Origin of the sequence: Enterococcus sp. C76 (genome assembly GCF_040886985.1) — a bacterium.
GTDB classification, from domain to species: Bacteria; Bacillota; Bacilli; order Lactobacillales; family Enterococcaceae; genus Enterococcus_B; species Enterococcus_B lactis.
In genome coordinates this window covers 288358-403700 of sequence record NZ_JBFOEY010000002.1, presented here as the reverse complement: position 1 = coordinate 403700, position 115343 = coordinate 288358, and the positions used below count along the sequence as shown (strand labels likewise).

General features: G+C 39.1%; 121 protein-coding genes, 1 pseudogene and 1 riboswitch (1 of these 123 running past the window's edge). Of the genes and pseudogenes, 107 read left to right on the top strand and 15 right to left on the bottom strand.

Annotated features, from left to right (window positions below):
- The first annotated feature begins 272 nt into the window (after positions 1-272).
- A riboswitch (FMN riboswitch) is annotated at positions 273-406 on the top strand.
- A 109-nt stretch (positions 407-515) separates the two neighbouring features.
- From ribD to AB3I00_RS04395, 5 genes are all read left to right on the top strand, one after another.
- Positions 516-1589, top strand: a complete 1074-nt coding sequence (gene ribD, locus AB3I00_RS04415) for a bifunctional diaminohydroxyphosphoribosylaminopyrimidine deaminase/5-amino-6-(5-phosphoribosylamino)uracil reductase RibD (RefSeq protein WP_070703996.1) — start codon at positions 516-518, stop codon at positions 1587-1589.
- Positions 1574-2194 (top strand): riboflavin synthase, encoded by a 621-nt coding sequence (locus AB3I00_RS04410; RefSeq protein WP_002315492.1) that lies wholly within the window; start codon positions 1574-1576, stop codon positions 2192-2194. Before ribD ends, AB3I00_RS04410 begins: the two co-directional genes overlap by 16 nt.
- Positions 2191-3366 carry a bifunctional 3,4-dihydroxy-2-butanone-4-phosphate synthase/GTP cyclohydrolase II gene (locus tag AB3I00_RS04405; protein WP_002315493.1) on the top strand — a complete coding sequence of 392 codons (1176 nt, stop codon included), beginning with the start codon at positions 2191-2193 and terminating at the stop codon, positions 3364-3366. Before AB3I00_RS04410 ends, AB3I00_RS04405 begins: the two co-directional genes overlap by 4 nt.
- Positions 3367-3384: 18 nt before the next feature.
- Positions 3385-3846 (top strand): 6,7-dimethyl-8-ribityllumazine synthase, encoded by a 462-nt coding sequence (gene ribE, locus AB3I00_RS04400; protein ID WP_002315494.1) that lies wholly within the window; start codon positions 3385-3387, stop codon positions 3844-3846.
- Positions 3847-4340: 494 nt separating this feature from the next.
- Entirely contained in the window at positions 4341-4961 is a 621-nt protein-coding gene (locus AB3I00_RS04395; RefSeq protein WP_368024807.1) for a restriction endonuclease, read from the top strand.
- A gap of 24 nt (positions 4962-4985) precedes the next feature.
- On the opposite strand, the gene AB3I00_RS04390 is transcribed toward AB3I00_RS04395, so the two are convergent.
- Positions 4986-5339 (bottom strand): hypothetical protein, encoded by a 354-nt coding sequence (locus AB3I00_RS04390; RefSeq protein ID WP_033705020.1) that lies wholly within the window; start codon positions 5337-5339, stop codon positions 4986-4988.
- A gap of 119 nt (positions 5340-5458) precedes the next feature.
- On the opposite strand from AB3I00_RS04390, the gene AB3I00_RS04385 reads away from it, so the two are divergent.
- The 3 genes from AB3I00_RS04385 (at position 5459) to AB3I00_RS04375 (ending at position 8091) form a co-directional block, all read left to right on the top strand.
- Positions 5459-5974: a site-specific integrase gene (locus tag AB3I00_RS04385; protein ID WP_258080495.1), complete on the top strand. Its 516-nt coding sequence runs from the start codon at positions 5459-5461 to the stop codon at positions 5972-5974.
- A 193-nt stretch (positions 5975-6167) separates the two neighbouring features.
- On the top strand, positions 6168-6887 hold the full coding sequence (locus AB3I00_RS04380) for a hypothetical protein (protein WP_070770282.1): 720 nt from the start codon (positions 6168-6170) through the stop codon (positions 6885-6887).
- 37 nt (positions 6888-6924) lie between these two features.
- On the top strand, positions 6925-8091 hold the full coding sequence (locus AB3I00_RS04375; RefSeq protein WP_070770283.1) for an ImmA/IrrE family metallo-endopeptidase: 1167 nt from the start codon (positions 6925-6927) through the stop codon (positions 8089-8091).
- Between the two features lie 162 nt (positions 8092-8253).
- Here AB3I00_RS04375 and guaA read toward each other — a convergent pair whose 3' ends face one another.
- Positions 8254-9819: a glutamine-hydrolyzing GMP synthase gene (gene guaA, locus AB3I00_RS04370; protein WP_024635746.1), complete on the bottom strand. Its 1566-nt coding sequence runs from the start codon at positions 9817-9819 to the stop codon at positions 8254-8256.
- 58 nt (positions 9820-9877) lie between these two features.
- On the bottom strand, positions 9878-10801 hold the full coding sequence (gene coaA, locus AB3I00_RS04365; protein ID WP_002288627.1) for a type I pantothenate kinase: 924 nt from the start codon (positions 10799-10801) through the stop codon (positions 9878-9880).
- Positions 10802-10996: 195 nt separating this feature from the next.
- On the opposite strand from coaA, the gene AB3I00_RS04360 reads away from it, so the two are divergent.
- The 12 genes from AB3I00_RS04360 to deoD all read left to right on the top strand — a co-directional run bounded on the left by AB3I00_RS04360 (position 10997) and on the right by deoD (position 23331).
- Positions 10997-11602, top strand: coding sequence for a class I SAM-dependent methyltransferase (locus AB3I00_RS04360; protein WP_002309852.1), 606 nt, complete (start codon positions 10997-10999; stop codon positions 11600-11602).
- A 308-nt stretch (positions 11603-11910) separates the two neighbouring features.
- Entirely contained in the window at positions 11911-12927 is a 1017-nt protein-coding gene (locus tag AB3I00_RS04355) for a LacI family DNA-binding transcriptional regulator (RefSeq protein WP_002291103.1), read from the top strand.
- 140 nt (positions 12928-13067) lie between these two features.
- Complete coding sequence (locus AB3I00_RS04350) at positions 13068-14369, top strand: pyrimidine-nucleoside phosphorylase (RefSeq protein ID WP_368024806.1); 1302 nt, start codon at positions 13068-13070, stop codon at positions 14367-14369.
- A gap of 46 nt (positions 14370-14415) precedes the next feature.
- Positions 14416-15078: a deoxyribose-phosphate aldolase gene (gene deoC / locus AB3I00_RS04345; protein ID WP_002291107.1), complete on the top strand. Its 663-nt coding sequence runs from the start codon at positions 14416-14418 to the stop codon at positions 15076-15078.
- Between the two features lie 18 nt (positions 15079-15096).
- A complete protein-coding gene (locus AB3I00_RS04340) occupies positions 15097-15495 on the top strand; it encodes a cytidine deaminase (RefSeq protein WP_002291109.1) in 399 nt (132 codons plus the stop codon).
- A 65-nt stretch (positions 15496-15560) separates the two neighbouring features.
- A complete protein-coding gene (locus tag AB3I00_RS04335; protein WP_002291111.1) occupies positions 15561-16643 on the top strand; it encodes a BMP family protein in 1083 nt (360 codons plus the stop codon).
- A gap of 211 nt (positions 16644-16854) precedes the next feature.
- Positions 16855-18417, top strand: a complete 1563-nt coding sequence (locus tag AB3I00_RS04330) for an ABC transporter ATP-binding protein (protein ID WP_002291113.1) — start codon at positions 16855-16857, stop codon at positions 18415-18417.
- A complete protein-coding gene (locus AB3I00_RS04325; RefSeq protein WP_002291115.1) occupies positions 18410-19543 on the top strand; it encodes an ABC transporter permease in 1134 nt (377 codons plus the stop codon). Before AB3I00_RS04330 ends, AB3I00_RS04325 begins: the two co-directional genes overlap by 8 nt.
- On the top strand, positions 19543-20499 hold the full coding sequence (locus tag AB3I00_RS04320; protein ID WP_368024805.1) for an ABC transporter permease: 957 nt from the start codon (positions 19543-19545) through the stop codon (positions 20497-20499). The genes AB3I00_RS04325 and AB3I00_RS04320 overlap by 1 nt, the downstream gene beginning before the upstream one ends.
- A gap of 98 nt (positions 20500-20597) precedes the next feature.
- Positions 20598-21764 carry a phosphopentomutase gene (deoB, locus tag AB3I00_RS04315; protein WP_002291118.1) on the top strand — a complete coding sequence of 389 codons (1167 nt, stop codon included), beginning with the start codon at positions 20598-20600 and terminating at the stop codon, positions 21762-21764.
- Positions 21765-21788: 24 nt separating this feature from the next.
- Positions 21789-22607 carry a purine-nucleoside phosphorylase gene (locus AB3I00_RS04310; RefSeq protein ID WP_002319339.1) on the top strand — a complete coding sequence of 273 codons (819 nt, stop codon included), beginning with the start codon at positions 21789-21791 and terminating at the stop codon, positions 22605-22607.
- 16 nt (positions 22608-22623) lie between these two features.
- Positions 22624-23331, top strand: a complete 708-nt coding sequence (deoD, locus tag AB3I00_RS04305; RefSeq protein WP_002291121.1) for a purine-nucleoside phosphorylase — start codon at positions 22624-22626, stop codon at positions 23329-23331.
- Positions 23332-23725: 394 nt separating this feature from the next.
- Here the strand turns inward: deoD and AB3I00_RS04300 are convergent, their stop codons facing one another.
- The 4 genes from AB3I00_RS04300 to rpiA all read right to left on the bottom strand — a co-directional run bounded on the left by AB3I00_RS04300 (position 23726) and on the right by rpiA (position 27401).
- Positions 23726-24592 carry a carbohydrate binding domain-containing protein gene (locus tag AB3I00_RS04300; RefSeq protein WP_002319341.1) on the bottom strand — a complete coding sequence of 289 codons (867 nt, stop codon included), beginning with the start codon at positions 24590-24592 and terminating at the stop codon, positions 23726-23728.
- Between the two features lie 554 nt (positions 24593-25146).
- Positions 25147-25833, bottom strand: coding sequence for a 2,3-diphosphoglycerate-dependent phosphoglycerate mutase (gene gpmA, locus AB3I00_RS04295; protein ID WP_002294321.1), 687 nt, complete (start codon positions 25831-25833; stop codon positions 25147-25149).
- 170 nt (positions 25834-26003) lie between these two features.
- Positions 26004-26585, bottom strand: coding sequence for a recombinase family protein (locus tag AB3I00_RS04290; protein ID WP_002315503.1), 582 nt, complete (start codon positions 26583-26585; stop codon positions 26004-26006).
- Positions 26586-26717: 132 nt separating this feature from the next.
- Entirely contained in the window at positions 26718-27401 is a 684-nt protein-coding gene (rpiA, locus tag AB3I00_RS04285; protein WP_002309842.1) for a ribose-5-phosphate isomerase RpiA, read from the bottom strand.
- Between the two features lie 318 nt (positions 27402-27719).
- Here rpiA and rpsL point away from each other — a divergent pair, with 318 nt between their 5' ends.
- The 37 genes from rpsL (at position 27720) to truA (ending at position 50419) form a co-directional block, all read left to right on the top strand.
- Positions 27720-28133, top strand: coding sequence for a 30S ribosomal protein S12 (gene rpsL, locus AB3I00_RS04280; protein ID WP_002294318.1), 414 nt, complete (start codon positions 27720-27722; stop codon positions 28131-28133).
- 83 nt (positions 28134-28216) lie between these two features.
- Positions 28217-28687: a 30S ribosomal protein S7 gene (rpsG, locus tag AB3I00_RS04275; protein WP_002290440.1), complete on the top strand. Its 471-nt coding sequence runs from the start codon at positions 28217-28219 to the stop codon at positions 28685-28687.
- A 93-nt stretch (positions 28688-28780) separates the two neighbouring features.
- Complete coding sequence (fusA, locus tag AB3I00_RS04270; RefSeq protein ID WP_002309841.1) at positions 28781-30868, top strand: elongation factor G; 2088 nt, start codon at positions 28781-28783, stop codon at positions 30866-30868.
- A 171-nt stretch (positions 30869-31039) separates the two neighbouring features.
- Positions 31040-32227 carry an elongation factor Tu gene (gene tuf / locus AB3I00_RS04265; RefSeq protein ID WP_002290442.1) on the top strand — a complete coding sequence of 396 codons (1188 nt, stop codon included), beginning with the start codon at positions 31040-31042 and terminating at the stop codon, positions 32225-32227.
- 403 nt (positions 32228-32630) lie between these two features.
- Positions 32631-32939, top strand: a complete 309-nt coding sequence (rpsJ, locus tag AB3I00_RS04260; protein ID WP_002290443.1) for a 30S ribosomal protein S10 — start codon at positions 32631-32633, stop codon at positions 32937-32939.
- A gap of 30 nt (positions 32940-32969) precedes the next feature.
- Positions 32970-33599 carry a 50S ribosomal protein L3 gene (gene rplC, locus AB3I00_RS04255; protein WP_002290445.1) on the top strand — a complete coding sequence of 210 codons (630 nt, stop codon included), beginning with the start codon at positions 32970-32972 and terminating at the stop codon, positions 33597-33599.
- 27 nt (positions 33600-33626) lie between these two features.
- On the top strand, positions 33627-34250 hold the full coding sequence (rplD, locus tag AB3I00_RS04250) for a 50S ribosomal protein L4 (RefSeq protein ID WP_002290446.1): 624 nt from the start codon (positions 33627-33629) through the stop codon (positions 34248-34250).
- Positions 34250-34540 carry a 50S ribosomal protein L23 gene (gene rplW / locus AB3I00_RS04245; RefSeq protein WP_002290449.1) on the top strand — a complete coding sequence of 97 codons (291 nt, stop codon included), beginning with the start codon at positions 34250-34252 and terminating at the stop codon, positions 34538-34540. The genes rplD and rplW overlap by 1 nt, the downstream gene beginning before the upstream one ends.
- Before the next feature lie 38 nt (positions 34541-34578).
- Positions 34579-35412: a 50S ribosomal protein L2 gene (gene rplB, locus AB3I00_RS04240; RefSeq protein WP_002290451.1), complete on the top strand. Its 834-nt coding sequence runs from the start codon at positions 34579-34581 to the stop codon at positions 35410-35412.
- A gap of 42 nt (positions 35413-35454) precedes the next feature.
- A complete protein-coding gene (gene rpsS / locus AB3I00_RS04235; RefSeq protein WP_002288655.1) occupies positions 35455-35733 on the top strand; it encodes a 30S ribosomal protein S19 in 279 nt (92 codons plus the stop codon).
- 22 nt (positions 35734-35755) lie between these two features.
- A complete protein-coding gene (gene rplV, locus AB3I00_RS04230) occupies positions 35756-36103 on the top strand; it encodes a 50S ribosomal protein L22 (protein WP_002290452.1) in 348 nt (115 codons plus the stop codon).
- Between the two features lie 13 nt (positions 36104-36116).
- Positions 36117-36773, top strand: coding sequence for a 30S ribosomal protein S3 (gene rpsC / locus AB3I00_RS04225; protein WP_002288659.1), 657 nt, complete (start codon positions 36117-36119; stop codon positions 36771-36773).
- A 2-nt stretch (positions 36774-36775) separates the two neighbouring features.
- Positions 36776-37210, top strand: a complete 435-nt coding sequence (gene rplP, locus AB3I00_RS04220) for a 50S ribosomal protein L16 (RefSeq protein WP_002288661.1) — start codon at positions 36776-36778, stop codon at positions 37208-37210.
- Positions 37200-37388, top strand: coding sequence for a 50S ribosomal protein L29 (rpmC, locus tag AB3I00_RS04215; RefSeq protein WP_002288664.1), 189 nt, complete (start codon positions 37200-37202; stop codon positions 37386-37388). Before rplP ends, rpmC begins: the two co-directional genes overlap by 11 nt.
- A 24-nt stretch (positions 37389-37412) precedes the next feature.
- Entirely contained in the window at positions 37413-37679 is a 267-nt protein-coding gene (gene rpsQ / locus AB3I00_RS04210) for a 30S ribosomal protein S17 (RefSeq protein ID WP_002288668.1), read from the top strand.
- Positions 37680-37736: 57 nt separating this feature from the next.
- Positions 37737-38105 (top strand): 50S ribosomal protein L14, encoded by a 369-nt coding sequence (gene rplN / locus AB3I00_RS04205; RefSeq protein WP_002288669.1) that lies wholly within the window; start codon positions 37737-37739, stop codon positions 38103-38105.
- Between the two features lie 36 nt (positions 38106-38141).
- Positions 38142-38450 carry a 50S ribosomal protein L24 gene (rplX, locus tag AB3I00_RS04200; RefSeq protein ID WP_002288670.1) on the top strand — a complete coding sequence of 103 codons (309 nt, stop codon included), beginning with the start codon at positions 38142-38144 and terminating at the stop codon, positions 38448-38450.
- A 27-nt stretch (positions 38451-38477) separates the two neighbouring features.
- A complete protein-coding gene (gene rplE / locus AB3I00_RS04195) occupies positions 38478-39017 on the top strand; it encodes a 50S ribosomal protein L5 (protein WP_002288671.1) in 540 nt (179 codons plus the stop codon).
- Between the two features lie 18 nt (positions 39018-39035).
- Positions 39036-39221, top strand: a complete 186-nt coding sequence (locus tag AB3I00_RS04190; RefSeq protein ID WP_002288673.1) for a type Z 30S ribosomal protein S14 — start codon at positions 39036-39038, stop codon at positions 39219-39221.
- Between the two features lie 35 nt (positions 39222-39256).
- On the top strand, positions 39257-39655 hold the full coding sequence (gene rpsH, locus AB3I00_RS04185) for a 30S ribosomal protein S8 (protein ID WP_002288675.1): 399 nt from the start codon (positions 39257-39259) through the stop codon (positions 39653-39655).
- A gap of 31 nt (positions 39656-39686) precedes the next feature.
- Entirely contained in the window at positions 39687-40223 is a 537-nt protein-coding gene (gene rplF, locus AB3I00_RS04180) for a 50S ribosomal protein L6 (protein ID WP_002309839.1), read from the top strand.
- 159 nt (positions 40224-40382) lie between these two features.
- The gene (gene rplR / locus AB3I00_RS04175; RefSeq protein WP_002288679.1) at positions 40383-40739 is read left to right on the top strand and encodes a 50S ribosomal protein L18; all 357 of its coding nucleotides are present in this window, start codon (positions 40383-40385) and stop codon (positions 40737-40739) included.
- Between the two features lie 20 nt (positions 40740-40759).
- On the top strand, positions 40760-41260 hold the full coding sequence (rpsE, locus tag AB3I00_RS04170; RefSeq protein ID WP_002288681.1) for a 30S ribosomal protein S5: 501 nt from the start codon (positions 40760-40762) through the stop codon (positions 41258-41260).
- Between the two features lie 14 nt (positions 41261-41274).
- A complete protein-coding gene (gene rpmD, locus AB3I00_RS04165; RefSeq protein ID WP_002290455.1) occupies positions 41275-41454 on the top strand; it encodes a 50S ribosomal protein L30 in 180 nt (59 codons plus the stop codon).
- A gap of 43 nt (positions 41455-41497) precedes the next feature.
- Positions 41498-41938, top strand: coding sequence for a 50S ribosomal protein L15 (rplO, locus tag AB3I00_RS04160; protein WP_002288687.1), 441 nt, complete (start codon positions 41498-41500; stop codon positions 41936-41938).
- Positions 41938-43233, top strand: coding sequence for a preprotein translocase subunit SecY (secY, locus tag AB3I00_RS04155; RefSeq protein ID WP_002288688.1), 1296 nt, complete (start codon positions 41938-41940; stop codon positions 43231-43233). Before rplO ends, secY begins: the two co-directional genes overlap by 1 nt.
- A gap of 61 nt (positions 43234-43294) precedes the next feature.
- Entirely contained in the window at positions 43295-43942 is a 648-nt protein-coding gene (locus AB3I00_RS04150; RefSeq protein WP_002288690.1) for an adenylate kinase, read from the top strand.
- A gap of 190 nt (positions 43943-44132) precedes the next feature.
- Positions 44133-44351, top strand: a complete 219-nt coding sequence (gene infA / locus AB3I00_RS04145) for a translation initiation factor IF-1 (protein ID WP_002288695.1) — start codon at positions 44133-44135, stop codon at positions 44349-44351.
- Positions 44352-44383: 32 nt separating this feature from the next.
- The gene (gene rpmJ / locus AB3I00_RS04140) at positions 44384-44500 is read left to right on the top strand and encodes a 50S ribosomal protein L36 (protein ID WP_002288710.1); all 117 of its coding nucleotides are present in this window, start codon (positions 44384-44386) and stop codon (positions 44498-44500) included.
- Between the two features lie 17 nt (positions 44501-44517).
- Positions 44518-44883 (top strand): 30S ribosomal protein S13, encoded by a 366-nt coding sequence (gene rpsM / locus AB3I00_RS04135; protein WP_002288713.1) that lies wholly within the window; start codon positions 44518-44520, stop codon positions 44881-44883.
- Between the two features lie 27 nt (positions 44884-44910).
- Complete coding sequence (gene rpsK / locus AB3I00_RS04130) at positions 44911-45300, top strand: 30S ribosomal protein S11 (protein ID WP_002288714.1); 390 nt, start codon at positions 44911-44913, stop codon at positions 45298-45300.
- A gap of 79 nt (positions 45301-45379) precedes the next feature.
- Positions 45380-46318: a DNA-directed RNA polymerase subunit alpha gene (locus AB3I00_RS04125; RefSeq protein ID WP_002288715.1), complete on the top strand. Its 939-nt coding sequence runs from the start codon at positions 45380-45382 to the stop codon at positions 46316-46318.
- A 27-nt stretch (positions 46319-46345) separates the two neighbouring features.
- Positions 46346-46726 carry a 50S ribosomal protein L17 gene (gene rplQ / locus AB3I00_RS04120; protein ID WP_002288716.1) on the top strand — a complete coding sequence of 127 codons (381 nt, stop codon included), beginning with the start codon at positions 46346-46348 and terminating at the stop codon, positions 46724-46726.
- 271 nt (positions 46727-46997) lie between these two features.
- A complete protein-coding gene (locus AB3I00_RS04115) occupies positions 46998-47837 on the top strand; it encodes an energy-coupling factor ABC transporter ATP-binding protein (RefSeq protein ID WP_002290456.1) in 840 nt (279 codons plus the stop codon).
- Complete coding sequence (locus tag AB3I00_RS04110) at positions 47813-48682, top strand: energy-coupling factor ABC transporter ATP-binding protein (RefSeq protein WP_368024804.1); 870 nt, start codon at positions 47813-47815, stop codon at positions 48680-48682. The genes AB3I00_RS04115 and AB3I00_RS04110 overlap by 25 nt, the downstream gene beginning before the upstream one ends.
- Positions 48672-49469 (top strand): energy-coupling factor transporter transmembrane protein EcfT, encoded by a 798-nt coding sequence (locus AB3I00_RS04105; protein ID WP_002315505.1) that lies wholly within the window; start codon positions 48672-48674, stop codon positions 49467-49469. Before AB3I00_RS04110 ends, AB3I00_RS04105 begins: the two co-directional genes overlap by 11 nt.
- Before the next feature lie 203 nt (positions 49470-49672).
- The gene (gene truA, locus AB3I00_RS04100; protein ID WP_002329759.1) at positions 49673-50419 is read left to right on the top strand and encodes a tRNA pseudouridine(38-40) synthase TruA; all 747 of its coding nucleotides are present in this window, start codon (positions 49673-49675) and stop codon (positions 50417-50419) included.
- 454 nt (positions 50420-50873) lie between these two features.
- Here truA and AB3I00_RS04095 read toward each other — a convergent pair whose 3' ends face one another.
- Positions 50874-53543, bottom strand: coding sequence for a YfhO family protein (locus AB3I00_RS04095; protein WP_139911366.1), 2670 nt, complete (start codon positions 53541-53543; stop codon positions 50874-50876).
- A gap of 238 nt (positions 53544-53781) precedes the next feature.
- Positions 53782-53970 (bottom strand): 50S ribosomal protein L28, encoded by a 189-nt coding sequence (gene rpmB / locus AB3I00_RS04090; RefSeq protein ID WP_002290463.1) that lies wholly within the window; start codon positions 53968-53970, stop codon positions 53782-53784.
- A gap of 269 nt (positions 53971-54239) precedes the next feature.
- Here rpmB and AB3I00_RS04085 point away from each other — a divergent pair, with 269 nt between their 5' ends.
- The 17 genes from AB3I00_RS04085 to gshAB all read left to right on the top strand — a co-directional run bounded on the left by AB3I00_RS04085 (position 54240) and on the right by gshAB (position 78044).
- The gene (locus tag AB3I00_RS04085; protein WP_002290464.1) at positions 54240-54602 is read left to right on the top strand and encodes an Asp23/Gls24 family envelope stress response protein; all 363 of its coding nucleotides are present in this window, start codon (positions 54240-54242) and stop codon (positions 54600-54602) included.
- A 51-nt stretch (positions 54603-54653) separates the two neighbouring features.
- Positions 54654-56336: a DAK2 domain-containing protein gene (locus AB3I00_RS04080; protein WP_002290465.1), complete on the top strand. Its 1683-nt coding sequence runs from the start codon at positions 54654-54656 to the stop codon at positions 56334-56336.
- A 117-nt stretch (positions 56337-56453) separates the two neighbouring features.
- Positions 56454-58490, top strand: a complete 2037-nt coding sequence (recG, locus tag AB3I00_RS04075; RefSeq protein ID WP_368024803.1) for an ATP-dependent DNA helicase RecG — start codon at positions 56454-56456, stop codon at positions 58488-58490.
- A gap of 48 nt (positions 58491-58538) precedes the next feature.
- Positions 58539-59540 carry a phosphate acyltransferase PlsX gene (gene plsX, locus AB3I00_RS04070; protein WP_002315510.1) on the top strand — a complete coding sequence of 334 codons (1002 nt, stop codon included), beginning with the start codon at positions 58539-58541 and terminating at the stop codon, positions 59538-59540.
- Between the two features lie 120 nt (positions 59541-59660).
- Complete coding sequence (acpP, locus tag AB3I00_RS04065) at positions 59661-59903, top strand: acyl carrier protein (RefSeq protein ID WP_002294295.1); 243 nt, start codon at positions 59661-59663, stop codon at positions 59901-59903.
- Positions 59904-60170: 267 nt separating this feature from the next.
- Positions 60171-61175 carry an ABC transporter ATP-binding protein gene (locus tag AB3I00_RS04060; RefSeq protein WP_002309832.1) on the top strand — a complete coding sequence of 335 codons (1005 nt, stop codon included), beginning with the start codon at positions 60171-60173 and terminating at the stop codon, positions 61173-61175.
- A complete protein-coding gene (locus AB3I00_RS04055; protein ID WP_002309831.1) occupies positions 61176-62120 on the top strand; it encodes an ABC transporter ATP-binding protein in 945 nt (314 codons plus the stop codon).
- Positions 62120-63082 (top strand): oligopeptide ABC transporter permease, encoded by a 963-nt coding sequence (gene opp4B / locus AB3I00_RS04050; protein ID WP_002290474.1) that lies wholly within the window; start codon positions 62120-62122, stop codon positions 63080-63082. The genes AB3I00_RS04055 and opp4B overlap by 1 nt, the downstream gene beginning before the upstream one ends.
- Before the next feature lie 26 nt (positions 63083-63108).
- Entirely contained in the window at positions 63109-64023 is a 915-nt protein-coding gene (locus tag AB3I00_RS04045; protein ID WP_002290475.1) for an ABC transporter permease, read from the top strand.
- A gap of 26 nt (positions 64024-64049) precedes the next feature.
- Positions 64050-65831 carry an oligopeptide ABC transporter substrate-binding protein gene (locus AB3I00_RS04040; protein WP_002315512.1) on the top strand — a complete coding sequence of 594 codons (1782 nt, stop codon included), beginning with the start codon at positions 64050-64052 and terminating at the stop codon, positions 65829-65831.
- Positions 65832-66346: 515 nt separating this feature from the next.
- Positions 66347-68329: a DUF1430 domain-containing protein gene (locus AB3I00_RS04035; RefSeq protein ID WP_368024802.1), complete on the top strand. Its 1983-nt coding sequence runs from the start codon at positions 66347-66349 to the stop codon at positions 68327-68329.
- Positions 68322-68942: an ABC transporter ATP-binding protein gene (locus AB3I00_RS04030; protein WP_070770644.1), complete on the top strand. Its 621-nt coding sequence runs from the start codon at positions 68322-68324 to the stop codon at positions 68940-68942. Before AB3I00_RS04035 ends, AB3I00_RS04030 begins: the two co-directional genes overlap by 8 nt.
- A 532-nt stretch (positions 68943-69474) precedes the next feature.
- Positions 69475-70161, top strand: a complete 687-nt coding sequence (gene rnc, locus AB3I00_RS04025) for a ribonuclease III (RefSeq protein WP_002287896.1) — start codon at positions 69475-69477, stop codon at positions 70159-70161.
- A gap of 19 nt (positions 70162-70180) precedes the next feature.
- Positions 70181-73762, top strand: a complete 3582-nt coding sequence (gene smc / locus AB3I00_RS04020) for a chromosome segregation protein SMC (protein ID WP_368024801.1) — start codon at positions 70181-70183, stop codon at positions 73760-73762.
- 8 nt (positions 73763-73770) lie between these two features.
- Entirely contained in the window at positions 73771-74580 is an 810-nt protein-coding gene (locus AB3I00_RS04015) for a Cof-type HAD-IIB family hydrolase (protein ID WP_002287898.1), read from the top strand.
- Between the two features lie 11 nt (positions 74581-74591).
- The gene (ftsY, locus tag AB3I00_RS04010; RefSeq protein ID WP_002287900.1) at positions 74592-75590 is read left to right on the top strand and encodes a signal recognition particle-docking protein FtsY; all 999 of its coding nucleotides are present in this window, start codon (positions 74592-74594) and stop codon (positions 75588-75590) included.
- 186 nt (positions 75591-75776) lie between these two features.
- A complete protein-coding gene (gene gshAB / locus AB3I00_RS04005; RefSeq protein WP_368024800.1) occupies positions 75777-78044 on the top strand; it encodes a bifunctional glutamate--cysteine ligase GshA/glutathione synthetase GshB in 2268 nt (755 codons plus the stop codon).
- A gap of 87 nt (positions 78045-78131) precedes the next feature.
- Here gshAB and AB3I00_RS04000 read toward each other — a convergent pair whose 3' ends face one another.
- On the bottom strand, positions 78132-78584 hold the full coding sequence (locus tag AB3I00_RS04000) for a YueI family protein (RefSeq protein WP_368024799.1): 453 nt from the start codon (positions 78582-78584) through the stop codon (positions 78132-78134).
- A 149-nt stretch (positions 78585-78733) separates the two neighbouring features.
- On the opposite strand from AB3I00_RS04000, the gene AB3I00_RS03995 reads away from it, so the two are divergent.
- The 4 genes from AB3I00_RS03995 to AB3I00_RS03980 are packed head-to-tail and all read left to right on the top strand — an operon-like array spanning position 78734 to position 82361.
- A complete protein-coding gene (locus AB3I00_RS03995) occupies positions 78734-79684 on the top strand; it encodes an ABC transporter permease (protein WP_368024798.1) in 951 nt (316 codons plus the stop codon).
- Positions 79677-80633 (top strand): iron chelate uptake ABC transporter family permease subunit, encoded by a 957-nt coding sequence (locus AB3I00_RS03990; protein WP_368024797.1) that lies wholly within the window; start codon positions 79677-79679, stop codon positions 80631-80633. The genes AB3I00_RS03995 and AB3I00_RS03990 overlap by 8 nt, the downstream gene beginning before the upstream one ends.
- A complete protein-coding gene (locus AB3I00_RS03985) occupies positions 80630-81385 on the top strand; it encodes an ABC transporter ATP-binding protein (protein WP_002290486.1) in 756 nt (251 codons plus the stop codon). Before AB3I00_RS03990 ends, AB3I00_RS03985 begins: the two co-directional genes overlap by 4 nt.
- A 22-nt stretch (positions 81386-81407) precedes the next feature.
- Complete coding sequence (locus AB3I00_RS03980) at positions 81408-82361, top strand: siderophore ABC transporter substrate-binding protein (protein WP_368024796.1); 954 nt, start codon at positions 81408-81410, stop codon at positions 82359-82361.
- 134 nt (positions 82362-82495) lie between these two features.
- Here AB3I00_RS03980 and AB3I00_RS03975 read toward each other — a convergent pair whose 3' ends face one another.
- A complete protein-coding gene (locus AB3I00_RS03975) occupies positions 82496-82792 on the bottom strand; it encodes a hypothetical protein (protein ID WP_002290488.1) in 297 nt (98 codons plus the stop codon).
- Positions 82793-83022: 230 nt separating this feature from the next.
- Here AB3I00_RS03975 and AB3I00_RS03970 point away from each other — a divergent pair, with 230 nt between their 5' ends.
- The 7 genes from AB3I00_RS03970 (at position 83023) to AB3I00_RS03940 (ending at position 91077) form a co-directional block, all read left to right on the top strand.
- A complete protein-coding gene (locus tag AB3I00_RS03970) occupies positions 83023-83604 on the top strand; it encodes a GNAT family N-acetyltransferase (RefSeq protein ID WP_070770650.1) in 582 nt (193 codons plus the stop codon).
- A gap of 63 nt (positions 83605-83667) precedes the next feature.
- The gene (locus AB3I00_RS03965) at positions 83668-84024 is read left to right on the top strand and encodes an iron-sulfur cluster biosynthesis family protein (RefSeq protein ID WP_002287910.1); all 357 of its coding nucleotides are present in this window, start codon (positions 83668-83670) and stop codon (positions 84022-84024) included.
- 9 nt (positions 84025-84033) lie between these two features.
- On the top strand, positions 84034-84933 hold the full coding sequence (locus tag AB3I00_RS03960) for a metallophosphoesterase (RefSeq protein ID WP_070770651.1): 900 nt from the start codon (positions 84034-84036) through the stop codon (positions 84931-84933).
- Between the two features lie 513 nt (positions 84934-85446).
- Entirely contained in the window at positions 85447-86172 is a 726-nt protein-coding gene (locus AB3I00_RS03955) for a WxL domain-containing protein (RefSeq protein WP_025477444.1), read from the top strand.
- Between the two features lie 146 nt (positions 86173-86318).
- Entirely contained in the window at positions 86319-88346 is a 2028-nt protein-coding gene (locus tag AB3I00_RS03950) for a MucBP domain-containing protein (protein ID WP_368024795.1), read from the top strand.
- Positions 88347-88466: 120 nt separating this feature from the next.
- The gene (locus AB3I00_RS03945) at positions 88467-89564 is read left to right on the top strand and encodes a DUF916 and DUF3324 domain-containing protein (RefSeq protein ID WP_368024794.1); all 1098 of its coding nucleotides are present in this window, start codon (positions 88467-88469) and stop codon (positions 89562-89564) included.
- 217 nt (positions 89565-89781) lie between these two features.
- Positions 89782-91077, top strand: coding sequence for a helix-turn-helix domain-containing protein (locus AB3I00_RS03940; protein WP_368024793.1), 1296 nt, complete (start codon positions 89782-89784; stop codon positions 91075-91077).
- 91 nt (positions 91078-91168) lie between these two features.
- On the opposite strand, the gene AB3I00_RS03935 is transcribed toward AB3I00_RS03940, so the two are convergent.
- A complete protein-coding gene (locus AB3I00_RS03935) occupies positions 91169-91903 on the bottom strand; it encodes an MIP/aquaporin family protein (RefSeq protein ID WP_002290500.1) in 735 nt (244 codons plus the stop codon).
- A 325-nt stretch (positions 91904-92228) separates the two neighbouring features.
- Here AB3I00_RS03935 and AB3I00_RS03930 point away from each other — a divergent pair, with 325 nt between their 5' ends.
- From AB3I00_RS03930 to AB3I00_RS03905, 6 genes and pseudogenes are all read left to right on the top strand, one after another.
- Complete coding sequence (locus AB3I00_RS03930) at positions 92229-92639, top strand: CidA/LrgA family protein (protein ID WP_002341096.1); 411 nt, start codon at positions 92229-92231, stop codon at positions 92637-92639.
- Complete coding sequence (locus tag AB3I00_RS03925; protein ID WP_002315539.1) at positions 92632-93333, top strand: LrgB family protein; 702 nt, start codon at positions 92632-92634, stop codon at positions 93331-93333. Before AB3I00_RS03930 ends, AB3I00_RS03925 begins: the two co-directional genes overlap by 8 nt.
- Positions 93333-94919: pseudogene (locus AB3I00_RS03920) on the top strand (helix-turn-helix domain-containing protein). Before AB3I00_RS03925 ends, AB3I00_RS03920 begins: the two are co-directional and overlap by 1 nt.
- Before the next feature lie 19 nt (positions 94920-94938).
- Complete coding sequence (locus tag AB3I00_RS03915; RefSeq protein ID WP_002290506.1) at positions 94939-95160, top strand: DUF2829 domain-containing protein; 222 nt, start codon at positions 94939-94941, stop codon at positions 95158-95160.
- Positions 95157-95918, top strand: coding sequence for a 3-oxoacyl-ACP reductase (locus tag AB3I00_RS03910; protein ID WP_104764815.1), 762 nt, complete (start codon positions 95157-95159; stop codon positions 95916-95918). The genes AB3I00_RS03915 and AB3I00_RS03910 overlap by 4 nt, the downstream gene beginning before the upstream one ends.
- 333 nt (positions 95919-96251) lie before the next feature.
- Positions 96252-96761: a QueT transporter family protein gene (locus tag AB3I00_RS03905; protein WP_002290510.1), complete on the top strand. Its 510-nt coding sequence runs from the start codon at positions 96252-96254 to the stop codon at positions 96759-96761.
- Between the two features lie 74 nt (positions 96762-96835).
- Here the strand turns inward: AB3I00_RS03905 and AB3I00_RS03900 are convergent, their stop codons facing one another.
- Both AB3I00_RS03900 and rpsD read right to left on the bottom strand, forming a co-directional pair.
- Positions 96836-97375: a biotin transporter BioY gene (locus AB3I00_RS03900; RefSeq protein ID WP_002315542.1), complete on the bottom strand. Its 540-nt coding sequence runs from the start codon at positions 97373-97375 to the stop codon at positions 96836-96838.
- Positions 97376-97513: 138 nt separating this feature from the next.
- A complete protein-coding gene (gene rpsD / locus AB3I00_RS03895) occupies positions 97514-98125 on the bottom strand; it encodes a 30S ribosomal protein S4 (RefSeq protein ID WP_002294265.1) in 612 nt (203 codons plus the stop codon).
- A gap of 261 nt (positions 98126-98386) precedes the next feature.
- Between rpsD and AB3I00_RS03890 the strand changes: the two genes are divergently transcribed.
- The 8 genes from AB3I00_RS03890 to AB3I00_RS03855 all read left to right on the top strand — a co-directional run bounded on the left by AB3I00_RS03890 (position 98387) and on the right by AB3I00_RS03855 (position 107506).
- The gene (locus tag AB3I00_RS03890; protein WP_368024792.1) at positions 98387-99238 is read left to right on the top strand and encodes a formate/nitrite transporter family protein; all 852 of its coding nucleotides are present in this window, start codon (positions 98387-98389) and stop codon (positions 99236-99238) included.
- Positions 99239-99266: 28 nt separating this feature from the next.
- Positions 99267-99902 (top strand): DNA alkylation repair protein, encoded by a 636-nt coding sequence (locus AB3I00_RS03885; RefSeq protein ID WP_002290514.1) that lies wholly within the window; start codon positions 99267-99269, stop codon positions 99900-99902.
- A gap of 19 nt (positions 99903-99921) precedes the next feature.
- The gene (locus tag AB3I00_RS03880) at positions 99922-100695 is read left to right on the top strand and encodes a Cof-type HAD-IIB family hydrolase (RefSeq protein ID WP_002315544.1); all 774 of its coding nucleotides are present in this window, start codon (positions 99922-99924) and stop codon (positions 100693-100695) included.
- A 286-nt stretch (positions 100696-100981) separates the two neighbouring features.
- A complete protein-coding gene (locus AB3I00_RS03875) occupies positions 100982-101779 on the top strand; it encodes a TIGR00282 family metallophosphoesterase (RefSeq protein WP_002290518.1) in 798 nt (265 codons plus the stop codon).
- Positions 101754-102170: a YlbF family regulator gene (locus AB3I00_RS03870; RefSeq protein ID WP_016628824.1), complete on the top strand. Its 417-nt coding sequence runs from the start codon at positions 101754-101756 to the stop codon at positions 102168-102170. The genes AB3I00_RS03875 and AB3I00_RS03870 overlap by 26 nt, the downstream gene beginning before the upstream one ends.
- Positions 102154-104799: a DNA mismatch repair protein MutS gene (gene mutS / locus AB3I00_RS03865; protein ID WP_024635713.1), complete on the top strand. Its 2646-nt coding sequence runs from the start codon at positions 102154-102156 to the stop codon at positions 104797-104799. The genes AB3I00_RS03870 and mutS overlap by 17 nt, the downstream gene beginning before the upstream one ends.
- Positions 104800-104816: 17 nt before the next feature.
- A complete protein-coding gene (gene mutL / locus AB3I00_RS03860; RefSeq protein WP_368024791.1) occupies positions 104817-106925 on the top strand; it encodes a DNA mismatch repair endonuclease MutL in 2109 nt (702 codons plus the stop codon).
- A 20-nt stretch (positions 106926-106945) separates the two neighbouring features.
- Positions 106946-107506 carry a nucleoside triphosphate pyrophosphatase gene (locus tag AB3I00_RS03855; RefSeq protein WP_002290524.1) on the top strand — a complete coding sequence of 187 codons (561 nt, stop codon included), beginning with the start codon at positions 106946-106948 and terminating at the stop codon, positions 107504-107506.
- Positions 107507-107590: 84 nt separating this feature from the next.
- Here AB3I00_RS03855 and treP read toward each other — a convergent pair whose 3' ends face one another.
- Entirely contained in the window at positions 107591-109579 is a 1989-nt protein-coding gene (gene treP, locus AB3I00_RS03850) for a PTS system trehalose-specific EIIBC component (RefSeq protein WP_086286338.1), read from the bottom strand.
- Between the two features lie 222 nt (positions 109580-109801).
- On the opposite strand from treP, the gene treR reads away from it, so the two are divergent.
- The 8 genes from treR to AB3I00_RS03810 form a co-directional block, all read left to right on the top strand.
- Entirely contained in the window at positions 109802-110515 is a 714-nt protein-coding gene (gene treR / locus AB3I00_RS03845; protein ID WP_368024790.1) for a trehalose operon repressor, read from the top strand.
- A 76-nt stretch (positions 110516-110591) separates the two neighbouring features.
- On the top strand, positions 110592-111038 hold the full coding sequence (gene msrB, locus AB3I00_RS03840; protein WP_002309788.1) for a peptide-methionine (R)-S-oxide reductase MsrB: 447 nt from the start codon (positions 110592-110594) through the stop codon (positions 111036-111038).
- A 168-nt stretch (positions 111039-111206) separates the two neighbouring features.
- A complete protein-coding gene (ruvA, locus tag AB3I00_RS03835) occupies positions 111207-111809 on the top strand; it encodes a Holliday junction branch migration protein RuvA (RefSeq protein WP_002290528.1) in 603 nt (200 codons plus the stop codon).
- A gap of 12 nt (positions 111810-111821) precedes the next feature.
- A complete protein-coding gene (ruvB, locus tag AB3I00_RS03830; RefSeq protein WP_002290529.1) occupies positions 111822-112823 on the top strand; it encodes a Holliday junction branch migration DNA helicase RuvB in 1002 nt (333 codons plus the stop codon).
- A gap of 28 nt (positions 112824-112851) precedes the next feature.
- Positions 112852-113430: a TetR/AcrR family transcriptional regulator gene (locus AB3I00_RS03825; protein WP_002290530.1), complete on the top strand. Its 579-nt coding sequence runs from the start codon at positions 112852-112854 to the stop codon at positions 113428-113430.
- Positions 113431-113482: 52 nt separating this feature from the next.
- Entirely contained in the window at positions 113483-113965 is a 483-nt protein-coding gene (locus AB3I00_RS03820) for a low molecular weight protein-tyrosine-phosphatase (protein WP_002290531.1), read from the top strand.
- A gap of 116 nt (positions 113966-114081) precedes the next feature.
- Positions 114082-114456, top strand: a complete 375-nt coding sequence (locus AB3I00_RS03815) for a hypothetical protein (RefSeq protein ID WP_002289815.1) — start codon at positions 114082-114084, stop codon at positions 114454-114456.
- A 697-nt stretch (positions 114457-115153) separates the two neighbouring features.
- On the top strand, positions 115154-115343 hold the 5' portion of the coding sequence (locus tag AB3I00_RS03810; RefSeq protein ID WP_104764821.1) for a hypothetical protein. 410 nt of this gene lie beyond the right edge of the window; the window shows 190 of its 600 coding nt (coding positions 1-190); the start codon lies at positions 115154-115156; its stop codon lies off the right edge, out of view.

Here is a 115343-nt window from a genome sequence, read left to right as displayed (position 1 = left end):
CTATTTTCAATTATTTTTGTTTATTCCCACTCAATAGCCTATTAGGAAGTAAGAAAATTCAACACTGATTTGTTGGGATTTTTAACGGTATAGCTAGCGTGATTAGATTTGAATTGAATTAAACTGTGACCAAAAGTGTGACCATAAACGTCTCTTTTTTGGATATATTATTCTATTCATGCGAATAACCTTGATTAAATGCGGGTGTTTATACTCCATTTTATTTTAGGTTGACACACTTGAGCTTTAAGAATATACTCTAAACGAATTGAATATTTCTTCGGGGCAGGGTGTAATTCCCGACCGACGGTGACGAGTTTACTCGAAGTCCGTGACCCACATTTTTGTGGTTGAGCCAGTGAAAATCTGGCACCGACAGTTAAAGTCTGGATGGGAGAAGAAAAGTTGACTGAAGGTCGGTTTTATTTATTAAAATCGATTTACCTTTAGGTTTGTTTAGTTATGCCCTGTGATTAAATTCGCAGGGCTTTTTTTTGTTGAAAGGGGGAATTTATATGCACCAGTCTTTCATGCTAGCTGCGATTGCAGAAGCAAAAAAAGGAAAGGGAAATACCTTTACCAATCCATTAGTTGGAGCAGCAATTGTAAAAGAAGGAAAGCTAATCTCACTAGGTGCCCATTTACATTATGGCGAGTCCCACGCTGAAGTAAATGCTATTCAAAATTGTAGTTCCCCCGAAGAACTGTTTAATTCAACTTTATATGTTACTTTAGAACCTTGTAACCACCAAGGAAAACAGCCACCTTGTACGCAAGCCATTGTTCAGTCTGGTATCACAACAGTAGTCATAGGTCAGCTTGATCCGAATCCTTTAGTGGCAGGAAAAGGCAGAGAATTTCTACAAAAGCATGGAATCAAAGTAATTGTAGGTGTGGAAGAAGAGAAATGTAGAGCACTGAATCCTTTTTATAACCACTTTTTTGAAATGGATCGTCCCTATATCACACTAAAACAAGCCGTTACACTAGATGGGAAGATTTCTATAAAGAAAGGTTCTCGGCACTCAATAACAAGCCCAAAGGCCATTTCAAGAGTACGGAAAGAGCGAGGAGAATACCAAGGAATCGTGGTGGGGAGCGAAACTGTTCTAGTTGATAACCCTCATTTGTTGCCTGATGCTGAAAATATTTTCCCGCCAGTGCGCATCGTTTTGGATCGTAGAGGGCGGATTCTTAAAAGTCCTGAACTCAATCTTTTTCAAAAGACAACAAGTCCGGTTTGGATATTTACGGAAAATCATGAGCTAAAGGAAATATTCCCCCATGTAACAATTTTTTATACACCTAAGTTTTCTTTTGCCTTCTTTATTGAGACCATGAGAAAGAAAGGTGTTCAGTCGTTGTACGTAGAAGGAGGAGCGAAAATCCATGATGCTTTTTTAGCAGAAAGTCTCTGGGACGAAGTCATCAGTTATATTGCGCCCAAACTTTTTGGGGGAACAAGTCCGATGTCCTTTCATAGTGAACGTTTAGTCTCTAAAGACCAGCAATTAGAATTTTTGGAAGTTGAACAGCTTGGAGAAGACATTCGAGTGAGGGGGAAACGAAAGCAATGTTCACAGGATTAATCGCCGAACAAGGAATAGTCAAAGAAATTAGACGAAACCAGCAAATGATCCAACTCACTTTTCAGGCTTCCAACAGTATACTAAGTGATTACAACATTGGTGATAGTATGGCAGTCAATGGGGTATGTTTAACTGCTATTGAGGTTTCAAGTACATTTTTTAAAGCTGAAATAATGCCTGAAACTTTTCAACGGACCACTTTTTCCACCGTAAAAGTGGGCGATAGAGTCAATTTAGAACGAGCAGTTTTGATGATGCAACGTTTTGAAGGACATTTTGTTGCGGGACATATTGATACTGTTACAAGGTTGATTAAGAAAGTAGAGAATCAAAATGCATTAGTTTTGACGTTTGCTTATCCAACCAAATATGCAGGTGAAATCATTCCACAAGGATCAATTGCAATTAATGGAGTAAGTTTAACAGTGACGGAAACAACAACAGCAAGCTTTTCAGTTAGTCTGATTCCACATTCCAAATCCTTGACAAATCTGGGAAATTTAAGTGTAGGACATTTTGTGAATATAGAAACGGATATGGTTGGAAAATATGTAAAGGCACAGAGAAATAAATTTGAAATGTATAAGGAGAAGGACTTACTATGAGTAATATTACTGAAGCAATAAAGACCCTGAAAAAGGGTGGGCTAATCATTGTAGCTGATGATGAAGATAGAGAATCAGAAGGAGATCTGGTTGGTTTAGCCGAATATGTGACACCTGAGGCGGTCAATTTTATGACAAAGTTTGGTCGAGGATTAATCTGTGCGCCACTATCTAAGAGCATTGCGCAACGCTTGTCTTTAGGAGAAATGACAGCTCATAATACGGATGCGTTTGGTACAGCTTTTACGATTAGTGTGGATCATAAACATACGAAGACTGGTATTTCCGCATTTGATCGAGCAACTTCCATTCAAGCATTGGCTGATCCTCATTCGAAATCAAATGATTTTCTTAGACCAGGACATATTTTCCCTTTGATTAGTGTAGAGGGCGGAACGCTTGTACGTCGAGGACACACTGAAGCTGCGATTGATTTAGCGAAATTAGCTAATAGCGTAGAGGCTGCTTATATTTGCGAGATCCTAAAAGAGGATGGAACGATGGCAAGGATGAAAGACCTGACCCGTTTATCTGAAAAATGGCAGTTACCCTTAATTACTATTGATGAGTTGGTAAAATTTTTAGAAGAAAGTAGTCATATAACAGTAAACTTACCGACAGATTATGGTGATTTCAAATTGACGATTTATGAAGATGGAGAAAAGCGGGAGCATTTATTGTTAACAAAAGGAGATATTCAAAATAGTCAATCTCCTACATTAGTCCGAGTTCATTCAGAATGTTTAACCGGTGATGTCTTCGGGTCTCATCGTTGCGATTGTGGTGAACAGTTACATGAAGCGATGAGAATGATTGAGAAAGAGGGGACTGGGGCTATTCTTTATCTTCGTCAAGAAGGTCGTGGGATCGGATTGAGGAATAAGCTAAAAGCTTATCAATTACAAGAACAAGGACTTGATACTTATGAAGCAAATATTGAATTGGGGTTTGCTCCGGATGAACGAGATTATCACTTTGCAGCAGATATTTTAAAATCAATTGGTGCAACGTCCATTCGATTACTTACAAACAATCCCGATAAAGTAACAGAGCTACAACAGGATGGAATTACGATTGTCGATAGGGTACCCATTGAAACCGTTCCACAAAAGGAAAACCAAGCCTATTTAAAAACAAAAAGAGATAAGTTCCACCATTACTTATCAGTATAAAAATAAAGGAGCAAGAAAATGACAATTTATGAAGGAAATTATTCTCCAAGGGATCTTCGAATAGGAATTGTAGTCGCGCGATTTAATGAATTTATCAATCAAAAATTATTGCAAGGAGCATTGGATAATTTAAAAAGACACGGCGTTAAAGAAGAACAAATTGATATATATTGGGTACCAGGAGCCTTTGAAATTCCTTTTATTACCAAAAAACTCAGCAAAAAGGATAGTTATGATGGGTTGATTACGTTGGGGACAGTGATCAGAGGCGCAACTACTCATTATGAATTAGTTTCCAATGAGGTAGCAAAAGGAGTCGCACATATTAACCTAGAATCCGATATTCCCGTGATGTTCGGTGTATTAACCACAGAATCCATTGAGCAAGCAATTGAAAGAGCAGGGACGAAAGCAGGGAATAAAGGTAGTGAAGCTGCTCAAGGGTTAATTGAAATGATCTCTCTTTCACAACAAATTTGAAAATTCCTAATTTTTAGAGTATGACGAGTTTACTGCGAAAATATAAACCTTCAGTTTACTGAATACAACAAACGCAGTTATTAATATCAAAAGTGCCTGTCAAGGATTATCCTGACAGGTATTTTTGATAAGTAAAATGGTCACGTATGTAATTATAATTTCTGTAATATTTTGCCATTAAAAAGAAAAGTAAAAAAACAATGAAATTTAATACAAAAATTGATTTGTAAAATGATTTTCTTATGCGAATATACCTAGTGAATCTGGACTTTTTGTAAAAAATTTTTTATGAAATATATAAATAATACTTGTTTAGAGTTATTATAATTATATATTGTGAAACAAATTATTTATTAGGAGTAGTGCTTATGCTTAAAAGTTTTTTACAAAAAGTTACACATAAGAAATAAGAAATAAATTCAAAAGAAGTTTTATCTAAAAAGTATCGTGAAGTAAAAGGGTTATCTTTTGTACAAAGTGATGATGAAACCATAGTGATAGATTTTTTAAATAATATGGATAAAGAGTTTTCCGTAGGTAAAACTGGTTGGAGACAGCAGGGAGATTATTTTGAACAATTTTTAGCAGCTGTTTTTCGATTAGCTAATTATGAAGTTGAAGTAACAAAAAAAGAATATCAAAAAGATAGATATGTATATACAGGAGACAACAATATAGATTTAATTATAAAAAAAGATGATGAATGTATTGCAGTACAAGCAAAACATTACCGTTTAAATACTAAAGCGCCGAAAATTATTACAGTAGACTATATCAAACATTATTCTGGAATTTCAGATAAAGGTTGGACAAATAAACTATTTATCACTACTTCCTTATTTAATCCATATGTATACATGGAAATAGAAAAGAATGAAAAGGCACAAAATATTGAATGGTATGATAGATATGGATTGTTACAGCTATTGAATAACTTGATCCCAAAAACTATGGAAAAATATATTTTTTTAAAAAGTTTACCTGAAAAAGTTGTCAAATGTCCAAAATGTGAATCTGGCTTTATTGTAGATAAATGGAGTGAGAGCAACCATAGTTATTTTAGAGCTTGTACTATGTATCCTGAATGTAAGAATACAGAAAAGTCGTTTAGTTAGTAAGGTATTAAAATAAGCATTATGTTAATAGAATATACTAAAAAATTCTTTGTTATTTCTGTATCTATAATTGTTTATTAAGCTTCGAGCATAATCGGGATGGCAATTTTTATTAAAAATTAAATACTCTGTTAATCGGTTGAATAAGGCTGATTTACTCATGAAAAAATATTTTGCTACTTCTTCAAAAGAAGAGAATCGATAGAGCGCATATTTTAAAGCTGAGTCATTTGCCATTAAGATACTAGCTCCAACATTAGCGCGATATTCTTTAGGCAAGTCTTCTGATAAATAACCATTTTCTGAAATCATATCAGAAAATGTATGTCCTTCTCTCACATAAGGAATATCTTTATAAAGATGAACAATTTCATGCATTTCAGTGAAATTTCTTCTTTCACACATGTAAGAAACATATATGGGATTTTTCAGATGTCATTAGACCAAGCAGTGGTTTTGGGACTACTTGAAAAAATCCTGCAAAAGTTATTGGAAATGTGAAGAAAAAGAAAACTACAGTTGATTTTTGGACAAAAGAAGAATTTGAAAAAGTTATTTCAACTTTTTATATTGATGATTTGTACCAACATTGTGGTTTTATTTGTATTTGGTTACTTTTTATGACCGGTATGCGTTTGGGAGAAGCCACTGCATTAAGTTGGAAAGATATTGATTTTGAAAATAAAAACTTGCGTGTGAATAAACCACTCTATTATAAGAATGCCAAAACCTATGAGTTTGTAGAACCCAAAACAGCTTCTAGTATTCGTACAATCGAACAAGACGACGATACAATTACCTTTTTAAAAGATTGGAAGGAGCGTCAAGATTCAATAGGAGGCATGTCGTTTGTACTTTCTTATAATGGAATACCTACTTCTTATGGTCATTTGTATCCAAATTCATTGAGAGAGATAGCGAATGATTTGACTGGATCTATCCAAACTAATTTTTCTAAAAGCAATCTGACACCTGAAACTAAGAATCAGTTTACAGCAAAAGAAACAAAATGATATATAATAATATGCTATACTGTTTTTGTTTTAGTTAAAAACCATAATAAGAGAGGCATATTTTGATAAGTATTTTTCTTTTCATTTTTTTAGATTCACTTTAAAAAAAATATCTATTTTGTATTCTTTTCTTCAATTTTTAAAATAAATAGGATATAATGACTTCAAATATAAGTAGATTGGAGTTGTACAAATGGAAAATGAAGTTCTCAATGCAGAAGAAGCACAATTAGTTGTTGATGGGTTATTACTTGGTTATAAAGAATATCTAGATATTCGTAAAGAGATGAAAGAAAAATTGAAAGTTTCCGCTGGTTTTGCTTTTACAAAAGGTAACTTTATTGATGACGGTGTTGCTAGAAAAACTTTTAATTTTGCAAAAAATAAACGCGAAAAAGCAGGCGAAAGTTGGGAATATTTAGAGTTTTCCTTTGGTGGAGAAAAACCTTCTCTTTTTATCGTAAAAAACGACTATAGATTACAGCAAACTTTCTCAAAAGAAAAAAAGAAAAAGGTAAGTCAATATTTGTCTGATTATGCTAAGATTAATAAACCTATCCTTAATTCAGTTCGTAAAGGTCAAAAGAAAGTGCCTAATACCTCAATTCAATTAGAACTTCCATTGGAAGAACCAATGATTTCAGAACAAGAGTTATCAAAATATGAAAATTTTTATATAGTGGTTTATAAAACTAATACGGCAAAAGTGATAGAATCAGTTTTACTTGTTTTACCTGATGATGAAACAAAAGAATTACATGTAGTTCAAAATTTAACACCTTATCTACAAACTACGTCTATAATTATAGAAGATGAAGAATATTCTGCTGTAGTTGGTGAAAAAGAAGAAATTGGTGATCTTTATGATTATGATTATACAATTCCAAAAGAGGAAGAAGAAATCTCCAATTAGCTTTCCCAGTGCAGTGTATTAAGAAAGGAAGAGCACAATGTTTTATGGGAAAAATCTGCAAATAATTAGGATGTTGCATGGTCTTTCACGTAAAGAACTTGGAGAAAAACTACGCGTGTCTGAACAATCTATATGGCAATTTGAAAAGCAAATGATAGAACCGTCATTTGAAAATATCTTACAAATGAAAGAAATTTTACAAGTGAAATCTTCTTTTTTCTTTGAAGAAATTATTATTGAAAAGACTTTTTTTGAAAATAATGTTGCATATAGAAAAGCAGATATTTCTTCAAGAAAAAAAACTAATAGCGAGGTAGTTTATTTAAATGTTGCTTCGAAAGTAATTAGTTATTTAGAAAGTTTTTTAAATGTGCCACCTAATAAGTTATTAGATCTTAGACAAAAAATTTCTAAAATGTTATTTGATGAAATAACAAATGAAAAAATAGAAGAGATTGCTACTCTTTCTAGAAAGTTTTTAGATATTCAACCTGATAATGGTAATCTATTATTATCGTTAGAAAAGGCAGGAATTTATGTTTTAGAGAAGAATGTTGGTGGGAAGGCAGATGCTTATAGTGCATGGTCAACACAAGATGTTCCGATCATTGTATTAGGTATAAAAAAATCAGCAGTGAGAAGAAATTTTGATTTGGCTCATGAATTAGGACATTTGTTACTACACCCATATGTTGACTTTTCTCTGTTAGATAAAAATGAACGTCAACAAGTAGAAAGAGAAGCAGATTATTTTGCTTCGTGCTTTTTATTGCCTTCACATATTATTCAAGAAGATTTAGAAAAAATAAAAAAGATTTCAAATCCAGATAGTTATATCTCTTTAAAGGCAAAATATAATGTATCAATTCAAGCACTTGAAATGAGAGCTTACAAATTAGGGTTTCTTACACCAAAACAACATAGTTATTTTTATCGACAAATTGCTATAAAAAATTACAAATTAGAAGAACCTTTAGATAGGGAGATTGTATTTAAACGTCCCGGAAAAATCCGTAGTATTTTTAACTTGGTTCTAACGAATAAGTTAACTGATTTATCAAGCATTGAAAATAATTTTAGGGTTAACAGGAGCTTATTAGAAGAAATGTTTTCAATTGAACCTGATTTCTTCGTTCCCTTTACAAAGGAAGAAAACTTTACAGATTTAAATAATGTTTTAAAACTTAACTTTGGTTCTGTATAGTTTACAAGTTTTATCAAAGTAAATATTTGATTTGAGAAACTAAGAATCAATTTACGACAGATAAAAAAAGGAATAATGAACACAAGTGTGACCAAACTGTGACCACACCAAAAGAAAACCGCTAGAAAACCTATAATATAGGCATTTCTAGCGGTTTATTTATTATTCCCACTCCACTGTTGCTGGTGGTTTAGAAGTGATGTCATACACGATGCGGTTGACATGGGCTACTTCGTTTACGATACGTACAGAGATTTTTTGCAAGACTTCCCATGGGATACGGGCAAAGTCAGCTGTCATTCCGTCGATTGAAGTCACCGCACGGATACCGACTGTGTAGTCGTAAGTACGTCCGTCACCCATAACACCGACAGAGCGGATTCCTGGAAGAACAGTGAAATATTGCCAGATATCACGGTCAAGTCCAGCAGCTGCGATTTCTTCGCGCAAGATAGCATCAGATTCGCGTACGATTTCTAGCTTGTCTTCAGTGATTTCGCCAAGAACACGAATACCAAGACCAGGGCCAGGGAATGGCTGACGCCAAACGATTGAATCAGGCATGCCTAATTGAGTACCTAATTCACGGACTTCGTCTTTGAATAGTGTGTTTAATGGTTCGATCAATTCAAATTGCATATCTTCTGGCAGTCCACCTACATTATGGTGAGATTTGATCGTTTGTGCTGTTTCTGTACCAGATTCGATAACGTCAGTATACAACGTTCCTTGTGCTAAGAAAGAGACGCCTTCTTCACCAGCAAGTTTTGTTGCTTCGTCATCAAAAACATATACGAATTCATTCCCAATGATTTTACGTTTTTGTTCTGGGTCAGATACACCTTTCAACTTGTCTAAGAAGCGATCTCTTGCATCGACTTTGATGATGTTCAAGCCGAATTTTCCGCCTAGACTTTCCATTACTTGTTCCGCTTCGCCTTTGCGTAGCAGACCATGGTCAACGAAGATAGATGTCAATTGGTTACCAATCGCTTTTTGTAAAAGAACCCCAACGACACTAGAATCAACGCCGCCTGAGAGACCAAGCAAGACTTTTTTGTCACCAACTTGTTCACGGATTTTTTCTACTTGCATATCAATAAAGTTATCCATTGTCCAGTTACCTTCACAGTGGCAAACATCAAAGGCAAAGTGGCGCAACAATTCGATTCCGTATTCGGAATGACGTACTTCTGCATGGAATTGGATACCATAAAAATTACGTGTTGTGTCTTGGATAGAAGCAATCGGACAATCTTTGCTTGTTCCGACTGTTTCAAAGCCTTCAGGAACTTTAGTTACCAAGTCACCATGGCTCATCCATACTGTTTGTTGTTTTGGTGTTTCTTTAAACAAGACAGCTTGATCGCTTGTTACTTCTAACAAGGCTTTCCCATATTCGCGGTTTTTAGCAGGCTCTACGGAACCGCCAAGTTTGTATGTGATCAATTGCATACCATAGCAAATCCCTAATACAGGAATACCTAAATTGAAGATCTCAGGATCGATCCCAAATGCATTCTCATCATATACACTGTTTGGTCCGCCAGAAAGAATGATTCCCTTTGGATTCATCGCTTTTACTTCTTCTGCAGTAATGCGGTGGCTCAATAATTCGGAAAAGACTCCAAGATCACGAATACGTCTTGTGATCAATTGGTTATACTGACTACCGTAGTCTAATACGATAATCTTTTCAACGTTCGTCATATCGGCAACGTTTGTCAAATTTATTACCCCTATCCCTTTAAATTTTATCTCAAAATAGTCAAACTATTTTAAAATGCTAATATTTTCGCATGAAAATCGAATCGATAATATGATTTTCAGTTTTATGGAGAATTATATCGGCTCTTCCTCGTGTAGGCAAGATATATTCCTGTAAATTTTTCAAATTCACATTTTTCCATACATCTTTTGCCATTTTAAAGGCTTCTTCACGATCTCCGATAGCAAAACGATAATAATAATTCTCTGGATTTTGGAAAGCCGTATCCAGTAACGCGCCAAAACGATCCAAATACCATTTTTCGATCAGCACGGGATCGGCATCGACATAGACAGAAAAATCAAAAAAGTCGCTGACGTAGATTTGCTGATTCGCAGGTAATTGAAGCGTATTGATCCCCTCAACGATCAAGATATCAGGTTGCTGGATCAGCTCGTACTTATCTGGAATGATATCATATACATCATGTGAGTAAACAGGTACTTTTATCTCTTCCTGACCAGATTTTACACGATTCAAGAAGTCGATCAGCATCTCCATATCATAACTTTCAGGAAATCCTTTGCGATCCATGATTCCACGCTCTTTTAATATACGATTTGGATAAAGAAATCCATCAGTCGTGATCAGCTGAACATTTCTTCGTTTGAAGGTACGAGACAAAATCGTCTGCAGCAGTCTGGCTGTGGTACTTTTTCCAACGGCTACGCTTCCGGCAATCCCGATGATAAAAGGCGGTACTTCTACATATTTATGAAGAAATAAACCTTTACTCAAGAACAAAGATTCGAATTCTTTCATATATAGATATATCAGATGAGCAAGAGGTACGTAGATATCTCGAACATCCTGCATGGAAATGCGGTCATTCAAACTTTTGATATTATCTAGTTCATCTTGTGTCAAAGGTGCTTGCCCATTACGATAAAATTCTCGCCATTCTTCTCTTGCCACACGGTAGTAGTTCATTGGATCATTCATATTAGCCTCCTGCGTTCTCCCATCAATGGAACTATTTTAACACAAAATAAACACAAACCCCACCACTTAAGAGAGATTGCCAATCTTTTTGTACAATCTTTATAATAGAAAGAAAAGGAGTTTTATTCTTGACTTGCGTACGGATACATAAAAGGATAGACTGTTGACATGAAAGAAACGAGAAGGATGGAAGACATGACAAATCATTACTATTCTGAACGCCCAGATACGGCGCACGATTTTGAACAATGGGCTTTTGAGTTAAAAGGCAGAACCTTTCAATTTGTAACTGATTCTGGTGTATTTTCACGTGAAACAGTGGATTATGGTTCACGTGTCCTGATTGATGCTTTTGATTGGGAAGAGTTACCTGATGAAGGAAAGATCTTAGATGTGGGATGCGGGTATGGACCGATTGGGCTAGCTTTGGCATTTGCGACACAACGGTTTGTTGAAATGGTCGACATTAATGAGCGAGCAGTGAGTCTAGCGCAAGGAAACGCAAAGCGTAACCAAATCGAACAAGTGGACATCCATCAATCAAATATCTATGAAGTACTTCATGAAGAAACCTATGCAGCTATTGTCAGCAATCCGCCAATCCGTGCTGGAAAAAAAGTCGTACATGAAATCTTGACAGGCGCATATCCTCGGTTGAAGCAGGGCGGTACACTGACAATTGTGATCCAGAAGAAACAAGGAGCGCCGAGTGCGCAAAAGAAGATGGAAGAAACATTTGGCAATGCAGAAATCGTCACAAAAGATAAAGGATATTATATCATCAAAAGTGTGAAAGAATAACTAGCTGAAAAATAATAGAGCGACGAAAAAGTGGAACTGGGCGTGCATGTAAGGGTACGTATCAGTTCTTTTTTTGTTGAGAAGTTTTTAAAAACAAAGAACTATTTTTTTCTTCAAAAAGAAATAGTAGGAACAGAGTCGTTGTTTTTTACGATAAAATAAATAAGATACAGAACTTGTATAGAACGCTGCCAAGTTGGTAGATAAAGGAGATTTTTATCAAAAAACATACTTTCTTTTTTTCTCTATTCTTTTCTTGGGGGTTTTGGTACACTGATAGGGAATTTAGATAGAAGGGAGCCACTAGGGTGAAGCTGACCATCAGAGATATTGCAGAAATGGCAGGGGTATCAGTAACAACTGTCTCACAGATTTTGAATAACAAAGGAAGCCGATTTAGTGATAAGACAAGAAAAAAAGTGTTGTCGATCGTGAATGAACATCATTATAAACCCGATTATTTCGCTTCAAATGTGATCAATCGACATTCAAAGACCATCGGAATGATCGTCCCTGATGTCACTGATTTCTTCTTCTCCAAACTGATCGAAGGTGTAGAGAGCTATTTGAATCCTTTGGGCTATGTGATCATGTTATGCAATTCTCGTCATAGCCAAGAAAATGAGATCAAGTATTTACAAGAGCTTTCCCACCGCTCAGTGGATGGGATCTTGCTGGCAACACCAAATATTTTACCTGAGAAATACGCATTAGACAGCGGATTTTATCAAAAAATGCCGATTATTTTAATCGATCGCGGATTGAATCGTCGGGATAACGGACGGCTTATCGTAAAGGAATATGAGGGCGCCTATCAAGCCGTTTCACTATTTATTGAAAGCGGCCATACGAAGATCGGCATGCTGAAGGAAACCACTGGATACTATCAATTAGAAGAACGTTTCAACGGATATCGTCATGCGCTGAAAGATCATGGCCTGCCTTTTAATGGGAAATTTGTTGAACATGGAGAGTTGACTGTCCAAGGTGGCTATACTGCATCAAAAAAATTACTCAAACATAAAGATATCACGGCTATTTTTTGCGGGAATGATGCCATGGCGATCGGCTGCTATCAGGCGATAGATGAATTGGGCAAAAAAATCCCAGAAGATATCTCTGTCATAGGATTCGATGGATTAAAACTGTCAGAATACATGATTCCGCAATTGACGACAGTGCAGCAACCAAGTTTTGATATTGGATTTTATGCTGCACGTTTCCTGATCGATACGATCGAATTTCCTCAAAGAAAAGTTCCGAACAAAGTATTCGAAACAAAATTAATTATTCGTGAGAGCGTAAAAGTATTGACAAAGGGCTAACTCGGCGGTATATTGCTTATGTAAGCATTTACAAAGGCGAGTTAGTGCTTTTTTTATTTTTAGTAAACCAGTTTACTAAAGTGGTTTACCTTTCCTAAAAATAATGTATAATACCGAATGAAGACAAGGAGGATCAGGCAATGCGAATGGTGGATCTGATTGAAAAAAAGAGGGATGGAAACGAGCTGTCGAAAGAGGAAATCGAGTACATCGTCACAAACTATACGAATGGAAAGATTCCAGATTATCAAGTCAGTGCATTATTGATGGCAATTTTTTATCAAGACATGACAAATGAAGAAATCACGAACTTAACATTGGCGATTGCTAATTCTGGTGATGTCATCGATTTGAGTTCTCTTGAAGGAATAAAGGTAGATAAGCATTCGACAGGTGGCGTTGGTGACACGACCACATTGATTTTAGCCCCCCTAGTAGCTAGTGTCGGAGTGACAGTGGCTAAAATGTCTGGACGCGGTCTAGGTTACACAGGTGGCACATTAGACAAGCTAGAAGCAATTCCCGGATTTCAGATCGAGCTTTCGGATGAAGCATTCGTGCGCATTGTTAATGAAAGCAAAGTAGCAGTAATCGGTCAATCAGGAAACTTGGCACCGGCGGACAAAAAATTGTACGCTTTGCGTGACGTCACAGCGACCGTTGATTCTCTTCCGCTGATTGCCAGTTCGATTATGAGTAAAAAGATCGCGGCAGGAGCAGATGCAATCGTTTTGGATGTGACCACTGGAGACGGTGCTTTCATGAAGAATATCGAAGATGCAAGACGTCTGGCAAAAACCATGACAAGCATTGGCAAACTAGCGAACCGAGAAACAGTGGCGGTAATCTCGGATATGTCAGAACCTCTTGGCGAAGCAATCGGAAATAGTCTAGAAGTTGTCGAGGCAATCGAAACATTACAAGGAAATGGTCCAGAAGATCTAGTAGAAATGTGCTACGCCTTAGGAAGCCAAATGGTTGTCCTTGCTGGCAAAGCTAAAACAATCGATGAAGCAAGAACGTTGCTTCAAGAAGCTCTGGAATCAGGTAAAGCGTTAGCAAAATTCAAAGAAATGATCCAAAATCAAGGGGGAGACCCAACGATCGTGGAACAACCAGAACGAATTTTGACTGCACAGTACACAATGGAGCTTCCTGCTAAACAAAGCGGAGTCGTGTCAAAAATCGTGGCAAACGAATTAGGAATTGCTGCAATGATGCTAGGTGCTGGGCGTAAAACCAAAGAAGACGATATTGATCACGCCGTTGGATTGAAACTGCATAAAAAAATCGGGGACACTGTGACAAAGGGCGAGTCATTATTGACAATCTATAGTAATGATAAAGAAATCTCTTCGGTTGTTGAATTATTATATAAAAATATTGAAATTGGCGAGTCAGCAATGAAGCCAACATTGATTCATGACATTATCACAGAATAAAAGGAAAAAAGAGGATTTTACCGTTTGAAAGAAAAGGGGAAAAGAAATGGAACTAAACCGAATGATCGACCATACTATTTTGAAAGCAGACGCATCTAAAGAAGCTGTGATGCAAATTATCGAAGAAGCGAAAAAATATCATTTTTACTCTGTCTGCATCAATCCAGCATGGGTTGCGCTAGCAAAAGAACAATTACAAGGCGAACCAGTAGCCGTATGTACAGTGATCGGGTTTCCTTTAGGAGCAAACACATCCGAGACAAAAGCATTTGAAACGACAGATGCCATCAATAACGGTGCAGATGAAGTCGATATGGTCATCAATATCGGTGCGTTGAAATCAAAAGATGATCAAAAAGTTCAAAAAGATATCGAAGCAGTTGTTGAAGCAGCAAAAGATCGTGCACTTGTCAAAGTGATCATCGAAACATCTTTATTAGATAGAGAAGAAATCATCCGAGCATGCGAATTAGCAAAAGCTGCAGGCGCTGATTTTGTCAAAACATCAACTGGTTTCTCAACGGGTGGTGCAAAGGTAGAGGATGTCCGCTTGATGCGTGAAACGGTAGGACCAGAAATGGGCGTCAAAGCTTCTGGCGGTATCCATAACGAAGAAGAAGCAATGGCAATGATCGAAGCAGGTGCTACAAGAATCGGAACAAGCGCAGGAGTAGCAATCGTATCTGGTTCAACTGGCGAAGGCTATTAATTTTCAAAGGAGAAACTCATGGCAGAACTCAAACAAGAATGGATCAACACAGCTATTGAAGCGTTAGATAAAGCATACGTTCCTTATTCCCATTTTCCGGTAGGTGCTTGTCTCGTAACAGAATCAGGCAAGATTTATCAAGGTATCAACATCGAGAATGCATCATTTGGATTAACGAATTGTGCCGAGCGCACAGCTTTCTTCAAAGCCGTATCAGAAGGAGAAAGATCGTTTACCCATTTAGTCGTAGCAGGGCACACCCCTGATCCTATTTCTCCATGTGGTGCATGTCGGCAAGTAATGGCAGAGTTCTGTGCTCCTGATATGCCGGTTACGCTAGTGGGAGACAATGGTGTGACGAAGGCAACGACCGTTCGAGAACTACTGCCTTATGCATTTACTGAAAAAGATCTATAACTCATGTTCATTCAGTCAGCTGACTGTTGAAAAATAAAACAATTATTTTAGGAGGCTTTACAGAAATGAAAAAAGCAAAATTATTTGGTTTAGGTGCTGTCGCACTAGCAGCAGGGTTATTTTTAGGTGCATGCGGCAACAACGGCTCTACTGATTCATCCGGTGGCAAAAGCTCATCAGACACAACAACTGCAGCATTGATCACAGATACAGGTGGGGTAGACGACCGTTCATTCAACCAGTCAGCTTGGGAAGGATTACAAAAATGGGGGAAAGATCAAGGTCTTTCACGAGGCAATGATGGCTTCCAATACTTCCAATCTTCAAACGAATCAGATTATATCCCAAATATCGACCAAGCATTGAATGCTGGATTCAAAACGATTTTTGGTATTGGTTATAAACTAAAACCAGCGATCCAAGAACAAGCAACAAACAATACAGGTACGAACTTCGTTATCATCGATGATGTGATTGACGGATTAGATAACGTTGTATCTGCAACATTCAAAGACAACGAAGCTTCTTATCTTGCAGGGATTGCAGCAGCTTACACGACTGAAACAAACGTAGTCGGCTTTATCGGCGGTGTAAAAGGTGAAGTAATCGATCGTTTTGATGCTGGATTCAAAGCCGGTGTTGATGCAGGTGCGAAAGAACTAGGAAAAGAAATCAAAGTATTGAACCAATATGCTGGTGACTTCTCTGCTCCAGATAAAGGACGTTCAATTGCTCAAGGTATGTATGCACAAAATGCAGATATCATCTTCCATGCTTCAGGTGGTACAGGTAACGGTGTATTCCAAGAAGCAAAATCATTGAACGAATCAGGCGACAAAAAAGTTTGGGTTATCGGTGTTGACCGCGACCAATCAGACGAAGGCGAATACACATTGAACGGCGAAAAGAAAAACTTCACATTGACATCTACACTGAAAGCAGTTGGAACAGTAGTAGAAGATTTGGCACAAAAATCAGCTGACGGTAAATTCCCTGGTGGTGAACACACTGTTTATGGATTGAAAGAAGACGGTGTTGGTCTAACAGAAGGACAACTTTCTGATGAAGCGAAAAAAGCAGTGGATGAAGCAAAAGAAAAAATCATTTCAGGTGACGTAAAAGTTCCAGAAACTCCTGAAGAAAACTAAAACCATTTCTATAGCCTTGTTAGACACATGTTTGACAAGGCTATGGTTTGATTAGAACAAGAATTGTTCATTTATCTAAGCTGCCTTGAGACAGTTTGGATAAGGGAACAACTCCCTGAAGTAATGTTTGTTTCAAAAGAAGAACGCTCACTAAGCGTGAATCTTAGTCAATCGTTGCCCTAGATAGAAATCGTTAGGATGTGAAAAAAAGGTGGTTCAAGAAAATATTGTCATAGAAATGCAGAATATTACCAAAGAATTTGGAACATTCAAGGCAAATGACAACATCAATTTACAAGTAAAGGCAGGAGAGATTCATGCGTTGCTTGGAGAAAACGGTGCTGGCAAATCTACATTGATGAACGTGCTTTCCGGATTATTAGAGCCGACATCAGGGAAAATTTTGATGCGTGGGAAAGAAGTACAGATCACAAGCCCGACAAAAGCCAATCAATTAGGGATTGGGATGGTCCATCAGCACTTTATGCTTGTTGATGCCTTTACTGTAACAGAAAACATCGTGTTGGGAAGCGAACCTAGTCGTGCAGGGATGCTTGACCATAAAAAAGCGCGAAAAGAGATCCAAAAAGTTTCTGAACAATATGGATTATCAGTCAACCCGGATGCTTATGTTCGTGATATTTCAGTTGGGATGGAACAACGGGTAGAAATTTTAAAAACACTTTACCGAGGAGCAGATGTACTGATTTTTGATGAGCCGACAGCTGTATTGACCCCTCAGGAAATTGATGAATTAATCGTGATCATGAAGGAATTAGTCAAAGAAGGCAAGTCAATCATTTTGATTACGCATAAGTTAGATGAAATCAAAGCAGTAGCTGACCGTTGTACAGTTATCCGCCGTGGAAAAGGAATCGGTACAGTCAACGTTAAAGACGTTACCTCACAGCAATTAGCTGATATGATGGTCGGAAGAACGGTTTCATTCAAAACGATGAAAAAAGAAGCGAAGCCTCAAGAAGTCGTTTTGTCTATTGAAAATCTAGTGGTGAAAGAAAATCGTGGATTAGAAGCCGTGAAAAACCTGAACTTAGAGGTTCGTGCTGGCGAAGTACTTGGTATCGCCGGAATCGATGGAAACGGGCAGTCGGAGTTGATCCAAGCTTTGACTGGTTTGCGAAAGGCAGAAAGCGGACATATCAAGCTAAAAGGGGAAGACATCACCAATAAAAAACCTCGAAAGATCACTGAACATGGTGTAGGACATGTGCCAGAAGACCGTCATAAATACGGGTTGGTCCTAGATATGACATTGTCTGAAAACATTGCACTGCAAACGTATCATCAAAAACCTTACAGTAAAAACGGTATGCTGAATTATTCAGTGATAAATGAACATGCCAGAGAATTGATCGAAGAATATGATGTTCGAACAACGAATGAACTTGTTCCTGCAAAAGCTTTATCAGGCGGAAATCAGCAAAAAGCAATCATCGCTCGGGAAGTCGACCGAGATCCTGATCTGTTGATCGTTGCAAATCCAACTCGTGGGCTGGATGTAGGTGCAATCGAATTTATTCATAAACGTCTGATCGAACAAAGGGACAAATACAAAGCAGTGTTATTGATTAGTTTCGAACTAGAAGAAATTTTAAATGTTTCGGATCGTATTGCTGTTATCCATGAAGGAGAAATCGTCGGGATCGTTGATCCGAAAGAAACATCTGAAAATGAATTAGGTCTATTGATGGCGGGCTATACCTTAGAAGAAGCACGAAAAGAGTTAGAAAAGGGGGCTGGCGCACATGAATGATCGCAGCGAGAAATTCCGTAATTTATTAGTGCCTGTACTTTCAGTTGTTTTAGGATTGATCTTAGGCGCGATATTGATGGCTGCTTTCGGTTTTCAGCCCATCCAAGGTTATTCTTCTATGTTAGATGCAGCTCTTGGTTCGCAAAGAGGAATCGGTGAAACATTAAGGCAAGCAACGCCGTTGATTTTTACAGCATTAGGGTTTTCTGTAGCTAACTCAGCTGGGTTCTTCAATATCGGGCTTTCTGGACAAGCGCTTTGCGGATGGATCGTCAGTGTCTGGGTGGCACTTGCTTTTCCAGATCTTCCAAAAGTTGTTTTGCTTCCATTGTGCGTGATCCTAGGTGCCTTAGCAGGTGCGATGGCAGCGGCTGTTCCTGGGTTGCTACGAGCATTCTTTGGAACAAGTGAAGTGATCGTAACGATCATGATGAACTATATCTTATTATACGTAAGCACATTTGCTTTACATGAAGTGATGCCTGAAAGCTACCGATCAAGTTTGGACTCTTCCAATATGATCAGTCAAAATGCATCGTTGCGGTTACCTTGGTTGACACAAGCTTTTGGCGGCTCTCGCGTAAACTCAGGTTTGTTTTTAGCAATCATCGCGCTTATTTTCGTTTGGCTATTGATGAAGAAAACGACTTTAGGATTTGAGATCCGTTCCGTTGGTTTGAATCCTTTTGCTTCTGAGTATGCAGGGATGAGCAGTAAACGTACGATCGTTTTGTCGATGGTCATTTCTGGCGCTTTGGCAGGGCTTGGCGGTGTGGTTGAAGGATTAGGAACGTATCAAAACTTCTTCGTTCAAACGACCTCGCTATCTATTGGATTTGACGGAATGGCTGTCTCCTTACTTGGATCTGGATCAGCAATCGGTATTCTTTTATCAGCGATTTTGTTCAGTATTTTGAAGATCGGCGGACTTGGCATGCAGACAGGAGCTGGTGTTCCGTTTGAGATCGTCAATGTATCGATTGCTCTGATTATCTTCTTTGTTGGGATCAATTTCTTGATTCGTTTCGTCATGGCTAAGTTCTTCCAAGGAAAAAAACAAGAAGAAATCGTTGCGACAATCGAAGCGAAGCCAACGAATCAAAACCATGAAGGAGGCGAACTATAATGTCGACTATCGAATTAATTGCCTTGATTCTTACTTCAACACTGGTTTATTCAACACCGTTAATTCTAACATCACTAGGCGGAACGTTTTCTGAACGCAGCGGGATCGTAAACGTAGGGTTAGAGGGAATCATGGTCATGGGTGCTTTTAGTTCCATCGTTTTCAACTTGACGATGAGCCCCTCACTTGGTTCCATGACGCCATGGATCGCTATTTTAGTGGGTGGCGTCGTAGGTATCCTATTTTCTTTGATCCACGCAGTAGCAACAGTCAGCTTGCGTGCTGACCATATCATCAGCGGTACAGTGATCAATCTGATGGCACCAGCTTTAGGTGTTTTCTTGATCAAAGCATGGTATGGGAAAGGTCAAACAGATAACATCACGCAGAATCTGGGATATTTCTCTTTCCCAGGTTTAGCAGATATTCCGGTCATTGGACCAATTTTCTTCAAAAATACATTCTTGCCTGCTTATTGTGCAATTTTGATTGCTGTCATTGCTTGGGTGATCATCTTCAAGACGAAATTCGGCTTACGCCTCCGTTCAGTTGGTGAAAACCCTCAAGCTGCCGATACATTAGGTATCAATGTATATGCTATGCGTTATTCAGGCGTGCTGATTTCAGGCTTGTTAGGCGGTATGGGCGGTGCTGTTTTTGCTCAGTCGATTTCCGGTAACTTTTCAGCTGGGACGATCGTCGGACAAGGGTTCATCTCCATGGCTGCTATGATCTTTGGTAAATGGAATCCTTTAGGCGCAATGGGTGCCTCACTGTTCTTTGGTTTTGCACAAAGCTTGAGTATCATCGGTGCACAATTACCAGTTATTTCTTCGATTCCACCAGTATTGCTGCAAATTGCTCCATATTTGCTGACAATCATTGTGTTGGTTGTTTTCTTAGGGAAAGCTTCTGGACCAAAAGCAAACGGGAAGAACTATGTCAAATCAAAATAATCTTTTAGCGAATAAAAAGGGTGGGTTACGGGAAGTGTTTTTCGTCTCGCCCTTTTTGTTTTAAAGGTAATAAAAATAAAAAGAAAGAAGGAATAATCATGTTTAAACGCGTACATCTGATCGTCATGGATTCAGTAGGAATTGGAGAAGCACCAGATGCCGAGAAGTTCGGTGACGTTGGTTCTGATACATTAGGACACATTGCAAAAGAAGCAGGATTGAACATTCCGCATTTAGAGCAGCTTGGTTTGGGAACGATTCGTCCTCTTGAAGGTGTGGAATCAGTGAAAGATCATCAAGGCTATGCGACGAAATTAGAAGAAGTTTCTGTAGGGAAAGATACGATGACAGGCCATTGGGAAATCATGGGATTGAATATCAAGACGCCGTTTCGTGTGTTTCCGAACGGATTCCCTGATGATCTGATCAAACAAATCGAAGAGTTTTCTGGCCGTAAAGTCGTATGCAACAAACCATATAGCGGAACGGCTGTGATTGACGATTACGGTGAACACCAAATGAAAACAGGCGATTTAATCGTATATACTTCTGCTGATCCTGTCCTTCAGATCGCGGCACATGAAGAAATCATTCCTTTAGAAGAACTATACCGGGTTTGCCAATTCGTTCGTGATATAACAAAAGATGACCCGTACATGATTGGTCGAATCATTGCACGTCCATATGTGGGAGAACCAGGAGACTTCACACGAACAAGCAATCGTCATGATTATGCGTTGGATCCATTCGGACACACGGTCCTCGATTCTTTGAAAGAAGCAGGAAAAGACGTGATTGCTGTAGGAAAGATCAACGATATTTTCAATGGACAAGGAATCACTGAATCTGTCCGCACGAAAAGTAATATGGATGGCGTCGACCAGTTGCTGAACGTTATGAAAAAAGAGTTTACAGGTATCAGCTTTACCAATTTAGTAGATTTTGATGCATTATACGGTCATCGCCGGGATGTAGTCGGTTATGCGCATGCGATTGAAGAATTTGACTTGCGGATCCCAGAACTGCTTGAAGCCATGGAAGAAGACGACTTGCTAATGATTACAGCCGATCACGGAAACGATCCGACATTTACTGGTACCGATCATACGCGAGAATATGTACCGTTATTGGTCTACAGTAAAAAAATGAAAGAACAAGGGGCGTTGCCTCAAGGGTATTATTCTGATATCTCCGCAACGATTGCTGAGAACTTTAGTGTTTCTTCGACTGAAAATGGCGAAAGCTTCTTAAAATTATTAAAATAATCTTTTTAAAATAGGAGAAAGCAAATGACCAAGTTAAGCGAGATGTTACAAGAAACGACCCAGTTTATCCTTGATAAAGGAGTAAAAGAAATTGATTTTGGTTTGATCCTAGGTTCAGGATTAGGTGAATTAGCAGATGAAATCGAAGATGCTGTAATGATTTCTTATGATGAGATCCCGTTCTTTCCTGTTTCGACAGTAGTTGGACATGCAGGACGGCTGGTTTACGGATCTCTAGCAGGCAAAAAAGTGTTAGCCATGCAAGGAAGATTCCACTACTATGAAGGTCATTCCATGCAAACAGTGACCTATCCAGTACGTGTGATGGCCGGACTAGGTGCCCATTCAGTCATTGTGACCAACGCATGTGGCGGTGTCAATGAATCCTTCGTACCAGGAGATTTGATGCTGATTACCGATCACATCAATTTTACTGGTGAAAATCCTTTGATCGGCCCGAATGAAGATGAAATGGGTCCTAGATTCCCAGATATGAGTCAAGCTTATACGCCTGACTATCAAGCAACAGCAAAAGCAGCTGCAGAAAAACTAGGTTTGGATCTTAAAGAAGGCGTATATATGGGCTATTCTGGCCCAACTTATGAAACGCCTGCTGAGATTCGGATGTCTCGGACAATAGGAGCCGATGCAGTAGGGATGTCGACTGTTCCAGAAGTCATCGTAGCAGCTCATAGCGGATTAAAAGTGTTAGGAATCTCTTGTATTACCAACTTAGCAGCAGGCATGCAAGCGAATCTGAGCCATGAAGAAGTTGTAGAAACAACTCAGAGAGTCAAACAATCTTTTAAAGCATTGGTTAAAGAAACATTGACATTATTGTAATAGGAGGAGCAACAAAATGAGTGTGCATATCGAAGCGAAAGAAGGCGAGATCGCCGATAAGATTTTACTTCCGGGAGACCCTTTACGAGCTAAATATATTGCGGAGACTTTTTTGGAAGAGCCAGTTTGCTACAATCAGGTCCGTGGTATGCTAGGCTTTACCGGCAAATATAAAGGCGAACGTATTTCTGTTCAAGGAACAGGGATGGGGATGCCATCAGCCACCATCTATGCCCATGAATTGATCCAGTCATATGGCGTAAAGAAATTGATCCGAGTAGGTACATGCGGGGCATTGTCAAAAGATGTCCATGTTCGTGATTTGGTACTAGCGCAAGGCGCAGCAACCAGCTCTTCGATGATCGAAAAAAATTTCCAAGCCTTTCATTTTCCGCCAATCAGTGATTTCAATCTATTACTGAAAGCATATGAGATAGCTAAAGAAAAGGGCTATACGGTTCATGTAGGAAATGTCCTTTCGGAAGATTCTTTCTACAAAGATGATTTGACAGAGACATTCCAATTAGCTGAACTTGGCGTATTAGGAGTGGAAATGGAAGCAGCGGCTCTTTATTACTTAGGCGCGAAATACCATGTGCAGACATTAAGTTTGATGACCGTTAGCGACCATTTGATTACTGGGGAAGAAACAACAGCTGCAGAACGTCAATCGACGTTCAATGAAATGATCGAAGTAGGATTGGAAACGGCGATTCAAGGGTAAAGTAATAGCTAAATAGCAAGAAAGTGTGACTGCCTAAACTTCTATTAATAGAAATTTGTCAGTCACATTTTTTTGCAGAAACTGTCTCACATAACCTGAAATCAATGACAACCGTTGCTTCAGTTACTTCGAGAGTCCTCCTAAAGTCAACCTAAAGTCAACCATTTGAATCTCTAAAATGTGAATCGACATTCCTTTTAAATTGCAGACGAATGGCACAATCTTAATCAAATAAAAAAGAACAGAAAGAAGCGAGTTACGCTCTTTCTGTTCCGAACTAGGCCACCAACAGGATGTGACAAATGAGTCATCTTCTGTTGGTGGTTTCGTCTAAATGAATACCTTAATCATTCAATTGCTCATGTGATGATGTTTGAAGAATGAAAAATTCAACTTAAATCAAGTCTGCATCAATAATAAGTGTTTCGAATAATACAGCGTGCTCAAGTGAGGAGCTTGATCCAGGACGTCCTGGTAGGCGATATACTTCTACTCGCTGTCCTGCTTTTCCAGGAATTTCGTGACGTACTTGAATATTACCATCAACTATTCTTGGAATGCTATAGTATGCTGTGCCGTCAAATGTTTCAAAACGATATCTTCCATCAATGTAAACGACCCATCTGTCTTGATTATTGTGAAAAAGTTCAGGTGTCAATGTTAAATAAGCAAATGCTCGAGAGCCTTCTCGCCCTACAGACAACATGTTTGTTTCTGTTACGCCTGTTTCCACTTGGATATTGTCATATTTCGCCCAACCATTCCATGTAGAAGCAAATCGTATAAGGTATGTATTTTCATCGTCTGGAGTCGTAAAAGTAAGTTTGCCACGTTCCCAGTTCTCATTATTATGTTCACTGCTCTCTAATACATCAAAACCGACATCATGATTCATGATCCCTAATTCAACACGTCCGGGTGCTGATTCGCTTGCTGCAACATCATAACTAAATGTATACGTGGTACTTGGTTTTAATGTCACGTATTGATGAACATTTTCACCATTTCTTGCTAAAGCAAAGTTATTTCCATTAACGGTTTGAAGTATGGGATTATTTGGCTCTTGGCCACTAGTGATCCAATGATCAAACCCGTCATTAAAGTCACCATTATGGATATACAATTGTTGCTCAATGGCCTGTTTACTTGTACTAACGAAGTCAGTTGTTGATAGACTTGTTGCGAATGTCGAAACGGATCCTCCTAAACTTAAAAATACCATACCTGCTGCCATCACTGTTTTTAAATTACTTTTGATCATCTTGTCTCTCCTCACTCTATATTTTTATTTTTTGATTTTGTTTGTAAGATGCAGCCGTGTAGTCTGTCTGTATCTCACAAATTAATCATAACCGAGAAAATAGCGGTCGTGTAAACACTTTTTTCTATATAACATTCATCATTAGAAAAAAATGATAAAATAAATAGTTTTATGAGGTTGACTTTTATCTAAACTTCATTTATTAGCAACATAAGAAAAGATGGAGAGTTGTGGTGATAGCTCATACAAATGAAAACTTCCTCTTAGAAACAGGATAAAAGAATGAAATTTAAATAAGTTTCTACAAAAAATGTTCGCTCCACATCTGAATGATTGTCAGACATTCTTTTTTCTCTCAATGCTACGCCTTCTCTCTTCATTTTTTGTTTATTCAAACAGTACTTACTATTATAATCATATAGTTATTATGTAAATTGATGTCATTCGCATTAGATAGCCAAGACTACCGTCTTCCAATATCTAAAAAAACAGCCCCTTCATCTCTTACAATAATAGGAGGTGAGAGGGCTGTCTTATTTACAATAGAGTATCTATTATAGGTAGTATTTTTTAGCCACTGTTAAGTCATCATTTAATTCATAAACAAGTGGTTGACCTGTTGGGATTTCAAGATCCATGATGTCTTCGTCAGAGATACCTTCGATATGTTTAGCTAGAGCGCGTAATGAGTTACCGTGTGCAGCTACTAAAACAGTTTTGTTGTCTAGTAATGCTGGAGCAATTTCATCTTGCCAGAATGGCAAAGCACGTTCTAATGTCACTTTCAAGTTTTCGCCACCAGGAATATCGCGTTTGTCTAACATTGCGTAACGACGGTCGTTTGCTGCAGAACCTTCGTCAGTTTCTTCCATTAATGGAGGAAGAGTATCGTAAGAACGACGCCAGATGTGTACTTGTTCGTCGCCGTATTTTTCAGCTGTTTCTTTTTTGTTCAAACCTTGTAATTTACCATAGTGACGTTCGTTCAAGCGCCATGATTTGATTTGTGGTACCCAAAGTTGATCTGAATATTCTAAGATCAAGTTACATGTTTTGATTGCACGAGTTAAAACAGAAGTATAGGCAACATCAAATTCGATTCCAGCTTCTTTGATTTTGCGTCCGCCTTCTTTTGCTTCTTCGATTCCTTCTGGTGCTAGGTTTACATCAGCCCAACCAGTAAATTGGTTCAATGCATTCCATTCACTAAGACCGTGACGAGAAAAAACTAATTTTGGCATGTTTAGCTCTCCTTTAAGATAGGTTTATATTTCTGAAAATTTCAGTTCTGTTTTATTGTACAATTTTTTGGAAGAGATTTCCATCGAAAAATTGGATAAGATTCTATGAGAAAACGAGTAGAGAAGATAAAAAAACGAACAGCTGCGAAAGCACTGTTCGTTTTTAGGCATTAGATGCATAATTGCTCGATTTCTTTTTCAGGCAAATTGATATATTTATAACATGTTCCAACTGAAACACCGCATTTTGAAGAAATAAATTGGATTGTTTCTTTTTTTTCATAATAGAGACGTCGGATTTTTTTGATCGTTTTTGCATCGATTTTTGGTCTTCCGCCGATTTTTCCTTTTTTACGAGCTTCATCTAATCCAACTAATGTACGTTCTTTGATCAATGCGCACTCCATGTTTGCCAGGTTTTCCATCAATTGGAAATAGATTTTCCCCATTTCGCGCGTATCGATTCCTTCATCAATGCTAACCAAGTGCAGCCCGCGGTCTTTGAATAATTGCGTAAGTTCTGTTAATTGCCGTGTAGATTTGCCCAATCGATGAAGTTGGCAGACGACTAGTGCATCGCCTTGCTGCATGTCAGCAATCACTGACTCCAAATGAACAGCAGTAGCATCGTTTTGTTCCACTTCATATGTCTCATGGAAAATTTCTTGACAACCAAAGTCAGATAATTGTTCAACCTGAGTTGTTAAATCAACATCATTTATGGTTGTGCGTGCATAACCAATAATTTTCATGGTGATTCCTTTCTAGCAGTGATTTTCTAACTGGATATAACAGTAAAAATGTAGCATAAAGTACGTCAAAAAGATAGTTTTTTCGCAAATTTTCCGCTGTCTTTTTTTATTGGATGATCAAGCAGTTTTTCTTTATTTATGGCGGATGGCATCAAGAATCTCAACACCTTTTTCTGAGCCAACAACAACTTTTGAAACCATATTTAGGAAAAGTCCATGTTCGACTACCCCAACAAGTTCATCTAAATAGGTAGCTAAGCTTTCTGGTTGTTCAATAACTTCTAGATGCAGATCAATGATATAATGACCACCATCTGTAGTTAGGACTTCGCCGTTTTCGTCTGTACGCAAAACAGGTTGGAATCCTTTTTCGTCAAAAATATGAAGTAGCTGTTGGGAGCCATAAGGGATGACTTCAACTGGGAGTGGGAACTTCCCAAGTTTATGGACTAATTTAGAAGAATCAACGATCCAAATCGTTTCTTTTGAGTACGTAGCGACTATTTTCTCGAAAAGCAAAGCAGCACCGCCGCCTTTTATCCCTTGAAAATCAGCACTGATTTCATCAGCACCATCTATCGTCAGATCGACTACTGGGACTTCATCGATACTCTTTAGCGGTATTCCTAATTTTTCCGCTTGTTCTTTTGTCGCATTTGAAGTAGTGACTCCTGTGATACGTAATCCTTCTTCACGCATACGGCGACCAATCTCTTCTACCATATAATAGGCGGTTGAACCGGTCCCGAGACCAACGATCATCCCGTCCTTTACGAATTTCGCGGCTTCAATGCCAGCTAATTGTTTTAAATTCATCTTTGCATCCACCTTTTTTTAGTTTGAGCTTCGTGCTTTCCTCACTATTTTAGCGTGATTTACGGCAAAAAGATACCATTCTTTTTTATTGCAATAAAGCTTTTTCAAAAAAAATTGCATCTCTTGTTGACATGTTTTTTCATTCGTGATATTCTAACAAAGGTGCTTTATCTACAGGTTTCTGTGAAGAAACGTGCTGACTGTTTATCAAAGCATATTTGATAAGGATGCAGACATTGCATTTATTTTTTATCGCAAAAAAAGAACCACCTGGATGTGTGGAACTAGACGCAAATCGTGGGAAGGAGGAAACAAGGAATGCCTACAATTAACCAATTAGTACGTAAACCTCGTAAATCAAAGGTGGAAAAATCTAATTCACCTGCTTTGAACAAAGGATATAACAGCTTTAAGAAAACTCAAACTAACGTAAACTCACCTCAAAAACGTGGGGTAGCAACTCGTGTGGGTACAATGACACCTAAAAAACCGAACTCAGCTTTACGTAAATATGCACGTGTTCGTTTGTCAAACTTAATTGAAGTTACTGCTTATATCCCAGGGATTGGTCATAACTTACAAGAACACAGTGTTGTATTATTACGCGGTGGTCGTGTAAAAGACTTACCAGGGGTACGTTACCATATCGTTCGCGGTGCTTTAGATACTGCTGGTGTTAACGACCGTAAACAAAGCCGTTCTAAATACGGAACTAAAAAACCTAAAGCTTAATTTTAATTATTAAACAAATGAAACTTGCTTCTATTATATAGAAGTAATTACTATGAACAATATTTCGGAAGGAGGAGTTACGGATGCCACGTAAAGGTCCTGTTGCAAAACGTGATGTTTTACCAGATCCTATTTATAACTCAAAATTAGTAACTCGCTTGATCAACCGTGTAATGGTTGACGGAAAACGCGGGATTGCAGCTAACATTATCTATAATGCCTTTGATTTGATCAAAGAATCTACAGGTAACGATCCATTAGAAGTGTTTGAACAAGCAATGAAAAACGTTCAACCTGTTCTTGAAGTTAAAGCACGTCGTGTTGGGGGTTCAAACTACCAAGTACCAGTTGAAGTTCGCCCTGAACGCCGCGTTACTCTAGGTCTTCGTTGGGTAGTAAACTACGCTCGCTTGCGCGGTGAACACACAATGGAAGAACGCTTAGCAAAAGAAATCATGGATGCTGCAAACAACACAGGTGCTTCTGTTAAAAAACGTGAAGACACTCATAAAATGGCTGATGCCAACCGTGCGTTTGCTCACTATCGCTGGTAAGATTCTCTCTGTTTGGTCGGCTTTTATAAGTCGACCTCAGATAGTGTCCTTATTTTTAGCAACTAGATAGTAAAGAGAGGAGAAACAAGGAGAATGACCAGAGAATTTTCTTTACAAAACACTCGTAATATCGGTATCATGGCCCACATCGATGCTGGTAAAACGACTGCTACTGAACGTATCTTGTACTATACTGGTAAAATCCATAAAATTGGTGAAACTCATGAAGGAGCTTCACAAATGGACTGGATGGAACAAGAACAAGAACGTGGTATTACGATCACTTCTGCTGCTACTACAGCACAATGGAAGGGTCATCGAATCAACATCATCGACACACCAGGACACGTAGACTTCACAGTTGAAGTTGAACGTTCATTGCGTGTACTTGATGGTGCTGTAACTGTTCTTGATGCACAATCAGGTGTTGAACCTCAAACTGAAACAGTTTGGCGTCAAGCAACAACTTACGGTGTACCTCGTATCGTATTTGCAAACAAAATGGACAAGATCGGTGCTGACTTCTTATATTCAGTATCAACTTTACATGACCGTTTGCAAGCAAACGCTCACCCAATCCAATTACCAATTGGTGCGGAAGACGACTTCACAGGAATTATCGACCTTGTAACAATGAAGGCTGAAATGTATACAAACGACCTTGGAACAGAGATCGAAGAAACAGAAATTCCTGAAGAATACCGCGAATTAGCTGAAGAATGGCGCGAAAAATTGGTTGAAGCTGTAGCTGAAACTGATGAAGAACTTACTTTGAAATACTTAGAAGGTGAAGAAATCACTGAAGCTGAGTTAAAAGAAGGTATCCGCCGCGCAACAGTTAACGTAGAATTCTACCCAGTACTCTGTGGTTCAGCATTTAAGAACAAAGGGGTTCAATTACTATTGGACGCTGTTCTTGATTACTTGCCATCACCGTTAGATATCCCAGCTATCAAAGGGATTGACCCTAAAACTGATGAAGAAGTAGAACGTCCTGCAGACGACAGCGCTCCTTTCTCAGCTTTAGCATTTAAAGTTATGACTGACCCATTCGTAGGTCGTTTAACTTTCTTCCGTGTGTACTCTGGTGTTTTAAAATCAGGTTCATACGTACAAAACGCAACAAAAGGCAAACGCGAACGTGTTGGTCGTATCTTACAGATGCATGCCAACTCTCGTTCAGAAATCTCTGAAGTTTACGCTGGAGATATCGCTGCTGCTGTTGGTTTGAAAGACACAACTACTGGGGACACACTATGTGATGAAAAGAATCTAGTTATTCTTGAATCAATGGAATTCCCAGAACCAGTTATCCAAGTCGCTATTGAACCTAAATCAAAAGCTGACCAAGATAAAATGGGTGTGGCTTTACAAAAACTATCTGAAGAAGATCCTACTTTCCGTGCTGAAACAAACGTGGAAACAGGCGAAACAATCATCGCTGGTATGGGTGAACTTCACTTAGATATCATCGTTGACCGTATGCGTCGTGAATTCAAAGTTGAAGCTAACGTAGGTGCGCCTCAAGTATCTTACCGTGAAACTTTCCGTGCTGGCACTCAAGCCGAAGGTAAGTTTGTACGTCAGTCTGGTGGTAAAGGTCAATACGGTCACGTATGGATCGAATTTACACCAAACGAAGAAGGTGCTGGTTTCGAATTTGAAAATGCGATCGTCGGTGGGGTTGTTCCTCGTGAATACATTCCAGCTGTTGAAACTGGTTTGAAAGATGCTATGGAAAATGGTGTCTTAGCTGGCTATCCATTAGTAGATATCAAAGCTAAACTTTACGATGGTTCATACCATGATGTCGATTCAAATGAAACTGCCTTCCGTGTTGCTGCTTCTATGGCATTACGTGCAGCAGCTAAGAAAGCTAATCCAGTAATCCTTGAACCAATCATGGCTGTAGAAGTTGTTATCCCTGAAGATTACTTAGGTGATGTTATGGGCCACGTAACTGCTCGTCGTGGACGTGTTGAAGGTATGGAAGCTCGCGCTGGCGGCCAACAAGTTGTTCGTGCGATGGTTCCACTTGCTGAAATGTTTGGTTATGCTACAACTCTTCGTTCTGCTACTCAAGGTCGTGGTACATTTACAATGACATTTGACCACTACGAAGATGTACCAAAATCAGTACAAGAAGAAATCATTAAGAAAAACGGCGGAAAAGCTGAATAATTTCTTAAAACCGGATAGTCCTGCAAAGAGATTATCCAAAGAGACTATATTTTTAATATAGTTTCGTGTAAAATAATTATCGATGATATGGGCATGTGGTGTACCTTGTGTACATCATATACCTATCAGACAAATAAAAAATATATTGTATTTTTAGGAGGACATTTTAAAATGGCAAAAGAAAAATTTGACCGTTCTAAACCACACGTTAACATTGGTACTATCGGACACGTTGACCATGGTAAAACTACATTAACAGCTGCAATCACAACTGTACTATCTAAGAAAAACGGCGGCCAAGCTATGGCTTACGATCAAATCGATGGTGCTCCAGAAGAACGCGAACGCGGAATCACAATCTCAACAGCTCACGTTGAGTATGAAACAGACACACGCCACTACGCTCACGTTGACTGCCCAGGACACGCGGACTACGTTAAAAACATGATCACTGGTGCTGCTCAAATGGACGGAGCTATCTTGGTAGTTTCTGCTGCTGATGGCCCAATGCCTCAAACTCGTGAACACATCCTATTGTCTCGTCAAGTTGGTGTTCCTTACATCGTTGTATTCTTGAACAAAGTAGACATGGTTGATGACGAAGAATTACTAGAATTAGTTGAAATGGAAGTTCGTGACCTATTAACAGAATACGAATTCCCTGGTGACGATGTTCCTGTAGTTGCTGGATCAGCTTTGAAAGCTTTAGAAGGCGACGCTTCATACGAAGAAAAAATTCTTGAATTGATGGCTGCAGTTGACGAATACATCCCAACTCCAGAACGTGACAACGACAAACCATTCATGATGCCAGTTGAAGACGTGTTCTCAATCACTGGACGTGGTACTGTTGCTACAGGTCGTGTTGAACGTGGACAAGTTCGCGTTGGTGACGAAGTTGAAGTTGTTGGTATTGCTGAAGAAACTTCAAAAACAACAGTTACTGGTGTTGAAATGTTCCGTAAATTGTTAGACTACGCTGAAGCTGGAGACAACATTGGTGCTTTACTACGTGGTGTTGCACGTGAAGACATCCAACGTGGACAAGTTTTAGCTAAACCAGGTACAATCACACCTCATACAAAATTCTCTGCAGAAGTATATGTGTTGACAAAAGAAGAAGGTGGACGTCATACTCCATTCTTCACTAACTACCGTCCACAATTCTACTTCCGTACAACTGACGTAACAGGTGTTGTTGAATTACCAGAAGGAACTGAAATGGTTATGCCTGGCGACAACGTAACAATGGAAGTTGAATTAATCCACCCAATCGCTATCGAAAACGGTACTAAATTCTCAATCCGTGAAGGCGGACGTACAGTTGGTGCCGGTGTCGTTACAGAAATCAAAGCTTAATTGAATTAAGCAAAACTAAGCAACATTTATTCGGACGTAATCGCTCGGAATGAAGATCTCAGGATCTTTGTTCCGAGCTTTTTTATTTATTGCAGGATCAGGAAAGAAAAGACAGGGCATTATAATAGAAGGAACGCGAAATAAAAGAATCAGTATTTTCTAAATGAAACTTTATGAAAACAAAATGTTTTTTACAAGAAAAAGCCTTGCGTTGTGAGTTTATATATATTATAATGACAAAGGTGCGTTTACTTTAGTGAATTGCACAGACGTAATCAGAATGATTTCGTCGGCTAAGAAACGAGAGGTTGCGACACGCCCGGACGCTTTGCCACGAACGAGCGTGACGGAAATTTTCGTGGAGCTATGTCTACTTTTCAAAATAGGCGAAGGAGGGAACAAGATGGCAAAACAAAAAATTCGTATCCGTTTAAAAGCGTATGAACACCGTATTTTAGATCAATCAGCGGATAAAATCGTGGAAACTGCAAAAAGAACTGGAGCTAGCGTGTCTGGTCCAATTCCATTACCAACTGAACGCAGTCTTTACACAATCATTCGTGCGACTCATAAATACAAAGATTCACGCGAACAATTCGAAATGCGTACACACAAACGTCTTATCGACATTGTGAACCCAACACCAAAAACTGTTGATGCTTTGATGAAGCTAGACTTACCATCTGGTGTAAACATCGAAATCAAATTATAAAACTAAAACAAAAATAATGGAGGTGTACTCATGACCAAAGGAATCTTAGGGAAAAAAGTGGGAATGACACAAATCTTCACTGAATCTGGTGAATTAATTCCAGTTACTGTTGTAGAAGCTACGCCAAACGTAGTACTACAAGTGAAAACAATGGAAACGGATGGCTACGAAGCTATTCAAGTTGGTTACCAAGATATGCGTGAAGTTTTATCAAACAAACCTGCGAAAGGTCATGTTGCAAAAGCAAACACGGCTCCTAAGCGCTTCATTCGTGAATTCAAAAATGTTGAGCTAGGAGAATATGAAGTAGGAAAAGAAATTACAGTAGATGTTTTCCAAGCAGGAGACATTATTGATGTAACAGGTACTACGAAAGGTAAAGGATTCCAAGGGGTTATCAAACGCCACGGACAAAGCCGCGGACCAATGGCTCACGGTTCTCGTTACCATCGTCGTCCTGGGTCAATGGGTCCAGTTGCACCTAACCGTGTATTCAAAAACAAACGTCTTGCTGGCCGTATGGGTGGCAACCGCGTAACTATCCAAAACTTGGAAGTTGTACGTGTAGATGCAGAAAGAAATGTTATCTTGATCAAAGGTAATGTTCCTGGAGCGAAAAAATCTTTAATCACTATCAAATCAGCTGTGAAAGCTAAATAATTGTAGGAAGAAAGGAGGAACTAAGGAATGCCGAATGTAGCATTATTCAAACAAGATGGAAGCCAAAACGGTGAAATCACACTTAACGAAGAAATCTTCGGAATTGAACCTAATGAAAGTGTTGTTTACGATGCAATCGTAATGCAACGTGCGTCATTAAGACAAGGAACACACGCGGTTAAAAACCGTAGCGCTGTTCGTGGCGGTGGACGTAAACCATGGCGTCAAAAAGGAACAGGTCGTGCACGTCAAGGATCTATCCGCTCACCACAATGGCGTGGAGGTGGCGTAGTCTTTGGACCAACACCACGTTCTTACAGCTACAAACTTCCTAAAAAAGTTCGTCGTTTAGCAATGAAATCTGTATTGTCAGAAAAAGTTGCTGAAAACAACTTGGTAGCAATCGAAGGCTTGAACTTCGACGCACCAAAAACAAAAGAATTCAAACAAGTTCTTGCTAACTTATCTATCGACTCTAAAGTATTGGTTGTTCTAGAAAAAGGTAACGACTTTGCTGCTTTATCAGCACGTAACTTACCAAACGTTTCTGTAGTAACTTCTGATAATGTGAGTGTGCTAGACGTTGTATCAAATACAAAAGTGTTAGCAACACAAACTGCTCTTACTCAAATTGAGGAGGTGCTTGCATAATGAACTTACTAGACGTAATCAAACGCCCAGTGATCACTGAAAAATCAATGCTTGCCATGGATGACAAGAAATACACTTTTGAAGTGGACACTCGCGCAAACAAAACTTTAGTAAAACAAGCGGTAGAAGCTGCTTTTGACGTTAAAGTCAAAAACGTGAACATCGTGAACGTACGTGCGAAATTCAAACGTATGGGCAAATATGCAGGATATACAAAAAAACGTCGCAAAGCGATCGTTACATTGACTGAAGATTCAAAAGAAATCCAATTATTCGAAGCTGCTGAATAAGCACTAATAGATAACTCATTAAATTAGGAGGGAAAAACGTGGCGATTAAAAAGTACAAACCTACCTCAAATGGTCGTCGTAACATGACAGGTTCTGATTTTGCTGAAATCACAACATCAACACCTGAAAAATCATTGTTACAACCATTGAAAAACCATGCTGGACGTAACAACAACGGCCGCATCACTGTACGTCATCAAGGTGGCGGACACAAACGCCAATATCGCGTGATCGACTTCAAACGTAACAAAGACAACGTTGTTGCAACTGTTCAAACGATCGAATATGATCCAAACCGTTCAGCTAACATCGCGTTAGTACACTATGAAGATGGAGTGAAAGCTTACATCTTAGCACCTAAAGGACTAGAAGTGGGTATGAAACTTGTTTCAGGTCCAGAAGCAGATATCAAAGTCGGAAATGCTCTTCCATTAGAAAACATTCCAGTTGGTACTGTTATCCACAACATTGAAATGAAACCTGGTAAAGGTGGACAATTGATCCGTTCTGCTGGTACAAGTGCTCAAGTACTTGGTAAAGAAGGCAAATACGTATTGATCCGCTTGAACTCTGGTGAAGTTCGTATGATCTTAGCTGCATGCCGCGCAACAATCGGTTCTGTAGGTAACGAACAACACGAATTAATCAACATCGGTAAAGCTGGACGCTCTCGTTGGATGCGTAAACGCCCAACTGTACGTGGTAGCGTAATGAACCCTAATGATCACCCACACGGTGGTGGTGAAGGTAAAGCTCCTATCGGACGTAAAGCACCAGTTTCTCCTTGGGGTCAACCAGCTCTTGGTTACAAAACTCGTAACAAAAAAGCTAAATCAGACAAACTTATTGTTCGTCGTCGCAAAAATAAATAATTACTTTGACCATGTGTCGCACATTTTGAGAGGAGGTTCACCATGGGTCGTAGTTTAAAGAAAGGACCTTTTGTCGATGAGCATTTAATGAAAAAAGTTGAAGCTCAAGCAGGGGTTGAAAAGAAAAAAGTTATCAAAACTTGGTCACGCCGTTCAACAGTTTTCCCAAGTTTTGTTGGATATACCATCGCAGTTTATGATGGACGTAAACATGTACCAGTTTACATCCAAGAAGACATGGTAGGACACAAATTAGGTGAATTTGCACCTACAAGAACTTATCGTGGACATGCTGCTGACGATAAGAAAACGAAACGCTAATTTGAGGGGAGGATAAATCCAAATGGCAGAACAAATCACATCAGCTAAAGCAACTGCAAAAACAGTTCGCACTTCACCTCGAAAAGCCCGTTTAGTAATTGACCTTATCAGAGGTAAAAGTGTCGCAGATGCAATTTCAATCTTGAAATTCACACCAAACAAATCTGCTGGAATCATTGAAAAAGTATTGATGTCAGCAGTTGCGAATGCAGAAAATAACTTTGACTTAGATGTTGAAAACTTGGTAGTAACCGAAGCTTTTGTTAACGAAGGACCTACAATGAAACGTTTCCGTCCTCGTGCAAAAGGATCAGCTTCTCCAATCAACAAACGTACAAGTCATATCACGGTAGTCGTATCAGAAAAATAAGGAGGGATAATCAGTGGGTCAAAAAGTACATCCAATTGGAATGCGTGTAGGCATCATCCGCGACTGGGATGCTAAATGGTATGCTGAAAAAGAGTATGCTGAGTTCTTACACGAAGATTTAAGAATCCGTAAATTTATTTCAACTAAACTTGCTGATGCTGCTGTATCAACAGTTGAAATCGAACGTGCAACAGGTCGCGTAAACATTTCAATTCACACAGCTAAACCAGGTATGGTTATTGGTAAAGGCGGTTCTGAAGTCGAAAGCCTAAGAAAAGAATTAAACAAATTAACTGGTAAAAGAATCCACATCAACATCGTGGAAATCAAAAAACCAGATCTAGATGCAAAATTAGTAGGTGAAGGAATCGCACGTCAATTAGAAAACCGTGTTGCTTTCCGTCGCGCTCAAAAACAAGCGATCCAACGCTCAATGCGTGCTGGCGCTCAAGGGATCAAAACTCAAGTATCTGGTCGTCTAAACGGAGCAGATATCGCTCGTTCAGAAGGATACTCAGAGGGAACTGTTCCTCTTCATACTTTACGTGCGGACATTGATTACGCATGGGAAGAAGCAGATACAACATACGGAAAACTAGGAGTTAAAGTGTGGATCTATCGTGGAGAAATTCTTCCAACTAAAAAAAACACTGAGAAAGGAGGGAAATAATCATGTTAGTACCTAAACGTGTAAAACACCGTCGTGAATTCCGCGGAAAAATGCGCGGGGAAGCTAAAGGCGGAAAAGAAGTAGCATTCGGTGAATACGGTTTGCAAGCTGTTGATTCACATTGGATCACAAACCGCCAAATCGAAGCTGCTCGTATCGCAATGACTCGTTACATGAAACGTGGTGGGAAAGTATGGATTAAAATTTTCCCTCACAAATCTTATACTGCCAAAGCAATTGGGGTACGTATGGGTTCTGGTAAAGGGGCACCTGAAGGATGGGTTGCACCAGTAAAACGTGGTAAAATCATGTTTGAAATCGCAGGCGTTCCTGAAGAAGTAGCTCGTGAAGCGTTACGTCTAGCTTCTCACAAATTACCAATGAAAACTAAGATCGTAAAACGTGAGGAAATGGGTGGTGAATCGAATGAAGGTTAAAGAAATCAGAGAATTAACCACTGCCGAAATGCTTGATCAAGAAAAACAATTAAAAGAAGAATTGTTTAATCTTAGATTCCAATTAGCAACAGGTCAATTAGAAAACACTGCACGTATTAAAGAAGTACGTAAATCGATTGCACGCATCAAAACTGTGTTGCGTGAACAAGCTAAGTAATTATGGAAGGAGGCCATTAAGCGTATGACTGAAGGAAGAAATCAACGCAAAGTTTATCAAGGTCGCGTGGTTTCAGACAAAATGGATAAAACAATTACCGTTGCTGTCGAAACAAAGAAAAACCACCCTATCTATGGCAAACGCATGAACTATTCTAAGAAATACAAAGTGCATGATGAAAACAACACAGCAAAAGTTGGCGACATCGTGAGAATTATGGAAACTCGTCCATTATCAGCTACAAAACGTTTCCGTTTGTTGGAAGTAGTCGAAGAAGCAGTTATTATCTAATAACACGAGATTTTCCTATATAGATTGAATGCAAAATCTGAAAGGAGGATACACAACGTGATCCAAGCAGAAAGTCGTTTAAAAGTCGCTGATAACTCAGGCGCACGTGAAATTTTGACGATCAAAGTCCTTGGTGGATCTGGTCGTAAAACTGCTAACATCGGTGATGTGATCGTTGCTACGGTTAAACAAGCAACGCCAGGTGGGGTTGTCAAAAAAGGTGACGTCGTTAAAGCCGTTATCGTTCGAACAAAATCAGGAGCTCGTCGTACAGACGGTTCATATATTAAATTTGATGAAAATGCTGCAGTGATTATTCGTGATGATAAAAGCCCTCGTGGAACACGTATCTTTGGGCCAGTTGCACGTGAACTACGTGAAAACAACTTCATGAAGATCGTTTCACTAGCACCAGAAGTTTTATAATCTTGAGACACTTATCAAAGGAGGTGCGAAACAGTTATGTTTGTTAAAAAAGGCGATAAAGTTAAAGTTATCACTGGAAAAGACAAAAACAAAGAAGGCGTTGTACTAGCAGCGTTCCCGAAAAAAGATAAAGTTATTGTCGAAGGTGTAAATGTCGTTAAAAAACACCAAAAACCTTCTCAAGCTGCTCCTCAAGGTGGAATTGTTGAGATGGAAGCGCCAATTCATGTTTCTAACGTGATGGTGGTTGACTCTACTGGTGTAGCTGGCCGAGTTGGCTACAAAGAAGTAGACGGCAAAAAAGTCCGTGTTTCTAAAAAAACCGGTGAAGTTTTAGATAAATAAAAGTTTAAGGAAGGAGGGTCTTACTGAATGAACCGCCTAAAAGAAAAATATCTTAAAGAAGTAACTCCATCATTGATGGAAAAATTTAACTATAGCTCTGTTATGCAAACACCTAAAGTTGAAAAAATCGTCATCAACATGGGTGTTGGTGATGCGGTATCAAACGCTAAAAACTTAGATAAAGCAGTTGAAGAATTAACTTTGATCACTGGTCAAAAACCAATGATTACAAAAGCTAAAAAATCAATCGCTGGATTCCGTTTACGTGAAGGAATGCCAATTGGTGCAAAAGTTACATTGCGCGGAGAAAGAATGTACGAATTCTTAGATAAATTGGTTTCAGTTTCACTACCACGTGTACGTGACTTCCATGGTGTAAGTAAAAAAGCCTTTGACGGTCGTGGAAACTATACTTTAGGTATTAAAGAACAATTGATCTTCCCAGAAGTAGATTATGATTTAGTAGATAAAGTACGTGGTATGGACATCGTTATTGTAACAACAGCAAACTCTGATGAAGAATCTCGTGAGTTGTTGACACAATTAGGCATGCCATTCCAAAAATAATTAAAGGAGGCGAACTACGTGGCTAAAAAATCAATGATTGCTAAAAACAAACGTCCTGCAAAATTTTCAACACAAGCTTATACTCGTTGCGAACGTTGCGGACGTCCACATTCAGTTTATCGTAAGTTCCATCTTTGCCGTATTTGCTTCCGCGAACTTGCCTATAAAGGTCAAATTCCCGGCGTGAAGAAAGCTAGCTGGTAAAAAGTAAATTCGCATAAGAAGGAGGTAAAAGATCAATGGTCATGACAGATCCAATTGCAGATTTTCTAACTCGTATCCGTAACGCAAACATGGTTAAACATGAGTCTTTAGAAGTACCTGCATCAAAAATTAAACGTGACATCGCTGAAATCTTGAAACGTGAAGGTTTCGTTCGTGATGTTGAATACATCGAAGATGACAAACAAGGCGTGATCCGTGTTTTCCTAAAATTTGGTAAAAACGGCGAACGTGTTATCACAAACTTAAAACGTATCTCTAAACCAGGTTTGCGTGCTTATGTCAAAGCTGACGAAGTACCAAAAGTATTGAACGGTTTAGGTATCGCAATCATTTCGACTTCTGAAGGTGTTGTCACTGATAAAGAAGCTCGTGAAAAAAATATCGGCGGCGAAGTTATCGCTTACGTATGGTAATCAAGTAGAATCTACAAGGAGGTGTCTTTAAGTGAGCCGTATCGGAAATAAAGTCGTTGTGATCCCTGAAGGAGTAACAGTTACTCAAGAAGGAAACAACGTTACAGTTAAAGGACCAAAAGGTGAATTGACTCGTACTTTCTCAGCAGATATCAAAATGAATATCGAAGGAAACGAAGTGACTTTCACTCGTCCAAACGACAGTAAAGAAATGAAAACAATTCATGGAACAACTCGTGCGAACTTCAACAACATGGTTGTAGGTGTCAGCGAAGGATTCCAAAAAGCGTTAGAACTAATCGGGGTTGGGTACCGTGCACAATTACAAGGATCAAAACTTGTATTGAACGTTGGTTACTCACATCCAGTAGAAATCACACCACCAGCTGGAGTAACTGTTGAAGTACCAGCTAACACACAAGTAATTGTTAAAGGTGCGAACAAAGAAGAAGTTGGCGAATTAGCTGCAAATATTCGCGGAACTCGTCCTCCAGAACCTTATAAAGGTAAAGGTATTCGTTATGTTGGCGAATATGTACGCCGTAAAGAAGGTAAAACTGGTAAATAATCGTTTAGAAAAATTGCATAGAAGCCAGCAGCAGGAAAAAGGTATTTGGCTGAAGTTTACCTTCAAAAAAATAAATTTCTACTTGTGCCGCAGCTTCTATTTTTCGAAACGTATTTACTGCTTGAAATAGTAGTACAATAAAATAAAGAGGTGACAATTGTGATTACAAAACCAGATAAGAACAAAACACGTCAAAAGAGACATCGTCGTGTACGTAATAATATCTCTGGTACTGCTGAGCGCCCACGCTTGAACGTTTTTCGTTCTAACAAAAACATCTACGCTCAAATTATTGATGACGTAGCGGGTGTAACGCTAGCAAGTGCCTCTACCTTGGATAAAGAAATTTCAGGTGGAACAAAAACAGAAGCAGCACAAGCTGTCGGTAAACTAGTTGCTGAACGTGCAGCTGAAAAAGGCATTAAAGTAGTAGTCTTTGACCGTGGTGGATACCTTTACCATGGCCGTGTGCAAGCTTTAGCTGAAGCAGCTCGCGAAAATGGACTAGAATTTTAGAAGAAGGAGGAATACCATTCATGGTTTATATCGATCCAAAACATTTGGAATTAGAAGACCGCGTTGTTGCAATTAACCGTGTAACAAAAGTTGTTAAAGGTGGACGTCGTCTACGTTTTGCTGCTTTAGTTGTTGTCGGTGACAAAAACGGACACGTAGGATTTGGTACAGGTAAAGCTCAAGAAGTTCCTGAAGCAATCCGTAAAGCAATTGAAGATGCGAAGAAAAACTTAGTTGAAGTACCTATGGTTGGTTCAACAATCCCACACGAAGTAATCGGTGCTTTTAGTGGTGGTAGAATCCTAATGAAACCTGCTGTAGAAGGTTCTGGGGTTGCTGCTGGCGGACCAGTTCGTGCCGTATTAGAATTAGCTGGGGTAGCAGATATCACTTCTAAATCTTTAGGCTCAAATACACCAATCAACGTTGTTCGCGCAACAGTTGAAGGTTTGAAACAATTGAAACGTGCAGAAGAAGTTGCAGAACTTCGCGGCAAATCAGTTGAAGAATTAATCGGATAAGGAGGACAACAATAATGGCTGAATTAAAAGTTACTTTAAAACGCAGTATTATCGGACGTCCTCAAAACCAACGCGATACAGTTAAAGCGTTAGGTCTTACAAAGATTAACAGTTCAGTGGTTAAGCCTTCTAATGAAGCAATTAAAGGCATGATCAATACTGTTTCTCACCTAGTGGACGTTGAAGAAGTTTAATTAAAAAAAATCAGAACTAGAACATTAAGGAGGTGCCAAACCTATGAAACTTCATGAATTAAAACCTGCTGAAGGTTCACGCCAAGTACGTAACCGTGTTGGTCGTGGTACTTCATCTGGTAACGGAAAAACTGCCGGACGCGGACAAAAAGGACAAAAAGCCCGTTCAGGCGGTGGTGTGCGTTTAGGATTTGAAGGGGGACAAACACCATTGTTCCGTCGTTTACCAAAACGAGGATTCACAAACGTGAACCGTAAAGACTATGCAGTCATCAATCTTGATGTATTGAACCGCTTTGAAGACGGAGCTGAAGTAACTCCTGTTGCTTTAGTTGAAGCTGGAATCGTGAAAAACGAAAAAGCTGGAATCAAAGTATTAGCTAACGGGGAACTAAACAAGAAATTAACTGTGAAAGCAGCAAAATTCTCTAAAGCAGCTCAAGAAGCAATTGAAGCGGCTGGTGGATCAATCGAGGTGATCTAATGTTTAGACTATTAAAAGATGCTTTTAAAGTAAAAGACATTAGATCGAAAATCCTATTTACTGTATTTGTGTTGTTTGTATTTCGCCTAGGTGCACATATCACTGTACCAGGCGTAAATGCTGCTTCATTGCAAAACCTTTCTTCTTTGCCATTTTTCAACATGTTGAACTTGGTAAGTGGTAGTGCGATGCAAAACTTCTCCATTTTCTCAATGGGGGTTTCACCATACATTACTGCTTCTATCGTCATTCAGCTTCTTCAAATGGACATCGTGCCTCGATTTGTTGAATGGTCGAAACAAGGGGAAGTGGGTCGTAAAAAATTGAATCAAGCCACTCGATATCTGACATTAGTATTGGCATTTATCCAATCTGTCGGTATCACTGCTGGATTCAACCAATACGCTCAATTAGGTTTCGTGAATAATCCTAACGTAGCAACTTACGTAACGATCGGTTTGATTCTAACAGCTGGTACGATGTTTGTTACTTGGCTAGGAGAACAGATCACAGAAAAAGGTATCGGAAATGGCGTATCAATGATCATTTTTGCAGGTATCATTTCTAGATTGCCTGAAAGTATCAGAGAAATTTATGAAGATTACTTTATAAATATCGATCCTTCAGACATATGGAAATCTGCTATTTTTGTGGCCATTTTATTAGTAGCGGTCTTATTGATCGTCACATTCGTAACATTTTTCCAACAAGCTGAACGCAAGATCCCGATCCAATATACGAAACGTGTCGCTGGCGCGCCTACAAGCAGCTATCTGCCGTTGAAAGTAAATGCAGCTGGAGTTATTCCAGTTATCTTTGCTAGTTCGTTTATTGCTACGCCAAATGCTGTTTTACAAGCATTGAGTGGTAGATTCGGTTCTGAAAACTGGTATAAAGTGATGATGGAGATCTTTAACTATAATACAGCACCTGGTGCTACGATTTATACGATTCTGATCGTTGCCTTCACTTTCTTCTACGCCTTTGTACAAGTAAACCCTGAGAAATTAGCGGAAAACTTGCAAAAGCAAGGAAGTTATATACCAAGCGTACGCCCTGGTAAGGGGACTGAAGAGTATGTCTCAAGATTACTGATGCGTTTAAGTACAGTTGGTGCAGTCTTCCTTGGTTTAGTGGCATTACTTCCAATCATTGCTCAAATGGTTTGGGATCTTCCACAATCAATCGGATTAGGCGGTACAAGCTTACTGATCGTTATCGGTGTAGCTTTAGAAACTGCGAAACAGTTAGAAGGCTTAATGCTGAAACGTAAATATGTTGGATTCATTGAGTAAGAAAGCGTGTTGAGGTTCTTCCTCAACACACGTTCTCACACATTTATTAGGAGGGAAAACAATGAACCTCATTTTAATGGGGCTGCCAGGCGCAGGTAAAGGAACACAAGCTGAAAAAATCATTGACGCTTATGGTATTCCGCACATCTCAACAGGAGATATGTTCCGCGCAGCGATGCAAAACGAAACAGCTCTTGGCCTGGAAGCAAAGTCTTATATGGATAAAGGTGCATTAGTTCCTGATGAAGTAACAAATGGAATCGTGAAAGAGCGACTAGCTGAACCAGATACAGAGAAAGGCTTCTTATTAGACGGCTTTCCACGTACACTAGATCAAGCAAAAGCTCTGGACGCAATGCTAAAAGATTTGAATAAAAAAATTGATGCTGTCATCGATATCCATGTTGGTGAAGAAATCTTGGTCGAACGTCTAGCCGGCCGATTTATCTGCAGCAATTGTGGAGCAACTTACCATAAAATTTTCAACCCTACAAAAGTTGAAGACACATGTGATCGTTGCGGTGGGCATGAATTCTATCAAAGAGAAGATGATAAACCTGAGACGGTTAAAAATCGTCTGGCTATCAACATCAAAAATAGTGAACCAATCTTGGCTTATTATAAAGAACAAGGTTTGCTAAACACTATTGATGGTGCTCGTGAAATCGATGCTGTATTTGCAGATGTACAAAAAATCATTGAAAAATAGCACGATTGCCCGTAGCCGACTTGCATTATGCAGTTACTCTTGTCAAGTTCAATAAATTATGATAGAATATGTCAGTCCGACTTCTAGAGAATCCTCTAGATGATCCATTTTGAGAATTTTGAGGTGGGAACTGCAGTTTCCGCCATTTTATCGTGTGAAAATGCGAAACAAGTACAAGGAGGTACTGTGCGTGGCAAAAGAAGATATGATTGAAGTCGAAGGTACAGTCGTCGAAACTTTGCCGAATGCAATGTTTAAAGTTGAACTAGAAAACGGACACCAAGTTCTTGCTACTGTTTCAGGTAAAATTCGTATGCATTACATCCGTATCTTACCTGGTGACAAAGTAACGGTTGAATTGTCTCCATACGATCTTAACCGTGGCCGTATTACTTATCGCTTTAAATAATTGTACTCCGTAAAACTACAGGAGGTATTATCATGAAAGTAAGACCATCAGTAAAACCAATGTGCGAACATTGTAAAGTAATTCGTCGTAAAGGACGCGTTATGGTGATTTGCCCAGCAAATCCAAAACATAAACAACGTCAAGGATAATTGGAGGTGCTATAAATATGGCTCGTATTGCAGGAGTAGATATTCCTCGTGATAAACGTGTGGTAGTTTCACTTACTTATATCTATGGTATTGGTAACACTACTGCTAAAAAGATCTTAGCTGATGCTGGTGTATCTGAAGATGTTCGCGTTCGTGAATTAACGAATGAACAAACAGATGCTATCCGTGCAGAAGTAGATAAATTAAAAGTTGAAGGGGATCTTCGTCGTGAAGTGAACTTGAACATCAAACGTTTGATGGAAATCGGTTCTTACCGTGGAATCCGTCATCGCCGTGGATTGCCTGTTCGTGGACAAAACACGAAAAACAATGCACGTACTCGTAAAGGCCCAGCTCGCGCTATCGCTGGCAAGAAAAAATAATTCTTAAGTGAAGGAGGTTAAAACTTCATGGCAGCAAAAAAAGTGAATCGTAAACGCCGTGTGAAGAAGAATATAGAAGCAGGTATTGCACATATCCATTCTACATTCAATAACACTATCATCATGATCACTGATACTCACGGAAATGCATTAGCGTGGTCATCAGCTGGTTCATTAGGTTTCAAAGGAAGCAAAAAATCAACTCCTTTTGCCGCTCAAATGGCAGCAGAAACTGCTACAAAAGCAGCAATGGAACACGGATTAAAAACTGTTGAAGTAACAGTTAAAGGACCTGGTTCTGGACGTGAAGCAGCAATTCGTTCATTACAAGCTACAGGTTTAGAAGTGACTGCAATTCGTGACGTGACTCCAGTTCCTCATAATGGTGCCCGCCCTCCAAAACGCCGTCGTGTTTAATGAGTGCCGCTCATTTTGAGTTTTATCAGTAACGTCATTGAACAAGACACTTTTCGTTTTGAAAGGGGTAAAGATAAGAATGATTGAGTTCGAAAAACCAAGAATCGCAAAAATTGATGAAGAAAAAGATTATGGCAAGTTCATCGTTGAACCTCTTGAAAGAGGGTATGGGACTACTTTAGGGAATTCCCTACGTCGTATTTTATTATCTTCTTTGCCAGGTGCTGCCATCACTAATATTCAAATCGATGGTGTACTGCATGAATTCTCTACCATCAAAGGTGTTAGAGAAGACGTCACTCAAATCATCTTGAACATTAAAGGCTTAGCGCTGAAAATGTATGGCCAAGAAGAAAAAACCCTTGAAATCGATATTACCGGACCTGCTACAGTAACTGCTGGCGATATTATCGTTGATAGTGATGTAGAAATTCTTAACAAAGATATGTACATCTGTAGTGTCTCTGAAGGAGCTACGTTCCATGCTCGCTTAACAGTGAAACCTGGACGTGGTTATGTTCAAGCAGATGAAAATAAAAAAGAAGATATGCCAATTGGCGTTCTTCCAGTCGATTCAATCTACACACCTGTTCGTCGTGTGAACTATCAAGTTGAGAACACACGTGTTGGACACCGTGAAGATTTTGATAAATTGACGATGGAGATTTGGACAGATGGTTCAATCGAACCGTTGGAAGCAATGAGTTTATCTGCGAAAATCATGACTGAACATTTGGATATTTTTGTGAACTTAACTGATGAAGCAAAAAATGCTGAAATCATGGTCGAAAAAGAAGAAACACAAAAAGAAAAAATGTTGGAAATGACGATCGAAGAGTTAGACTTGTCTGTTCGCTCTTACAATTGTTTGAAACGTGCAGGAATCAATACTGTACAAGAACTTACAAATAAATCTGAGCCTGAAATGATCAAAGTCCGTAACTTAGGACGTAAATCATTAGAAGAAGTTAAAGCAAAATTGCACGACTTAGGTTTAGGTTTACGTAAAGAAGATTAAAACCTTTTACGAAGGAGGGAAAACAACGTGAGTTATCGTAAACTAGGACGCACATCTAGCCAACGTAAAGCGATGTTGCGTGATTTAACAACTGATTTATTAATCAACGAACGTATTGTGACTACTGAAGCTCGTGCGAAAGAAGTTCGCTCAACTGCAGAAAAAATGATCACTTTAGGTAAACGCGGAGATTTGCATGCACGTCGTCAAGCTGCGGCTTTCGTACGTAATGAAGTTGCCAGCGTGCGTGAAGAAAATGAGGACATCGTCATTGAATCAGCTTTACAAAAACTATTCAACGATATTGCACCTCGTTACGCAGAACGTCAAGGCGGATACACACGCATTTTGAAGACAGAACCAAGACGCGGTGATGGTGCACCAATGGTTGTCTTAGAACTTGTCTAAAATCACACTAATAACATCACTTTATAGATGATTCTTTTAGAGTGTTATGATGTTGGAAGATATTTTTCCGAGTCTAGCTCAGCGCTGCTCCTCAAGCGAATATCGCTTGGGGAGTAAGCACTCATCATAAAGTGTTTTTTTATACCTTCAATTAACTGTCATGACAGCTCTGCTTGAAGGCATAAAAAAACATTTTAAGCGAGAAATAATTGAAAATTTTGTCTTTTTTTGATAGTGTTAGTAGGAACTTTAGGATGAAGAAGGAGTAATCATGGAGCCAATTATTGAATTAGAGAAAATAAATTACAAATACCAGCCAGATGATCTTCGCCCCGCATTGAAAGATGTCTCCTTTACAATTGATAAAGGTGAGTGGATCGCTATTATTGGACACAATGGTTCAGGAAAATCGACACTTGCCAAAACAATCAATGGGCTACTTCTGCCAGAATCAGGGGTCGTGAAAGTCGGAAATCAAGTATTGGATGAAGAAAACATTTGGACGATCCGGCAAATGGTTGGAATGGTTTTTCAAAATCCAGACAATCAGTTCGTTGGTTCGACAGTAGAAGATGACGTTGCGTTTGGTCTTGAAAATCAAGGGATTCCCAGAGAAGAAATGCTGATACGTGTGAAAGATGCACTTGAGAAAGTTAGAATGGCTGAGTTTGCTACACGCGAGCCTGCTCGTTTATCAGGAGGACAAAAACAACGTGTTGCTATTGCCGGCGTGGTTGCCTTACGACCTGATATCATTATTTTAGATGAAGCAACAAGTATGCTAGATCCAGAAGGCCGTGAAGAAGTGATTTCTACGATCAAGAAGATCAAAGAAGAAAGTCAATTGACCGTTATATCTATCACTCATGATATTGATGAGGCAGCTAATGCTAATCGGATACTAGTGATGAGACAAGGAGAACTTGTCCGTGAAGGTACACCAAAAGAAATCTTTTCTGCGGGGCCTGAACTGATCGATTTAGGTCTAGATCTACCATTTCCTGAAAAACTGAAACGTGCACTGAAAGAACGTGGGGTAGATGTGCCAAGTGAATATATGACAGAAGAAAGGATGGTGGATTGGTTATGGACATCCGTTTTGAACAAGTAGACTTCACTTATCAGCCGAATACACCATTTGAACAACGAGCCTTATTTGACATCAATATGACGATCAAAGAAAACAGTTATACTGCATTAGTAGGGCATACCGGAAGCGGGAAATCAACTTTACTCCAACATTTGAATGCGCTTGTTAAGCCAACAAGCGGTACCGTCCATATTGGAGAACGCGATATTCAGCCAGATACGGATAATAAAAATCTAAAGCCTATCCGAAAAAAAGTCGGCATCGTCTTTCAGTTTCCAGAAGCACAGCTATTCGAAGAAACGGTGGCAAAAGATATTGCCTTCGGTCCTAAAAACTTTGGTGTCAGTGAAGAAGAAGCGCTGATACTAGCAAAAAAAACATTAGAACAAGTTGGACTGGATGAAAGCTATTTGGAACGTTCACCATTTGAACTTTCAGGAGGGCAAATGCGTAGAGTAGCAATCGCTGGTGTGCTTGCCATGAAGCCTGAAGTACTTGTATTGGATGAACCAACGGCAGGACTTGATCCTCAGGGAAGAAAAGAAATGATGGAGATGTTTTGGCGTCTTCATAAGGAACAACAGATTACTATTGTTTTAGTGACGCATTTAATGGATGATGTAGCCAATTTTGCAGACTATGTCTATGTACTGGAGAAGGGGCGAATCGTTAATAGCGGGCAGCCTCAAGAGGTTTTTCAAAACATCGAATGGCTAAAAGAAAAACAGTTAGGTGTACCTACTGCCACAGAATTTGCAGAAGAATTAATGGCTAAAGGGATGGACTTCACTACCTTACCTTTGACAGCTGAAGAATTAGCAGACGCCATCATCCATTCTGCTGGAGGAAATGCCCATGATGAATAAATTGATATTTGGTCGTTATATGCCAGGAGATTCCTTGATCCATCGATTGGATCCCCGAGCCAAATTATTAGCCAGTTTTTATTTTATTGGTATCATTTTTTTAGCAAATAATTGGGAAACATATCTTGTATTGGCAGTTTTCACATTATTTTCTGTCTTTTTATCAAAAGTAGACTTGAAATTTTTTATCCGAGGTATTCGCCCATTGATTTGGCTGATCCTCTTTACTGTAGCTTTGCAAGTCTTGTTTACTAGTGGCGGAGAAACTTATTGGAGTTGGGGTGTTTTCCATATCACTGAATTTGGTGTGATGAACGGTCTCTTTATTTTCTGCCGATTCGTGTTGATTATTTTTATGTCGACGCTACTCACGCTTACTACACCGCCTTTGGAATTATCTGATGCGATTGAGTACTTGCTTCGTCCATTGAAAGCCGTACGGTTCCCAGTCCACGAAATTTCTTTGATGCTGTCGATTGCGCTTCGTTTTGTGCCTACATTGATGGATGAAACAGAAAAGATCATGAACGCTCAGCGCGCGCGTGGTGTTGACTTTGGTGAAGGCAATCTAGTTCAGAAAATGAAAGCAGTCATTCCTTTGCTGATTCCTTTATTTGTCAGCAGTTTCAACCGAGCGGAAGATCTTGCGACCGCTATGGAAGCAAGGGGCTACAAGGGCGGGGAAGGAAGAACGAAATATCGTGTCTTGCATTGGCATAATAGAGACACGATGGTTATCATTGCTTTTATATTATTAACCGTGCTGCTGATCTTTTTAAGAGGATAAACGTTCAGTGGACCGCTATCTATCCTTTTCTTGCTAATCTATTTGCAAGAAAGGATGCGAACAGTGTATGACAAGAAGCATTAGGGTCTGTGGCAGACTAATGTCACAGGCCTCTTTCTTTTATTTGAAAAAAAGAACAAACAACATTATCTGGAAAAACCACTATTTCTAGACAACTTTTTAGAAACAAAGGAGAGAAAACCATGGTACGTTACAAAGCAATCATTGCATACGACGGAACAAATTTCAATGGGTTCCAGAAACAGCCAAATGGACGTACTGTTCAAGAAGAAGTAGAAAAAACATTACAAAAAATGGCAAACGGGAAAGAAATCACGGTCTTTGGTTCGGGAAGGACAGATGCCGGAGTACATGCAATCGGGCAAGTGATCCATTTTGATTATCCAGAAGAACGCCCATTAGAACGAATGCGTTTTGCGTTAGATACCCAGTCACCAGAGGATATCGCTGTAAGACAAGTAGAAATCGTTTCAGAAGAATTTCATGCAAGATATTTGGTCAAAGAAAAAACTTATCAATTTCGAGTGGATATAGGCAAGCCACGCAGTCCCTTTCGACGTCATTATGCCAGTTATTATCCTTACCCACTTGATTTGGGAAAAATCCAGCGGGCGCTACCTGATTTATTGGGGACCCACGATTTCACCTCTTTTTGTGCATCAGGAAGCTCGATAGAGGATAAAGTACGTACGATCTATGAGGCTAAGATGGAGGTCAATGAAACAAAAGACGAACTGTTGTTTACTTTTAGGGGAAATGGCTTCTTGTATAAGATGATACGTATCTTAGTAGGAACGCTATTGAAAATTGGTAATGGCCGATTGCCTGAAGATAGTATCCCAGCGATTATTGCGAAAAAAGATCGTAATGCAGCAGGACCTACAGCACATCCTGAAGGACTTTATTTGTATGAAGTGAAATATGAATAAGAGGTTGTAAAAAAGCTGTCCTGCATCAAGCAATAAGAACAGCCAAACCAAAATAGCTCCTCATATTTTTCGTTTGGTTGGGCTTATTGCCGCAGATGCAAGTTTTTGAACACCGTTTAAGGAAGAGGTTGTGAAATCAGCGTTTTGACCTGAGTATTAGAGAAACAAACGGAAAAATAGTTCCTCATATTTTGCCGTTTGTTGAGCTAATACCGAAGGACAGCTGATTGAACACCGTTTAAGAAAGAGGTCGTGAGCCTGCCGTTTAACTCTGAGTCACAAGGAGCAATTTCAAAAAACAGCTTCTCATGTTTGATGAATATTGTGACTTGTAAACGAAGCATGGATAAGTGAACCTTCTTTTTGCCACACTACTTTTTTGTAACCAAAAAACGATGGAACGTTGTTTTGATTGCCCTTGATGCGGACAGTCTGAACAGGTTCCATCGTTTCTTTATTTTCTTCGTCTTCTTCTGTGTGTATTTCGCGGTTTTTCTTCTATTGTTGGTTCAATCGTGCCATAAAAGGGGCGATTGCGGTCAAGGTACCAGACATAAAGAATAAACAATGCAATACATAGTACAAAAAGGATTGCACCTATCATAAATCCTTCAGGCAAGTAGCTGAAAGTAACCGTGTGTTTACCTGCTGGAACTTTTAGCATCAAGAATGCGTTTTTGAAGTTGCTGACTTTGACTGGCTTCCCATCGATCTCGGCTTTCCATCCTTTGTCGTAAGGAATAGTTGTCACCAACATAGAATCTTCTGCGGTATCTACAGTTCCAGAAGCTTTTCTGCCAGAGGCTTCCATTTCGACACCTTTTTCTTTGATCTGATTCATTGCGGCTTGATAGGCTACAACATCTAGACCAACGACTTTCGGCTCCATGAAACTTACTTCTTTCGTCCCATAAAAACTTGCAGTAAATGTCACCGTTGTCTCTTGGGGGTAATAGCCAAGATCATAGTATTGTCCAGAAATATTGATTTGCGTTTTCCTTGATGTACCATTGACAGTGATCGTTGCACTAGAACTTTCTAATTGTGCAAAATTGGTTGGGAATAAGCTTAAGTAAGCTTGTGTATTTGCAGGTACATGGACTTCCCATGTGAGCTCTTTTGGTTGATTATCTGCCGTCTCTGAATAAGTCACACCAGTCGTTGTTTTTGTGATCGTCGTATTTAACTGATTCTTCAAAGTAGGCGTATAGAATGTAAAATACTGTTCATTTAGACCAGATAATGTATTGATCAAGTTTGTCTGACTAGTTAAATTATCTGTTACGGGCTGCTCAATATCATTAACGGATAACGGTGCGGTAAATGCCAGTGGCAATGCATTGACATTCTGATACAGTGTATAGTCGCCGCTTTGACCAGCTTGGCGGAAGCCATATTTGCTGAACGTGCTTTCGTTCTTAGAAATGTTGTATTTGATTCCTGTAAAGCCATCCATCAGCAAAGTATTATTATTGTAGCGGATATTCAAATTTGTTCCTCTTGAACGGAACCCTAATGTATCCAGATAAGAGGAAGAATTACGATTTCTTATAGAAGAAAACAAGCTGATGCCGCTGTAACCGTAGTTGATCGAATCATTTGGCGATACCGGATCCAGATTTTCCAAGCGGTAAAACGAGTCAGAATCTTCTTTTGTTTCATTTACAAGAGCTTTCAAGTCAGGATAAGGATCCGTATACAAACTGCGGGAAGCATAATTCCAATCATCAAGGATACCATGGATCATGCTGTTCGTATTGACTAATGCCTCAGCGGACATGATCAATAACAACAATATACTTAGATGGTTGAAGGAAAGTTTTTTATGCTGATAAAATCCCACAGCAAAAGCATAGATCCCTAAGAAAACAACTGTCAATACAAAGGAAGTCATCGTCACATAGGTGTAGCTTCCTTCAGGTTTGATGCCCCATGCCACCGCAAAGAGAGCAGCTACGACCAAAATGATTCCTAACAACAGCCCACGATCGTCTTGTTCTATCCTTTCCCATCCTTTTCCTGCAAGCAGGAGAACTAAGAAAGAGAACAGATAGGCATAACGGAATAAAAACATATTCGGTGCATGCATACCATGCCAAAACAAATTCAATGGAACAAGATAAAAACTTGCGATAAGTATGGCGAAAAGACCACCGTACAAAAACTTATTTTTCAACGGTACTTTCCGACTGGCAAAATAAAACAAGCAAAGGACCAGCGGAAGCAGACCTGCGTAAATGAACGGAATCGAACCGTATTTTGTGGTGTCATAAACACCAATCATGTTTTTCATGATCAGATCCAGATAAGAAGTCGCTTCTGTTTTCAACGTAGTGATTTGACTCAATGCTTCGCCATTTGACCGAAGATCCAGTACTGCTGGCAATACAATGATCATTGAAGCGCCGCCTGCCAGTAAAGAAGTGATCCCATAAGGAACAATCGATTTTTTGTATTCTGACCAGTTTGTCAATAGACGGGCAATAAAATATAAGAAAGAAAAGACACCAATCATGAATCCCATATAAAAACTGGATAGAAACAAGAGCAAATAGCTGATGAATAAAAGTTTCGGCCGTTTCAGATCCATGACACGATGAATCCCCAAAATCACTAATGGAAGATAAACAAAAGCATCCAGCCACATGATAATCTCCGAATGTGCAGTAATGAATGAGATCAATGCGTAACTGACGCTAAGTGCAACATGCCCCCAGCGAGGAATCTTGAACGTGCGTGCAAGAAACCAAAAAGCTAATCCGGCACAGCCGACTTTAAGCAAAGTCAGAACATAAAGTGCATCTGGCATCATCTGGTTTGGAAAGAAGAAAACCAGTGGCGTGAAGATCCCGCCGAGATAATAAGAAATCAAAGACAGATAATTCAAGCCCAGAGAAGCATTCCATGTATAGAAAATACTTTGCTTTCCAAGAAGGACATTTCGGAAGCTTGCATGAAAATTAGAAAATTGTGAAAAGGCATCACTTGCCAAAATACTTCTGCTGCTCCCGGGATAGATCCCGATACTTAGATAAACAAGTGCTAAAATCAAAAACGGAATCAGGAAACTAGCTGCTGCGTAGCGTCCGTTTTCTCTAAAGAATGACTTTAAGTTTTTTTTCATATTTATTTTCCACCAAATTTCTATGAAGTTGTATTTAGTTTATCATATCCTTGTTTTTCTCTGCTTAAAAAGAGTCTAGTTTTCATAAAAAAATAAAATTTGGGAATAAATAACTTCACAATTTGTTCGTATAACAAAAATAAACACAAAAAAAGGGGAGGAATCAAAAATTCCACCCACCAAAATTTTTATTAAATAAAAAACCGTTCACTATCTGAACGGTCCAAGTATCATTCAATTAAACGCGTTCAACTTTTCCTGATTTCAAAGCACGAGTTGACACCCAAACTTTTTTAGGTTTTCCGTCGACCATAACGCGAACTTTTTGTAAGTTAGGTTTAACAGTACGTTTTGTTGAGTTCATAGCGTGTGAACGGTTGTTTCCACTTTTTGTCTTGCGACCTGTAAAGTAACAAACTTTTGCCATGGTAATTTCCTCCTTTGCCTTGATTTGGAGCAATAGAATAATTCAGCTCATACCAGACTAACATATCATATAGATTGGAAATTTGCAAGTACATTTTCATGGATACAATTGACATTTGTGAAGAATAATTGTAAATTAAACAGGGTTATACCTGAAATTTTGCAAGGTTTTTGAGTACTTTGGGTAACTGCCTTTTATTTCAAGTTGCGCTATGATAAAATATGATAGAAGAAAAATGGGAGTATTTTACCCGTTAAGGAGGCTCATTCATGGCTGTAAAAATTCAAACGTCAGCTGGAACCATTGAAATTACCAATGATGTAATTGCAACAGTTGTTGGTGGCGCCGCGACAGATGTGTTCGGTGTTGTAGGAATGGCCAGCAAAAATCAAATTAAAGATAATATTACTGAGATTTTGCGTAAAGAAAATTACTCAAGAGGAGTAGTTGTCCGCCAAGAAGATAATGGTATTGCTGTAGATGTTTATACGATTATCAGCTATGGTACGAAAATCTCTGAAGTTTCTCGCAACGTCCAAGAAAAAGTGAAATACAATCTAGAGGCATTATTAGGCGTAGCTGCCAATTCAGTTAATGTCTTTGTACAAGGTGTTCGTGTACTGCCAGACTAGGCAGGAGACTGGCTGATAACTCAGCAGTCGATCTGAAGGAGGATTATCTAGGTGAGTGTAACAGAAATAAGTGCAAGCCAGTTCCAGGAAATGGTGCAGGCTGGTGCGAATCGTCTGCAAGTAAATGCAGAATACGTCAATTCATTAAATGTATTCCCTGTGCCAGATGGCGATACGGGAACAAATATGAATCTATCTATGACTAGTGGAGCGAAGGCAGTAGTAGATTCAACCTCAGAAAAAGTAGGAGAATTAGCAGCAATGCTTTCAAAAGGATTGCTGATGGGTGCGCGCGGAAATTCCGGCGTTATTTTGTCTCAATTGTTCCGAGGATTTTCTAAGCAAATTCCAGATGTTGTCTCATTAAATGCTTCTGATCTTGCTGCAGCATTCACTCATGGTGTTGAAACTGCGTATAAAGCAGTAATGAAACCAGTAGAAGGAACGATTTTGACAGTAGCTAGAGAAGCAGCAAAAGCTGGAGAAAAGAAAGCGAAGAGTACAGACGATGTCGTTGAAGTGATGACAGCTGTTGTAAAAGGAGCAAAACGTGCTTTAGCTAAAACCCCAGACTTGCTTCCAGTCCTAAAAGAAGTCGGTGTTGTAGACAGTGGAGGACAAGGATTACTGTTTGTTTATGAGGGCTTTTTAAGCGCATTGAATGGAGAATTCCAAGCGGATGAAACATATGAACCTTCTCCAGCAGAAATGGATGATATGGTCAATGCAGAGCACCATCGCAGTGTCCAAGGACAAATGGCGACAGAAGATATCCATTTTGGTTATTGTACAGAGATCATGGTGAAAATCGGTGAAGGGCCTACTGTTGATAGCACGTTCGACTACGAAGAATTCCGTAACTATTTAGATGGTATTGGAGATTCTTTACTTGTGGTCAATGATGACGAGATCATCAAAGTCCACGTGCATACAGAAAACCCAGGAGAAGTCTTGAACTATGGACAAAAATTCGGTTCATTAGTCAAAATCAAAGTCGACAACATGCGCTTGCAGCATGAGACGATTTTGGAACACGATGAAGAAGTGAACGAGTTTGCGAAAAAAGAAACACCACGTATCCCGTATGGTATCGTAGCAATCGCTGCTGGTAAAGGCGTCCAAGAGCTGTTTGAAAGTTTAGGCGCTAATTATGTTATCAGTGGTGGGCAAACAATGAACCCAAGTACGGAAGACATCGTTAAAGCGATCCAAGAAGTGAACGCAGATAAAGTGATTGTCTTACCGAACAACAAAAACATCTTCATGGCAGCTGATCAAGCGGCAGAAGTAGCAGATATCCCAGTAGCAGTTGTTCCTTCAAGAACGATTTCTCAAGGATTGACGGCTATGCTTTCATTCAATGATCAAGCTTCTTTAGAAGAAAACAAAGAAACGATGACAGAAATGTTGTCTAGCGTCGTAAGTGGTCAAGTCACTCACGCAATCAGAGATACCTCAATCGACGGTGTAGAGATCAAAGAAGGCGACTTTTTAGGCATGATCGATGGAAAAATCATGATCTCTAACCCAGATATCACAGCAACAGCGTTAAGTACACTAGAACAAATGATCAATGAGGACACAGAGATCGTAACGATCTTAGCAGGTGATGAAGGAACAGTTGAACAAGCAAATGAATTTGCTGAGAAACTAACAGAAAAACATCCTGATTTGGAAATCGAGATCCACCAAGGAGATCAGCCTGTCTATCCTTATCTATTTTCTGCTGAATAATTCCTGTGACAGAATATCGTTCTAACACAGTATTCATTCATAAAAGGCCTTCGGTTAGTGATCAGGTATGATCACTGACCAAGTCCTTTTTTTGTTAAAGGAGGGAGGAAAAAATATATGCGTTCTTTAGATGATCCAATCACTATGCTGGCAGGAGTCGGAGAAAAAAGAGCGGCTAGTCTTGCCAGCTTGGGCATCCAAACGATTGAAGACTTACTGACTTATTATCCTTTTCGCTACGAAGATATTCAGGAAAGAAATCTAAACGAGATCCAAGATCAAGAAAAGGTTACTTTGAAAGGAATCGTAGTCTCTCCTCCTGTGATGAATCGATTTGGTTATAAAAAAAGCCGATTGCAATTTCGAATGATGCAAGAACATGATGTGTTCAACGTTTCTTTTTTTAATCAACCTTATCTAAAAGAAAAAGTCATTTTATCGGAGGAAATCGCTGTATACGGTAAATGGGATGCAAAGCGTAAAGCCTTGAACGGGATGAAGATTTTAGGTTCTCAAACAATGGATGACTTTTCGCCGATATATCACGTCAACAAATCGATTCGTCAAACGACATTAGTTGATCTAATCAAAAAAGGGTTTCAAGAATACGGCACATTGATCGAAGAAAACCTGCCGAACAACCTTGTGGAGAAATATCGACTACTTGACCGAGCTTCTGCTGTAAGAAGTATGCACTTTCCGAAAAACCACGAAGAAAATCACCAAGCCAAACGACGTGTCGTTTTTGAAGAATTCTTTTTATTTCAAATGCGTCTTCAAGGATTAAAAAAAGCAGAAAAAGCAGAAACGAATGGCTTGGAGATCCTTTATGATGTCCAAAAATTAAAAGAATTTACTCAAAAGTTGCCTTTTGAACTGACAAATGCCCAAAAACGGGTAACGAATGAAATCTGTCGAGATCTTCGCAGTTCTCAACATATGCAGCGACTTTTGCAGGGAGATGTAGGTAGCGGAAAAACAGTGGTTGCCGCAATCGCATTATATGCCACCGTTACAGCGGGTTTCCAAGGTGCGTTGATGGTGCCTACCGAAATTTTGGCACAACAGCACATGGAAAGTTTGCAACAGCTGTTTGATCCCAATGAAGTAACGGTCGCATTGCTTACAGGGTCAACGAAAACAAAAGAACGACGGGAACTCCTTGAAAAACTAGAACGAGGAGAAATCAACGTCGTGATCGGTACACATGCATTGATCCAAGATGGAGTTGAATTTCAGAATTTAGGTCTAGTTATTACGGATGAACAGCACCGTTTTGGTGTGAATCAGCGGAAAGTCCTTCGTGAAAAAGGCTGGCGACCTGATGTCTTGTTTATGACAGCCACTCCGATCCCTAGAACGCTAGCTATCACAGCGTACGGTGAAATGGATGTATCGATCATTGATGAACTTCCAGCTGGACGTATCCCGATTGAAACACGCTGGGTAAGAACACCTCAATTAGACAGTGTACTGGATTGGACAAGGAAAGAACTGGCAAGAGGACATCAAATGTATGTCATCTGTCCACTGATCGAAGAATCAGAAGCATTAGACGTAAAAAACGCAGTGGAAATCTATGAAAAACTTCGTGAACTATTTGCACCAAAATATGAAGTTGGCTTGTTACATGGTAAAATGAAGAATCAGGAAAAAGAAGTGATCATGGAAGCTTTCAAAGATAACCAGATGCAGATATTAGTTTCTACTACGGTAATAGAAGTAGGGGTAAACGTGCCAAACGCAACCGTCATGCTGATTATGGATGCGGATCGATTTGGTTTGGCACAGCTGCATCAGCTTCGTGGACGTGTTGGACGCGGAAGTGATGCTTCCTACTGTATCTTAGTTGCTAATCCCAAAAATGAACTAGGCGTGGAGCGGATGAAAATCATGACAGAGACCACCAATGGTTTTGTACTAAGTGAAAAAGATCTGGAATTACGCGGTCCCGGTGAAGTATTCGGCTTCCGACAATCTGGTTTACCTCAATTTGCGATTGCTGACTTGGTGACAGATGGAAATGTTTTGGAGGTAGCCAGAGAAGAGGCTGCAGCTCTTTGGCAGATAAAGAATTGGCAGATGCTGCCTGAGTATCAGCCTCTAGCACAAAGCCTCCAGATAGAAAATCAGGATAATCGTTATTTCGATTAGCAGACTATGCTATACTTTATAATGATGATGGAAAAAGGAGTGGGAACAATGAAAATTGCCGTAGATGCAATGGGCGGAGATCACGCACCTCAAGCAATTGTAGAAGGCGTGGCTTTAGCGCAGCAAGATTTTCCAGAAGTAGAATTCTTACTTTACGGAAAAGAAGCAGAAATCAAGAAATACTTAATAAATGAAAAAAACATCACGATTATCCATACAGACGAAAAAATCAATAGTGATGATGAGCCAGTAAAAGCGATCCGACGGAAAAAGACTGCTTCAATGGTCCTTGCTGCACAAGCAGTGAAAAACGGCGAAGCGGATGCTATATTTTCAGCAGGGAATACAGGTGCGCTGCTAGCAGCGGGTTTGTTCATCGTAGGACGTATCAAAAATATCGAACGCCCTGGCTTGATGTCTACTTTGCCAGTAGTAGGAAAAGAAGGTGCCGGTTTCGATATGCTGGATCTTGGCGCTAACGCAGAAAACAAACCAGAACATTTGTTGCAATACGGTATTTTAGGTTCTTTCTATGCACGTAAAGTCCGAGGGATCGGACGTCCCCGCGTTGCTCTTTTAAACAACGGAACAGAAGCCACAAAAGGTAGTGAAGTGACGAAAAAAGCCTATGAACTTCTTCAGAATGAAACAAGTTTGAATTTCATTGGAAATGTAGAAGCGCGCGAGTTGCTCAATGGTGTGGCTGACGTAGTAGTCACAGATGGATTTACAGGCAATGCTGTTTTGAAATCCATTGAAGGAACGGCAATGAATATGATGGATCTATTAAAATCCGCTATTCTAAACGAAGGGATCAAAGGGAAAATGGGCGCCATGCTTTTAAAAGACGGCTTGCGTTCTTTGAAATCTGAAATGGATTATTCCAAACATGGCGGAGCTGTTTTGTTTGGCTTGAAAGCACCAGTCATTAAAACCCACGGAGCAACAGGTCCTGATGCTGTCCGCTATACGATCCGCCAAATCCACACGATGCTTGAAACAAATGTAGTAGGACAGTTAGTCGAACAATTTGAAAAAAGCGAAGAATAATATTCAGATAGCTGAGGCAATCCGGTTCGTTAAAAAAAGGTGGACATTCCTGAAAAATGTCAGTAAAATTAGCCATGGTGTAGGTAATTGACAAGTGTATGATTCTTGGAGGTGAAAAAGTTGACTCGCGAAGAAGTATTTAACAAAGTAGCGAAAATTATTTCAAATCATTTTGAGATAGATACCGATAAAGTGACGGATGAATTGAACATCAAAGATGATTTAAAAGCTGATTCAATTAGTATTATGGAGTTCGTTTTAGAACTTGAAGATGAATTCGGTACAGAAATTTCAGATGAAGACGCTGAACAAATTGAAACAGTTGGCGGCGCAGTAGATTATATCAGCAGCCATCTCAAATAATTTCAATAAAAGCAAAGAAGGATAAAAAGTTGCATACAACTTTTTATCCTTCTTTTTTTAATCTTTTTGACACGGAAAAGACATTTTTCTGATAATTCTGGCGATAATTAGAAATTATGTTGCAAAGTAAAGCGGTTTTCTATATAATTATTAATAATTCATTACACAAAGATAAGGATAACCTTTGTTATAAAACGCTTTATTCTGTGTAATGTTCTTTTTTTACTAAGAAAAACTTCCGTTTAGGAAGCAGAGAGGGGTATTCGATTGTCAGATAATCAATTATTAGAAGTTCAGAACCTACATACAGGCTTCCGACTCAAAGATGACTATTACGATGCAGTAGATGATGTTTCATTTACTTTAGACAAAAACGAGATCTTAGCAATCGTTGGGGAATCTGGGTGCGGGAAAAGTACATTAGCTACTACGATTATGGGATTACTTGATCCTAATAACACAAAAATTACAGGTGAAATTTTATATAACGATCTGAATTTAATCGAACTGAACGAAACGCTTTATAATAAAATCCGCGGAAATGATATCGGAATGATTTTCCAAGATCCGTTGTCTGCATTAAATCCTCTCATGAGAATCGAAGACCAGATCAAAGAAGGACTTTCCTATCACACAAAGATGAATGCAGAACAGCGTCAAGCTCGCGCACTGGAATTACTAGAACAAGTAGGCATTCCTAATCCAGCAAGAGTTGGACGTCAATATCCCCATGAATTATCAGGCGGTATGAGACAACGTGTCATCATCGCGATCGCAATCGCCTGCAAACCTCCAATCGTCATTGCAGATGAACCGACGACAGCCCTAGATGTAACCATCCAAGCACAGATTCTTGATTTACTGAAAGATCTTCAGGAAGAAACAAAAACAGGGATCATCCTGATCACTCATGACTTAGGAGTCGTAGCAGAAATGGCTGATCGAGTGGCAGTGATGTACGGCGGACAGTTTGTTGAAGTAGCGGGTGTAAAAGAACTGTTTGATCATCCGAAACATCCTTATACGCGCTCTTTATTGAACTCTATACCTCAAGAAGGAAATCATGATGCAGAACTCCATGTGATCGAAGGTGTCGTTCCTTCTCTGAAAAACATGCCTCGTAAAGGGTGCCGATTTGCTCCACGTATTCCGTGGATACCAGCAAGTGATCACGAAGAAGATCCTATCCTTCATGAAGTCGCTCCGAACCATTTGGTACGTTGCTCTTGCTACAAGCATTTCCACTTTAGAGACGAAAAAGGAGAGGTGTAGATGACAGAATTAATCACAATCAAAGACCTGAAAGTTCATTACCCTATTCGCAGTGGATTCTTCAATCGAGTAACGGATCATGTATATGCTGTAGATGGTGTGGATTTTATTATCGAAAAAGGAAAGACATATGGTTTGGTGGGAGAGTCCGGTTCCGGAAAATCCACTACAGGAAAAGCAGTCGTTGGTTTAGAAAAGACGACAGCTGGACAAATCATGTATGAAGGAAAAGATGTAACGAAGCGAAGCAACCGAAAAAAAATGGGTTATAACAAAGACGTACAAATGATCTTCCAAGATTCAATGTCTAGTTTGAATCCTAAAAAACGAGTATTGGATATCATTGCAGAACCTATCCGAAATTTTGAACGGTTAAGCGATCAAGAAGAAAAGAAGAAGGTAAAAGGATTGCTAGATATCGTTGGGATGCCGGAAGATGCACTTTACAAATATCCTCATGAATTTTCAGGGGGACAACGCCAACGTCTAGGAGTAGCCCGCGCTGTTGCTACTAATCCAAAATTAATCGTGGCCGATGAACCGGTATCTGCTCTGGATCTATCTGTTCAAGCGCAAGTATTGAATTTCATGAAACGGATCCAGCAAGAATACGGTCTCAGCTATTTATTTATTTCTCATGATTTAGGTGTAGTAAAACATATGTGCGACAACATCGCAATTATGTACAAAGGTCGATTTGTAGAAATCGGTACAAGAGAGGACATTTATAATGACCCGCGCCACATCTATACGAAACGTCTGCTTTCAGCAATTCCGCAAATCGATGTAGAAAATCGGGAAAGCCACAAAGAAAATCGCCGAAAAGTAGAACAAGAGTATATCCAAAACCAAAGAGAATACTATGATGCGACTGGCCGAGTCTACGATTTGCGTACGATCACAACTACACATAAAGTGGCGTTGAAAGATGGAGGTGCGAGCTAATGTGGAAAACGATTCTGCGACGTGTTTTATTGATGATCCCGCAAGTTATTATTTTAAGTGTTCTGATCTTCTTATTAGCCCAAGCGATGCCAGGGGATCCATTTACTGGTTTGATCAACCCAAACCAAGATCCGGCAGTGATCGAACAAATGCGACAATCAGCTGGATTGAATGACCCATGGTATGTCCAGTACTTCCGTTGGATCGGAAATGCTTTGCAAGGCGATTTTGGTCAAAGTTTCTTATACAAACGCTCTGTTGCTGACCTAATCGGTGAACGGATCATCAACACGTTATATCTATCAATCTTGACAGTTGTCCTTACTTATTTGATTGCTGTGCCTCTAGGGATGCTAGCAGGCCGGTATCAAAATTCGATCTTGGATAAGATCGTCGTGATTTATAACTTCTTTAGTTTTGCTGTTCCGTTATTTATCTTCGGCTTGATCATGCTGTTTGTTTTTGGTTATCGTTTAGGCTGGTTCCCAACCAGCGGTTCTCAAACACTAGGTTTGCAAGGGGGATTTATCACTCAGTGGATAGATCGCTTGAAATATATTCTGCTACCATCGATTACCCAAGCATTTCTGGCGACTGCTGTTACGATCCAATATCTGCGAAGCGAAGTAATCGATTCGAAGTCGCTTGATTTTGTCAGAACAGCCCGTTCCAAAGGGGTACCGACGAATAAAGTATTCAGTAGACATATCTTCCGGAATGCAGCGTTGCCGATGGCTTCGCAAATGGGGTATGAAATCACTTCGTTGATTGCTGGTTCTGTAGTTATCGAAAAGATTTTTGGCTATCCAGGAGTCGGGAAACTATTTATTGACTCTATTGGTCAACGAGACTACACCGTGATCACATCCTTAGTATTGATTTTAGGAATCGCGACGCTAGTGGGGACATTACTGTCAGATATCATTATGAGTATCGTTGACCCGCGTATTCGGATTCAATAAAACCAATCAGAAAGGAGAATGGATCGATGAGTGAAAAAAACAATACAGCAGTTCAAGAAAGTATCCCTCCTATGGGGATACGAATGATTGCTCGAGAATTTAAAAAAGATAAGATCGCTATTTTTTCATTAGGTTTGCTAGTGGTTTTATTATTAGTGATTTTTATCGGTGCGATGCTGACCGATCAGGATAAAGTGATGTATGTTAGTATTTTTGACAAATATGCTGCCCCAGGAGCAGTTTCGACACAAGGACAAAAGTTCATTCTGGGAGCAGATGAAGGCGGACGTGATGTATTAGGTCAATTGATCATAGGTGCTAGAAACTCTGTTACGATCGGATTTGCGATCACGATCCTTACTTCGATCATCGGGGTTGGATTAGGGATCATCTCTGGCTACTACGGAGGGATCATTGACAATATCTTGATGCGAATCGTTGATTTTATCATGATTCTACCGATCATGTTGATCATCATCGTCTTCGTATCGATTATTTCCAGATACAATGTCTGGTCCTTTATTTTCATCATGAGTGCATTTTATTGGGTAGCTAAAGCCCGATTATTCCGAAGCAAGACATTATCTGAAGCAAGAAGAGATTATGTCAGTGCCTCAAAAACAATGGGAACAAGTGATTTTAAAATCATGTTCCGCGAAATCATGCCGAATCTAAGTTCATTGATCATTACGAACTTGACAATGAACTTTGCGGCAAACATCGGTATCGAGACAACTTTGACTTTCTTAGGTTTCGGTTTGCCGGCAAATGTACCTAGTTTAGGTACACTGATCGGTTATGCAAGTAATGGAGAAGTCTTAGTGAATCGGCAATGGATCTGGTTACCCGCATCAATCCTCATTTTAGTTTTGATGTTGAGTATCAATTATGTTGGACAGGCATTCAAGCGTTCTGCAGATGCACGCCAACGGTTAGGCTAGTTATAGAAGCGAAGGGGGAAATAGGAATGAAGAAAACGATTTTTGGATTTGCAACGCTGATGTCTGCGGTCGTTCTTGCAGCATGCGGGGGCGGAGGTACAGATACTTCTGGAAATAACTCTGGAGGCAACAGCAATAACAAAGAGGAATTAACTTTTCCAATCGCAACAAAAAACAATGATGATGCAATCGAAGACGGTGAATTAGAAGCTGCGGTCGCAACGGACAGTCAGTTCAAAGGATTGTTCCAGTGGGAGTTTTATCAAGATTCATATGATGCAGCGTTTATGGCACCCTCTCACGAACCATTGTTTGCAAACGATGATGATTTTAGAATCACAGATGACGGAGCTGCAACACTTGATCTAGACGAAGATACGAAAAAAGCGACAATCAAAGTAAAAGACAATGTTAAATGGTCAGATGGTGAAGATGTAACGGCGGACGATGTGATTTTCCCTTACGAAATCATTGGGAATAAAGATTACACTGGTATTCGTTATGACGATACTTTCCGTAACATCGTAGGTATGGAAGAATATCATGATGGAAGTGCCGATACGATCTCTGGAATCAAAAAGATAGACGACAAAACAGTTGAAATCGAATATAAAGAAGTAAATCCAAGCATGCTTCAATCGGGTGGCGGTATCTGGACATATGCAGCACCGAAACATACGTTAGAAGGTGTAGCAATCAAAGACATGGAATCAAGCGATCAAGTACGTAAAAATCCAGTGACTTTCGGCCCTTATTACATGAGTAATATTGTTGCAGGAGAATCAGTAGAGTACTTACCAAACGAGCACTACTGGAACGGTACACCTAAATTGAAAAAGATCACGATGAAATCTGTACCGATGGCTAGTGCAACTGAAGCATTGAACTCTAAGCTATATGACATGATTTTCCAAATGCCAACAGATACTTATGATACGTATAAAGAAATTGCTGGCTATACAAACTTAGGACGTGAACAAACTTCTTATACTTATCTAGGATTCAAGTTAGGTAAATGGAATTCAGATACAAAGAGTGTGGAATACAATCCAGATTCAAAAATGGCTGATAAATCATTACGTCAAGCCATGGGCTATGCATTAGATAACAATGCAGTAGGTGAACGTTTCTATGCAGGTTTGAGAAGCAATGCGACTTCATTGATCCCACCAGTATTCCAGTCATATCACGATGATGAAATGAAAGGATTCACACAAGATTTAGACAAAGCGAAAAAACTATTGGATGATGCCGGCTACAAAGATGTGGACGACGATGGTTTAAGAGAAGACAAAGATGGAAACAAATTAACCATCAACTTTGCTTCGATGTCCGGTGGAGAAACAGCGCAACCATTGGCAGATTACTATATCCAACAATGGAAAGAAATCGGTTTGGATGTCCAATACACAACAGGTCGTCTGATTGAATTCAACTCTTTCTACGATAAATTAGAAAACGATGATCCTGAAATCGATGTTTACCAAGCTGCTTGGAATACAGGAACTGATCCAAATCCAAGTGGACTATGGGGACCAAATGCAGCATTCAACTACACTCGTTATGAATCAGAAGAAAATACAAAATTGATCAACGATATCAGTTCAAGCAAAGCATTTGATGAAGACTATTTGAAAGAAGCCTATCAAAAATGGCAACAATATGCGTTTGAAGAAGCATTTGCGATTCCAACGTTGTTCCGTAACGAAGTATTGCCAGTCAACGACCGTGTCAAAGACTGGGATTGGTCCTATGATGTACCAAACCCATGGGCAAATGTTTCTGTTACAGCAGATTCACGTTCATAATCAAAAAAAAATGACCGAAAAAGGACGATGTCCTTTTTCGGTTTTTTTGTTCATCGTTATTTTTATATAGCAAATAAAAATAAATATAGTTTTTTAAAATTTTATTTTAAAAACACGTTGAACATAAATATGTTATTATATATAATTCAAATAGATTTTAAAGAAGAAAATTGTATAAAATATTTGTTATTTAATTTAAGTTGAATAAAAAATATTGTTATTTTAAATTGATGGGAATCTTTCGCGTAGTTAATAAAAGAGAAGATTCACACTTATCTCTTTTTAAAATAAAAAAAGGGGGACCGAACGACTGTCGCCTTGTTGCTTGTTCAAGTATGTTTCAATAGTCACTCGTGAGACACTTTAGGCACTCAAAAAAAGGGAGCGGATACAAAATGAAGAGAAATGTGAAAAAGATGATAGCAAGTTCATGTACACTTATTGCCTTGAGCAGCTGGATCGCACCAATCAATGCCGTTAGTGCGGCTGATCCAGCCGCTTCTTTCTTCTAAACGATGAAAAAAATCTATCGCTTCTTTTTTCTATTCACAGTCACCAGTTTTTTATATGCTATTTCTTTTGCTGGAACCGAAATGATCAAATCAGCGATTCCAGAAATCCATTCATCGATCATCATCGAAGCAGCGAGTGGTGAAGAAAATCAGCAGGAAATGTACCAGACGATTGCGAAATATGCTAGAGAAAAGCAATTGGATCTCCATAAGATCCTCTTTCGAATCGGCAAAGATGGGGAAACGTATAAAGATATCTATACGTTTGGTAAAGAAGGGTATTCGACCTATAGCTTTTCCCCTATAGCATCCGATTATCCTATCAATTTTTATGATTCTTCGAAACTATCTACTGAAGAAGTACTTGGCGGTTATATGATCACAGAGGAACCGCCTGCCAATATGATCGAAGAATTTTATGATATGGGGATGGAAATAACGATTGAAAGGGCACAATGGCCGCTTTATCTAGCTTCAGGTTTGCTATTAAGTATCGGTCAATTGTTCTGTATGCTTTTCTTGTGCTTATTCTTAGCTCTATTATTCTATAAGTCCTCTATGAGAAAGAAAGTCGGGATTCTCGAAACACTTGGACGAAGCAAAGCAAAACTAGTGTGTAAAGATAGTTTGATAGATGCGGCCATCTTCACGGTTATTTTAGCTGGCTTTGCATGGTTTTATCCCTATCTGCACTTTCTTTATCCCCAGATTCTGTTATGGGGGATCGTTGGAATCATCATCATGCACATATCAAGCAGCTGGGTGATTTATTCATGGGGATCGATTGCTGATAAAATAAAGGGACATAAACCGTATAGATGGCTGTCCTACACGAATCACCTTATCAAGGCCGCCTTGCTTGTATTTATCGTAGTAAGCGGGAATATGATCTTGTCTAGTATGGATGAGAACAAACAACTAGAACAGCAATTAGCTTATTGGAATGACATTCCTGATTATTATCACTTGAGATTTAGTAATATCACGACCAAATTACCAGATAATTCTAGAAATTTTACGAGAGAAGAAAGAAAAAAAGAAGCGAAAAGGATCAATCAGGACATGCTTCCTTTATTAGAACGAGCAGAACAATCAGGTGGGATCCTTTTGAGGGATAATGAATTTGGCCATACGAGTGACGTTCTTACCTACATTCAAAATGATGCTTATTGGTTAGTCAACCATAATGCCGTACACGAATTGAAAGTCAAAGATATACACGGAAAACCAATCTATCCATTAGAAGATGCCTTCTTCTATGTGTTGATCCCAGAAAATAAAAAGCAATACACGGATCTGATCGTTAAAATGGCAGAAGATGAAATCACTTTTTACCAGAATTCCTTCGAGTATGAACAAGACGAGTATCAGGGGGAATTAAAGGTGATCTATACCCAATCGAATCAAATCATCTTTAATTATAATTTTGATTTACTTGAGAATATCTTTTCTTTCAATCCGATCATTGCGTCCATTTCTTTGCCTTTGATCCAACCTAATATAGAGATATGGATAAGTGAGGTATCGAACGGCTCCTATTTGTTTCGAAATGGTCGAGAAGTTCAAGTGTTTATTGAAGAGAATGGCATTGAAGATGATTTTTACGGCCTAACATCTGTGAAAGACAGAATCAGCGAAGTAATTGCAAAAGCGCGTTCAGAATTTTACACAGCGCTAGTCGTCTTCTTACTGATTCTTATCAGTTTTGTTGCTATTGAACTATATGCGAGCATGATTTATGCAGAAGTAAATAAGAAAAAATCATTTTTAGCGTACATTACTGGTAAACCGCTGTTCCAGCGTCACAAAACTTACTATTTCATGACGGCGGGGATATCTTCAGGTGTTTTAGGGATCTTACTCATATGGCAGAAGGACTTATGGCCGATTGCACTGGCTGTATTCAGCTTTGAGCTGTTTTTGCTACTCCCAACGACTTATCTATCTGAGAAAAAGCAACGGCTGGAGGTGATCAAAAATGATTGATGTTAGAAAAATCACAAAAAAATACAAAGAGAAAACGATTTTTGAACACCTTTCTTTTTCTGTGCCCGCGGGTTCTATGCTTGCCATCACAGGAGAAAGTGGGATAGGTAAAACGACTTTATTGAATTGTTTAGGCCAGTTGGAAACGATAAATGAAGGGGAAATCTTGATCAATGGCCAAAAAATCAGCCGAAAAAACAGAAAAACATTTTTTCGGGAACAAGCTGGTTTTTTATTTCAAAACTATGCACTGATCGACAACGAAACAGTGAAGCAAAACTTGACCTTGGTCTCAAAAGAGGAGCAGAAAATCAAAGAATCCCTCGAAAAATTTCAGGTAGACCATTTGATAGACAAAAAAATATTTCTCTTAAGCGGAGGCGAACAGCAGCGAGTAGCTCTTGCTCGTTTATTTTTGAAAGAACCAAAGATCATCTTTGCAGATGAGCCAACAGCCTCTCTTGATCAAAAGAACAAAGAAATCGTTCTTCAGGCACTACAAGAACTGAATGCAAAAGGAGCTACGGTCCTTGTGGTCACCCATGATCCAACATTGGCAGCAGAATTCGATCATGTGTTGGACATGAATGAATGGAAGAAATCAATCCAATAAACCTTATTTATGTGTTTATTCTGTTGGTTTTGTCTGATAGTTTACCAGTGATTGGACTGTTTTTTTCAATCGTTTTATTGAAAAGTCATCAACCAAAGATTCACCCACGATGGATAAAATGGTGTGTTCATTTTGCTCCTTTTTCAAGTGTTACTAACGGTGATTCTTCTATTGAGCATTCATGTTTCAGAGGTTCAGCTAGTACCCGCCCAAGAAGTCATTGAAAACATACGAGAATAAGGGATTGTACAAAAAAAGGAATGTGACAATAGTCGTGTCACATTCCTTTTTTGTATGAACAGTGTTCAATCAGCTATTCCACGGTATTCGTTCAAGAAACGGCAAAATATGAGAAGCTGTCTTTCTGTTTATTTCTCTAATACTCCGAACTAAACGGCTTTTTCACAACCTCTCGTCAATCACTAGGATTATTAAAGCTTTACTTACCTTTTACCCGAACCATTTCAAATTTAACAAAAAACCAGTATAATAAGGAAGTATCGAAAAAATATCCATAAAAGGAATGTGGAAAATGGACAACCAGCTGACAAAAGAACTAAAAGAAAATTATAACATCGTTTTTCACGATCTAAATTTGCTTGAACAAGCTTTTACCCATTCATCCTATGTGAATGAGCATCGCAATCTGCAATTATCGGATAATGAACGACTTGAATTTTTAGGAGATGCCGTTTTAGAATTGATGGTTTCTCAGTATTTATTCCGTTTATATCCTCATTTGCCAGAAGGAAAATTGACAAAAACACGAGCAGCGATCGTTCGCGAAGACAGCTTATCGAAATTTGCCAAAGAATGTCACTTTGATCAATATGTTCTGTTGGGCAAGGGAGAAGAGAATTCAGGAGGACGTACGCGACCAGCATTGCTTTGCGACCTATTCGAAGCTTTTTTAGGCGCGTTATATCTTGACCAAGGATTCGACACGACCCATGCGTTCATCGAAAAAGTGATTTTTCCTAAAGTCAAAGCAGGTGCTTTTTCACATGAGATGGATCATAAAACAAAATTGCAAGAAGTCTTGCAAAAATCAGGTGATGTATCGATCGAATACCGATTGATCAATGAAGAAGGTCCAGCTCATGAACGAGTATTTTGGATCGAAGTTTACGTAGATGATCAATTGATTGGCACTGGACAAGGAAAATCGAAAAAATTAGCAGAACAAGCTGCGGCGGAAAATGCATTGGCAGCACTGTAAAAGTAAGTGAGGGAAAGCTTTGTATTTGAAACGAATTGAAATAGCCGGTTTTAAATCATTTGCAGACAAGACAGTCATTGATTTTGAAAACAGCGTCACAGCAGTGGTTGGACCAAATGGCAGCGGAAAAAGCAATATTACAGAAGCTATCCGCTGGGTATTAGGAGAACAATCTGCTAAAAGTTTGCGAGGCGGAAAAATGCCGGATATCATCTTTGCCGGTTCCGATACCCGTAAGCAGCTGAATATTGCAGAAGTCACAGTGATTTTAGACAATAGTGATCATTATCTGCCATTGGAGTACAATGAGATTAGTGTAACCCGCCGTTATCGACGGACTGGGGAAAGCGAGTTTTTCATCAATAAACAAAGCTGCAGATTAAAAGATATCCAAGAATTGTTCTTAGATTCTGGATTAGGAAAAGAATCATTCTCAATCATTTCTCAAGGAAAAGTAGAAGCGATTTTCAGTAGTAAACCGGAAGACCGTCGTGGGATCTTTGAAGAAGCAGCTGGTGTGTTGAAATACAAGCAGCGGAAAAAGAAAGCAGAACAAAAGCTTTTTGAAACAGAAGACAACCTCAGCCGCGTCCAAGACATCATCCATGAATTGGAAGAACAGTTAACTCCTTTGGCCGCCCAGAGTGAGGCAGCAAAGGAGTTTTTACGGCTAAAAGAAACACTGACTCAAACCGATGTTTCTTTGATGGTTGCTGAAATCAAGACAGCAAAAAAAGATTGGGACAACAAACAAGCACAGCTTGCGAAATTCAATCTAGAATTAGGCAAACTATCTGAGTCGATCCAAGAACAAGAATCCATTTTGGCGAAGCAGCGTAAAGAAAATGCGCAAGCCGACCGCCTGATCGAAAAAAATCAGCAAGTATTATTAGATCTTTCGGAAAAACTGAAGCAGACAGAAGGACAAAAAGATGTTTTGCAGGAGCGGACAAAGCATACACAAAAAAGCTCGCAAGAATATCAAACTTCATTAGCAGAAGCACAAAAAAAGGTTAAACATTTTGAAAAGCTTCAAGAAAGCTTGATGAAAGAAGCAGCAGAAAAAGAAACAGAGATCCAAAAAGCTGAAGCAAATCTCATAAAAACACAGCAAGAATTAGAAAAATACCAAAAATCAACGAAAGAATTATTGGCAGAATTAAGAGATCAATATGTTGATTTGATGCAAGAACAAGCAGCTGTAGGAAACGAACTGAAGTATCTGGAACGTCAATATGTACAAGAAACAGCAAAAAGCAAGCAGACGTTAGCCAAGCAATCGGAAGTAGAAGCATCAGTAGATCGATTGATCTTACAAAAAGAAGAATTGACACAAAAGCAGGCGCAGCTAAAATCATCTTTAACTGAAACAAAAGAGAAGTTAGAAATGATCCAACGAAACGGGAAAAAGTTCCAAGAAGCATTAGCAAAAGAACAGCCTAAAATGTATCAATTGATGAATCAAGTCCAGCAGCTGCGTGCTCGTCAGAAAAGCCTTCAAGAAATCCAAGAAAACTATTTTGGTTTTTACCAAGGCGTTCGATTGGTCTTGCAGCATAAACAGCAGCTTTCCGGTATTGTCGGAGCAGTGGCTGAACTGATCGACGTCCCTGCAGATTTCACGTTAGCCATTGAAACAGCTTTAGGTGGAGCAGCTCAACATGTCATCGTTGAAAATGAAAAAGATGCTCGGCAAGCCATCACGTATTTGAAACAGCAAAGAGGAGGAAGAGCAACATTCCTTCCGCTGACGACAATCAAACCAAGACAGTTACCAGCTCATATATTGACACAAGCAGCAGCTATAGAAGGGTTTATAGGGATTGCCAGTGAACAAGTTGCTTATCCTGATCAAATCCAAACAGTGGTTCAAAACCTGTTAGGAACGATTCTTTTAGCAAAAGACTTAACTAGTGCCAATGCGATCGCACAAACGATCCGCTATCAATACCGAGTGGTTTCCTTAGAAGGTGACGTGATGAATGCCGGAGGATCCATGACAGGTGGAGCGAACAAACGAGGAAACCAAGGCAGTTTGTTTGTACAAAACCAAGAATTGAAACAGTTGACTAGTGAATTCGAAGAAGCAGATAAACAACTTCAAGTGCAAGAAAAGAAAGTTCAGGAGCTGCAGCAAGAAACAGCTCGTTTAGCCGAAGAACAAGAAGTTTTGCGTACACGAGGCGAACAATTACGTTTCGAAGAACAAGAAGCGACAAATCAGTTGCAAAACATCATAAACGAACTTGAACGTTTTGAAAAAGAAAAGCAAATCTCAACTTTTGAGACACGTGAGCTACAGCAGTTTATCGAAGATTACGAAAAACAAACGAACGAGTTGAAAGACAAACAAACAGATCTTGAAACGCAACGTCAACAAATCGACGAAGAGATCAAATCTTTAAGTCAAGAAAGTGACCAGATGGAAGCCAGAAGAGCACAAGTGCAAAGTCAAAAAGCACAAGAACAAGCAGATCTTGCTGTCTTGAAAGAGCAGTTTAATCATCTGCAGATCCAGCTCCGCGGTGCCCGAGTCCAAAAAGCAGAGGCAATCGAACGTCAAGAAGCGATAGAAAAACAGTTGGCGACATTGACAGCAGACTTTTCTGATCATGAAGTCACAGAAGAAAGTTTGGAAAAACAAATTAACGAATTATCTGCTCAGCGAGAAACATTGAAAGCTGAGTTGGCAAAAGCCAAGGAGCAGCGAGATAGAAGGCAGAGGGAAATCGATGAGCTTGAAGCAGTCTTGGCAGAGCGTAATCGTGAGCAAAAAGCACGACTGTCGGAACAATCCAAATTAGAAGTCCAAAAAGACCGAGCTGAAATGATTTTAGATAATCATTTGACCTATCTGCAGTCAGAATATCAGCTGACATTTGAGAAAGCTTCCCACGACTATCAAGAAACAACCGATATCGAAGACAGCAGAATAAAGGTTGCCTCCTTAAAAGAACAAATTGAAAAGCTAGGACCAGTAAACTTAAATTCAATCGAACAATACGAACAAGTCAGTGAAAGACATACCTTCTTAGCAACACAGCGAGATGATCTGTTAGCAGCGAAAAACCAGTTGTTTGAAACGATGGATGAGATGGATGATGAAGTGCGGACAAGATTCAAAGAAGTATTTGAAGCTATCCGTCAAGAATTCAAAATTGTCTTTCCAAATATGTTTGGCGGCGGTAAAGCTGAATTAGTATTGACAGAACCAACGGATCTGCTGAAAACAGGTATTGAGATTGAAGTACAACCTCCTGGCAAGAAACTGCAAAGTTTAAGTTTGCTTTCCGGAGGAGAACGAGCACTTACAGCCATTGCGCTGCTCTTTTCTATTATCCGTGTCTGTCCTGTTCCGTTTTGTATCTTAGATGAGGTAGAAGCAGCGTTAGATGAAGCAAATGTGAAACGTTTTGGTCGTTACTTAAGGGACTTCCAAGATGACACACAATTTATCGTAGTCACACACCGCAAAGGAACGATGGTCGCAGCAGATGTACTGTACGGAGTGACGATGCAGGAATCCGGTGTATCAAAAATCGTTTCTGTACGGATGGAAGATATCAATGAAGAGGCGAAAATCAACGAAACGAAAGTGTAGGAACGAAAATGATCAAATTAGTAGCAATCGATTTGGATGGTACATTATTAAATGAACAAAAGCTGATTTCAGATGAGAATAAACAAGCATTAGCACAAGCAAAACAGCAAGGGGTCAAGATCGTTCTATGTACAGGACGCCCCTTAGCTGCGATGGCGCATTATCTGCAAGAATTAGGGCTGGTAGATGAGGGTGACTATAGCATCACTTTCAACGGCGGTTTGGTACAAAAAAACGATACTGGTGAAATCATGGAAAAGAAAGTGATGGAAGTATCAGATATCCAACGCTTATACAAATTGGCTCAGCAATTGGATCTGCCACTAGATGTTTTGTCTGACAATGTGGTTTTACAGCTGCCTAGTGCACCAAGGAAGCAATCCTTGTACAATGTATTGAATAAGCTGCTGCAATTCCAACCAGCGGATATAAGCGATATTACAGATGAATTTGTGCTTAATAAGGCAGTAATCGCTTATGACCAAGAAGAATTAGATCCTAAAATCAAAGAAATACCAGCAGAATTCCATGAAATGTATGAGATCATCAAAACGAGAAGTATGCTTTTGGAATTTATGCCAAAAGGTGTCACAAAAGCTTATGGTATTTCTTTATTGGCAAAAGATCTTGGTTTGAAACAAGAAGAAATCATGGCAATCGGTGATGAAGAAAATGATTTACCGATGATCCAATACGCTGGTCTAGGCGTAGCGATGGAGAATGCTGTGCCTTTCGTCAAAGAAGCAGCAGATTTTGTGACAGCCAGCAATGAAGAAAATGGCGTAGCCAAAGTGATCCAAAAATTTGTATTAGAGTAGGGGGGAGTCAAATGGGATTTTTTGATAAAATCAAGCGTGCTTTTACTGGCGAAGAGAAAACGGAAGAAGTTGAAGTACAGGAGAAGTACGACAAGGGTTTAGAAAAGACGCGTAAAACATTTGGTGAACGGATGAATGAGCTGTTTGCCAATTTTCGAACAGTCGATGAAGACTTTTTTGAAGAATTAGAAGAAACACTTATCGGGGCAGATGTAGGTTTTGAAACAGCGATACGAATCACCGAAGCGTTACGTCAAGAAGTGAAACTCAGAAATGCGAAAAAATCGGCAGAAGTCCAAAATGCGATCATCGAGAAACTTGTGGATCTCTATGAAGCGGAAGGAATCAATGAAGTAAATGAACTAAATATCCAAGAAGACGGACTAACAGTTATTTTGTTTGTCGGCGTCAATGGTGTAGGGAAAACAACAAGTATTGGTAAACTTGCCCATCAGTTCAAAAACGAAGGTAAAAAAGTATTGATGGCAGCAGCAGATACCTTCCGTGCTGGAGCAATCGACCAATTAGTTGTCTGGGGCGAACGCGCTGGTGTTGAAGTTGTTCGTGGCAATGCAGGCGGCGATCCAGCAGCTGTCGTATTCGATGCTTTGGAAAGAGCAAAGACAGAGCAGGCAGATGTTTTACTAGTTGATACTGCAGGCCGACTGCAAAATAAAGTGAACTTGATGAACGAATTAGAAAAAATAAAACGAGTAATCCAGCGGGAATTACCAGAAGCACCCCAAGAAACACTACTTGTATTAGATGCAACAACTGGTCAAAACGCGATGGTTCAAGCAAAACAATTCAAAGAAACAACAGATGTGACCGGTCTTGTTTTGACAAAATTAGATGGTACAGCAAAAGGCGGTATCGTACTTGCTATCCGTAATGAATTGCATTTACCAGTGAAATTGGTTGGGTTGGGTGAAGGAATCGATGACTTGGAGCCGTTTGATCCAAACGATTTTGTCGTTGGATTATTCAAAGGATTGCTAAAAGAAGAATAACCCATGTCTAAAAAGCAGGAGCTGTGACAAAAGTTGCAGCTCCTTGTTTGAATGATTGTTTTTAACATAGCTGTGTTTTTGATGCCTTCATTTTTATACTTATTTGTAAGCGGTTCTCAAACAATTTCGTTCTTTTTCTTAGACTTTTTGATTATAATTAGATTCATATGAATTGGAGGTCACTTAATGATGAATTTTAAGCAATTATTATTGCATGACAATGCGCGCCCTTTTATCGACCAAGCTCGATTTGGTATAGAACGGGAAGGACAGCGGGTTGATCTTGCAGGAAATCTAGCAAAAACCGATCATCCAGCAATCTTTGGCGATCGATCTTATCACCCCTATATCCAAACAGATTTTAGCGAAACACAAACAGAGATGATCACCCCAGTTACCGATTCTATTCCCGAATTATTTCAGTATCTGGCTGCTGTTTATGATGTGACTGCTCGTTCTATACCGAAAGAAGAGATGATCTGGCCATTAAGTATGCCACCTGCCTTACCGGAAAAAGACGAAGAAATCATTATTGCAAAATTAAAAAATTTCGAAGATGTCTTGTATCGACGTTATTTAGCAAAAGAATACGGGAAGCGAAAACAGATGGTAAGCGGCATCCATTTCAATTTTGAATTTGGTGACGAATTGTTAAGAACATTGTTCAGCCATCAGGAAGAATTTCAGGATTTTTCTGAATTCAAAACAGAACTTTATTTGAAAACAGCGAGAAATTTTTTACGCTATCGCTGGATGATCACTTATTTATTTGGTGCTTCACCGATGAGCGAGAAGAACTATTTTATAAATGAATCACACCCGCAAGAACCTGTTCGCAGTATTCGAAACAGTGCGCTAGGCTACACGAATCATCCAAATGTGAAAGTTTCCTATGCTTCCATGAAACAGTATTTAGCAGATATTGAGCGAATGATCGAAGAAGGGAAACTTTCGGAGGAGAAAGAATTTTATACACCGCTTCGTTTCCGAGGCGGAAAGAAAGTCGCAGATCTGGCAAAAACAGGCGTTCGTTATATTGAATTGCGGAATATCGATCTGAACCCTTACGCAAGGCTGGGAATCAATCCGGAACAAGTTCGTTTCTTACAATTATTCCTGATGTATATGCTATGGACAGAAGAAAAAGAAGACAGTGACCAATGGGTGGCAGAAGGTACGACTCGAAATAACAAAGTAGCACTAGAACAACCATCACATCAGACTGAATTTCATCAAGAAGGTAAAGAAATCCTTGAAGGGATGAAGCAAATGCTGGTTGAATTGGATTGGTTGGATTCTCTTTATTTAGTGGAAGAAGCATTGACTCAAATGGATCATCCCGAACAAACGTTAGCAGCAAAACTCTATCAAGAAGCACAGCTATCGAGTCAGCAAGAAGTTGCTGTGGCATTGGGGCATCAATATTATAAAGAAAGTCATGAACGTCCCTATCAGTTGGCCGGTTTTCGCGAAATGGAACTTTCTACTCAGATATTTATGTTCGATGTCATCCAAAAAGGTGTCCAAGTCAAAGTATTAGATGAGTCGGATCAATTTTTGCGTCTGCAATTCCAAGACCATGTAGAATATGTGAAAAATGCAAACATGACAAGTAAGGACAGCTATATCGTTCCACTTATCATGGAAAACAAAACAGTAACGAAAAAAGTTTTAAAAGAAGCTGGGTTCCGAGTACCAGGAGGCGCAGAATTTTCATCCATGGAAGAAGCCGTAAAAGCTTATCCAAGATTTGCCGATCAGGCCTTTGTGATCAAACCTAAGTCCACAAATTACGGGTTAGGTATCACGATTTTCAAGGAAGGGGCTGATCTGGAGGATTATCAAGCAGGATTGGCGATTGCTTTTCGTGAAGACAGCTCGGTGTTAGTAGAAGAATTTATGCCGGGAACGGAATATCGTTTCTTTGTAATTGATGGAGAAGTCCAAGCCATCATGTTGCGAGTCCCTGCTAATGTTATTGGTGACGGTATCCGAACAGTGAAAGAACTTGTTGAAGAAAAAAATAGTGACCCTTTGCGTGGAACAAATCATCGTGCACCGTTGGAATTGATCCAATTAGGCGAATTAGAACAATTGATGTTGAAAGAACAAGGGTTAACGATCGAATCAGTTCCTCAAGCCAATCAAATTGTTTATCTAAGGGAGAACTCAAATATCAGTACGGGCGGTGATTCGATCGATATGACGGATGAATTTTCTGAAGCTTACAAAAAAATCGCCGTTTCTGCGGTAGAAGCACTAGGAGCTAAAATCAGTGGTATTGATTTGATCATACCAGATAAAGAAATCGATCCTACAACCGATAAAAAAGCATACGGGATCATCGAAGCAAATTTCAATCCAGCGATGCATATGCATGTTTATCCTTTTGCAGGAAAAGGCAGAAGATTGACGATGAATGTATTGAAATTGTTATATCCTGAAATATTTTAAACGAAAAAGCTTTTGACAGATTGTCCTATTTGTTGTCAATCTGTTCAAAAGCTTTTTTGCATGTAAAAATTTATGTGTTTTTTCGTTTTAAAATAAACGATCCCAGAAGCTTTTTTTCTTTTTTGGTTTTTCTTTTTCAGCTGGCGAAGAGTTTTCTTCTGGGTATTTTTTTTTGATATCGATCACAGGTTCATTTACTGCTTCTTTTGCTGTTAAGAGCAATCCGAATTCCTCAGGATTTGCAGTGACGTGATCGTTGACTACAGTGAAACGGCTATTGTTTTTCGTTGCTAGCTGGATATATTGGTTTTGGACAGAAAGGGGTAGAGCCCCATTCAAGAGTATGGAAGCATCTGGATGTTTTTTGAGTTCTTTTAAAAAGTTCTCTTTGTTTTTTGGTTGGATCATTTCAGCAACAGTCATACTAAGATAGCAACGTTCCCTGAATGTCCCTAAATATTTATGCTGTTCTTCAGGGTTCACTAAAGGTGTACCATAAAGTCCCTTATCCAAATGGCTTTTTACATCATCTTGTGCCATAAAAAATACCCTCCTTCTTCTCTTTGTCTTTCTTACGATTATAGCATATTCCCAATAATACCTAAAACATATGAAAAAGCGGTTGCTTTTGTTCAACGATTCACTTAAAATAAGAATGAAAATCATTCTCAATTAGAAAGGTGGATTGGATGCGCTACGGACGACTAGTAGCATTATTAGTTATTTTAAGTAGTATTTCATTGTTCATTGGAGTATCGAATGTACAATTGTCAGAATTGCTCCAGTTAAATGGGCAAAGTTTACAAATCTTGCTAGCGACTCGTTTGCCGCGAACGATTTGTTTGATCCTTGTGGGAGCGACTAGTAGCATTTGTGGGTTGATCATGCAACATTTGACCCAAAATAAATTTGTTTCACCGACGACTGCGGGCACGATGGATAGTGCGCGTTTAGGTATTTTAGTGGCCATGATTTTCCTACCTGGTGCATCCTTGATTGTCCGATCCTTGACTGCATTTTGCTTTGCTTTCGCAGGAACATTGCTTTTTTTATCCCTTACGCGATTGTTCCCCCAGAAAAATCAATTGATGCTTCCGTTGATTGGGGTCATGTTAGGGAATATCATTGGTTCAGTTGCTACTTTTTTTGCTTATCAATTCCAGTTGATACAAAATATGACTTCGTGGCTTCAAGGGAATTTTGCGACTGTGATACGTGGAAATTATGAGTTACTGTATGCTGTTGTTCCATTGCTGCTCTTGGTTTGGCTATTTGCTTACCGATTTACGATCATTGGTCTGGGCGAATCATTTGCAGTAAATTTGGGAATAGATTACCAGAAGATGCAGCTTTTAGGTATTGGCTTGGTTTCATTGGCTAGTGCAGTCATGTTGATCATGGTAGGAAGCATTCCTTTTATCGGAGTGATCATTCCGAATCTTGTCTCTAAAATATATGGAGATCAAGTGCACAAAACCATTGGCGTAACTGCTTTAGCAGGTAGTTTGTTCTTAGTATTTTGCGATCTTGTCGCTCGTGTGTTGATTTTTCCTTATGAAATACCAGTCAGTGTGATCGTTGGAATCATCGGTGGGGCTATCTTCCTTTATCTTCTGATAAGGGGGCGACGATATGCTTAAAAAGCCGTCTATTTTTATTGGTATGCTTGTTCTAGTTCTATTTGTTACAGGAGTGTACTTGACGATCCATACATATGGAAACTGGCATTTTGCGTGGGCATTGAGGAGTAAGAAAATTTTTGCATTTATCCTTGTCTCGCTAGCTGTCAGTAGTGCTACGATCAGCTTTCAGACAATTACGCATAACCAGTTTTTGACTCCTTCCGTATTGGGACTTGAGTCGTTATATGTCCTTGTCCAAACGGTCCTTTTCTTCTTTATCGGAGGAGTGACGATGCTTCAGCAGACAGGTACAGGTTTTTTCTTATTGAATGTTGGGCTGATGGTCGGGTTGAGTCTGTTGTTATTTTTCTTTCTTTTGAAAAAAATGAAAGCAAATCTTTTTTTATTACTGATGTCAGGGATGATTTTAGGCACGCTTTTTGGTAGTGTCAGTACCTTTTTACAAGTCATCATGGATCCGAATGAATATGATTTGCTTCAAGGGAGATTATTTGCAAGTTTTGGCAATATCCAAAGCCAGTATCTTTTGCCTGCTTCTTTGATCATTATCGGCTGCTGGTACCTGTTATTTCGATATCGACATGTGCTAGACGTTTTCCATCTTGGGAATGAACAAGCTGTAAACCTTGGGATAGACACAGATCGTTTTGAATTTTTGATTTTATGTTGTGTCAGTCTTTTGACAGGGACATCAACGGCTCTTGTGGGTCCAGTTACTTTTTTAGGGTTTATTGTCGCAAATGTCAGTTACCGTGTATTTTCTACTTATCGTCATGGTCAGCTATTTATCGGAAGCTTTCTGGTAGCTATGCTGTTTCTGACAGGCGGACAGCTCGCAGTAGAGCAGATTTTCGGCTGGAATACAACAGTGAGTGTCGTTGTTGAATTTGTCGGAGGAATTTATTTTGTCACAAAATTGATTCGCGAAAGGAAGAGTATCTTATGATCGATTTACAAAAGGTCAATAAACTGTACCATGGAAAATCAGTGGTCAAAGATGTACAGTTAACGATTCCTGAAAAGAAGTTGACTGCTTTTATCGGTCCAAATGGTGCTGGAAAGTCAACGGTGTTGTCGATGATCAGTCGTTTGATACCAAAAGATACAGGTGAAATCTATTTAGACCATAACGAAGTAAAGGCTTGGAAATCCAATGAATTAGCCAAAAAATTATCGATCCTACGACAATCGAATGAAATAAATGTCCAAATTACTGTGAAAGAATTAGTAGAATTTGGACGATTTCCTTATACGAAAGGAAAATTGACGACAAAAGATCAAAAAATCGTTCAGGAATCACTGGAACACCTCGGGTTAGAAGAAATAGCAGATCAATCGATTGACACTCTTTCAGGAGGTCAACTCCAACGTGCGTATATTGCAATGGTACTAGCGCAAGACACGGATTATATTTTACTGGATGAACCTTTGAACAATCTAGATATGAATTTTGCTGTTCAAATCATGCAGATCTTAAAAAAGTTAGTACAAGAAATTGGGAAAACAATCGTTATCGTTCTTCATGATATCAACTTTGCTGCAAGTTATGCAGACGAGATTGTTGCAATGAAAGATGGACAGTTATTTACGCAAGGAACGACTCAAGAAATGATAAAAAAAGATGTATTGGATGAATTGTACGAAATGGACATACGGATTTGTGAGATTGAAGGCCGCAGATTCTGTCTTTATTTCTAAAACTAACATTAGGAGAGAAGAGATGAAAAAATTAGTAGTAGGTATCTTGATTCTAGCATCATTTGGTTTAGCAGCATGTGGAAATAGTAACAACACCAGTCAGGCAGATACAAAGAAAAGCAGTACGCAAGCTGAAACAGCATTAACGATAAAAGACAGTAATGGCGATCAAATCGAGGTGCCAAAGAATCCTGAAAAAGTCGTCGTATTCGACAATGGTTCTTTAGATACGATGGATGCTTTTGGTGTTGGAGATAAGGTAGTTGGAGCAGCTACGAGCAGCCTTCCTGAGTATCTTTCCTCCTATAAAAAAGTGGAATCAGCAGGTGGGATCAAAGAACCAGACTTAGAAAAAATCAATCAGCTTCAGCCAGATCTGATCATCATTTCTGGCCGGCAAAGAGATTTTCAAAAAGATCTAAGTCAAATCGCTCCGACTATTTTCCTTTCTTTAGATGCGAAAAAGCCATGGGAATCTTTCCAGCAAAATGTCACTACTTTAGGGGAAATCTTTGGGAAGCAAGAAGAAGCTAAAACTCAATTAGAGGAATTATCCAATGCAATCGATCAGACGAAAAAGAAAGCAGAAGCGTCTGATAAAAAAGCACTAGTCACACTTGTGAATGAAGGGCAATTGTCAGCCTACGGATCAGGTTCTAGATTTGGTTTCATCCATGATTTATTTGGCTTTGAACAAACGGATGATCAAATCGAAGCATCCACTCACGGTCAAAGTGTTTCTTATGAATATGTGCTAGAAAAAAATCCGGATATCTTATTTGTGGTAGACCGAACAAAAGCTATTGGTGGAGACGACAGCAAAGATGATATTTCTGCCAATGAACTGGTAGCACAAACGAATGCTGGTAAAAATCAGCAGATCATCTCTCTTGAACCAGATGTCTGGTATTTAAGCGGGGGCGGTTTAGAGTCAATGAAACTGATGATCGAAGATGTGGATCAAGCATTTAAGTAGAATCAAAAATAAAAAATTGAACCGACCTCTAAAAGTTAGATTTTCCAGCTAACTTTTAGAGGTCGGTTTTTATGTGTTTGGGAAATCTTTTTTCTTTAATACTCAGATTAAAGTGCTGATTTCACAACCTTTATTCACGCATGTGTCTCAGCAAGCGGCTGATAGTTGATGATCTGCATTTTTCGATAAAAATCGGCGGGAAGCTTACTCCAACGTTTTAATAATTGATAGAAATAACTTTCTTCTGCTTTGATCTTATACTCGCTTAATATCAATCCGAAACTATTCGTTTGTTTTGCAGCTAATTTTTTATAGATATCCAATGCTTTTGTTTTATCTTCATTGACAAAAAGTGTTTTTACTTCAATATAAGAACCCTCGATGTTTTGTGTTTCTTCGATAAAATAGATACTTTTTATATATTCTTTCATAGTGATTCCTCCAAAGAAGTCTTTTTATTTGATAAGTTTACTTTACCGAAGAGTTGTTAATAATCCGTGAACAAAAAGTTATTCTTTTTCCAATAGTTATTAAGGGATGTTTATTTTTTTAGAATATACTTTGTTATTTAAGGAATGGATAAGGTTGGACAAATAACAGGTTGCTTTTTGGAGCCTGCTTCGCTATAGTAGAGAAAAAATAACGAAAGAAGCGGATTTAGATGGGAGAAGAAATTAAAACAGACCTTGTACTGGCAGAAAATCAATGGATAGAAACAGAACGACTTATTTTACGACCCGTCACTTTAGCAGATACAGAAGATGTATATGAATATGCAAGTGATGAGGTAACGACACGGTTCCTCTTTCCCGCAAACCAATCATTAGCAGAAACAAGAGCAACTATTGCTACATCCTTTATAAAGGACCCTTTAGGAAAATATGGTATAGAACTAAAAAAATCAGGTAAACTGATCGGAACGACAGATATCCGTGTGAATGACCACAATGGGACTGCCGAAATCGGTTATGCGCTCAATTCTGCCTATTGGGGAAATGGCTATATGCCTGAAGCTACCGCTGCTTTGCTGAAACTAGGTTTCGAACAATTAGATCTTGTAAGGATCTTTGCTACCCATGACGTGAGAAATTCCAATTCGGGACGGGTAATGGAGAAGTTACATATGAAAAAAGAAGGATTGATCCCAGATGCTGAGCGAAGAAATGGCGAAGTGGTTTCTTTAGTGATAAGAGGAATCACAAAATCCGAATGGTTGGCTCTCCAACAAACAGGAAACAGCTAAAACCAGACAAATTAGTTGCATCTGATGAATAAAGTGATTATTCTATGACGTGAGGTGATACAGATGAAATTAGAAGTGACAAAAGAAGCACAAGAAGTATTGAAAAATAAATTAGAAGCAGATGATCAACTTTTATTAGATATCGAAAACGGCGACGGTCCATTTGCAGAAAGCCAAGTCAGTTGCCAATTAGACACGGCATTTCGATTGATCATTGTCAAAAAAGATACACAAACAGACCTAAGTCTTTATTCTGTAGTGGCTGATACACCAGTTGGACCAATCAAAATCAAAGACAGTGCAATACTTTACATGGATGATCCATCAACACTTGCTTTAGAACCAACTTATAATAGTTTACAATTAAAAGGACCAAGCGGCTTGAGAAAAGGCAACTTGCAAGTTGTTCGAAAAGACTAGAGGGATAAAATGGGAAAATTGGCGGTCATCAGCGACTTACATGTGGACATCAATAAATTCGGCGAATCAGAGCTGATGCAGCTTTGGCAAGTTTTGCAAAAGCACAAGATCACTCGGCTTCATCTAGCCGGAGATACGGCCAATAAAGTAGATCGTTGCCTAGCTGTTGTCGAATTTTTCGTCAATAAAGGATTATCTACGACCTTTCATTTCGGCAATCACGAGTTGGCAGATGTGCCCAATGAACAGATGATGGACCATTTTCCAGACCCACATTTTTTAAATGAACGGTATATTGCTTTAAATGAGCAGACCGTTCTTTTAGGAATGAATGGCTGGTACGACTATCAGTTTTCCGAATTGAAAGATTACGATGCAATCGTACGAATGAAACGTTTGTATTGGTATGATCGGTTCATCCAGCGTGGGAAAACAGATCTCGAGGTCAATGCAGAAATGCTTGCAGCTGCAAAAAATTTGCTAGACCAGTTGGAAGCAAAAAAGCTTGAGGTCATTCTATCCACTCATTTCGTTCCTAAACGAGCATTTATCGTGTATCAATCTGCTCCTTATGAGCGTTGGAACAAATTAAATGCGTTTTTAGGATCAGAATCATTCGGGAAATTATTAGACCATTACTCAAATATCAAACAAGTAGTTTTTGGTCATACGCATCGGCGGTTCGAAGATCAGTTGATCCATGGAGCAATTTATAGTTGTCGACCATTCGGTTATTATTATGAATGGCAACTGACTCGTGATTTTGTTTTGAAAGAACAGTTGTTAGACAGCTATGATCCTATGAAATTACGCGTACTCTTGCGTGCCCATCACCCAGCTTTTCAGGCCTATCAAACACAACACTTGCAAGAGGAATTTGAACAAGCGATGACGATCATTTCGTATTGAGACAGCATTAGCGATGTGTAAAAGAAAATCCCTGTTAAATATAAGGATAAGTAAGAGCAGTAGATCCATTTATCGTGGATCTGCTGCTTTTTTGCTGTGGAGAATAGTTAGCGAATGTTTATTTGATCAATTGGTTCATAACATAGGGAGTACTAGATGCAAGCGTTTATTCTTTTTTTATCTGATACTGTCAAAAAATAATATAATATGTATTTTTTATTTACTTATAATAACTATTGATTGCAGTCTTGACAGTCAAGTCATATTTTGATGGATGGGGGTGTGAGACGTACAAATGATTTTAAAGACTATGACAGCTATAGTTCTAATTTTAATTGCATCAAGCGGCAATAGAAAAATAAGAATCAAAACGGACTGATGATCACCTAACAACTAATCGACATATATGAGCAGACACGGGACGATATTCTTCTCTCTCATAAGTTCCGTAAAGCAAACATGTGCTATGGATCGATTGTATATTTATTAAAAAAAGAAAGAGGAATGGCAATGATGAAAAAAGAAACTATATTAGTAGCAACGATGTTATTCAGTATGGCAGTAAGTGCGACTTTTGTCTCTGCAGCTGAAGTATACCCAAAGGAATATAACACAGACGGAACGATCACATTTGAAGCAGGAGATGAGGGAATAACTCCTCCAGTTGATCCGGAAGATCCTGATCCCAACGTCCCTGTCGATCCAGTAGACCCTCCAAGTCCTGGAACAGGAGGAGCATTATCGATTGATTATGGATCAAAATTCAAATTTGGGACTCAAAAAATTTCTACTGCAGATAAAACGTATTATGCATCTGCTGATGAAATGACTGATGGTTCTAAAAAACCGACATATGTCCAAGTGACAGATAAAAGAGGAACACTATCTGGGTGGAAATTAAGTGTAGCCCAACCAGAACAATTTAAAACTGCCAGTGGGGACGAACTAGTTGGAGCACAGCTGAAGTTTACGAAAGGACAGGCTGTTTCTTTGGTTGATCCAACATATACACCTGAAACGGTCAATTCTGAATTAACGCTGACACCAGGAGGAAATAATACGTTAGCAATCAATGCTAAATCAGGAACAGGTGTGGGGACTTGGGTCTATCGATTTGGTGCGAATGAAAATGAAAATAAAGATGCGGTACAGCTTTCGGTACCTGGTACATCGGTCAAGTTAGCACAACAATATTCTACTAAATTAGTTTGGACATTAGAAGATACACCCAATAACTAGTTTACTTGCAAGAACAATTGAAAATAAGCATGCAGTCAAACGGTTTTGTGAAGACAATCTAAACAAAGGTTGGTAAAGACCAAGCTATATTAGTTTGGACAGGAACAGTTCATCTGGGAATTCAACGATCAGGAGGAAAAGATATAGTGAAAAAGAGAAGAATCGCGCTCATTTTAAGCAGTCTATTAGCGACTAATATCTTTCCGATTATAGGGTATTCTTTGGAATCGAATCAGTTGGTGAATGATAATAGAAGAGTCGAAGAAAGCAAAGAGGCTTCGACACTCGATCGTTTAACAGAATCCAGCCAGATCCAAGAAAGCAGTGAGAATTCAAGTACTACTGACAGTAAAGAGATCACTGACAAAGAGGAATCTGAAGAGTTAATCAAACAGCCATTAGAGAATGCCCCGACTTATCGAGTGGGGCTGCCTAATGATCCCAATATTATTTCTATTGATAAGATTTTTCAACAACCTATCGGCACCAGCACATCCATATTGGAAAACGGGAAGCTATTGCAACTGAATCCAGCAGAGAGGTCTCAAAGAGGAGCTATTTGGTCAAACAATAAAATCGATTTACGCTCAGATTTTACTTTTAAATGTTATTTATATTTAGGAAATCAACGAGATAAAGCAGGAGATGGTATGACTTTTACATTGACTGGTGATTCTAGAATGGCTAATGATCCCAGTCAAGTTATCGGTTCCCCAGGTATGGGAATTGGTTCTTATTCGACTCGATCAGGACAGCCTTATGTCGCAAATGCACTCTCGATTGAGTTCGACACATATAAAAATAGTGGCTCTTCTGATCGAATGGATCGTGAAATAACTGCCGATAATAAGGGACATGGACATGTCGCCTTTGTCACTCCTAAACCAAATAACAACAATTATTCCGGAGAGCATACTGGCGTAACAGTAGCACCTACCTTTCTCTCTGATGGTACATGGCGTACATTAATTATTCAATGGGACGCGTCTCAAAGAAGTCTCACCTATGATCTGGAAGGTGTCGGTCGCTCTTCTCACATTGTACCTGATCTCATCAGTCAATTCGGTTCTACAGAAGTAAATTGGGGATTTACTTCTTCAACAGGTACATTTTTTCAAGAAAACGCTATCGCGATGACGCAACTTCCATCTAATGTGTCATCATCAGCTGATGTAAAAGTCAATGATAGTGATTATGGGGCCATCGCTGAAGTTGAAAGAAACGATAAGATAACTATCAGAAATACATTGAAAGTTACTGGGAATTTTCTTGAAGATAAGAAATTGGAGACTAGTATAGACCTACCACAAGAATTAAATATTCCTGAGCGTATCTTGATCAACGGAAATCAAGTTGATGCCAAAGATATCCTGATAACAGAAAACCGAGTCACACTCAATCTAGGAGATTATTTTGTTCTTGGAGATACATTGATTATTGAGTTGGAAACAGACTTGCAAGAAGTCATTCCCGAAAAGGTACTGACTATGCACTTTGAATATCTTGAGAATGCAAAGCTAATTGAGCAGTCAAATGATATAAGTCTGACGATTGCGAAGCTGAAGGAAATAGATGCCCATGTTTATTATAAAGAGAAAGAGAGTCAAAATGAACTCGCAGAAATGAAAACAATCACTGGAAAAATCGGAGAGAGTTATAAAGAAGTTCCTATTGATATTGAGGGATATGTTTTTGACTCTGATTCAGCGAATACAGAAGGTGTCTTTTCCGAAAATACAGCGGATATCTATTTTTATTACAGAAAAGGAAAGCTTTATCTTTCAGCGGCTCCTCAGTATGTAGATTTTGGGCAACATAAAATATCCAATAAACCATTAAGTGTATTTGGGCAATTTTCAGGTGGATTGAAAATCATGGATGAACGGGCTTCTGGAGGTTGGATATTACAATTGAAACAAGAAAAAGTTCTTACAAATGGAACGTTTGAACTCCCGGAAGCTCTTTCGTTTGTTACTTCTGAAGAGACAACGGTTATAGGGTCATCTGCTGTTACGATTTTTGAAAGTGACCAAAAAGGCGAAAGTGATTTGTCTGCTATTTTAGATTCTACATCTCAACATGGAATCAGAATAGATATTCCTGTAGAAAATCAAAGGATTGGAACATTTAAGGGGAAACTATCCTGGATTCTTGCAGATGTTCCAGAAAATTAATAAAAAGAGAAGGTGAGGACAAAAGCATGGTTCACCAAGGACAACAGGAACCATAAATACTTATTTCCTGTGCAGCTTACAACTGCAGAGACACGCTTTTGTTCCCGTCTTTTCTTACATATGATGAAAGGAGCGATTTTCTTGAAACCAAAACAGCAATTATTTATAACACTCCTAGTTATTATAGGGACACTTTTTAACCATTTACCAGTGACAGCTAGTGCATTCAATTTTTCGGTGACGCCAATAACTTCAGAGAATCAGATCGATAAAAGAAAAACTTATTTCGATCTCCAACTTGTTCCAGATCAGGAAGTAGAATTAAAAGCAGAATTGAGAAATGATACGGAAAAAGAAGTGAAAATCGACATTTCTGTGAATAGCGCAACGACTAATTCAAACGTGATGGTTGAATATGGAAAAAATGAGATTGAAAAAGACGAAAGTCTAATCTTTGATCTGATCGACTATGTGAGTTATCCAGAGACAGTGACACTGGAACCTAAAAGCGTTCAAACTGTGGTTTTTCATGCCAAGATGCCAAAAGATCGATTCGATGGTGTATTGGCTGGTGGAATCACATTCAAAGAAATTGTGACGGAAAAGAATCAAACAGAAAACAAGGATCAAAGCTTATCGATTGAGAATGAATACGCCTATACTGTTGCCTTGTTAATGCGACAGACACTGAATGAAGTTGCTCCTAACCTAGTTCTCCATGAAGTTAAACCTGATCAAATCAATGCAAGAAATGTCATTTTAGCAAATGTTCAAAATGATCAAAAAACCTATATCAATCAGGTAGTTATTGAAACAAAAATTACAAAAAAAGGACATTCTGAAGTTTTATATCAGGAGGTAAAAGAAGGATTGCAGATTGCGCCGAATACAAACTTTTCTTTTCCAACAGCTTTGAATGGTCAGCCACTAACTCCAGGCGAATATCATCTCACAATGACCATTCTAGGAAATGAAAATGAAAATGGAAAATTCTCAAGAAAAAAAGAAAATACCACCATCAACTATACCGACCAATGGATATTTGAAAAAGTGTTTATGATAGACGGGAAAGAAGCCAAGGAATTGAATACGAAGGATGTGACGATTAAAAAGACCAATAATTGGATCTACATCTTGGAAGCGCTGATTTTCTTGTTGTTCGTTTTAATACTTATCCTTTGGTTTATTTTGAGAAAGAAAGAAGAGAAAGAAAAGTAAAATCAAAATAACAAATAATAGTTTTTCCTTATTGCGTGATATTTAAGTCCTTTTTCGATAGTATAAAATGCTTTTGTATTAGTGTAGATGCCTATAAGTAAATGATATAATCATTATAACAGGTATAACAGCAAGAACGGCCGAATAAACGAATAAGAAGGGATAGTAGCAGTGAAGGAATGGAAACAGCAATATACGTAGAAAGAGCTGATGGCTAATGAATTATGAGTTTTTTTTAAGCAAGGAAGATTATAGAAGTTATTCATTACTTAAATATTTAGAAGCAAGCTCAAATTTATCAGAATCAATCTCGGATATTCAAGAGAAACTATCGTTATCGACATTTCTCTTGAAAAAAACTATCGATAAGCTAAAACATGATTTACAAATGTTCGATTTAGAGAAAAATTTTCGTCTAACTGTTAGTGAATTGATGATATGTTTGGAAATCAATGGTAAAAGTTCTAGTAAAGCCCTATTATCTCGCTATATAACAGATTCTTTATCCATGAAAATGGTATTGGCTTTCTTTCAGGAAAAATATATCTCAATAGAAAATTTTGCTGAACAGCATCATGTGAGTTATTCTGTGGCGTATAAAGTATTGCAAGGGCTGAAAAGAAATCTAAAAAAGTATCAAATTTTTTTTGAGAAAAGAAAGTTGACAGGAAATCCTAAAAACATCCGCCTTTTTTTATATAATCTTTTTAACTCAACAGAAATAAGTGTTGAAAAGTTGTATGCGCTACCTATAATTATAAAAACAGAAAAAATGGTAAAAAATTTAAATCGGTATTATCCTCTTTCCGCTTATGAAAAAAAGAAATTATTCCACTTTTTAGCAATCAATCTATTGTCTGAACAAGAAGATTCTTTAGATATTGTCAACAATCAGCCGCTATTTTTCTCAGATATAGGATTTTTCTATCTAAAAGGAGTACTGGAGACAGAATCAGTTGTTTTTATCTGTAAGATCCTCTCGTGGCTTTATCTCCATGATAAGTTAGATCAAAAGTATTTGAGGAAAAAAGAAGATGAAACAATCGAATGGTTGAATGAGCGGTTCATTGAAAGTTTTGAAAAACGGTTCAAACGGTTACCGAAAGAAACGAGAAAATCGATCCAAAATGAGTTAACCAAAATACATTTTAAACTTTTGCATTATACCCTTAATAAATCGGATGAATTTCCACTAGATATTTCTTTTTTTAATCAAAACTATCCTACATTTTATTGCTATCTATTAGAGTATATGAATGATCTAATGTCAAAACACAAAGAGTTGCTTCAAGATAAATTTTTTCTTTTTTTCAGTTATTTATTGTTATTGATCAATCACATACCCGTTCAACTAGTTTCTGAGCCAGTAAAGATCATCATCGATTTTTCCTATGGTGCTGCTTATAATCGATTTATCAAGAAAAATTTAAGTTTGTACATTAATCTGAATACGGAAGTGATAGAGGCTGGAAAACTTGATTTTCCTGAAGAAATCATCGACAGGATCGAATAGTGAACTTCTTTTAGAAAGTCCACCTGCTTTTTCTAAAATAAAAAAACTTGGTACGCAATCGCTGTACCAAGTTTTTTTATTTAGCTTTTAATTAAGCCATAAATAATAATTTATATAAGAATACTGCTACGACACCAGCACAGATAGGTGCAACAACGGGTACCCATGCATATCCCCATTGAGAAGAACCTTTATGTTTCAATGGAAGTAGTGCGTGTACAAGACGTGGTGCAAAGTCACGAGCTGGGTTCAGACCAGGACCTGTAGGACCACCAAGTGAAGCAACTAATGTCCATACAAGGAAACCAAGTGCTAAGTGAGCTGTACCAAGGTTATCTTGGAAGAATGGTGCTTTTGTAATACCTAAAGCTCCAAAGAATAAAACGAATGAACCAAAGAATTCATTGACGAAACCATTGAATTTAGAACCAACACTGTTGATTGTTGAGAATGTACCTAACACATGGTTTACATCTTCTGTTTGGTCGTAGTAAGGTTTGTAACAAGCCACTACGATCAATTGTCCGATCGCTGCACCAATCAATTGTGCAATGATATAAGGAACAACTTCAGCCCAAGGGAACAATCCATTAGACGCTAAGGCAATCGTAAATGCTGGGTTGATGTGGTTACCGCTGATTCCGCCAAAGATCATTGCCGGCATCATAACCCCAAATCCATATCCGACAGCAATCAGCATCCAGTCGCTGCCATATCCTTTTGTACCTTTTAAATCTACGTTTGCTACAGCACCGTTACCTAGCACGATTAGTAATGCTGTACCAATCATTTCCGCCGCAAGACGGGTCATTAGTGAGTAATCCATAAATACCTCCAAATGTTATAAAAATGCAAAAAAAAAGAAACATCAACACGAAAAGCATCGGTGCAGTGTTTCGTGTCGGAAGGATTTCTGCAGTCTTAACAAATGTGAATAAAAAAATGATTTCCATTACGTATAAGAAACCAGACCAACAGTAAAACTCCAACTCTTTTTAAAAGTTCTCCACAAATCACCAAGCTTAACTATAAATATACCAAAAAAAAAACGTTTTTTTTCTCAAAAATTGTATCTTAGAAACAGCATGTTTTGAAACTTTCAGAAAAGGTTTGTTAGTAAAATGAAAGCTATACGTAAGGAGTGTTGTTTGATGAAATTTTTTCAAGAGTTTTTCATTATTATTTTCTTTTCTGTATTAGGAGAAGGTATCCGAATTTTTGCTCATTTACCTATTCCTGGGAGTATCTTAGGTATTCTTTTTTTATTTTTAGCATTTGAAATGCATCTTGTTGATCCTGAAAAAATCGGAGCAACTGGTGACTTTTTATTGAATAATCTAGCTATTTTATTTGTTCCAGCTGGTGTAGGTTTATTGGAATATTTTGATGACATTGCTTCGATATGGCCTATTTTACTGGGGGCAGTCGTCGTGTGCTCCATCGTCACGATGGTCACAGCGGGAAAAACGGCAGAAGGGGTAGAAGCTTTGCTAGGCTATGTCCGTAAGAAAAAAGCAAGCAGGGTATCTGTAAACGAAATGGAGGAGAATCAAATTGACTGAGTTTTTTGTGAATCCATTATTTGGCTTAAGTTTGACTTTAGGAGTGTACGTATTATCTGACAAATTTTTGCGGAAATATAAACTCCCTGTTTTGAATCCTCTCGTATTATCGATTGTTGTTATTATCTTATTTCTGCATTTTTCTGGCGTCAGCTATAAAGAGTATAATATCGGCGGCAATTTTTTGACTATGCTGATTACTCCTGCGACAGTGGCACTTGCCATCCCGCTTTATAAAAACTTCCGTTTGCTGAAAGAAAATTTTTATCCTGTAATAGCTGCGATTTTGGCAGGGATAGTCGCAAATTGCTTGGTTAGTGTAGGGATCGGTTATTTTTTCTCTCTTCATAAAGAGATGGTCATCTCATTACTACCGAAATCTGTAACGACGGCTATTTCTGTCGATTTGTCTCATACGATGGGCGGGGTGAATGCCGTGACTCTTGCTATTGTTGTCTCTACAGGTATTTTTGGCTCGTTGATTGCTACTCATATTTTCCGCCTATTCAAGATCGAAAGTCCCGTTGCTCGCGGTGTGGCGTTAGGAAGTACTTCTCATGCTATCGGTACAGCAAAAGCAATCGAGATTGGCGAAGTAGAAGGGATCATTTCAGGGCTTGCGATATGCGTAAATGGGATATTGACCGTTTTGTTGCTACCGTTATTCTTTCAGCCTTTTGCTGGCTTGTTTTGATGCGAAGACCACTATTTTATGCTACAATAACCAAAACGTTCTAGCATAAAAAAGGAGGGAAAGACGTGTATTTGTCTTCCGAGTATCTTAAACAATTTGATAAAGATCTATATTATAAGATTCTCCTCCTAGAAAGTTTTGAGGATCAAGCTTGGCATACTGCTGCACAATTAGCGCAAGTTGTTCAGCTGGATGCCCGCAGTGTGTCGAAATACCTAAACGAGCTGTCTAAAAACTATCAGCAGTTTAGCGGTAAGACGCACCCTTTGTTTACAAAAAATCACCGTTCTGGTTATAACTTTTATGATACGCTCGATTCAATCGAACATGAGCGTTTTTTGATCTATCTCGTGCAAAGTACGCTGAAATTCCAGCTGCTGCACGACATTTTTTTTGAAGAATTCCACACGATTTACCAATTTGCGCAAAAGCATTACATTAGTGAATCCACTGCTCATCGAAAAATCAATGAATGGAAACAGCAACTGCAAACTTATGGCATTCGTCTGCAACGAGGTACATATATCGCGCAAGGCGAAGAAGAAATCATTCGACTTTACTTGCATATGACATTCTGGCAGTTGTTTCGAGGGAAAATCTGGCCGTTTGAAACGATTTCTCAAATGGACGTAAAAAATATGGCAGAACATATCATGGCTTTTTTCAACGTTCGTTTGAATGAAATCAAAAAAAGACGATTGGAATACATGCTAGGTGCCTTTTTTTTAAGAAAATCACAGAAGCATTATGTGGTATTGAATGAGAAAAAAAGAGGGCTGATCGCAGACAATCTGTTGTTCCAGCGATTCTGCCAAGTCATGGAGCCGGTATTTCCTAATTATTTTCAAGTAGAAGACGAATTAGGCGCATTGTTTCTTGTTCTGATGACGCGTGAAGAATATTATAGTGATCCTAAGATACGGAAGAAAATTTTTGATTTTCATCAACAAGCAGAAACACCGCCTTTTGCAGCTCTTTCTGAAGCAAAAGCAGCTCTTTCTCTTTATCAAGAAGAGCAGGAGCTACCAGCGGAAGATCTGACCTTTGAGGCAGAAAACTATTTGTTCAGTAGTCATTTTTTCGCCTATCTTTTTCCTAACGCAAAAGAAACGATTGATGGAAACAGTAGTGACTTCATTAATCATTTAGTCATTGAAAACAAGGAATTAAAACAATGGTTAGTACGCTTTTTTGAAAGCAGACACAAACAGCCTAATCATCTGGCGTTTAAAAATCATGCGTTTTTGATGGGACGGTATCTGACTGTGTTTAAAACATTAGGAGCCTTTACTCCACAGCTTCCAAAGATCACGATCCTCTTGATGACAGATTTCCCATTATTTGAAGAGCAACTGTTAGAGGAGGGGTTACGGACGTTTTTCCGTAATGATTATCAGCTGATTTTTCTACCAACGGATTATCGGGGAAGAGAAGTGGATCTTTTGATTTCAACAAGTAAAGTTCATCGAAAACCGTGGGCGGATCTTGATTATTTTATTGTGACCGAAGAATTAAAATTGATAGATTACATTCAGCTATCTCAAAAATTTGAAATGATTCAAAAACAAAAACAATCAAAACAATAACAAAAAAAGGAGAATAAAGATGACATTTGAAGAAATTTTACCAGAATTGAAAAAAGGTGCAAAGATTATTCGTAAAGGATGGAGTGGATTTGAGCTTTATGTTGTTCTCGTATCCGATGATGAATTTGATGGCTGTCCGGTGACGCCTTACTTATTGATCAAAACAAGTGATGAAGGTTTTTCTAGCTTTGCTCCTACAGTTTGCGATATTTTAGCAGATGATTGGGCGATCGTAGAATGAAAAACCGTTATCCAGATTTAGCTAAACAGGTCGTATTTATTACAGGAGCTGCTTCTGGTATTGGTGCCGCACAAGCCCAAGCTTTTCTGGAACAAGATGCCTTTGTATTTGGATTAGATCAAAAATTTGGAAAAATGGAAGAAATTTCTTTTCGATTTCCTGAAACTTTTGCCTACGCACTAGGGGATGTCCGACAGAGGAAAGAACTCCAACAAGCGGTATCGAAATGCCAAAATCATTTTGGTGAGATTACGATTTTATTGAATACTGCGGGGGTATTAGATGCATACAAATCCTTGATGGAAACTGACGAATCGCTGTGGGATCTGATTTATGAAACGAATGTGAAAAGCATGTATCATCTAACAAGCATCATCCTTCCTGATATGATCCGCCGAAAAAGCGGAACAATCATCAACATGGCTTCGATTGCGGGTTTGGTTGCTGGCGGAGGTGGGATCGCTTATACAAGTGCGAAACATGCAATCGTCGGTTTTACTAAACAACTCGCTCTGGATTACGCAGAGCAGGGGATCCGAGTAAAAGGAATTGCTCCAGGAGCCATCCAAACGCCGATGAATGCGGCTGATTTTGAAGGAAAAGGTGAGATGGCAGAGTGGGTGGCAAATGAAACACCAGTCAAGCGATGGGCACAGCCGGAAGAGGTAGCAGAGCTGACATTATTTCTTGCCTCTCCTCAAGCAAGCTATATACAAGGAACGATTATTCCAATCGACGGTGGCTGGTTGCTAAAATAACCTTGAGTTTTTTTCAAGCTTCTGTATGATAAGAAATAAAGAGAGAACCAAATGGTTGATGATAAAAGAAAGTCGATGATTGTTCCCGGCATTTGATGTCAGACAGCTTTTTCACAACCTTCTGATATAAACGGTGTTCAAAAGCTTGCAACTGCGGTAATAAGTCCAGCCAAATGAAAAATAGGAGGAGCTATTTTTATTTGACTATTCTTATTACTTGTTGCAGGGCAGCTTTTTCACAACCTTCTGCGGCACTTCAGTTGGAATTTTCTTCCCATCCTTTGGTCGCAGTCATTACCAAGATAAAATTATCTTGCAAAGGAGAAATAGAACATGGAAAAAAATAATACCCGTTCAGCCAAACGCTGGACAACGACAGATGTGACTCGGATGGCGCTAGTCACTGGTTTATATGTGGCAGTGACGCTGGTTTTGTCTGTTTTTAGCTTTGGAGTGATTCAGATTCGTCTCTCGGAGATGTTCAACTATCTGTCCTTATATAACAAAAGATACATCGCCGCGGTAACAGCGGGAGTAGCTTTGGCTAATATTGCTTCTCCTCTTGGACTGATAGATGTTGTAGTAGGAAGCGTCAGCACGCTGATTGTATTGCTTATCAACTATAAAATCACTAGTCGCATCAAAAACATGAAAATCAAAATGGCTGTGACAGCATGCGTATTTGCTTTTTCCATGTTTACAGTAGCTGGTCAGCTAACGATTTTATATCAACTACCTTTTTTCTTGAATTGGTGGGTGATTGCTTTAGGAGAACTGGCATCAATGATTGTCGGTGGGATAATTATTTATTGGATCGGTAAAAAAGTAGATTTGACAAAATAAAGATCTGTTTAAATTAAAATAAGGCAGCGTGGAAGAGACCGGATGTTGAGTCTTCTTCCATGCTGCTTTTTTGCTCAATTCGTTCGAAGAAATCGATTTAGCCGTTTTTTCATCAAGACACCGATATAGGCTGCTCCAATTGCTTTGATTGCTTCCGGCAGTAAAAAAGGCAGCAGCCCACTGGCAAATGCAGTTGTAAAAGTAAGATCGCCACTTATCTTCAGCCAGATCGTCCCACAGACTAAGGCGGCAAGAGAGCCCATTAGATTGGCAAAGATTGCGTACAAGTAATGAGCGTCTGTTTTTTCGATCATCCAGCCAGTTAGCCATGTTTGAAAGAGAAATCCAATCAAATATCCGCCAGTTGGACCAAATAAAACAGCTATGCCTCCAGTCATCCCTGAAAATACAGGAAGACCGATCAAACCCAGTAAAAGATAAACTGTAACCGATATCAATCCCAGTTTTCTTCCGAGAAAAGTGGCTGTCAGTCCAATAGCAAATGTTTGCCCTGTCAAAGGAACCAAACCAAAAGGAATGGTCATCTGAGAAAGGACAGAAATAATCGCGGCAAATTCCGCAGCCAGTATCAATTCTTTCAATGTTCGGTTCATAATGCCCTCTTTTCGTTAACTTAATATTTTTATTTGGTTAACGAAATTGTAAAACAAAGTGATTGCTTTGTAAATAGAAAATAAAAAAAAGACCAACTATCCAATAGATAGCGGTCTTTTTCAAGAAAGCTTTTGAAATTATAGGCTTTGGTTGTAGTATTCAACGACAAGAGCTTCGTCGATTTCTGGATATAGTTCGTCACGTTCTGGTAAACGAGTCAATGAACCTTCCAATTTTTCAGCGTCAAAGCTTACGAATGCTGGACGTCCAACAGTTGCTTCTACAGCTTCTTTTACTGTTACGATGTTTTGTGATTTTTCACGAACTGAGATCACTTGACCCACTTCTACGTGGTATGAAGGGATATCAACGCGTTTGCCATCAACTAAAATGTGACCATGGTTAACTAATTGACGTGCTTGACGACGAGTCGTTGCAAGTCCTAAACGGTAAACAACATTGTCTAAACGTTGTTCTAGTAAGATCATGAAGTTAACACCATGTTTACCTTCTTTGATTTTGCTAGCTTTTACGAACAAGTTACGGAATTGACGTTCGTTCATTCCGTACATGTGACGAAGTTTTTGTTTTTCAGTTAATTGCATGCCGTATTCTGATTGTTTGCCACGGCTGTTAGGTCCGTGTTGACCTGGTGCGTAAGGGCGACGTGCTAATTCTTTTCCTGTGCCTGACAATGAGATGCCTAAGCGACGAGAAATTTTCCATGATGGTCCTGTATAACGAGACATTAAAATTTCCTCCAATGAATATAAGTTTTTGGAGTAAAATAATCCGTTGAAAAATTCATAATCATATAGTTTGTTCTTCAATCTTCACCTTTGCAGCCGCGGTTACACAATCGAACCCGAGACGGGGCAACAAACTAGGGATGAGTTATTATTTTTCTGCTGCATTATTTTACACAAACTACAGTATATGATAGATCATCCATGAATGTCAAGATAATTAGTACGTAAAAACGCTTTACAAACCTAGGCTATCTTTATAAAATGAGAAGGTATGTGCAAATGGAAAAAAATGAAGGAAGTTTAAGGAGAAAATCAATGAATCCGGTATCACCATTATTTGAGAAAATCGATGCTTCAATTGAAAAGAAGGCGAACCTTTTTGAAAACAGCTTTTCACGTTACGCTGTTCGAGCGGTTCTTGCCTGTTTGTTTTTGACTTTAGGAACGGCTGTGGCATTTGCGATCGCGATGAAGGGGGAAGATATTGCGCACGGTCTAGGAAAGATTTTATACGCATTTATGTTCAGCTGGGGTCTGGTCATGATTCTATACATGAACGCCGAATTAGGAACATCGAATATGCTTTATATGACCGTGGGTGTTTTTCGGCAGAGACTTGCTTTAAGTAAGGCAGCCAAGATTCTATTTGCCTGTATTTTTTTCAATATGATTGGCGGTATGTTATGTGGATTTCTTATTTCTATGACGACGCCATTTCAAGATTTAACGTTGGACAACTTTATGTTAGAATCAATAGCAGTAAAACTAGCAAAACCTGCAACAACGATTTTGGTGGAAGGAATGTTTGCGAATATCGTTGTCAATACCGCTGTACTGATCAGCATGCGGATGAAAGAGGATGCTGGGAAAGTGATCACGGTCGTATTCATTATTTTCATTTTTGCTTTTCTAGGATATGAACACGTGATAGCGAATTTTCCTGCCTTTACGCTTGCTTACTTTGCTTCTCATGGACAGATGGACGGAATGACAGCCAGCAATGTGTTACATAATTTGTTTTTTGCTTTGGCAGGGAATTATATTGGTGGCGGTTTAGTGATGGGACTGGGTTATGCTTGGCTGAATCAATCAAAATCATCCTATGTGGACTAAAAAGTCGTTCATTAAGGGAGGAAATACCATGGAAGTGTTAGTTTTTCCAAAAAATGAAGAAAAAGCGTTACAAATGGAAAAGTACATGAAAAATCTTTTTCCTTTTGCTGGGGTACCTAAGCCGGAACGCGCTCTTTTGCAACAGCCGTTATTGGATGAAAGCAAACATTTATCTGTTTCTGAAGTTTTAGCTTTTGTTCATTATTATTATGAACAAATCGAAAGAGAATATCAGTATGTGGCGATCGATTTAGTCCAAAAAAACATCAAACGGCTTACCTTTGAAGAGATAGTTGCATTGTTACCACTAGTCCAGAAAAAAGAATGGTGGGACAGCATCGATTCTTGGAGAAAAGTATACAGTACATGGTGTAAAGCCCATCCAGAGCAACGTAAAGAAGTCTTTCAGTTGTTCGAAAAAAAGGAAGATTTCTGGTTGCGTCGAATAGCAATCACGTTGCAATTAGGTTATAAACAGCAAACAGACACAGCACTATTGATCCGAGCAATAGACGAAGACCGTCAAACAAAGGAATTCTTTATCCAAAAAGCAATCGGTTGGGCATTGCGTGATTATAGTAAGACCGATGCCGCTTGGGTAAAAAGTCAGCTGACAACAGATTTGAGCAAGTTAGCTGTTCGCGAGGCAAGCAAGTATTTATAAGAAAGCGAGACGACAAGAGATGAGACGCAAATTATTTGCTTTTGATATTGATGGAACGTTGTTAGATTCAAATAAACAAGCTTTAGATAGCACGAGAGAAGCATTGGAAAAATTACGCAAAGCCGGTCATCTGGTCACGATTGCTACAGGGCGGAGCCGATTCCATGCGCAAGAAGTCATTCGAGATCTGGATTTTACGAACTACATTTTATGTAATGGAGCGGCCGGTTTTTTAGACCATGAACAAGTATATAAGAACTTACTAGATCGCGAACAGTTGGATGCATTCGTCGAGGAAGCGCATCATGAACAGATCGACACAGCTTTTGTCAGCTTAGACAATATCAAACGTTCTTCTTCCAATGATGTAACGGTGATGGAAGAGGCGATGCATTCTTTCGGTGCTGTCTTGCCTGAACTAGATCAGTTTTTTGCAGAGGAACAAGAAATCTATCAAGCGTTAGCATTTTTCGATCAAACATATGATGGAAAATTCTCCTCATATGATAAGATTCGATTTGTCCGCTGGCATGAGAACAGTGTAGATGTCGTTCCCCAAAACGGTTCTAAAGCGGCGACGATCCTACACTTAGCAGAACAAGTAGGTATTCCGCATGAAGATATTATCAGCTTTGGTGACGGACAAAATGACCGTGAAATGTTGCGTATGTCAGGAATCGGAATAGCTATGGGGAATGCTGTGCCAGAAGTACAAGCAGAAGCCAAGATGGTCACTGATACAAATGATCAAGATGGTATCTGGAAGGCATTGAAAGAGTTAAGTGTGATTTAAAAGAGGTTGTGAAAAAGCTGTTCTGCATCAAGTAATAAGAACAGCCAAACAAAAATAGCTCCTCCTATTTTTCGTTTGGCTGGGCTTATTACCGCAGAAGCAGCAGATGGAACAACGTTTATTCGGGAAATGGGACTGTGACAAGATTTTTGCCACAGTCCCATTTCTTTATTTTATTTTTCAAATCTAAGAAATATCAGGAAAGAGTTCCTTTTGTTTGACCTTTTCTTTCTTATTGAAAACAACTATAATATAGAGTGATGTTAAAAGAGAAGAGGAATTTAGTGTGCGGGTATTGTTTATTGGTGATGTAGTAGGTTCAATGGGACGAGAGATGATTACTGAATATCTTCCTAGGTTGAAGAAGAAGTATCGTCCGCAAGTAACGATCGTAAATGGTGAGAATGCCGCTTCTGGACGTGGAATCACAGAAAAAATCTATAAAAAATTTTTGCAAGACGGTGTAGACGTCGTGACGATGGGGAATCATACGTGGGACAACCGCGGGATCTTTGAGTTTGTAAATGAAGCCAAAAAGATGGTTCGGCCGGCAAATTTTCCGGAAGGGACGCCTGGACAAGGGATGGTCTTTGTCAAAGTGAATCAGATCGAATTGGCAGTAATCAACATGCAAGCTCGTTCTTTCATGGTGGACTTGGATGATCCTTTCCGTAAAATGAAGGAACTAGTAGAAGAAGCTAGGAAACGTACGCCAATCATTTTTGTAGATTTTCATGGAGAAACAACAAGTGAAAAACAAGCGATGGGCTGGTTTTTAGATGGGAAAGTTTCAGCAGTGGTCGGTACACATACACATGTCCAGACAAATGATGCGCGAATTTTGCCAAAAGGCACAGCGTATCTGACAGATGTTGGGATGACAGGACCCTATGATGGTATTTTGGGTATGCGCAGAGAACCTGTGATCGAAAAGTTTCTGACCGCATTACCAAAACGTTTTGAAGTTGTCGAACAAGGCCGATCGATTTTAAGCGGCTGTATCTTAGAATTGGATGATACGACAGGTCATGCAAAAGAAATCCAGCTGATTCAAATCAATGAGGATCGACCGTTCATGGAGTAGAAAGAGAGGCAGTTTTTTGCAGCAGGAGCCGGAAATTCAAAAAGAAGTAAGGAAACTGACAAAACTTTTAAGAGAAAATGAAACGATCATTCGCTACAAAGAACTTGAAGAAAAGATCCATCAAAACCAGTATTTAACTGAGTTGAGAGAGAAAATCAAACAAGCGCAAAAAGAAGCTGTTCATTTTGCCCACTATGACAAACCAGCAGCAGAACAAGAAGCAATCAAGCGAGCGGATCAATTCATGAAAGAATTTGATCAGCATCCGCTTGTTATAGCTTATAGAAAACAGCTTTTGGAAGCAGATGATCTGCTTCATCATTTAACAACGATGATACAAGAAGAAATCAATGGACAAATAGAGGAGGAAAAACATGCCTCAAAAAACTAAAAACACTCCTATGATGGAACAATATCTAAGCATCAAGGCACAATACCAAGATGCTTTTTTGTTCTATCGTTTAGGAGACTTTTATGAATTATTTTATGAAGATGCGATCAAGGCATCACAGCTTTTGGAATTAACGTTGACGAGCAGAAATCGAAATGCAGAAGAACCTATTCCTATGTGCGGTGTCCCTCACCATGCAGCACAAGGATATATCGATGCCTTGATTGAAAAAGGCTATAAAGTAGCGATTTGCGAGCAGGTAGAAGATCCAAAGACGACTAAAGGGATGGTCAAGCGCGAAGTGATCCAGCTAGTCACTCCTGGTACAGTCATGGACAGCAAAGGATTGTCGGCAAAAGACAACAATTTTTTAACAGCTGTAGTTAGTCAAGGAAATGAATTTGGCTTTGCTTATGCCGATCTAAGTACGGGAGAATTGAAGACGGCTCGGTTGCATGATGAAGAAGCTGTTTTAAATGAAGCCTCTGCATTGCAGACAAAAGAACTCGTATTAGGCAGTGAGATCACTGATACCCTTCGTGAACAGCTAAGCGGGCGTTTAGGGCTAGTCTTTTCTCAACAAAATGAGATGGAAGAAAACGCGGAATTTAGCTTTTTGACAAGCGAACTAGTCGATCCGCTGGAAAAAGAAGCAACCGGCAAACTATTGACTTATTTAGCGGTAACACAAAAGCGGAGTTTAGCGCATATCCAAAAAGCAGTAGAATACCAGCCAGATCATTTTTTGAAAATGGATTATTATTCAAAATTCAACCTAGAATTAAGCCAATCTATTCGGACTGGGAAAAAGCACGGCACGCTTCTATGGTTATTAGATGAAACAAAAACAGCAATGGGCGGCCGTTTATTAAAACAATGGCTAGACCGTCCGCTTATCCAGGCAAAACAAATTAAAGCAAGACAAGAAATGGTCGCTTCTTTGCTAGACAGTTATTTTGAACGTATCGATTTGCAGTCAGCATTAACGAAAGTCTATGATCTGGAACGCCTAGCAGGTCGAGTAGCTTTCGGTAATGTCAATGGGCGAGACTTGATCCAGTTGAAAACTTCTTTAGAACAAGTGCCAATGATCAGAGGGTTGATTGAAGGAATCGATCAAGGTCAATGGCAAAGTCTGCTTTCAGAAATGCAACCGATGGACCATCTCGTCCAATTGATTGACCAAGCTATCCAAGATGATCCGCCGTTACAAATAACGGAAGGAAACATCATCAAAGATGGATTCAATGAGCAGCTCGATACGTACCGTTCTGCTATGAGAAACGGAAAGAAGTGGCTAGCAGAACTTGAAGCAAAAGAGCGTCAAGAAACAGGAATCAAGAACTTAAAAATCGGATTTAACCGCGTTTTCGGTTATTATATAGAAATCACAAAAGCAAATCTTGGAAATGCAGAGCTGGAGAAGTATGAACGAAAACAAACCTTAGCAAATGCAGAGCGTTTCATCACACCAGAACTAAAAGAATTGGAGACACAAATCCTCGAAGCAGAAGAAAAATCTGTTGATTTAGAATATCAGTTGTTTTTAGCTGTGAGAGAAGAAGTCAAAAAGGCTATCCAGCCGCTACAAGTACTTGCAAAAGCAATCAGCGCAGCAGATGTGCTACAAAGTTTTGCAACGATCAGCGAACGCTATCAGTATGTTCGGCCAGAACTTGTCAGTGACAAGCATCAGCTTCTGATCAAAGACGGGCGACATCCTGTAGTAGAAAAAGTATTAGGACATCAGGAATATATCCCTAACAGCGTAGAAATGGCAGAAGACGAAATGATCTTGCTGATCACAGGACCGAATATGTCTGGTAAAAGTACGTATATGCGCCAGTTGGCATTAACTGTTCTGATGGCGCAAATGGGCTGTTTCGTTCCGGCAAAACAAGCAGTTTTACCTATTTTTGATCGGATTTTTACCCGAATTGGTGCAAGTGACGACTTAATTGCTGGACAAAGTACTTTTATGGTAGAGATGATGGAAGCCAATCAAGCCCTGCGTTATGCTACGCCAAACAGTTTGATTTTGTTTGACGAACTCGGGCGAGGAACAGCAACCTATGACGGAATGGCGTTGGCCCAAGCAATCATCGAATATATCCATCGTCATGTACAAGCAAAAACACTCTTTTCTACCCATTATCATGAACTGACGGTACTTGAAAAAGAACTTCCGCAGCTTAAAAATGTCCATGTTGGAGCTGTTGAAAAAGACGGAGAAGTTGTCTTCTTGCATAAAATGATGGATGGACCTGCGGATAAAAGCTATGGTATACATGTGGCAAAAATCGCAGGATTGCCTGCCAATCTACTAGAGCGAGCAGCAGATATCCTGCATACGCTAGAAAATGGCGATAACGGACACCATACTGTTCCAGCTGAAATAGAAGAGAAGACTAAAACAGCCAAACAGGAGCAAATAAAACCACCTGCAGAAAAAGTAAACCAAGACCCTATACAAGACAGTGTCAAAGAAGAAAACCAACAACTTTCTTTATTCGGTGAATTATCCGAAAATGAAACAGAAGTCATTGAATCACTGAAGCAAATAAATTTACTAGAAATGACGCCAATGGATGCACTAAACACATTATATGAATTACAAAAACAACTGTAGGAAGAAGGCGGATATCGATGGCCAAAATCCAAGAATTATCTGAACGTTTAGCTAATCAGATCGCTGCGGGAGAAGTAGTGGAACGACCAGCTTCCGTCGTGAAAGAATTAGTGGAAAATGCAATTGACGCCGGTAGTACTCAGATTGATATCTTAGTTGAAGAAGCGGGACTGCGGACGATCCAAGTGATTGATAACGGAGAAGGCATTTTGGCAGACGACGTAGAGAATGCCTTCAAGCGGCATGCGACAAGTAAGATCCATAATCGCGATGATCTTTTTCGCATACGAACGCTGGGCTTTCGAGGGGAAGCTTTGCCAAGTATTGCCTCTGTTTCTGAAATGACTCTGGAAACGGCGAATCAGGAAGAAAAACAAGGTACTTATCTTTCGCTCAAAGGCGGTGAGGTCTTGGAGCATCGGCCAGCGCCTCTGCGTCAAGGAACGAAGATTACCGTCAGCAACCTGTTCTTCAATACGCCAGCCCGCTTGAAATACGTGAAAACACTGCACACAGAATTAGCGAACATCGGGGACATCGTCAATCGTCTGGCATTAAGTCACCCATCAATCGCTTTTCGTTTAGTACATGATGGAAACAAAATGTTGGCAACTGCTGGAAATGGCGATCTGAAACAAACGATTGCGGGAATCTACGGGTTATCTACCGCTAAAAAAATGCTGAAAATCGAAGGAAAAGATCTAGATTTTGAGTTATTTGGTTATGTTTCATTACCAGAAGTGACTCGTGCCAGTCGGAATTACTTATCGACGATCATCAATGGACGTTTTATCAAGAACTTTTCCTTAAATAAAGCAATCGTTGCAGGTTATGGATCAAAATTAATGGTCGGCCGTTTTCCTATTGCTATATTGGAAATCAAGATGGACCCGCTTTTAGTCGATGTAAATGTCCATCCGACGAAGCAGGAAGTCCGGTTGTCGAAGGAAAAAGAACTAACAGAGCTAATTAGTAACGCCATTCAACAAGCATTGTCCCAAGAAAACCTGATCCCAAGTGCCGCGGATAATCTACGGTTCAAGAAAAAAGTACCAGATCAGCCTAAAACGGAACAAATCGAAATCGATTTGTCCTACGCTTTTGAAGAAGAAAAACCTAAAAAGCCAAGTAGTTTGAATTTTGACCGAGAGACAGGAACCTTTTTTGTAGAAGAACCAAAGAGCACATTTGTTGACAGATCTGTTGATAAGTCTGTGGAAAATGTTGAAAACTTTTCTGGTTTTTCTGAAGAAAACACCAGTTATCCAGAAAAAACAGCGAAAACGGTGGATAAGTTTGGTGAAAATGTTGATAACTTTGTAGAAAAAACAGTGGAAAAATCTGAAAAGAAAGAAATTACTACTGTGGATAACATGGAAGAAACAAATAAAGAACAAATAGATATATCCTTGGAAGAGGATGAGCAGATTTACGAGGAAGAATTGACACTCCATCCTGAATTTGATTTCACTCAAGGAAACGACAAAACATTAGAACAAGCGATCAAGAAACTAGAAACGGAAAAACCAGTTCAACGTTTTCCTCAATTGGAATATTTTGGACAGATGCACGGAACGTATCTTTTTGCCCAAAGTAGCGACGGATTGTACATCATCGATCAGCATGCTGCTCAAGAGCGTATCAAATATGAATATTTTCGGGAAAAAATTGGGGAAGTATCTGATGATCTGCAAGAATTGCTTGTTCCATTTGTGTTGGACTATCCAAACAGTGATGCTTTGAAACTAAAAGAGCAAAAGCATTTGCTAGAAGACGCAGGGATTTATTTAGAAGAATTTGGTCAAAACAGCTTTATTGTACGGGCTCATCCTACTTGGTATCCCAATGGTGAAGAAGAATCGATTATTCGCGAGATGATCGACATGCTACTGACGACAGGAAGTGTGAGCGTAAAAAAATTCCGTGAAGCAACAGCAATCATGATGAGCTGTAAACGATCGATCAAAGCCAACCATTATTTGAATGAAGCACAAGCACGTGTGCTGCTGAAAGATTTAGCACAATGCGAAAATCCGTTCAATTGTCCCCATGGCCGCCCAGTATTGATTCACTTTACCAACTCGGATATGGAAAGAATGTTCAAACGGATCCAAGACCCGCATTAAGTCAGAGAAAAGAGGGAAACATGAAGATTATACTAGCATCTCAATCACCAAGAAGAAAAGAGTTATTGGCTCACATCGTTTCAGAATTCGAGATCGAACCTGCTGATATTGATGAAACGCCATTTCCAGACGAACTGCCAGTCGATTATGTACGCAGAATGGCTGAAGAAAAAGCACGAACTGTTTGGGAACAAAAAGAAAAGAAAGACAGCTTAGTGATTGCTAGCGACACGACTGTTGTTCTCAACCAGGAGATCATGGGTAAACCAGAAGATATGGCTGAGGCTGAAGTCATGTTGAAAAAATTAAGCGGGGAAACACATACTGTATACACAGCAGTTGTTTTAAAAACAAAGGAGCGAGAAGAACGAATACTAGCAGAAGCACATGTCACTTTTTATCCACTGACAGATGAAGAAATCAATCGTTACTTGGAGACGGGAGACTATGCGGATAAAGCAGGGGCATACGGCATCCAAAATGCTGCAAGTGTATTCGTCAAAGAAATTTCTGGAGATTACTACAGTATCGTAGGGTTTCCGATTGGTGCTGTCAATCAGGCACTGAAAACATTCAATTAAACAAAAAAGCGGACTATCTGATTTTCGATTGAAAATCCATGATAGCCCGTCTTTTTTATTGAAAAGATTACTTATCTACTCTGATTAAGATTTTACTTCAGCGTTACCGACTGCTTCGCCTGGGCGAACAAGTCCTGATTGGTCAAGGGATAGATCAGCAACTTTTTCGTTATTAGTTAAAGCAACAATAATGTCAGTTTTCTTACCAGCTTGTTCTATTTCTGGCAAATCCATTTCAGCAATCAGAGTTTCTGGTGTGACAAGATCTCCTTCTTTCACGAATACAGTGAAAGGAACGCCTTTTAGTTCAACGGTATCTAATCCCATGTGAACAAGTACTTCCAGCCCCTCATCAGAAAGAATACCAATGGCATGTTTTGTTTCAAAGACGCTCGTCACTTTACCATTTACTGGTGCATAGACTTTGCCGTTTGACGGTTCGACAGCATAACCGTCACCCATCATTTTTTGTGAGAAAACTGGGTCATTTACTTCAGTAATTTCCTTGATGTTCCCAGCAGCCACTGCGAATAATGTTTCTTTTGTTGCAACTGCCGTACCAGTTGCTGAAACAGGTTCGAAAGACTGTGGTGTTGCTGTTGCGCCATTCGCTGTTTGAAGCTGTACATCAGCAGCATTTTCAGGAACAGCAGGATCAATCTTATTCAAGATTCCCTGACGTCTAAAGACGATCGTCAAGCCAAATGGAATGATGATAGCGATGATCATTGCGATGATGAAAGGTACCCATGTTTCTGCTTGGATGGCTAGTATTCCTGGTAAACCACCTACTCCGATCGCGTTTGCTCGAACATCCATCAAGTTGGCAAACATGCCAGCTAATCCAGAACCGACCATTGCTGCGACGAAAGGATAGACGTATTTCAAATTGATTCCGAACATAGCAGGTTCAGTTACACCTAAGTAACAAGAAATCATTGCTGGAATCGAGATTTGTTCTTCTTTTTTGTTCCCACGATGCAAGAAGACGATGGCTAAGACTGCAGAGCCTTGGGCGATATTTGATAAAGCAATCATCGGCCATAAATTCGTTGATCCGAAATCTGCAATCAGCTGCATATCAATCGCATTGGTCATATGGTGGAGACCAGTAATTACTAAAGGTGCATACAGGAACCCGAATACAGCACTAAACAACCAGCTGATAGAAGACGTCAACCCGGTATTTACGATAGTTGAAATCCAGCTTCCGACTGTCCAGCCGATAGGACCTAAAATAACGTGAGCAGCTAAAACAGTTGGTAACAATGAAAACAATGGAACAAAGATCATTGAGATCGACTGAGGGATATATTTGCGGAAGAAAATCTCTAGATACGCTAACATAAACCCTGCCAGCATAGCTGGAATAACTTGTGCTTGATAACCAATCATTTGGACTTGAGCAAAACCAAAATCCCAAAATGGAATATCTGCTGCGGCTGTGGAAGCTACACTATAAGCATTTAATAATTGCGGAGAAACTAATGTAATTCCTAAAACGATTCCTAATATTTGTGTAGTACCCATCTTTTTCGCAATACTCCAAGTGATACCTACTGGAAGAAAATGGAAAATTGCTTCACCTGGCAGCCATAAAAAGGCATTGACGCCATTCCAAAATTGCGAGTGTTCAACGATCGTTCCACCAAGACTTTCAAACTGGATACCTTCAAGTACATTTCTGAACCCAAGGATCAATCCGCCGACGATAATTGCAGGAATCAGTGGTGTAAAGATTTCTGCCAAGACGGCAATGGCGCGTTGTACGGGATGAAGGTTTTGTTTTGCTGCTGCTTTTCCTTGTTCTTTGGAAACCCCTTCAACGCCGGATACTGCAACGAAGTCGTTATAAAAAGTAGAAACATCATTTCCTATGATGACTTGGAACTGCCCAGCATTCGTGAACATCCCTTTCACGCTAGGAATATCTTCGATTGCTTTTTGATCTGCTTTTCCAGGATCATTTAGGACGAAACGCATACGAGTTGCACAATGACTAACTGCAGCAATATTTTCTTTTCCGCCGATATCATGTAGCAGTTTCTCGGCATCTGCTTGATACTTTGCCATATCAATAAACCCCTTTCTTTTAACTTGTCTATGCAAGTTACTTCTTCGTTTACTATACTTTTTTTTAGGAAGAATTGCAAGCGTTTTATTCAAAAACATCCAGAAAAATGATATCGTTTTAAAAAGCATAAAATAAGCTTTTCTTAAAAAGAGGAACATTGAAATACAAAAAGAGCTGTAGTATAGTGAAGAAATGATGGAAGAACGAGTGAGGGAAAAAACATGAACAAGTTCAATGAAATTTTTTTAGATTTGGAACAGAAAATTTTAGCGAAAGAATATCCTCCGCATTCGCTTTTGCCTAGTGAGAACCAATTGATCAAAATCTATGGTGTTTCACGAGAAACAATTAGAAAAGCACTGAATCTTTTGACGACGGAAGGATATATTCAAAAAAAACAAGGAAAAGGGTCGATCGTACTAGATCGAAACCGCTTTGATTTTCCTATTTCTGGACTGACAAGCTATAAAGAGCTACAGGAAACCCAACGTATTCCAAGTGAAACGATCGTTCATACGTTAGAAGAAACAGAAGTAACAAAAGCACTGAATGAGATTACTGGCTGGGAGATTGGTGCACCTGTCTGGCATTTGATACGCGAAAGAAAAATCGATGGTGAAGTGGTTATATTAGATACTGATTATCTATTAAAGGAGTTCGTTCCTCATTTAACCCCAGTACAAGCACAAGGATCGATCTATGAATATTTTGAAAATGAGCTTTCTTTAACGATTGCTTACGCACAAAAGGAAATCACAGTAGAAGAAGTAACAGATATCATGAAAACAACGATGGATCTTCACGATGACACTTACGCAGTGGTCGTCAGAAGTCTTGTTCATTTGGAAGATACCCGCTGTTTTGAGTATTCTGAGTCGGTACACCGATTAGATAAATTCCGTTTCGTTGAGTTTGCCCGGCGCCGAAAAGTGTAAATGTTTCGAAAGAAAGCAAATTGTTGGCATCTGTCTGCTTTGGCGCTATGATAGGATCACAAAGGGGGCATTTTTAATGGATAAACCAACAAGACCAGAAAAAGAAGAACTGAAAGAAAAATTATCACCGATGGCTTATGCAGTCACACAAGAAAATGCAACAGAACGTCCATTTACCGGAAAATACGATGATTTTTACGAAAAAGGGATCTACGTCGATATCGTCAGCGGCGAACCGTTATTTAGCTCTGCGGAAAAATATGACGCTGGTTGTGGCTGGCCATCATTCAGCAAACCAATAGCAAAAAGACAAGTACGCGAAAAAGCCGATTTTTCTCATGGCATGCATCGAATAGAAGTTCGAAGCAAAGAAGCAAACTCTCATCTCGGACATGTATTTACCGATGGCCCAGTAGATAAAGGCGGTCTGCGTTACTGCATCAATTCTGCCTCACTAAAATTCATTCCCTATGAAAAGATGGATGAACTCGGTTATGGCGAATACAAATCACTGGTAGAATAATGAAAATACAAAAAGAGCGGTACAATACGGGGCTTCACTCGATCGTCCGCTCTTTTTTATTCAAGCGATTGCTATTTGAAAGAAACGCTCCCCAGACTCCTTTTTTCACAAGGTGAAATGTGCTACAATAAAGGGAACGTATGTGTGCAAAAGAAAGAGGACTAGAATATGTATGAATATCTGACAGGTGTGGTTACCTTTATCAACCCCTATTACATAGTAGTAGAAACCAATGGTATCGGCTACCAGATCGCATTAGGAAATCCTTACCGCTACAGTAGCAAACTAAATCAAAAAATAAAAATTTATGTCCATCAGGTGATCCGCGAAGATGCGCATCTTTTGTATGGATTTGATTCTTTAGAAGAAAAACAACTGTTTTTGCGATTAGTCAGTGTTTCAGGAATCGGTCCAAAAAGTGCTCTTGCGATCATGGCAAGTGAAGACCACTCCGGTTTGATCCAAGCAGTGGAATCCAGTGATGTCACTTATTTGACAAAATTTCCAGGGGTAGGGAAGAAGACGGCGCAACAAATGATCTTGGATCTAAAAGGAAAATTTGGTGAGCTGAGTATCGATACGCCCTTCAGTCTATTCGATGAAGCAAATACAAAAGACGCTACCGCTCTATCTGAAGCAATGGAGGCTCTCTCAGCTCTTGGTTACAGTGATAGAGAAATCAAACGTGTAGAAAAACAATTAAAAGAAGTCGACAATCAGACAACAGATGAGTATTTACGCCAAGCACTCAAGCTGATGATGAAAAAATAAGGAGGAGACCAAATGACAGATGAATACTTGTTATCACCAGAAACTGGCGAAAATGAACTGAGTTTGGAAAAATCTCTTCGTCCGCAGTTGCTTTCTCAGTATATCGGGCAGAGAAAAGTCAAACAAGAACTTCAGATCTACATCGAAGCTGCCAGAAATCGGGAAGAACCATTAGATCATGTTCTGTTGTATGGGCCTCCTGGATTAGGGAAAACGACGATGGCTATGGTCATTGCTAATGAGATGACTGTGAACATTCGTACGACAAGCGGCCCCGCTATCGAACGTCCGGGTGATTTAGTAGCGATCTTGAATGAACTGGAAGCAGGGGATGTCCTATTTATCGATGAGATCCATCGATTGCCTAGAGTAGTAGAAGAGATGCTTTATTCGGCCATGGAAGATTTTTATGTAGACATCATGGTAGGACAAGGACCAACCGCACATCCGGTCCATTTCCCTCTTCCTCCCTTTACTTTGATTGGGGCGACGACGCGAGCAGGTATGCTTTCTGCACCTTTACGCGATCGATTTGGCATCATTTCACATATGGAATATTATGACGAACAGGAACTGCAGGAGATCGTTTTACGTTCTTCGGATATTTTTCAAACAGAGATCATTGAAGAAGGGGCATTGGAAATTGCTCGCCGATCGCGAGGAACGCCTAGAATCGCGAATCGCTTACTCAAACGGGTTCGTGATTTTGCGCAAGTTCAAGGAGACGGGAAAATCGATCGTCCTATAGCAGATCAGGCGCTTACTTTGCTACAAGTCGATCAAGCTGGTTTGGATTATGTTGACCAGAAATTGTTACGGACGATGATCGAATTATATGGCGGCGGACCCGTAGGATTAAGCACGCTTTCCGTAAATATAGGAGAAGAACGAGAAACAGTCGAAGATATGTATGAACCGTACTTGATCCAAAAAGGATTTTTAAAGCGTACACCTAGAGGGCGAATGGCTACGGCTTATGCTTATGAACATTTCGGCTACGACTATCATATGTGATTTTTGCTTTTAGATTGGAGGAAAATGAATGAGTGATACAACACGTACGAAACAATTGATCAAAAACGTATTGATTGATTTGTGCCAAACACAATCTTTTCGAAAAATCAGCGTCCAAAAAATCGCAAATGAAGCAAAAATCAATCGTCAAACATTTTATTATCATTTTACAGATAAATACGATTTGCTTCGTTGGGTCTATTGTGAGGATGCCTTGCATTATTTAGACCCGCAATGTCTTACTCTTGATAATTGGGAAGAGCAAGCATTGAAAATGCTGAAAGCAATTGCTGAAAAGAAAGAGTTTTACGCAAATACTGTGCTTTCTGACCAAGAAATTTTACAAAAAGAATTTTCTCAACTAATCCAAAAATCTTTTATCAAGATTTTTGAGCAAATGGATGAAGAAAGACAGCTTTCTGCAAAAGATAAACTATTTTATGCTCGTTTTTTTTCTTACGGTTGCAGCGGCGTGTTAGTCAATTGGATCACGAATGAATATGAAGAAACACCGATGGAAATCGCTATGCAGCTTTTCCGTTTAGCCAAGGATACGGAATTATACTCTTATCGTCTTTATGCAAAAGAAGAGTTGGAAGAACAGTAATAGAAATAATCTTTCGTTGAAAAAGCCATGATTGTTAAAAGGAGATGGGAAAATGACAAAAATTTTATTTGTTTGTTTGGGAAATATTTGCCGTTCACCAATGGCAGAAGGCTTGTTGAAGAAACGAATAGCATCAGAAGGAAAGGAAGCAGAATTTTTTGTGGATTCTGCTGCTACAAGTACGTATGAAGTTGGAAAGACACCGCACCCTGGAACGAAAAAAATATTGAACCAAGAAAATGTGGATATGACGAATATGGTTGCTCGTCAAATCACACCCCACGATTTTGAAACTTTTGATTGGATCATTGGCATGGATCAAGAAAATGTAGAAGAACTGAAAAGAAGAGCACCACGCTCAGCACAGGAAAAAATCCATTTGTTTTTAAGTAGCATCCCTGGAAAAGAAAAAGAAAATGTTCCCGATCCATACTATACCAATAACTTTGATGAGACATATCAATTGATCACAGAAGGGTTAGATCATTGGTGGAACATTTGGATGGATGAAAATAAAATAACAAACAGTTTCTAAAATCAGCGCTTTCTTTTTTTAGAGACGTTAGAGCATTTCCTTGTTTTTTTGTAAAATGTTAGGTAAAATAAGATTAATTAAGTAACACTTTCTTAGCTAAAGGAGGAGTGCATTCGATGAACGAAGAGACAGTATCACCAATGAAGAAGCTTACGAAGTTAGTTACTCATACCTCGTATCAACTTTTTGATTCTTTTGTAAATGACACTGAAGAACATGCTAAGAATGTACGATTGCAAGGAAAGTTTATTCTTGAGCTGCAAAAAGCTGCGACTGAACATAGTCTAGTTATCTTACAAGTAAGAGCGAATCGTTTGAGTAGCAAGTATGAAACGATCTCAGGTTGGGTGGCGACAAAAACGGTCGAAAAAGACCGAGTAATGATCCGCCTACAAAACGAAGAGCAGCAGATCCGCATGGTTCCCGTAGAACAAATTGAAAAAATAACAATCCTTTCGCCAGCAGGAGAACAGGAACGGTTATCAAAATAATTTATACCAGATAGAAAAGCACGTATGAGCTTGTACCATCAATCATTACTAATCAAAAATAACCGAATGCTTTAAGCGGATACCGATAAAACGAAAAGTTTTACGATGAGTATCACAGCATGACAGCATTCGGTTGATTAGTTGAATCGATTGCATGGGGCAAGTTTTTTTGATAAAAAAAGGTCCTGCTAGCCGGGGAGCTAGCAGGATAAGGAGTTAAAAATGAAAAAGTGTTGTTAGGGTTGTTTGTTGGTATACTTATATAATAGTCATTAGTTGTGAATATTTTGTGACGAAAGTTTTCGAAAGTTGTTAAGTTTTTTTGCGAAATTTATTTTTACATCATGTATTTGTCTAAAATTTTATACTATAAAAAGACACGTTGTGCAATCAGCTACCCTTTGGTATTAGTTCAAAAAACGGTAAAATAGCTCCTTATATTTTGCTGTTTTGCTTTTCTAATACTTAAGCCAAGGCGCTGATTTCACAACCTTTTTTTACAAATCCAGCGATTCCCATGAGTTAAGAACTATCTTTTCTTCAAAAAGAAATAATAGGAATGGAAGCCTTGATAGTTGCGATAAAATAAAAATGGATAGATAAAATTCGAGAGAAACATGTATTGACGTAGCAGATGAAAGGGTCAGATTTGTTGGTGTATCAGGAGTGCCGTTAGAAGAACACAAGGAGAGAAAAGATGGAACTATTAGAAAAAGAAAGTATTGATTTTTATTTGGAGCGTGATTGGACCGTTTTACGCTATGCTTTTTTCAAGGAAGAAGAGTATGACGGGCTAACTAGTCATCAGGAGGCAGTTTTAGAATTTCTCAATTACTCAAATAGATTGTGTGTTGCCAGGTCATGGCGGATTAGCGAAAGGCTTCTCG

Bases quoted from the DNA above. Each gene is read 5' to 3' on its own strand.
- ribD (WP_070703996.1), top strand. From the start codon at position 516: ATGCACCAGTCTTTCATGCTAGCTGCGATTGCAGAAGCAAAAAAAGGA.
- AB3I00_RS04410 (WP_002315492.1), top strand. From the start codon at position 1,574: ATGTTCACAGGATTAATCGCCGAACAAGGAATAGTCAAAGAAATTAGA.
- AB3I00_RS04405 (WP_002315493.1), top strand. From the start codon at position 2,191: ATGAGTAATATTACTGAAGCAATAAAGACCCTGAAAAAGGGTGGGCTA.
- ribE (WP_002315494.1), top strand. From the start codon at position 3,385: ATGACAATTTATGAAGGAAATTATTCTCCAAGGGATCTTCGAATAGGA.
- AB3I00_RS04390 (WP_033705020.1), bottom strand. From the start codon at position 5,339: ATGCATGAAATTGTTCATCTTTATAAAGATATTCCTTATGTGAGAGAA.
- AB3I00_RS04380 (WP_070770282.1), top strand. From the start codon at position 6,168: ATGGAAAATGAAGTTCTCAATGCAGAAGAAGCACAATTAGTTGTTGAT.
- AB3I00_RS04375 (WP_070770283.1), top strand. From the start codon at position 6,925: ATGTTTTATGGGAAAAATCTGCAAATAATTAGGATGTTGCATGGTCTT.
- coaA (WP_002288627.1), bottom strand. From the start codon at position 10,801: ATGAATGATCCAATGAACTACTACCGTGTGGCAAGAGAAGAATGGCGA.
- AB3I00_RS04360 (WP_002309852.1), top strand. From the start codon at position 10,997: ATGACAAATCATTACTATTCTGAACGCCCAGATACGGCGCACGATTTT.
- AB3I00_RS04350 (WP_368024806.1), top strand. From the start codon at position 13,068: ATGCGAATGGTGGATCTGATTGAAAAAAAGAGGGATGGAAACGAGCTG.
- deoC (WP_002291107.1), top strand. From the start codon at position 14,416: ATGGAACTAAACCGAATGATCGACCATACTATTTTGAAAGCAGACGCA.
- AB3I00_RS04340 (WP_002291109.1), top strand. From the start codon at position 15,097: ATGGCAGAACTCAAACAAGAATGGATCAACACAGCTATTGAAGCGTTA.
- AB3I00_RS04335 (WP_002291111.1), top strand. From the start codon at position 15,561: ATGAAAAAAGCAAAATTATTTGGTTTAGGTGCTGTCGCACTAGCAGCA.
- AB3I00_RS04325 (WP_002291115.1), top strand. From the start codon at position 18,410: ATGAATGATCGCAGCGAGAAATTCCGTAATTTATTAGTGCCTGTACTT.
- AB3I00_RS04320 (WP_368024805.1), top strand. From the start codon at position 19,543: ATGTCGACTATCGAATTAATTGCCTTGATTCTTACTTCAACACTGGTT.
- deoB (WP_002291118.1), top strand. From the start codon at position 20,598: ATGTTTAAACGCGTACATCTGATCGTCATGGATTCAGTAGGAATTGGA.
- AB3I00_RS04310 (WP_002319339.1), top strand. From the start codon at position 21,789: ATGACCAAGTTAAGCGAGATGTTACAAGAAACGACCCAGTTTATCCTT.
- deoD (WP_002291121.1), top strand. From the start codon at position 22,624: ATGAGTGTGCATATCGAAGCGAAAGAAGGCGAGATCGCCGATAAGATT.
- AB3I00_RS04300 (WP_002319341.1), bottom strand. From the start codon at position 24,592: ATGATCAAAAGTAATTTAAAAACAGTGATGGCAGCAGGTATGGTATTT.
- gpmA (WP_002294321.1), bottom strand. From the start codon at position 25,833: ATGCCAAAATTAGTTTTTTCTCGTCACGGTCTTAGTGAATGGAATGCA.
- AB3I00_RS04290 (WP_002315503.1), bottom strand. From the start codon at position 26,585: ATGAAAATTATTGGTTATGCACGCACAACCATAAATGATGTTGATTTA.
- rpiA (WP_002309842.1), bottom strand. From the start codon at position 27,401: ATGAATTTAAAACAATTAGCTGGCATTGAAGCCGCGAAATTCGTAAAG.
- rpsL (WP_002294318.1), top strand. From the start codon at position 27,720: ATGCCTACAATTAACCAATTAGTACGTAAACCTCGTAAATCAAAGGTG.
- rpsG (WP_002290440.1), top strand. From the start codon at position 28,217: ATGCCACGTAAAGGTCCTGTTGCAAAACGTGATGTTTTACCAGATCCT.
- fusA (WP_002309841.1), top strand. From the start codon at position 28,781: ATGACCAGAGAATTTTCTTTACAAAACACTCGTAATATCGGTATCATG.
- tuf (WP_002290442.1), top strand. From the start codon at position 31,040: ATGGCAAAAGAAAAATTTGACCGTTCTAAACCACACGTTAACATTGGT.
- rpsJ (WP_002290443.1), top strand. From the start codon at position 32,631: ATGGCAAAACAAAAAATTCGTATCCGTTTAAAAGCGTATGAACACCGT.
- rplC (WP_002290445.1), top strand. From the start codon at position 32,970: ATGACCAAAGGAATCTTAGGGAAAAAAGTGGGAATGACACAAATCTTC.
- rplD (WP_002290446.1), top strand. From the start codon at position 33,627: ATGCCGAATGTAGCATTATTCAAACAAGATGGAAGCCAAAACGGTGAA.
- rplW (WP_002290449.1), top strand. From the start codon at position 34,250: ATGAACTTACTAGACGTAATCAAACGCCCAGTGATCACTGAAAAATCA.
- rpsS (WP_002288655.1), top strand. From the start codon at position 35,455: ATGGGTCGTAGTTTAAAGAAAGGACCTTTTGTCGATGAGCATTTAATG.
- rplV (WP_002290452.1), top strand. From the start codon at position 35,756: ATGGCAGAACAAATCACATCAGCTAAAGCAACTGCAAAAACAGTTCGC.
- rplP (WP_002288661.1), top strand. From the start codon at position 36,776: ATGTTAGTACCTAAACGTGTAAAACACCGTCGTGAATTCCGCGGAAAA.
- rpmC (WP_002288664.1), top strand. From the start codon at position 37,200: ATGAAGGTTAAAGAAATCAGAGAATTAACCACTGCCGAAATGCTTGAT.
- rpsQ (WP_002288668.1), top strand. From the start codon at position 37,413: ATGACTGAAGGAAGAAATCAACGCAAAGTTTATCAAGGTCGCGTGGTT.
- rplX (WP_002288670.1), top strand. From the start codon at position 38,142: ATGTTTGTTAAAAAAGGCGATAAAGTTAAAGTTATCACTGGAAAAGAC.
- rplE (WP_002288671.1), top strand. From the start codon at position 38,478: ATGAACCGCCTAAAAGAAAAATATCTTAAAGAAGTAACTCCATCATTG.
- rpsH (WP_002288675.1), top strand. From the start codon at position 39,257: ATGGTCATGACAGATCCAATTGCAGATTTTCTAACTCGTATCCGTAAC.
- rpsE (WP_002288681.1), top strand. From the start codon at position 40,760: ATGGTTTATATCGATCCAAAACATTTGGAATTAGAAGACCGCGTTGTT.
- rpmD (WP_002290455.1), top strand. From the start codon at position 41,275: ATGGCTGAATTAAAAGTTACTTTAAAACGCAGTATTATCGGACGTCCT.
- rplO (WP_002288687.1), top strand. From the start codon at position 41,498: ATGAAACTTCATGAATTAAAACCTGCTGAAGGTTCACGCCAAGTACGT.
- secY (WP_002288688.1), top strand. From the start codon at position 41,938: ATGTTTAGACTATTAAAAGATGCTTTTAAAGTAAAAGACATTAGATCG.
- AB3I00_RS04150 (WP_002288690.1), top strand. From the start codon at position 43,295: ATGAACCTCATTTTAATGGGGCTGCCAGGCGCAGGTAAAGGAACACAA.
- rpmJ (WP_002288710.1), top strand. From the start codon at position 44,384: ATGAAAGTAAGACCATCAGTAAAACCAATGTGCGAACATTGTAAAGTA.
- rpsM (WP_002288713.1), top strand. From the start codon at position 44,518: ATGGCTCGTATTGCAGGAGTAGATATTCCTCGTGATAAACGTGTGGTA.
- rpsK (WP_002288714.1), top strand. From the start codon at position 44,911: ATGGCAGCAAAAAAAGTGAATCGTAAACGCCGTGTGAAGAAGAATATA.
- AB3I00_RS04125 (WP_002288715.1), top strand. From the start codon at position 45,380: ATGATTGAGTTCGAAAAACCAAGAATCGCAAAAATTGATGAAGAAAAA.
- AB3I00_RS04115 (WP_002290456.1), top strand. From the start codon at position 46,998: ATGGAGCCAATTATTGAATTAGAGAAAATAAATTACAAATACCAGCCA.
- AB3I00_RS04110 (WP_368024804.1), top strand. From the start codon at position 47,813: ATGGACATCCGTTTTGAACAAGTAGACTTCACTTATCAGCCGAATACA.
- AB3I00_RS04105 (WP_002315505.1), top strand. From the start codon at position 48,672: ATGATGAATAAATTGATATTTGGTCGTTATATGCCAGGAGATTCCTTG.
- truA (WP_002329759.1), top strand. From the start codon at position 49,673: ATGGTACGTTACAAAGCAATCATTGCATACGACGGAACAAATTTCAAT.
- AB3I00_RS04095 (WP_139911366.1), bottom strand. From the start codon at position 53,543: ATGAAAAAAAACTTAAAGTCATTCTTTAGAGAAAACGGACGCTACGCA.
- rpmB (WP_002290463.1), bottom strand. From the start codon at position 53,970: ATGGCAAAAGTTTGTTACTTTACAGGTCGCAAGACAAAAAGTGGAAAC.
- AB3I00_RS04085 (WP_002290464.1), top strand. From the start codon at position 54,240: ATGGCTGTAAAAATTCAAACGTCAGCTGGAACCATTGAAATTACCAAT.
- recG (WP_368024803.1), top strand. From the start codon at position 56,454: ATGCGTTCTTTAGATGATCCAATCACTATGCTGGCAGGAGTCGGAGAA.
- plsX (WP_002315510.1), top strand. From the start codon at position 58,539: ATGAAAATTGCCGTAGATGCAATGGGCGGAGATCACGCACCTCAAGCA.
- AB3I00_RS04055 (WP_002309831.1), top strand. From the start codon at position 61,176: ATGACAGAATTAATCACAATCAAAGACCTGAAAGTTCATTACCCTATT.
- opp4B (WP_002290474.1), top strand. From the start codon at position 62,120: ATGTGGAAAACGATTCTGCGACGTGTTTTATTGATGATCCCGCAAGTT.
- AB3I00_RS04045 (WP_002290475.1), top strand. From the start codon at position 63,109: ATGAGTGAAAAAAACAATACAGCAGTTCAAGAAAGTATCCCTCCTATG.
- AB3I00_RS04040 (WP_002315512.1), top strand. From the start codon at position 64,050: ATGAAGAAAACGATTTTTGGATTTGCAACGCTGATGTCTGCGGTCGTT.
- AB3I00_RS04035 (WP_368024802.1), top strand. From the start codon at position 66,347: ATGAAAAAAATCTATCGCTTCTTTTTTCTATTCACAGTCACCAGTTTT.
- AB3I00_RS04030 (WP_070770644.1), top strand. From the start codon at position 68,322: ATGATTGATGTTAGAAAAATCACAAAAAAATACAAAGAGAAAACGATT.
- rnc (WP_002287896.1), top strand. From the start codon at position 69,475: ATGGACAACCAGCTGACAAAAGAACTAAAAGAAAATTATAACATCGTT.
- AB3I00_RS04015 (WP_002287898.1), top strand. From the start codon at position 73,771: ATGATCAAATTAGTAGCAATCGATTTGGATGGTACATTATTAAATGAA.
- ftsY (WP_002287900.1), top strand. From the start codon at position 74,592: ATGGGATTTTTTGATAAAATCAAGCGTGCTTTTACTGGCGAAGAGAAA.
- gshAB (WP_368024800.1), top strand. From the start codon at position 75,777: ATGATGAATTTTAAGCAATTATTATTGCATGACAATGCGCGCCCTTTT.
- AB3I00_RS04000 (WP_368024799.1), bottom strand. From the start codon at position 78,584: ATGGCACAAGATGATGTAAAAAGCCATTTGGATAAGGGACTTTATGGT.
- AB3I00_RS03995 (WP_368024798.1), top strand. From the start codon at position 78,734: ATGCGCTACGGACGACTAGTAGCATTATTAGTTATTTTAAGTAGTATT.
- AB3I00_RS03990 (WP_368024797.1), top strand. From the start codon at position 79,677: ATGCTTAAAAAGCCGTCTATTTTTATTGGTATGCTTGTTCTAGTTCTA.
- AB3I00_RS03985 (WP_002290486.1), top strand. From the start codon at position 80,630: ATGATCGATTTACAAAAGGTCAATAAACTGTACCATGGAAAATCAGTG.
- AB3I00_RS03980 (WP_368024796.1), top strand. From the start codon at position 81,408: ATGAAAAAATTAGTAGTAGGTATCTTGATTCTAGCATCATTTGGTTTA.
- AB3I00_RS03975 (WP_002290488.1), bottom strand. From the start codon at position 82,792: ATGAAAGAATATATAAAAAGTATCTATTTTATCGAAGAAACACAAAAC.
- AB3I00_RS03970 (WP_070770650.1), top strand. From the start codon at position 83,023: ATGGGAGAAGAAATTAAAACAGACCTTGTACTGGCAGAAAATCAATGG.
- AB3I00_RS03965 (WP_002287910.1), top strand. From the start codon at position 83,668: ATGAAATTAGAAGTGACAAAAGAAGCACAAGAAGTATTGAAAAATAAA.
- AB3I00_RS03960 (WP_070770651.1), top strand. From the start codon at position 84,034: ATGGGAAAATTGGCGGTCATCAGCGACTTACATGTGGACATCAATAAA.
- AB3I00_RS03955 (WP_025477444.1), top strand. From the start codon at position 85,447: ATGAAAAAAGAAACTATATTAGTAGCAACGATGTTATTCAGTATGGCA.
- AB3I00_RS03945 (WP_368024794.1), top strand. From the start codon at position 88,467: ATGATGAAAGGAGCGATTTTCTTGAAACCAAAACAGCAATTATTTATA.
- AB3I00_RS03940 (WP_368024793.1), top strand. From the start codon at position 89,782: ATGAATTATGAGTTTTTTTTAAGCAAGGAAGATTATAGAAGTTATTCA.
- AB3I00_RS03935 (WP_002290500.1), bottom strand. From the start codon at position 91,903: ATGGATTACTCACTAATGACCCGTCTTGCGGCGGAAATGATTGGTACA.
- AB3I00_RS03930 (WP_002341096.1), top strand. From the start codon at position 92,229: ATGAAATTTTTTCAAGAGTTTTTCATTATTATTTTCTTTTCTGTATTA.
- AB3I00_RS03915 (WP_002290506.1), top strand. From the start codon at position 94,939: ATGACATTTGAAGAAATTTTACCAGAATTGAAAAAAGGTGCAAAGATT.
- AB3I00_RS03910 (WP_104764815.1), top strand. From the start codon at position 95,157: ATGAAAAACCGTTATCCAGATTTAGCTAAACAGGTCGTATTTATTACA.
- AB3I00_RS03905 (WP_002290510.1), top strand. From the start codon at position 96,252: ATGGAAAAAAATAATACCCGTTCAGCCAAACGCTGGACAACGACAGAT.
- AB3I00_RS03900 (WP_002315542.1), bottom strand. From the start codon at position 97,375: ATGAACCGAACATTGAAAGAATTGATACTGGCTGCGGAATTTGCCGCG.
- rpsD (WP_002294265.1), bottom strand. From the start codon at position 98,125: ATGTCTCGTTATACAGGACCATCATGGAAAATTTCTCGTCGCTTAGGC.
- AB3I00_RS03890 (WP_368024792.1), top strand. From the start codon at position 98,387: ATGAGAAGGTATGTGCAAATGGAAAAAAATGAAGGAAGTTTAAGGAGA.
- AB3I00_RS03885 (WP_002290514.1), top strand. From the start codon at position 99,267: ATGGAAGTGTTAGTTTTTCCAAAAAATGAAGAAAAAGCGTTACAAATG.
- AB3I00_RS03880 (WP_002315544.1), top strand. From the start codon at position 99,922: ATGAGACGCAAATTATTTGCTTTTGATATTGATGGAACGTTGTTAGAT.
- AB3I00_RS03870 (WP_016628824.1), top strand. From the start codon at position 101,754: ATGAGGATCGACCGTTCATGGAGTAGAAAGAGAGGCAGTTTTTTGCAG.
- mutS (WP_024635713.1), top strand. From the start codon at position 102,154: ATGCCTCAAAAAACTAAAAACACTCCTATGATGGAACAATATCTAAGC.
- mutL (WP_368024791.1), top strand. From the start codon at position 104,817: ATGGCCAAAATCCAAGAATTATCTGAACGTTTAGCTAATCAGATCGCT.
- AB3I00_RS03855 (WP_002290524.1), top strand. From the start codon at position 106,946: ATGAAGATTATACTAGCATCTCAATCACCAAGAAGAAAAGAGTTATTG.
- treP (WP_086286338.1), bottom strand. From the start codon at position 109,579: ATGGCAAAGTATCAAGCAGATGCCGAGAAACTGCTACATGATATCGGC.
- treR (WP_368024790.1), top strand. From the start codon at position 109,802: ATGAACAAGTTCAATGAAATTTTTTTAGATTTGGAACAGAAAATTTTA.
- msrB (WP_002309788.1), top strand. From the start codon at position 110,592: ATGGATAAACCAACAAGACCAGAAAAAGAAGAACTGAAAGAAAAATTA.
- ruvA (WP_002290528.1), top strand. From the start codon at position 111,207: ATGTATGAATATCTGACAGGTGTGGTTACCTTTATCAACCCCTATTAC.
- ruvB (WP_002290529.1), top strand. From the start codon at position 111,822: ATGACAGATGAATACTTGTTATCACCAGAAACTGGCGAAAATGAACTG.
- AB3I00_RS03825 (WP_002290530.1), top strand. From the start codon at position 112,852: ATGAGTGATACAACACGTACGAAACAATTGATCAAAAACGTATTGATT.
- AB3I00_RS03820 (WP_002290531.1), top strand. From the start codon at position 113,483: ATGACAAAAATTTTATTTGTTTGTTTGGGAAATATTTGCCGTTCACCA.
- AB3I00_RS03815 (WP_002289815.1), top strand. From the start codon at position 114,082: ATGAACGAAGAGACAGTATCACCAATGAAGAAGCTTACGAAGTTAGTT.